The 115,343-nt window shown below is 40.1% G+C and carries 113 protein-coding genes (2 of these 113 cut by a window edge); 69 read left to right on the plus strand and 44 right to left on the minus strand.

What is annotated here, in order from left to right; all coding sequences use genetic code 11:
• Both thiL and nadA read right to left on the minus strand, forming a co-directional pair.
• Positions 1-382, minus strand: partial view of a thiamine-phosphate kinase gene (gene thiL / locus FA047_RS14280; protein ID WP_136836756.1) — the 5' portion only. It extends 659 nt beyond the left edge of the window; 382 of the gene's 1,041 nt are visible here — the first part of the coding sequence; the start codon lies at positions 380-382; its stop codon lies off the left edge, out of view.
• A 127-nt stretch (positions 383-509) separates the two neighbouring features.
• On the minus strand, positions 510-1,502 hold the full coding sequence (gene nadA / locus FA047_RS14285) for a quinolinate synthase NadA (protein WP_136836757.1): 993 nt from the start codon (positions 1,500-1,502) through the stop codon (positions 510-512).
• 499 nt (positions 1,503-2,001) lie between these two features.
• Between nadA and nadB the strand changes: the two genes are divergently transcribed.
• Both nadB and FA047_RS14295 read left to right on the plus strand, forming a co-directional pair.
• The gene (gene nadB, locus FA047_RS14290; RefSeq protein ID WP_136836758.1) at positions 2,002-3,588 is read left to right on the plus strand and encodes an L-aspartate oxidase; all 1,587 of its coding nucleotides are present in this window, start codon (positions 2,002-2,004) and stop codon (positions 3,586-3,588) included.
• A 4-nt stretch (positions 3,589-3,592) separates the two neighbouring features.
• Positions 3,593-4,102, plus strand: a complete 510-nt coding sequence (locus FA047_RS14295) for a gamma carbonic anhydrase family protein (RefSeq protein ID WP_136836759.1) — start codon at positions 3,593-3,595, stop codon at positions 4,100-4,102.
• Here the strand turns inward: FA047_RS14295 and FA047_RS14300 are convergent, their stop codons facing one another.
• From FA047_RS14300 to FA047_RS14310, 3 genes are all read right to left on the minus strand, one after another.
• Positions 4,103-5,731, minus strand: coding sequence for an Ig-like domain-containing domain (locus FA047_RS14300; protein WP_136836760.1), 1,629 nt, complete (start codon positions 5,729-5,731; stop codon positions 4,103-4,105).
• A gap of 143 nt (positions 5,732-5,874) precedes the next feature.
• Complete coding sequence (gene mnmG / locus FA047_RS14305; protein ID WP_136836761.1) at positions 5,875-7,737, minus strand: tRNA uridine-5-carboxymethylaminomethyl(34) synthesis enzyme MnmG; 1,863 nt, start codon at positions 7,735-7,737, stop codon at positions 5,875-5,877.
• Between the two features lie 87 nt (positions 7,738-7,824).
• Positions 7,825-9,684 (minus strand): ABC-F family ATP-binding cassette domain-containing protein, encoded by a 1,860-nt coding sequence (locus tag FA047_RS14310; RefSeq protein WP_136836762.1) that lies wholly within the window; start codon positions 9,682-9,684, stop codon positions 7,825-7,827.
• Positions 9,685-9,844: 160 nt separating this feature from the next.
• Here FA047_RS14310 and FA047_RS14315 point away from each other — a divergent pair, with 160 nt between their 5' ends.
• A complete protein-coding gene (locus FA047_RS14315) occupies positions 9,845-11,878 on the plus strand; it encodes an endonuclease/exonuclease/phosphatase family protein (RefSeq protein WP_205943319.1) in 2,034 nt (677 codons plus the stop codon).
• 33 nt (positions 11,879-11,911) lie between these two features.
• Here the strand turns inward: FA047_RS14315 and ybeY are convergent, their stop codons facing one another.
• The gene (ybeY, locus tag FA047_RS14320; RefSeq protein WP_136836764.1) at positions 11,912-12,349 is read right to left on the minus strand and encodes an rRNA maturation RNase YbeY; all 438 of its coding nucleotides are present in this window, start codon (positions 12,347-12,349) and stop codon (positions 11,912-11,914) included.
• Between the two features lie 11 nt (positions 12,350-12,360).
• Positions 12,361-15,672: a DUF4175 family protein gene (locus FA047_RS14325; protein WP_136836765.1), complete on the minus strand. Its 3,312-nt coding sequence runs from the start codon at positions 15,670-15,672 to the stop codon at positions 12,361-12,363.
• Positions 15,673-15,763: 91 nt separating this feature from the next.
• On the opposite strand from FA047_RS14325, the gene FA047_RS14330 reads away from it, so the two are divergent.
• Positions 15,764-16,570, plus strand: coding sequence for a glycerophosphodiester phosphodiesterase (locus FA047_RS14330; RefSeq protein WP_136836766.1), 807 nt, complete (start codon positions 15,764-15,766; stop codon positions 16,568-16,570).
• A gap of 276 nt (positions 16,571-16,846) precedes the next feature.
• Here the strand turns inward: FA047_RS14330 and FA047_RS14335 are convergent, their stop codons facing one another.
• The 3 genes from FA047_RS14335 to FA047_RS14345 form a co-directional block, all read right to left on the minus strand.
• Positions 16,847-17,038, minus strand: a complete 192-nt coding sequence (locus FA047_RS14335) for a cold-shock protein (protein ID WP_090993574.1) — start codon at positions 17,036-17,038, stop codon at positions 16,847-16,849.
• 97 nt (positions 17,039-17,135) lie between these two features.
• Positions 17,136-18,110, minus strand: a complete 975-nt coding sequence (locus FA047_RS14340; RefSeq protein WP_136836767.1) for a hypothetical protein — start codon at positions 18,108-18,110, stop codon at positions 17,136-17,138.
• A 16-nt stretch (positions 18,111-18,126) separates the two neighbouring features.
• Positions 18,127-19,368, minus strand: coding sequence for an aspartyl protease family protein (locus tag FA047_RS14345; RefSeq protein ID WP_136836768.1), 1,242 nt, complete (start codon positions 19,366-19,368; stop codon positions 18,127-18,129).
• A 146-nt stretch (positions 19,369-19,514) separates the two neighbouring features.
• On the opposite strand from FA047_RS14345, the gene FA047_RS14350 reads away from it, so the two are divergent.
• The gene (locus tag FA047_RS14350) at positions 19,515-20,741 is read left to right on the plus strand and encodes a D-alanyl-D-alanine carboxypeptidase/D-alanyl-D-alanine-endopeptidase (protein WP_225872743.1); all 1,227 of its coding nucleotides are present in this window, start codon (positions 19,515-19,517) and stop codon (positions 20,739-20,741) included.
• Here the strand turns inward: FA047_RS14350 and FA047_RS14355 are convergent, their stop codons facing one another.
• The 4 genes from FA047_RS14355 to porX form a co-directional block, all read right to left on the minus strand.
• Entirely contained in the window at positions 20,742-21,440 is a 699-nt protein-coding gene (locus FA047_RS14355; protein ID WP_136836770.1) for a M15 family metallopeptidase, read from the minus strand.
• 7 nt (positions 21,441-21,447) lie between these two features.
• Positions 21,448-22,674, minus strand: a complete 1,227-nt coding sequence (locus tag FA047_RS14360) for an alanine dehydrogenase (protein ID WP_136836771.1) — start codon at positions 22,672-22,674, stop codon at positions 21,448-21,450.
• A gap of 63 nt (positions 22,675-22,737) precedes the next feature.
• Positions 22,738-23,154 (minus strand): tRNA (adenosine(37)-N6)-threonylcarbamoyltransferase complex ATPase subunit type 1 TsaE, encoded by a 417-nt coding sequence (gene tsaE / locus FA047_RS14365; RefSeq protein ID WP_136836772.1) that lies wholly within the window; start codon positions 23,152-23,154, stop codon positions 22,738-22,740.
• Positions 23,155-23,156: 2 nt separating this feature from the next.
• Positions 23,157-24,710: a T9SS response regulator signal transducer PorX gene (gene porX / locus FA047_RS14370; RefSeq protein ID WP_136836773.1), complete on the minus strand. Its 1,554-nt coding sequence runs from the start codon at positions 24,708-24,710 to the stop codon at positions 23,157-23,159.
• 105 nt (positions 24,711-24,815) lie between these two features.
• Here porX and FA047_RS14375 point away from each other — a divergent pair, with 105 nt between their 5' ends.
• The 8 genes from FA047_RS14375 (at position 24,816) to FA047_RS14410 (ending at position 33,299) form a co-directional block, all read left to right on the plus strand.
• Positions 24,816-26,039 carry an HD domain-containing protein gene (locus FA047_RS14375; RefSeq protein ID WP_136836774.1) on the plus strand — a complete coding sequence of 408 codons (1,224 nt, stop codon included), beginning with the start codon at positions 24,816-24,818 and terminating at the stop codon, positions 26,037-26,039.
• A 118-nt stretch (positions 26,040-26,157) separates the two neighbouring features.
• Positions 26,158-27,237, plus strand: a complete 1,080-nt coding sequence (lpxD, locus tag FA047_RS14380) for a UDP-3-O-(3-hydroxymyristoyl)glucosamine N-acyltransferase (protein WP_136836775.1) — start codon at positions 26,158-26,160, stop codon at positions 27,235-27,237.
• Positions 27,227-28,639 (plus strand): bifunctional UDP-3-O-[3-hydroxymyristoyl] N-acetylglucosamine deacetylase/3-hydroxyacyl-ACP dehydratase, encoded by a 1,413-nt coding sequence (locus FA047_RS14385; protein WP_136836776.1) that lies wholly within the window; start codon positions 27,227-27,229, stop codon positions 28,637-28,639. Before lpxD ends, FA047_RS14385 begins: the two co-directional genes overlap by 11 nt.
• On the plus strand, positions 28,636-29,421 hold the full coding sequence (gene lpxA / locus FA047_RS14390; RefSeq protein WP_048908154.1) for an acyl-ACP--UDP-N-acetylglucosamine O-acyltransferase: 786 nt from the start codon (positions 28,636-28,638) through the stop codon (positions 29,419-29,421). Before FA047_RS14385 ends, lpxA begins: the two co-directional genes overlap by 4 nt.
• 6 nt (positions 29,422-29,427) lie before the next feature.
• Positions 29,428-30,042 carry an ABC transporter ATP-binding protein gene (locus FA047_RS14395; RefSeq protein WP_136836777.1) on the plus strand — a complete coding sequence of 205 codons (615 nt, stop codon included), beginning with the start codon at positions 29,428-29,430 and terminating at the stop codon, positions 30,040-30,042.
• 156 nt (positions 30,043-30,198) lie between these two features.
• Positions 30,199-30,759, plus strand: a complete 561-nt coding sequence (gene efp / locus FA047_RS14400) for an elongation factor P (RefSeq protein WP_136836778.1) — start codon at positions 30,199-30,201, stop codon at positions 30,757-30,759.
• A gap of 105 nt (positions 30,760-30,864) precedes the next feature.
• Complete coding sequence (locus FA047_RS14405; RefSeq protein ID WP_136836779.1) at positions 30,865-31,425, plus strand: 5-formyltetrahydrofolate cyclo-ligase; 561 nt, start codon at positions 30,865-30,867, stop codon at positions 31,423-31,425.
• A gap of 80 nt (positions 31,426-31,505) precedes the next feature.
• A complete protein-coding gene (locus tag FA047_RS14410; RefSeq protein ID WP_136836780.1) occupies positions 31,506-33,299 on the plus strand; it encodes an OmpA family protein in 1,794 nt (597 codons plus the stop codon).
• 47 nt (positions 33,300-33,346) lie between these two features.
• Here FA047_RS14410 and FA047_RS14415 read toward each other — a convergent pair whose 3' ends face one another.
• From FA047_RS14415 to FA047_RS14430, 4 genes are read right to left on the minus strand one after another with little or no spacing between them, the layout of a single operon-like run.
• Positions 33,347-34,330 carry a formimidoylglutamase gene (locus FA047_RS14415; RefSeq protein WP_225872744.1) on the minus strand — a complete coding sequence of 328 codons (984 nt, stop codon included), beginning with the start codon at positions 34,328-34,330 and terminating at the stop codon, positions 33,347-33,349.
• Positions 34,302-35,558, minus strand: a complete 1,257-nt coding sequence (gene hutI, locus FA047_RS14420; RefSeq protein WP_136836781.1) for an imidazolonepropionase — start codon at positions 35,556-35,558, stop codon at positions 34,302-34,304. The genes FA047_RS14415 and hutI overlap by 29 nt, the downstream gene beginning before the upstream one ends.
• On the minus strand, positions 35,558-36,331 hold the full coding sequence (locus FA047_RS14425) for an exodeoxyribonuclease III (RefSeq protein ID WP_136836782.1): 774 nt from the start codon (positions 36,329-36,331) through the stop codon (positions 35,558-35,560). Before FA047_RS14425 ends, hutI begins: the two co-directional genes overlap by 1 nt.
• A 5-nt stretch (positions 36,332-36,336) precedes the next feature.
• Positions 36,337-37,035: a peptidylprolyl isomerase gene (locus tag FA047_RS14430; RefSeq protein ID WP_136836783.1), complete on the minus strand. Its 699-nt coding sequence runs from the start codon at positions 37,033-37,035 to the stop codon at positions 36,337-36,339.
• A gap of 131 nt (positions 37,036-37,166) precedes the next feature.
• On the opposite strand from FA047_RS14430, the gene FA047_RS14435 reads away from it, so the two are divergent.
• From FA047_RS14435 to ygiD, 5 genes are all read left to right on the plus strand, one after another.
• Complete coding sequence (locus tag FA047_RS14435) at positions 37,167-37,565, plus strand: HYC_CC_PP family protein (protein WP_136836784.1); 399 nt, start codon at positions 37,167-37,169, stop codon at positions 37,563-37,565.
• 89 nt (positions 37,566-37,654) lie between these two features.
• Positions 37,655-38,191: a heavy-metal-associated domain-containing protein gene (locus FA047_RS14440; RefSeq protein WP_136836785.1), complete on the plus strand. Its 537-nt coding sequence runs from the start codon at positions 37,655-37,657 to the stop codon at positions 38,189-38,191.
• 27 nt (positions 38,192-38,218) lie between these two features.
• Positions 38,219-39,007 (plus strand): hypothetical protein, encoded by a 789-nt coding sequence (locus tag FA047_RS14445; RefSeq protein ID WP_169304416.1) that lies wholly within the window; start codon positions 38,219-38,221, stop codon positions 39,005-39,007.
• A 76-nt stretch (positions 39,008-39,083) separates the two neighbouring features.
• Positions 39,084-39,656 (plus strand): YceI family protein, encoded by a 573-nt coding sequence (locus FA047_RS14450; protein WP_136836787.1) that lies wholly within the window; start codon positions 39,084-39,086, stop codon positions 39,654-39,656.
• Positions 39,657-39,685: 29 nt separating this feature from the next.
• Positions 39,686-40,513, plus strand: a complete 828-nt coding sequence (ygiD, locus tag FA047_RS14455; protein ID WP_136836788.1) for a 4,5-DOPA-extradiol-dioxygenase — start codon at positions 39,686-39,688, stop codon at positions 40,511-40,513.
• On the opposite strand, the gene FA047_RS14460 is transcribed toward ygiD, so the two are convergent.
• Complete coding sequence (locus FA047_RS14460; protein ID WP_136836789.1) at positions 40,514-41,914, minus strand: aldehyde dehydrogenase family protein; 1,401 nt, start codon at positions 41,912-41,914, stop codon at positions 40,514-40,516.
• 118 nt (positions 41,915-42,032) lie between these two features.
• On the opposite strand from FA047_RS14460, the gene FA047_RS14465 reads away from it, so the two are divergent.
• The 5 genes from FA047_RS14465 (at position 42,033) to FA047_RS14485 (ending at position 46,946) form a co-directional block, all read left to right on the plus strand.
• A complete protein-coding gene (locus FA047_RS14465; RefSeq protein WP_136836790.1) occupies positions 42,033-43,217 on the plus strand; it encodes a hypothetical protein in 1,185 nt (394 codons plus the stop codon).
• Positions 43,218-43,242: 25 nt separating this feature from the next.
• Complete coding sequence (locus tag FA047_RS14470) at positions 43,243-45,594, plus strand: S9 family peptidase (protein WP_136836791.1); 2,352 nt, start codon at positions 43,243-43,245, stop codon at positions 45,592-45,594.
• Between the two features lie 153 nt (positions 45,595-45,747).
• The gene (locus FA047_RS14475; protein ID WP_136836792.1) at positions 45,748-46,380 is read left to right on the plus strand and encodes a peroxiredoxin; all 633 of its coding nucleotides are present in this window, start codon (positions 45,748-45,750) and stop codon (positions 46,378-46,380) included.
• Between the two features lie 9 nt (positions 46,381-46,389).
• Complete coding sequence (locus FA047_RS14480; RefSeq protein ID WP_136836793.1) at positions 46,390-46,698, plus strand: thioredoxin family protein; 309 nt, start codon at positions 46,390-46,392, stop codon at positions 46,696-46,698.
• The gene (locus tag FA047_RS14485; RefSeq protein WP_136836794.1) at positions 46,698-46,946 is read left to right on the plus strand and encodes a DUF6952 family protein; all 249 of its coding nucleotides are present in this window, start codon (positions 46,698-46,700) and stop codon (positions 46,944-46,946) included. The genes FA047_RS14480 and FA047_RS14485 overlap by 1 nt, the downstream gene beginning before the upstream one ends.
• 122 nt (positions 46,947-47,068) lie before the next feature.
• Here the strand turns inward: FA047_RS14485 and FA047_RS14490 are convergent, their stop codons facing one another.
• The 6 genes from FA047_RS14490 to FA047_RS14515 all read right to left on the minus strand — a co-directional run bounded on the left by FA047_RS14490 (position 47,069) and on the right by FA047_RS14515 (position 54,988).
• Positions 47,069-49,657: a phosphoenolpyruvate carboxylase gene (locus tag FA047_RS14490; protein WP_136836795.1), complete on the minus strand. Its 2,589-nt coding sequence runs from the start codon at positions 49,655-49,657 to the stop codon at positions 47,069-47,071.
• Between the two features lie 240 nt (positions 49,658-49,897).
• Entirely contained in the window at positions 49,898-51,445 is a 1,548-nt protein-coding gene (locus tag FA047_RS14495) for a DHA2 family efflux MFS transporter permease subunit (protein WP_136836796.1), read from the minus strand.
• A gap of 2 nt (positions 51,446-51,447) precedes the next feature.
• Positions 51,448-52,491: an HlyD family secretion protein gene (locus FA047_RS14500; RefSeq protein ID WP_136836797.1), complete on the minus strand. Its 1,044-nt coding sequence runs from the start codon at positions 52,489-52,491 to the stop codon at positions 51,448-51,450.
• 20 nt (positions 52,492-52,511) lie between these two features.
• Positions 52,512-53,828: a TolC family protein gene (locus FA047_RS14505; RefSeq protein WP_136836798.1), complete on the minus strand. Its 1,317-nt coding sequence runs from the start codon at positions 53,826-53,828 to the stop codon at positions 52,512-52,514.
• A complete protein-coding gene (locus FA047_RS14510) occupies positions 53,825-54,445 on the minus strand; it encodes a TetR/AcrR family transcriptional regulator (protein WP_136836799.1) in 621 nt (206 codons plus the stop codon). Before FA047_RS14510 ends, FA047_RS14505 begins: the two co-directional genes overlap by 4 nt.
• Before the next feature lie 180 nt (positions 54,446-54,625).
• Positions 54,626-54,988 carry a DUF6249 domain-containing protein gene (locus FA047_RS14515; RefSeq protein WP_225872745.1) on the minus strand — a complete coding sequence of 121 codons (363 nt, stop codon included), beginning with the start codon at positions 54,986-54,988 and terminating at the stop codon, positions 54,626-54,628.
• 212 nt (positions 54,989-55,200) lie between these two features.
• On the opposite strand from FA047_RS14515, the gene FA047_RS14520 reads away from it, so the two are divergent.
• The 4 genes from FA047_RS14520 to FA047_RS14535 all read left to right on the plus strand — a co-directional run bounded on the left by FA047_RS14520 (position 55,201) and on the right by FA047_RS14535 (position 57,104).
• Positions 55,201-55,692, plus strand: a complete 492-nt coding sequence (locus FA047_RS14520; protein WP_136836800.1) for a Crp/Fnr family transcriptional regulator — start codon at positions 55,201-55,203, stop codon at positions 55,690-55,692.
• A gap of 74 nt (positions 55,693-55,766) precedes the next feature.
• Positions 55,767-56,090 (plus strand): DMT family transporter, encoded by a 324-nt coding sequence (locus FA047_RS14525; protein ID WP_136836801.1) that lies wholly within the window; start codon positions 55,767-55,769, stop codon positions 56,088-56,090.
• A gap of 61 nt (positions 56,091-56,151) precedes the next feature.
• On the plus strand, positions 56,152-56,730 hold the full coding sequence (locus FA047_RS14530; protein ID WP_136836802.1) for an RNA polymerase sigma factor: 579 nt from the start codon (positions 56,152-56,154) through the stop codon (positions 56,728-56,730).
• Positions 56,727-57,104 carry a hypothetical protein gene (locus tag FA047_RS14535; RefSeq protein ID WP_136836803.1) on the plus strand — a complete coding sequence of 126 codons (378 nt, stop codon included), beginning with the start codon at positions 56,727-56,729 and terminating at the stop codon, positions 57,102-57,104. The genes FA047_RS14530 and FA047_RS14535 overlap by 4 nt, the downstream gene beginning before the upstream one ends.
• Here the strand turns inward: FA047_RS14535 and FA047_RS14540 are convergent.
• Both FA047_RS14540 and FA047_RS14545 read right to left on the minus strand, forming a co-directional pair.
• The gene (locus FA047_RS14540) at positions 57,087-57,638 is read right to left on the minus strand and encodes a DUF2911 domain-containing protein (RefSeq protein ID WP_136836804.1); all 552 of its coding nucleotides are present in this window, start codon (positions 57,636-57,638) and stop codon (positions 57,087-57,089) included. The genes FA047_RS14535 and FA047_RS14540 overlap by 18 nt on opposite strands.
• A 40-nt stretch (positions 57,639-57,678) precedes the next feature.
• On the minus strand, positions 57,679-57,861 hold the full coding sequence (locus FA047_RS14545) for a hypothetical protein (protein ID WP_136836805.1): 183 nt from the start codon (positions 57,859-57,861) through the stop codon (positions 57,679-57,681).
• Positions 57,862-58,279: 418 nt separating this feature from the next.
• Between FA047_RS14545 and FA047_RS14550 the strand changes: the two genes are divergently transcribed.
• From FA047_RS14550 to FA047_RS14560, 3 genes are all read left to right on the plus strand, one after another.
• A complete protein-coding gene (locus FA047_RS14550; protein ID WP_136836806.1) occupies positions 58,280-59,467 on the plus strand; it encodes a FecR family protein in 1,188 nt (395 codons plus the stop codon).
• Positions 59,468-59,678: 211 nt separating this feature from the next.
• On the plus strand, positions 59,679-59,864 hold the full coding sequence (locus FA047_RS14555; RefSeq protein ID WP_136836807.1) for a hypothetical protein: 186 nt from the start codon (positions 59,679-59,681) through the stop codon (positions 59,862-59,864).
• Between the two features lie 3 nt (positions 59,865-59,867).
• Positions 59,868-60,251: a helix-turn-helix domain-containing protein gene (locus tag FA047_RS14560; protein WP_136836808.1), complete on the plus strand. Its 384-nt coding sequence runs from the start codon at positions 59,868-59,870 to the stop codon at positions 60,249-60,251.
• Here the strand turns inward: FA047_RS14560 and FA047_RS14565 are convergent.
• The 3 genes from FA047_RS14565 to FA047_RS14575 are packed head-to-tail and all read right to left on the minus strand — an operon-like array spanning position 60,248 to position 62,374.
• Positions 60,248-60,673, minus strand: coding sequence for a hotdog fold thioesterase (locus tag FA047_RS14565; RefSeq protein WP_136836809.1), 426 nt, complete (start codon positions 60,671-60,673; stop codon positions 60,248-60,250). The genes FA047_RS14560 and FA047_RS14565 overlap by 4 nt on opposite strands.
• Positions 60,670-61,173 (minus strand): DinB family protein, encoded by a 504-nt coding sequence (locus FA047_RS14570; protein WP_136836810.1) that lies wholly within the window; start codon positions 61,171-61,173, stop codon positions 60,670-60,672. The genes FA047_RS14565 and FA047_RS14570 overlap by 4 nt, the downstream gene beginning before the upstream one ends.
• Positions 61,151-62,374: a sensor histidine kinase gene (locus FA047_RS14575; RefSeq protein ID WP_136836811.1), complete on the minus strand. Its 1,224-nt coding sequence runs from the start codon at positions 62,372-62,374 to the stop codon at positions 61,151-61,153. The genes FA047_RS14570 and FA047_RS14575 overlap by 23 nt, the downstream gene beginning before the upstream one ends.
• Positions 62,375-62,420: 46 nt before the next feature.
• Between FA047_RS14575 and gltX the strand changes: the two genes are divergently transcribed.
• The 8 genes from gltX to FA047_RS14615 all read left to right on the plus strand — a co-directional run bounded on the left by gltX (position 62,421) and on the right by FA047_RS14615 (position 71,852).
• Entirely contained in the window at positions 62,421-63,929 is a 1,509-nt protein-coding gene (gene gltX, locus FA047_RS14580; protein ID WP_136836812.1) for a glutamate--tRNA ligase, read from the plus strand.
• A gap of 75 nt (positions 63,930-64,004) precedes the next feature.
• A complete protein-coding gene (gene ypfJ / locus FA047_RS14585) occupies positions 64,005-64,844 on the plus strand; it encodes a KPN_02809 family neutral zinc metallopeptidase (RefSeq protein WP_136836813.1) in 840 nt (279 codons plus the stop codon).
• 142 nt (positions 64,845-64,986) lie between these two features.
• A complete protein-coding gene (locus tag FA047_RS14590) occupies positions 64,987-66,111 on the plus strand; it encodes a hybrid sensor histidine kinase/response regulator (RefSeq protein ID WP_136836814.1) in 1,125 nt (374 codons plus the stop codon).
• A 14-nt stretch (positions 66,112-66,125) separates the two neighbouring features.
• Positions 66,126-69,710 carry a response regulator gene (locus tag FA047_RS14595; RefSeq protein ID WP_136836815.1) on the plus strand — a complete coding sequence of 1,195 codons (3,585 nt, stop codon included), beginning with the start codon at positions 66,126-66,128 and terminating at the stop codon, positions 69,708-69,710.
• Positions 69,711-69,715: 5 nt separating this feature from the next.
• Complete coding sequence (locus FA047_RS14600) at positions 69,716-70,081, plus strand: response regulator (RefSeq protein WP_136836816.1); 366 nt, start codon at positions 69,716-69,718, stop codon at positions 70,079-70,081.
• Positions 70,082-70,083: 2 nt separating this feature from the next.
• Positions 70,084-70,908, plus strand: coding sequence for a CheR family methyltransferase (locus FA047_RS14605; protein ID WP_136836817.1), 825 nt, complete (start codon positions 70,084-70,086; stop codon positions 70,906-70,908).
• Complete coding sequence (locus FA047_RS14610) at positions 70,905-71,468, plus strand: chemotaxis protein CheB (protein ID WP_136836818.1); 564 nt, start codon at positions 70,905-70,907, stop codon at positions 71,466-71,468. Before FA047_RS14605 ends, FA047_RS14610 begins: the two co-directional genes overlap by 4 nt.
• 15 nt (positions 71,469-71,483) lie before the next feature.
• Complete coding sequence (locus FA047_RS14615) at positions 71,484-71,852, plus strand: response regulator (protein WP_136836819.1); 369 nt, start codon at positions 71,484-71,486, stop codon at positions 71,850-71,852.
• Between the two features lie 57 nt (positions 71,853-71,909).
• On the opposite strand, the gene FA047_RS14620 is transcribed toward FA047_RS14615, so the two are convergent.
• A complete protein-coding gene (locus tag FA047_RS14620; protein ID WP_136836820.1) occupies positions 71,910-73,592 on the minus strand; it encodes a dipeptidyl-peptidase 3 family protein in 1,683 nt (560 codons plus the stop codon).
• A 118-nt stretch (positions 73,593-73,710) separates the two neighbouring features.
• On the opposite strand from FA047_RS14620, the gene FA047_RS14625 reads away from it, so the two are divergent.
• Positions 73,711-74,544, plus strand: a complete 834-nt coding sequence (locus FA047_RS14625; RefSeq protein WP_136836821.1) for an N-acetylmuramoyl-L-alanine amidase — start codon at positions 73,711-73,713, stop codon at positions 74,542-74,544.
• 25 nt (positions 74,545-74,569) lie between these two features.
• On the opposite strand, the gene FA047_RS14630 is transcribed toward FA047_RS14625, so the two are convergent.
• Positions 74,570-76,231 carry a glutamine--tRNA ligase/YqeY domain fusion protein gene (locus FA047_RS14630; protein ID WP_136836822.1) on the minus strand — a complete coding sequence of 554 codons (1,662 nt, stop codon included), beginning with the start codon at positions 76,229-76,231 and terminating at the stop codon, positions 74,570-74,572.
• Positions 76,232-76,311: 80 nt separating this feature from the next.
• Here FA047_RS14630 and FA047_RS14635 point away from each other — a divergent pair, with 80 nt between their 5' ends.
• The 9 genes from FA047_RS14635 (at position 76,312) to FA047_RS14675 (ending at position 84,418) form a co-directional block, all read left to right on the plus strand.
• Positions 76,312-76,731, plus strand: coding sequence for a cobalamin B12-binding domain-containing protein (locus FA047_RS14635; protein ID WP_136836823.1), 420 nt, complete (start codon positions 76,312-76,314; stop codon positions 76,729-76,731).
• Positions 76,732-76,733: 2 nt separating this feature from the next.
• Entirely contained in the window at positions 76,734-77,516 is a 783-nt protein-coding gene (locus FA047_RS14640) for an enoyl-CoA hydratase/isomerase family protein (RefSeq protein ID WP_136836824.1), read from the plus strand.
• Positions 77,517-77,699: 183 nt separating this feature from the next.
• Entirely contained in the window at positions 77,700-79,100 is a 1,401-nt protein-coding gene (locus tag FA047_RS14645) for a sigma-54-dependent transcriptional regulator (protein WP_136836825.1), read from the plus strand.
• 96 nt (positions 79,101-79,196) lie between these two features.
• Complete coding sequence (locus tag FA047_RS14650; RefSeq protein WP_169304417.1) at positions 79,197-80,735, plus strand: sensor histidine kinase; 1,539 nt, start codon at positions 79,197-79,199, stop codon at positions 80,733-80,735.
• Between the two features lie 7 nt (positions 80,736-80,742).
• Positions 80,743-82,200, plus strand: coding sequence for a hybrid sensor histidine kinase/response regulator (locus FA047_RS14655; RefSeq protein ID WP_136836827.1), 1,458 nt, complete (start codon positions 80,743-80,745; stop codon positions 82,198-82,200).
• 12 nt (positions 82,201-82,212) lie between these two features.
• Positions 82,213-83,265, plus strand: coding sequence for an AI-2E family transporter (locus FA047_RS14660; RefSeq protein WP_136836828.1), 1,053 nt, complete (start codon positions 82,213-82,215; stop codon positions 83,263-83,265).
• 52 nt (positions 83,266-83,317) lie between these two features.
• Positions 83,318-83,584 carry a YtxH domain-containing protein gene (locus FA047_RS14665; RefSeq protein WP_136836829.1) on the plus strand — a complete coding sequence of 89 codons (267 nt, stop codon included), beginning with the start codon at positions 83,318-83,320 and terminating at the stop codon, positions 83,582-83,584.
• Positions 83,585-83,607: 23 nt separating this feature from the next.
• Entirely contained in the window at positions 83,608-83,991 is a 384-nt protein-coding gene (locus tag FA047_RS14670) for a phage holin family protein (RefSeq protein ID WP_136836830.1), read from the plus strand.
• On the plus strand, positions 83,969-84,418 hold the full coding sequence (locus tag FA047_RS14675) for a hypothetical protein (protein ID WP_225872746.1): 450 nt from the start codon (positions 83,969-83,971) through the stop codon (positions 84,416-84,418). The genes FA047_RS14670 and FA047_RS14675 overlap by 23 nt, the downstream gene beginning before the upstream one ends.
• A gap of 50 nt (positions 84,419-84,468) precedes the next feature.
• On the opposite strand, the gene aspS is transcribed toward FA047_RS14675, so the two are convergent.
• The gene (gene aspS, locus FA047_RS14680; protein WP_136836831.1) at positions 84,469-86,214 is read right to left on the minus strand and encodes an aspartate--tRNA ligase; all 1,746 of its coding nucleotides are present in this window, start codon (positions 86,212-86,214) and stop codon (positions 84,469-84,471) included.
• Between the two features lie 146 nt (positions 86,215-86,360).
• On the opposite strand from aspS, the gene FA047_RS14685 reads away from it, so the two are divergent.
• From FA047_RS14685 to FA047_RS14715, 7 genes are all read left to right on the plus strand, one after another.
• Entirely contained in the window at positions 86,361-86,915 is a 555-nt protein-coding gene (locus tag FA047_RS14685; protein WP_136836832.1) for an RNA polymerase sigma factor, read from the plus strand.
• Positions 86,912-87,448 carry a hypothetical protein gene (locus FA047_RS14690; protein WP_136836833.1) on the plus strand — a complete coding sequence of 179 codons (537 nt, stop codon included), beginning with the start codon at positions 86,912-86,914 and terminating at the stop codon, positions 87,446-87,448. The genes FA047_RS14685 and FA047_RS14690 overlap by 4 nt, the downstream gene beginning before the upstream one ends.
• A complete protein-coding gene (locus FA047_RS14695) occupies positions 87,445-88,707 on the plus strand; it encodes a hypothetical protein (RefSeq protein ID WP_136836834.1) in 1,263 nt (420 codons plus the stop codon). The genes FA047_RS14690 and FA047_RS14695 overlap by 4 nt, the downstream gene beginning before the upstream one ends.
• An 82-nt stretch (positions 88,708-88,789) precedes the next feature.
• On the plus strand, positions 88,790-89,581 hold the full coding sequence (locus tag FA047_RS14700; protein ID WP_136836835.1) for a TerC family protein: 792 nt from the start codon (positions 88,790-88,792) through the stop codon (positions 89,579-89,581).
• An 11-nt stretch (positions 89,582-89,592) separates the two neighbouring features.
• Complete coding sequence (locus FA047_RS14705; protein WP_136836836.1) at positions 89,593-90,648, plus strand: nucleoid-associated protein; 1,056 nt, start codon at positions 89,593-89,595, stop codon at positions 90,646-90,648.
• 76 nt (positions 90,649-90,724) lie between these two features.
• Complete coding sequence (locus FA047_RS14710; RefSeq protein WP_136836837.1) at positions 90,725-92,251, plus strand: MFS transporter; 1,527 nt, start codon at positions 90,725-90,727, stop codon at positions 92,249-92,251.
• Between the two features lie 13 nt (positions 92,252-92,264).
• Positions 92,265-92,504, plus strand: coding sequence for a DUF6814 family protein (locus FA047_RS14715; RefSeq protein WP_136836838.1), 240 nt, complete (start codon positions 92,265-92,267; stop codon positions 92,502-92,504).
• 66 nt (positions 92,505-92,570) lie between these two features.
• Here the strand turns inward: FA047_RS14715 and FA047_RS14720 are convergent, their stop codons facing one another.
• Positions 92,571-93,755 carry a class I SAM-dependent rRNA methyltransferase gene (locus tag FA047_RS14720; RefSeq protein WP_136836839.1) on the minus strand — a complete coding sequence of 395 codons (1,185 nt, stop codon included), beginning with the start codon at positions 93,753-93,755 and terminating at the stop codon, positions 92,571-92,573.
• Between the two features lie 183 nt (positions 93,756-93,938).
• Between FA047_RS14720 and FA047_RS14725 the strand changes: the two genes are divergently transcribed.
• The 3 genes from FA047_RS14725 to FA047_RS14735 all read left to right on the plus strand — a co-directional run bounded on the left by FA047_RS14725 (position 93,939) and on the right by FA047_RS14735 (position 96,063).
• Positions 93,939-94,412, plus strand: coding sequence for a nucleoside deaminase (locus FA047_RS14725; RefSeq protein ID WP_136836840.1), 474 nt, complete (start codon positions 93,939-93,941; stop codon positions 94,410-94,412).
• Positions 94,413-94,529: 117 nt separating this feature from the next.
• Positions 94,530-95,135: a superoxide dismutase gene (locus tag FA047_RS14730; protein WP_136836841.1), complete on the plus strand. Its 606-nt coding sequence runs from the start codon at positions 94,530-94,532 to the stop codon at positions 95,133-95,135.
• Positions 95,136-95,316: 181 nt separating this feature from the next.
• Positions 95,317-96,063 carry an outer membrane beta-barrel protein gene (locus tag FA047_RS14735; protein ID WP_136836842.1) on the plus strand — a complete coding sequence of 249 codons (747 nt, stop codon included), beginning with the start codon at positions 95,317-95,319 and terminating at the stop codon, positions 96,061-96,063.
• 89 nt (positions 96,064-96,152) lie between these two features.
• Here FA047_RS14735 and FA047_RS14740 read toward each other — a convergent pair whose 3' ends face one another.
• Both FA047_RS14740 and fcl read right to left on the minus strand, forming a co-directional pair.
• Positions 96,153-97,085: a hydrogen peroxide-inducible genes activator gene (locus FA047_RS14740; RefSeq protein WP_136836843.1), complete on the minus strand. Its 933-nt coding sequence runs from the start codon at positions 97,083-97,085 to the stop codon at positions 96,153-96,155.
• A 93-nt stretch (positions 97,086-97,178) separates the two neighbouring features.
• Entirely contained in the window at positions 97,179-98,105 is a 927-nt protein-coding gene (fcl, locus tag FA047_RS14745) for a GDP-L-fucose synthase (RefSeq protein ID WP_136836844.1), read from the minus strand.
• 219 nt (positions 98,106-98,324) lie between these two features.
• On the opposite strand from fcl, the gene trmB reads away from it, so the two are divergent.
• Genes trmB through FA047_RS14765 form a run of 4 tightly spaced genes read left to right on the plus strand, consistent with a single transcriptional unit; the run spans position 98,325 to position 100,229 of the window.
• On the plus strand, positions 98,325-98,975 hold the full coding sequence (gene trmB / locus FA047_RS14750) for a tRNA (guanosine(46)-N7)-methyltransferase TrmB (RefSeq protein WP_136836845.1): 651 nt from the start codon (positions 98,325-98,327) through the stop codon (positions 98,973-98,975).
• Positions 98,975-99,301: an MGMT family protein gene (locus tag FA047_RS14755; protein WP_136836846.1), complete on the plus strand. Its 327-nt coding sequence runs from the start codon at positions 98,975-98,977 to the stop codon at positions 99,299-99,301. Before trmB ends, FA047_RS14755 begins: the two co-directional genes overlap by 1 nt.
• Positions 99,302-99,320: 19 nt before the next feature.
• Entirely contained in the window at positions 99,321-99,662 is a 342-nt protein-coding gene (locus tag FA047_RS14760) for a carboxymuconolactone decarboxylase family protein (RefSeq protein WP_136836847.1), read from the plus strand.
• 6 nt (positions 99,663-99,668) lie between these two features.
• Positions 99,669-100,229, plus strand: coding sequence for a DNA-3-methyladenine glycosylase I (locus FA047_RS14765; protein ID WP_136836848.1), 561 nt, complete (start codon positions 99,669-99,671; stop codon positions 100,227-100,229).
• 2 nt (positions 100,230-100,231) lie between these two features.
• Here FA047_RS14765 and FA047_RS14770 read toward each other — a convergent pair whose 3' ends face one another.
• Positions 100,232-100,918 carry a hypothetical protein gene (locus FA047_RS14770; RefSeq protein ID WP_136836849.1) on the minus strand — a complete coding sequence of 229 codons (687 nt, stop codon included), beginning with the start codon at positions 100,916-100,918 and terminating at the stop codon, positions 100,232-100,234.
• A 122-nt stretch (positions 100,919-101,040) separates the two neighbouring features.
• On the opposite strand from FA047_RS14770, the gene polA reads away from it, so the two are divergent.
• Positions 101,041-103,851 carry a DNA polymerase I gene (gene polA, locus FA047_RS14775; RefSeq protein WP_136836850.1) on the plus strand — a complete coding sequence of 937 codons (2,811 nt, stop codon included), beginning with the start codon at positions 101,041-101,043 and terminating at the stop codon, positions 103,849-103,851.
• Positions 103,852-103,934: 83 nt separating this feature from the next.
• On the opposite strand, the gene FA047_RS14780 is transcribed toward polA, so the two are convergent.
• From FA047_RS14780 to FA047_RS14790, 3 genes are read right to left on the minus strand one after another with little or no spacing between them, the layout of a single operon-like run.
• Entirely contained in the window at positions 103,935-104,612 is a 678-nt protein-coding gene (locus FA047_RS14780) for a metal-dependent hydrolase (protein ID WP_136836851.1), read from the minus strand.
• Between the two features lie 11 nt (positions 104,613-104,623).
• Entirely contained in the window at positions 104,624-104,929 is a 306-nt protein-coding gene (locus FA047_RS14785; RefSeq protein WP_136836852.1) for a YbaB/EbfC family nucleoid-associated protein, read from the minus strand.
• Between the two features lie 57 nt (positions 104,930-104,986).
• Positions 104,987-105,544 carry a glycosyl hydrolase family 95 catalytic domain-containing protein gene (locus FA047_RS14790; protein ID WP_136836853.1) on the minus strand — a complete coding sequence of 186 codons (558 nt, stop codon included), beginning with the start codon at positions 105,542-105,544 and terminating at the stop codon, positions 104,987-104,989.
• Between the two features lie 203 nt (positions 105,545-105,747).
• Between FA047_RS14790 and FA047_RS14795 the strand changes: the two genes are divergently transcribed.
• Positions 105,748-106,551: a PI-PLC domain-containing protein gene (locus FA047_RS14795; protein WP_136836854.1), complete on the plus strand. Its 804-nt coding sequence runs from the start codon at positions 105,748-105,750 to the stop codon at positions 106,549-106,551.
• Here FA047_RS14795 and FA047_RS14800 read toward each other — a convergent pair.
• The 4 genes from FA047_RS14800 to FA047_RS14815 form a co-directional block, all read right to left on the minus strand.
• A complete protein-coding gene (locus tag FA047_RS14800; protein WP_136836855.1) occupies positions 106,548-106,997 on the minus strand; it encodes an SRPBCC family protein in 450 nt (149 codons plus the stop codon). The two genes, FA047_RS14795 and FA047_RS14800, sit on opposite strands and share 4 nt — an antisense overlap.
• A 126-nt stretch (positions 106,998-107,123) precedes the next feature.
• Positions 107,124-108,425: a paraquat-inducible protein A gene (locus tag FA047_RS14805; RefSeq protein WP_136836856.1), complete on the minus strand. Its 1,302-nt coding sequence runs from the start codon at positions 108,423-108,425 to the stop codon at positions 107,124-107,126.
• Positions 108,412-109,737, minus strand: coding sequence for a paraquat-inducible protein A (locus FA047_RS14810; RefSeq protein ID WP_225872747.1), 1,326 nt, complete (start codon positions 109,735-109,737; stop codon positions 108,412-108,414). The genes FA047_RS14805 and FA047_RS14810 overlap by 14 nt, the downstream gene beginning before the upstream one ends.
• Before the next feature lie 304 nt (positions 109,738-110,041).
• Complete coding sequence (locus tag FA047_RS14815) at positions 110,042-110,590, minus strand: hypothetical protein (RefSeq protein ID WP_136836857.1); 549 nt, start codon at positions 110,588-110,590, stop codon at positions 110,042-110,044.
• A gap of 338 nt (positions 110,591-110,928) precedes the next feature.
• Here FA047_RS14815 and FA047_RS14820 point away from each other — a divergent pair, with 338 nt between their 5' ends.
• From FA047_RS14820 to FA047_RS14840, 5 genes are all read left to right on the plus strand, one after another.
• Positions 110,929-111,633, plus strand: a complete 705-nt coding sequence (locus FA047_RS14820) for a GNAT family N-acetyltransferase (protein ID WP_136836858.1) — start codon at positions 110,929-110,931, stop codon at positions 111,631-111,633.
• A gap of 13 nt (positions 111,634-111,646) precedes the next feature.
• Positions 111,647-112,843 (plus strand): argininosuccinate synthase, encoded by a 1,197-nt coding sequence (gene argG, locus FA047_RS14825; RefSeq protein WP_136836859.1) that lies wholly within the window; start codon positions 111,647-111,649, stop codon positions 112,841-112,843.
• Entirely contained in the window at positions 112,830-113,804 is a 975-nt protein-coding gene (gene argC / locus FA047_RS14830; protein WP_136836860.1) for an N-acetyl-gamma-glutamyl-phosphate reductase, read from the plus strand. Before argG ends, argC begins: the two co-directional genes overlap by 14 nt.
• A 156-nt stretch (positions 113,805-113,960) precedes the next feature.
• Positions 113,961-115,094, plus strand: coding sequence for an aspartate aminotransferase family protein (locus tag FA047_RS14835; protein ID WP_136836861.1), 1,134 nt, complete (start codon positions 113,961-113,963; stop codon positions 115,092-115,094).
• Positions 115,091-115,343 carry the 5' end (the start) of a Rossmann-fold NAD(P)-binding domain-containing protein gene (locus FA047_RS14840; RefSeq protein WP_136836862.1) on the plus strand. It continues 710 nt past the right edge of the window, so 253 of the gene's 963 nt are visible here — the first part of the coding sequence; its start codon is at positions 115,091-115,093; the stop codon falls past the right edge of the window. The genes FA047_RS14835 and FA047_RS14840 overlap by 4 nt, the downstream gene beginning before the upstream one ends.

Here is a 115,343-nt window from a genome sequence, read left to right on the forward strand (position 1 = left end):
CGATATTGAATTTATTACATGCCAGCTCTACTCCCTTATAAATTTCTTCAACAGCTTCAAGCGGAAATTTGCTCGATAAGCCAATAGAAACAGTAATTTGAGTAGCGATACCATTCATCGCATAAATATCGCTTAGATTCACTTGCACGGCTTTATAGCCCAAATGAATAAGTGGTACGTAAGCCAGATCAAAATGTATTCCTTCCAGTAAAAGATCTGTAGAAATCAATACCTCTTTGTTATTAAAATTCAATACTGCAGCATCGTCGCCAATTCCTTTGATACTGCTTTCATGCCTGATTTTAAAGTTATCAGTGAGGTGTTTAATCAGGCCAAATTCTCCTAATTCTGCAATGTCGGTACGTTCTTTATTTTCAAACATAATATTCTTTTCTTTAAGCGGTCTTCATCCTGAATTTATTTCAGGATGCCGAACTTCATAGCCGTCTTTCTATTCCGGGATCCTGAAATAAATTCAGGATGAAGAAAGAGTTACAATTACTAAATTCTTACAATCCCAAACTTGCTGAAATTTCCAGCATTCTTTCTATCGGTTTTCTTGCTTCTACAATGATATCTGCTGGTACAGTTACCTCAGGAAGACCATTTTTTATACACAGATAAAGCTTTTCCAGCGTATTTCTCTTCATATATGGACAATCATTACATGCACAATTATTGTTTGGAGGTGCTGGAATGAAGGTTTTATCAGGACAAGCTTTTTCCATTTGATGGATAATTCCGCTTTCTGTAGCAACAATGAATTCTTTAGCATCACTGTTGATGGTATATTTCAGCAATCCTGTAGTAGATCCAATATAATCCGCCATTTTTAACACAGCTTCTTCACACTCAGGGTGTGCAATGAACTTAGCATTTGGATGACGCTCTTTTAGCTTCGTTATTTTTTCTCTGGAGAAAATTTCATGCACCATGCAGGCTCCATTCCACAACACAAGGTCTCTGCCTGTTTTTTTAGCTACCCAGGCACCTAGGTTTTTATCTGGTCCAAAGATGATTTTAGTATCTTTTGGCAAACTTTCCACAATCTGAACGGCATTTGTAGAAGTACAGACAATATCACTCAAAGCTTTTAATTCCGCTGTGCAGTTTACATATGTAATGACAATATGATCAGGATATTTCTCCTTAAATTTCTTAAATAGATGTGGTGGACAGCTGTCTGCCAATGAACAACCTGCCTTTAAATCAGGTAGTAAAACCTTTTTTTGTGGAGAAAGTATCTTCGCAGTTTCCGCCATAAAGTGAACTCCTGCAAACACGATCACATCAGCTTCCGTTTTAGCGGCTTCCTGTGAGAGACCTAAACTATCACCAATATAATCTGCTATATCCTGAATATCAGGTTCTTGGTAATAGTGAGCAAGTATAATTGCATTCTTTTCCTTTTTTAACTTTTCAATTTCTTCAAAAAGATCAAGTGTTGGATCGATCTTTTCATCTACAAAACCTTTTCTGTTTAATTCCTCTAAGGTATCCATTTTTTGTTTTTCTATTTTTTTGAAGCTGCCGTAAAGGTAAGCGCTTTCAACACTTCAATAAATTATAATTATTTAATATAAATAGATTTCTATTGTTTATTAGTGTGTTGGTATTGTTTAAAAATACTTTTTTTTAATGCTTTTATATGAGTTATTAATAATTTACTAACATTGAGATTACATTATTATTTAAAATATGATCTGATTTACAACTACATATTAAAAGCTTCAAAAACTTATCAATACCAATATGTTTATTGTTAGCGTGTGCGTAAAAAGTTAATAACCGATGCAAAGTTGCTTAAAAATAACTTAAAATATTGTGTCAAATTGCCATTTTACCTTAGCTTTAAACATTCAAAATTATTTGTTCTATTTATATCGACAAGAAGTTAACAATTATATCAACGTTGTTAACAACACTACATATTTAGTGAATTTTGGTATTTTTAGAAGGGTTTTTATAATTTTCATAACAGTTGAGTATCAATAAGAAATAATGAAAAAAGTAGATTTTTTAGTGATAGGATCAGGGATAGCAGGTTTGAGTTTTGCACTGAAGGCGGCTAAGCACGGCAAGGTGCTCATCGTGACCAAATCTAACGAAGATGAGTCCAACACTAAATATGCCCAGGGTGGGGTTGCTGTTGTTGTAGATAAAGATGATTCTTTTGAAAAACATATTGAAGATACACTCATCGCAGGCGACGGATTATGCGATCCTGAAATTGTGGAAATCGTTGTAAAAGAGGGGCCTCAACGTATAGAAGAGATTATTGATTACGGCATAAATTTCGATAAAAATCAGACCGGAGTATACGATCTGGCTAAGGAGGGGGGGCATTCTGAACATCGTGTATTACATTATAAAGATGTCACCGGGTATGAAATTGAAAGTGTTTTGTTGAAGCAGATTCATAAGAATGAGAACATAGAGATATTAACACATTACTTCTGCCTGGAATTGATTACCCAACATCATCTTGGTAAACATGTGGATAAGAGCACTGAAGATATCAACTGTTATGGCATATATGCCTTTAACACAGAGCTTAACGATGTGGAAAAGATATTGGCAAATGTGACTATCCTTGCTTCTGGTGGTGCCGGACATATTTATTCGAGCACAACGAATCCGGTTATTGCTACAGGTGACGGGATGGCGATGGTATATCGTGCTAAGGGAAAATTGAGAAATATGGAATTCATACAGTTCCATCCTACGGCTTTATATCACCCAGGAGAGTACCCGGCTTTCTTAATATCAGAGGCTGTAAGGGGATTTGGCGGAGTGCTGAGAAGGAAGAATGGTGATGAATTCATGTATGAATATGATAAACGAGGTTCGCTGGCACCTCGTGATATAGTAGCCAGGGCCATTGACTCTGAAATGAAGAAATCGGGCGAGGATTTTGTTTACCTGGATATCAGAAATAGAAAGAAGGCAGATATTTTGGCACATTTTCCTAATATATACGCTAAATGTTTGTCCATAGGTATAGATATGACCAAGGATTTGATTCCGGTTACTCCTGCTGCTCATTATATGTGTGGCGGGATTATGGTAGACGAGTACGGAAGGTCATCTATTAAAAATTTGTATGCTTGTGGCGAATGTTCATCTACAGGACTTCATGGCGCAAACAGGTTAGCTTCCAATTCCTTACTTGAAGCTCCCGTTTTTGCCCACAGGATTTACCTGGACGCGATAGAACAGTTTAAAAGTAGCGTGATTCCTGATGACATACCGGAATGGAATGACCACGGTGTAACACAGTCAAATGAGGATATATTGGTTACCCACAATCTTCGCGAAACCCAGAAGCTGATGAGTGATTATGTGGGTATCGTTCGCTCTGATTTTAGATTGGATAGGGCCATGAGGCGTTTGTATCTTTTGCACCAGGAAACGGAAGATTTTTACAAGGCAAATAAGGTGTCTGTAAAGCTTTGTGAGCTGAGAAATGTGATACAAGTAGCCTATGTAGTCATTAAATCTGCGATGGCACGTAAAGAGAGCAGGGGACTGCATTATACGACAGATTATCCTAGTCATGCCGAACAGTTAACAGACACTATATTTTAGATTTATGCCAGTTATTTTACCAGTGAAAGACGTACATCCAAAGTGGGATGAGAATTGTTTTATAGCGCCAAATGCAACTATTGTGGGTGATGTTGTAATGGGCAAAAATTGCTCTGTTTGGTTTAATGCGGTGATCAGAGGGGATGTCAATAGCATCACCATAGGCAACGACAGTAATATTCAGGATGGTGCTGTCATTCATGCTACTTATTTGAAGGCGGCTACAATAATTGGAAATAGGGTTTCTATTGGGCATAATGCAATAGTGCATGGCTGTACATTAAAGGATCATATCCTGGTGGGTATGGGCGCTATTATTATGGATAATGCAATAGTCGAGGACTATACAATTATTGCGGCAGGATCGGTTGTATTGGAAAATACACATTGCGAGAGTGGATATATTTACGCAGGAACTCCCGCAAAAAAGATAAAGCCCATTACTGAGGAGCAAAGGGCTTTATTAAATAAGCTGCCTGATAATTATATCATGTATGCTGACTGGTTCAGATAATTATTGTTTTAGAATAGTAATTATCTCATTTCTTTCCCAGTTTGCCCTGATAGAGAGTTCTTTGGGCTCATTCCAGATTTTTTCCGGCTGAAGCCTTAATTTCACATTTCCGGTATCCCATTTACCATTTTTATTGGTGTCATAAGTGACCCTGATAAAGTATTTCCCGGCTTTATAGTTGCTGAAGTTTACGGCTGTGTCTTGTCTTACAACAATAGTATTTACGATACTTTTGTTAGCATCAACAATTTCAACTATATAGCTTTTATCCTTTTCGGGAACTACAATTTTCACTTTTAATGTGCCATAATCGTCTTTACTACCAAGTTCAAATACGGTATTAAACTCTTTATTCTTTGCATTGAATATTGCTGTAAATGCCCCAGCCCCAAATTTAATGTCATAAGATTTTTTAGCCCTCCAGGGATATTTTATGGTATAAGAAAGGAAATCTGAGGTGTCTTTTAGCAGCGTGAAATCAGTTTTCGGAACTGAATCTTCCAAAAAGGTTATTTTATTTATGTTGACGCTATCTATTGGGAAATTGAAGGTAAGTCTCAAAGGTTTATTTGGGTTAATAGCTCTACCTTCAATGTTATTGGTCGCCGTCAGCACCCTTGCATAGGTCTCTTTCTTACCCCTTGTAAAGGATGCAGTATCCAGCATTTTGCCCTCGTCACTGATGACGATTTTAGTGGAGTCGAAACTAAGGTCAGTGAGCCAGACTTTCAAAGAATCATTGTTTTTATTGAACCTATACTTCTTAGAGGCATCGATCGCTTTAGGATCTATAACCGTCACCTGAGGCTTTCTCAGCTTTTGGTTGAAAGCAAATGTGATGCTTCCATCATTATTTAACCTCTTCTCTAACATTCTGAAATCAGTAGCGTCTTCTTTGAATATTTTCATATTCATGCTATCGAGGTTTTTAGTAAGTAAGATGGAATCCTTTAAAAAACCAACTTCATCAGTGGCTTGCTGATAAACCTTATCACCGCCTTTTTCTTTGATTACATAAAGCCGGTAAGTATCTTTTCGAAGGTTGTTTAGGCTATAATTACCACTGCTGTCTGTCAAAGTATAGATAGATGGTCTTGATTTTCCAAATAGCGTGTCCCGGTTTATAGGTAATATAAAAGCCAAAGCATCCAGTTCGGGTTCCCCGGTGAGGGAATTTATAATGCGACCTTTTATGCTGAGTGAGTCCAGTTGCGGACCCGTGGCGAAAACATAGGTAAAGTTCTTTACTGCATTTCCTTCGTTTACATCGGCAATTGATTTTCCAAAGTTTAACGTATACGTTGTATTCATTTCAAGCGTATCAGGAAATGATATTTCTAGTTTCTTTCCCTTAGGTTTTAAAATAGGGGGCTTAGCCATTTCGGGTGAAACAGAAAATTCTTTAAACTCATTTTGTAATTTGAAATATTCATCGAACTCTATAACTACTTTCTTCGCTTTAAAATTTGTAGTCAGATTTTCCGGCTCCATTTTTAACATCTTCGGTGGCTCCGTATCTCTTGGCCCACCTTGTGGAGTTTGAATGCTTGCACATCCCCCAAAAAGCATAATTGCAAATAGGAGGGAGGTAAAATAAGTTAAAATTGAGGAGGTGCCTTTTTTGACCATTTATATGCGCTCTGTTAAATTTAACTGTCTTTTCGACAGATAATATTAAAAATATTTAAAAGTGTCTTAAATCACATTAAAACGCTTTGGATTTACAGCTATCTTATTAAGATCCAAAATATTTAAAATCAATGATTTACGTATTATTTACTGATATGTACCATTAAAACTGATATATCTGAAGGAGAAACGCCAGAAATTCTTGATGCCTGCCCTAAAGTTCTTGGTTTTATCTTTAATAATTTTTCTCTTGCTTCTTTTGAAAGGGAAACTAGTTGAGAATAATCAAAATTCGGATTGATGTCTTTGTCCTCCATCTTTTGCATCTTGTTTACTATTTCCTGTTCTTTTTCAAAATAACTCTCGTATTTGATTTTTATTTCAGCTTGTTCAATAGTTTCTTTATCAAATTTATCCAAAAATTCATTAAAACCATTACTTACTGTTCGCATGTCATTTATTCCTACCTGAGGCCTGCTCAATAAACTAAATAGTTTAACACTTTGTGTCAGCGGGCTGGTTCCTAATTCTTCTAACAGCGAATTTGCTTCTGATTTATCTATGCCCTGTTTTTTAGCGAAATCAACTATCTGATCAGAGTTTTGAACCTTATCTTTTACAATTTGTAAGCGTTCGTCATTGATCAGTCCTAGTTGATGTCCAATAGGGGATAGGCGTATATCGGCATTATCTTGTCTTAAAAGAAGGCGATGTTCTGCTCGTGAGGTGAACATACGGTAAGGCTCTTCCGTTCCTTTTGTTACCAGATCATCTATAAGTACCCCTATATATGATTCTGATCTTTTCATGATCAGCTCGTGTTGGTCAAACACCTTTTGGTGTGCATTGATTCCGGCTATAAACCCCTGACTAGCAGCTTCTTCGTAACCAGTAGTTCCATTTATCTGGCCCGCAAAGAATAAATTGCTAATTAGCTTTGTTTCAAGTGTCAAGGACAACTGGGTAGGTGGAAAATAGTCGTATTCAATGGCATATCCTGGCCTGAACATTTTAGCGTTTTCAAATCCAGGGATTTGTGTAAGGGCTTTGTATTGCACATCCTCGGGGAGAGAAGTAGAGAACCCATTTACATAGATTTCACAGGTATTCCAGCCTTCAGGCTCTACGAAGATCTGATGTCGTTCTCGTTCAGCAAAACGGTTGATTTTGTCTTCTATGGAAGGGCAATATCTTGGTCCAAGACCTTTGATACGTCCGGTAAACATAGGTGATTTTTCGAAACCTTCTTTAAGTGTTTCGTGAACATTTGAATTGGTATAGGTGATCCAGCAGCATCTTTGTTCTTTAGGAAGATCTACATTGGTATAGGAGAATCTGCCTGGGCTTTCATCTCCCCATTGCTCTTCCATTAGACTATAGTTTAGCGAGCGTCCGTCCACTCGGGGAGGAGTGCCTGTTTTCATTCTTCCGGCCTCAAAGCCCAACTCAGTGAGTTGTTCCGTTAATCCTGTTGCGGCTTTTTCTCCGGTACGGCCACCACCAAATTTCTTCTCTCCGATATGAATGAGTCCGTTTAAAAACGTGCCGTTAGTGAGTACCACAGATTTGCCTTTGATTTCAATTCCAAGCGAAGTTTTAACGCCGACGACTGTGTTATTTTTGATCAAAAGACTACTCACCATCTCTTGCCAAAAGTCAACATTAGGTGTTCTTTCTAAAGCAAGTCTCCATTCTTCAGCAAATCTTTTACGATCATTTTGACTTCGTGGACTCCACATTGCCGGACCTTTGGAAAGGTTGAGCATTCTAAATTGCAAGGTCGTTTTGTCGGAAATGATTCCAGAGTATCCGCCCATAGCATCGATCTCTCTAACAATTTGACCTTTCGCAACACCACCCATAGCAGGGTTGCAACTCATCTGAGCAATGGTTTCCATGTTCATTGTTATGAGCAAAACTGACGAGCCGAGGTTAGCTGCCGCTGCCGCTGCCTCGCAACCGGCGTGTCCGGCACCAACTACAATAACGTCGTATTCTTTAAACATTTTGTTTATATTTTAGAATTGTTCCACGTGAAACACATGTTTAAAGCTTCCTGTTTCGGCCCAGGTTTCACGTGGAACAATTATTTTTTATTCTGATAATTCCAGCCAACGTTCCATTATGGAGTCCATTTCGCGGTTTAATTCTTCAATTGATTTCGTGATCGCTTGTATCTCTACATAGTTTGCACTATCAATGCTAAGCAATGACTCTGTTAGCTTTGCAATTGCTGATTCGATTGCAGGCATTCTTGATTCGAGGTCTTCTAGTTCCTTTTGTTCCTTGTAGCTTAGCTTTTTCGTGACTGATAGAGTAGGAGCAGGTGCAGGATTTTCTTTCTTTTTCTGCTCTGGCTTTTCCTTGGCTACATCAAGGCTTAGTCTGTATTCCGAATAGTTTCCATTGTAGATGGTTACTTCACCGTTACCTTCCATAATGAATAATTGTTCACTCATTTTATCTAAAAGGTACCTGTCGTGCGAAACAAGGATCAATACACCAGGGAAGTTTTCCAAAAATTCTTCCAATACATTTAAGGTGTCGATATCAAGATCATTTGTCGGCTCATCCAAGATTAGAAAGTTTGGATTCTGCATCAAGACTTTCATGAGGTGCAAACGTTTCTTTTCTCCCCCACTCAATTTCTCGACCATGCCGTGTTGCTTCTTAGGAGGGAAGAGAAACAAAGTCAATAGCTGAGATGCAGAGATGGTTTGACCGTCGGCCATCTTAATGTATTCTGCGTCTGACTTCACGATATCGATTACTCTTTCTTTTTCGTTGAAGGCTAATCCGCCTTGTTTGTAATAACCATATACGGTAGTTTCTCCAGTGCTTACATTCCCTTGCTCGGGTTTTAAAAAACCAGTGATGAGATTCAGTAACGTGGATTTTCCAGTTCCATTTTTACCAGCCAATCCAATTCTGTCAGCTCTTTTAAATGTATAAGTGAAATCATTGATGATTTTTTTATCATTAAAGGACTGTCCGATGTGGTCAAGTTCAAGAATTTTATTTCCTTGCCTCGACATTTTGACTTTTAAGGTAATGCTTTGGTTGTCAGTTCTTTGTTTAGTTTTACTGTCTAAGTCGTAAAAAGCATCAATTCTGGCTTGAGATTTAGTTCCGCGCGCTTGTGGCATACGTCTCATCCATTCTAATTCTTTCTTCAAAAGATTTTTGTTCTTCTGAAATGTACTCTCGTCCGAGGCTTCTCTTTCTGATTTCTTCTCGAGGAAGTAAGCATAGTTGCCGTTGTAGTTGTAAATCTTTCCTCGGTCGAGCTCTACAATCGTATTACAGACGTTGTCCAGAAAGTACCTGTCGTGAGTAACCAAAAGAATGGTCTTGTTTCCTGAAGTCAGTAATTTTTCAAGCCATTCAATCGTGTCAATATCCAAATGATTCGTAGGTTCATCCAGCACATAAATCTCCGGATCTTCTATCAGAAGCTTAGCTAACGCAATACGTTTCTTTTGTCCGCCCGATAGAGTATGAATCTTTTGCTGAAGATGATGAATACCCATTCTGCTGAGAATGGTTTTAATTTCATGTTCATACTCCCATGCATTGTGTTCGCTTAATTCTTCATATAAACGATTTAATGTTTTCTCATCCGGATTAGGATCTTCAATTAATTCCTCATACTCTTTGATCAGCTGTTGCTGCTTGTTTTCAAGAGAAAAAATAAAATCGCTGATAGAATATCCATCCGGAAATGAGGGTTCCTGATCCAGAAACCCAATTTTAACAGATTTATTCTTTACGATTTTGCCCTCTAATGGAGAAAATCTTTCAGCAAGTAATTTTAATAGAGTGCTCTTCCCGGCTCCATTTATACCTACCAGCGCTACGCGCTGACCAGTTTGTATGCCCAGGGTTAAGTTTTTAAAAAGCCATTCGTCGTGATAAGCATGGCCTAAGTTTTCGGCTGCAATTAGTGTGCTCAAAGTCTGTGTTTAACGATATTATATAAGAAACTACCTGCAAAAGTACGGAATTAATAAAATATAATTTTACCTTCGATAAAGTGTATTTATATTAAACTTAGTGTAGTTATAGTTAACTGTCGTTGCTTTCTTTATGAATCCCCTAAAATTTATAATCTTAATGGCCGTAATGTGCTCGTATACAGTGGTTAAGTCTCAAATCCAATCGAGTACTCCTGCAGCTAAAGGAAATATGGCGCTGCATCTGGATGGCGCGGATAATAATCCCTGCATTGGAATGGATATCATCAAACCTAGCTGGACAGTAGAAGCGTGGATAAAGGGAAATGATGCTCAATGGAAAGCCATGGAAACGATCATTGGCGCGGGAGAATATGGAGATGTTAATGAGGTGGACACGGTGACTATAGGTCTGAAGAATGGCAGGTTATTCAGTGCAAAAGCGGATCTCTATGGCGCAAAAGTATTAGATGATAAATGGCACCATGTTGCTTTGAGTAATGATGGAAAGCACAGCCGGTTGTATCTGGACGGGAATCTTATCGCCACTTCAACGGCATCTTTTTCTATACTTCCAGGAACTATTGGTGCGTACAATAAGAGCGCTAATACTTTCGGCGGATTGATAGATGAGGTTAGAATCTGGGAAAAGGCGCTGTCTGGGGATCTCCTAAAAAAGTGGGCTTACATGCCATTGAATTCAAAGCACCCTCATTATAAAAGCCTGAAAGCATATTACAATTTTGATGCAATGAGCGACGATGTGTGTATAAATCTTGTCGGAAAAGGGCACCAGGCTTATCATATGAGAAATACGAGGCTTGATTATAAAGGAAAATTGCCTTTGGCTAAACTGGCGGCGAACGATAACGGCTTGTTCAACGTTCCCGTAATAAAAGACCAAATATTTAATGCCGTAAGTATTCAGAGTGAGTGGGATGCCGACCAGGGAAGTAAAAACGACCAGATTCTAAAATTAAGAATTGTGGTCAATGAAACTGATCGGGTCATTAAACTTACTGGTTTAAAATTGGACCTGTCGGGTACTACATCACTAAGTGATCTTAAAGGAATTCATGTTTATCACGCAGGGAGCGCCGCAAGAGATAACTCAAGAATACCTTTGTTTGAGGGTAATATCACCCCCCGTAGAAATATCATTTTGAAATCTGAACAAGCAAAATCAGTCAGGCTGAAGAAAGGTATAAACTACCTGCTGGTCACTTTTGATGTTTCCAAAGACGCAATTCCAGGAAATGTACTGCACGCAAATATATCCTCATTTTCTTTGAACGGAATAAGCCATATGCCAGAAGAAAGTAAGGACTGCGAACCAAAAAAGATTACCGTAAATTCAACCGCGAATCCTGATTTCCTTAAAGTTCTTCAATGGAATATCTGGCATGGCGGCGTCCATATGGGGGATAATGGAAGGAATCGCATTAAGGACCTGATCAGAAGCACCAATGCAGATCTGATTACCATGCAAGAAGCCTACGGATCACAGCAGATGCTGGCGGATTCTTTAGGGTTTTTCATGCAGACACCATCATCTTCAGCTAATTTGGCATTGTTTAGCCGATATCCAATAGAGAAGCAGCCATCGAACGATAACTTCAAGGCAAATACGGCTCTTCTGAGGCTCCCAAATAAAAAAGCGGTCTTGGTGTCCGATTGGTGGCTGAGGTATGCTTACAGGCCGGCATACACTGTTGAATATCTAAATAAAGGGCTTGATCCAATTAAATGGATTGAAGAAGATAAGCAATTCGGCTATAAAGACGCAATGGCTAATCTGGAAAAAGACATTGAGCCCTTATTGAAGAAAGAAGATCCCGCGGTTATTATTGGCGGAGATTTTAATTCAGGAAGTCATAAGGACTGGACTACGAGAGCCGCCGCGCTGCACAATGGCTATGGTCCCGTAGCGATGCCAGTATCGCAGTTGATGACTGAAAAGGGATATACTGACAGTTTCAGGCAATTAAATCCAGATGAACTAAAAAATCAGGGAGGTACTTTCGCTACAATATTTGGCCACCTTCAAACCTCCAGAATTGATTATGTCTACTATAAGGGAAAAGGACTTAAAGCTTTATCGTCCAAAATCATTAGATCAGCACCTGAAATAGACGATGTTTGGCCATCTGACCATGCCGCTGTGTTGACTGTTTTTGATACTTCCGCGAAGTAAAAAGTGATATCTCTTCCGCCCTTTCGCCAGAATTTATTCTGCGCTTTCAACCAACAGCAGAGAAAGGTACTGATCTTCCTTTTCCGTCATCTGAACTTTTGCCGCTTTACCTTTGTCTTTGTAGCCCAAAAGATGAAGTGTGCCATGGATCATCACCCGATGTAGTTCAGTTTCCGGAGCATGCTTATATGTCGATGCGTTTTCTTTTATTCGCTCTATGCTGATAAAAATGTCGCCTACGATCGTTTTAGGCGCCTCAGAGTTGTCAAAAGTAATCACGTCGGTATAGGTGTCGTGATCCAGGTATTCCTGGTTTATACGCAGTAGATATTCGTCAGAACACAATATAAAATTTAGTTCCTCAAGTCTGTAGCCTTCCGCGATAATGGTATCTTTTATCCATTTTTTAAGAATGGTCTTTTTCTTGAGGGTGTGTTTTATGTCTTCTGTGAAAAAATTAACTACTGGCATGCCTTTGAATTTTATTGGGCCGAATTTAGTAATTTAAAGTATTCTGCAATCTTATTTTTATAGTAGTAGTTCAGGTTTGGAGGAAGTTTCTGAAGCCATTCTGTCTCTGATTGTTGCATCTTTTTAAACTTCTCCATCATTTGTTTATAGGAAGGAGGGAAGTCCTTTGCTGCCTTACTTTCTCTTTTTGAATCCTGATCCTGTTCACGTTCTGCTTTTTCAGCATCAAGGAGCTTGGTCAGCAATTCTTTCTGACGATTCATAGTTTCCTGTTGTATTCGTTTATTAACCAGGTCGTTCTCTGTAGCCTTCATGTCTTCAATCGTTTTATTCAGATCTCCGAGTTTCCCTTTGCCGTCTTTATTGTCTTCCCTGTTTATTTTTTGCAGTGCTTCTCTGATCATTTGTTGCTGCTGGGCCATTTTGCCAAATTCCTGGCTCATCTGTCCTTTGGGCACTTTACCCTGATTTCCACTTTTCTGCATTTCCTGACGTGCTTTCTGCATGTTATCATTCAGCTGCTGCTGCATTTGCTGCAATTGTTTCATGCTTTGCTTTTTGCTCTTTCCGCCAGAGGAGGGGTTCTTCGCCATATTTTGCAGCTGGTCCAGAGCCTCATTCAGCATCAGCGAAAGGTTGTTGATGGAAGTCATGGCATATTGCTGGTTCCTGTTTGCCGAAGAAGTAATTCGTTCTCCGAGATTTTCCAGCGCTTTATCCATGTTGAAATTAATCTTCTGCATTTCTTCATTCACTGTGGATTCAATCTGCGGAACTCTTTTGCTTAGCGCAAACAAACTGTCGGCGATGGTCTTCATGTTGTCCTTAATGCTGCGTTGTTTTTGAACGTTTGCAGTATATAAAGGATCACTGCTGCTCATGTTTTTCAAGCTGAGCATTACTTTTTCCTGATCAAAAGAAGTGTTCAATAGGTTTTCCAACAACTGGCGCAGCTCCCGGGCATTCAGATTGTTCTCCATTTCTTCCGATTGTTGCTGCATTTCCTTCATTTCCTGAGCGAGTTTTTCCATCTCCTCTCCAGCTTTTTGCTGATCCTTCGCCGCTTCATTTTTATTGTTTTGTTTCAGGTTGTTTTCACTGGATTTTTGCTGCTCCTTGATGCTTTCAGTTTTCTTTTCAGGGTTCTTAAAAGAGTTTGGTCTTTCCAGATCTTTATTTTTCTCGTCCAGCTTTTCCATGTCTTTTTTCAGGTCTTCAAAGTCTTCAGATATTTTTTGCTGTTCTTCTTTTTGCTTAGTGGCGGAAGCATCTTTATCGGCGGTTTTTGCAGCCTGTTCCTTTTGCTGTTTAGTGAGCTCGTCCAGTTTATCAATGTTCTTTTGAAGGTTTTGCTCGAACTCCAGTTGTTTATATAGCTCCAATATGCGATCCAGCTCATTTTTGAGCGATTTATTGTCCATCTGCATTTTAGAAAGCTCATTCTGAGTTTGGTCCTTGTTATTCTCGTCCATCAGATTTTGAAGCTTTTCCAGCAATTCTTTTGTTTTTTCGTCTAAAACATTTTTGAACAGGTCGTCTATCTGTTTTTGTTTTTCGGCCAATTCCTCTTTTATGGCATTGTTTTCTTCCTTTTCAAAGGTGTTTTTCTTGTTCAGCTCCTTGATTTCCTTTACGGCCTCTTCAAGCTGTTTTTGCTTCTCCAGCAATTGCTCCACCTGCTTTTTGTCATCAAAAGAAAGCTGTTTCTTATCCAGCAGGGTTTCTCCAAGCTTCTTACTTTCCTTCTCTACGGTGGAGGCAAGTTTAATTGCCTTCTCCATTTTCTGCTTTAAGATTGCACTCCCCTGATCCAGTTTTTCTGTTACTTGTCTTTCGGTTGGAACCTCCAGTATTTTAATGTCAGATTTAGTGTTTTTGGGGCCGTTTACGCCGTCATTGTCGGCAACCTCAAAGTAGTACTCCAAAACTTGTCCGGGCTTAATAGCGACCTCGTTTAAATTCCAAAAATAGAAGAAGGTATTTTCCTGGCTGTTCCTTTTAACAGAGATAGATTTGGCAACGGTGCTTTTTAAGCTGCCGTTCTCCTTGATATTGTAGTGGAGTTTCAGCGAAGAGAAGCCGTGATCATCAGCAATTGTACCAGAAAAGTAAAGTGCTTTACTGCTCAGGGAGTCGGCAGTTTCCATAACAGAAATGGTAGGAAAAGCATCTTTAATCACTGTTATTTGATGCTTAAGGGAGTCCTTGCTCTTGATAAACTTGTTTCCTGGAATGATCATGTAGGCCATATTAGCCAATATCCTGCTGCTGAAGGAGAAGTTGTTTTCCGCTGCAGACAGCAGATATGCTTTGCTGGCCAAAATAAAGGTAAGCTCGCTGCTGTTCTCTGTATTTAGCGCCCAGGTTACAGCCGTGCCTTCCGGGATTAGCAGGTCTCCCGCATTTTGAATGGTTTCGGTCTGTTTGTTCAGATATGCCGGATAATTTAACCTGGCAGAAATGTTGAGTACAGCAGGCCTTGGTTTTACTTCAATCAGGTAGGATGTAGAATTGAATCCGCCGGCTGAGAACTGTATTTTTTTATTCTTTTGAAGGTTTTTAAAGGTGTATCTAAACTTGGTTGTGTTCTCCTTCTCCAGCTTATAAGAGTTTACGCCATCCGAAATGTACACATCCTGAGGGATTTCGTCTCCCTTTAGTTTCAGGTTTATGGTTACATCTTCGCCCTGTGAGTAGATCAGTTTTCTGTTTAAAAGCTCGAAATCAAAAGGTGCTTTTGGTAGAATCTCTTTACTATACTGAACGAAACTACTGGTTCCTTCTTTTAAGATAGAAGGAGCAATGATAGCGATAAGGATAATGACTGAAAAAGGAAAAAGTAGGTATTTTATATACTTTTTATTCTCATTTAAGCGAATGGCGCTGGTAAAAGGAATAGGCCTCAGTTCCGTGATTTTCTGATCAATGCCGGCAAGGATGAGCATACTGTTTTCCGGGTTTTGATCTGCCAGGGTCTTTAACTGAAGGGTGTTGATCAGTTTGTCTTTAACATTAAAGAAATGACCTCCGATTAGGTTTGCCGCCTGTTCTATGCTCAGGTTTTTGCCCAGATGAAAATAAGACAGCGCGGGTTTTATTATCCAGAAATAAATGGAGAGCAGGGCCGTAAGTACAAACGAGAAAAAAAGGAACGTTTTAATACCTACACCCGGATTGGCATAATAAACCAGGAGGAACAGCAAAAGGTACAAGGCAAGCAATAACGCAGCAGAATATATGCTTCCACGCAAAAGTTTATTGAGGTAAAACTTTTGTATAAACTCATTAATCTTTGAAATTAAAAGGTCGTAATTGCTATTCATTAGATTTCTGAATGAGAAATAAAGTTAAAAAATAACTTGAAGAAAACATTTATATATTCTCTAATGCTTATTTTAGTAGAAAGTATTTAATATGAAAGCTTCAATTTTAGCACTTACCTTAATGTCATTGGTTACAAAAGATATCGCAACGGAGCCCTCAGCTATACCTGCTGGTTCATGGAATAAAAACCAGGTAATAGCACACCGGGGCGCCTGGAAAAAAAACAAACTTCCTGAGAACTCCATCGCATCATTGAAAGAAGCTATACGTATTGGCTGCTATGGCTCCGAGTTTGATGTTCATATGACCGTTGATAGCGTTCTGGTTGTCAATCATGACGCTGATTTTCAGGCATTGCACATTTCGAAGGTAACTTATCAGGAGCTGCTTACAAAAAAGCTCTCCAACGGCGAAAATATTCCGACATTGGAGAGTTATCTCAAAGCGGGGATTAAACAGAAGAAAACCAAATTGATACTGGAAATAAAACCTTCAAACGTAAGTCAGGATTGGGATGCGGAGTTGGCTGTGCGATCTGTAGCAATGGTTAAAAAACTTAAGGCAGAGGCTTGGGTAGATTACATCAGTTTTGGATATGATATTTTGCAAAAAGTACTTGCAATAAATCCAAAAGCAAACGTGGCTTATTTAAAGGGAGATGTCCCTCTTGAAAAGCTGAAGCAGGACGGGTTTTATGGCGCTGATTACCACTTCAGTGTGTACCAGAAGGGGGAATGGTTTTTAAAAGCAAAAGAACTTGGCCTGACTATTAATGCCTGGACGGTAAATGAAATTGCAGATATGGAGTGGCTTTTAAAAAGTAAAATAGAATTCATTACCACTAATGAACCAGAAATCCTGCTAGAACTCATCCAGGAGAAAAAGAAACAGCAATAATTATTTTTGGCCGGTAAGGACTGTTGCTCAGATGAAGATAAGCTCGGGCCTGAGTTATGGTGCGAGCAGCTTGATCGAAGTGTATCTGCAGGGTGAGTCCACGTTTTTACTGGGGAAAGGTGGACTCATGGTGGACTCATGGTGCACTCATAGTGCACTCACTTAGAACGAGGGTCGAACAGCGCCCAACCGCGAGGGCTTTAAAGCACAACAAAAAATTATGCAAAAAAAAGGGACTACCTAAGTAGTCCCTTGTACAATTTATGTCTTTATAATCTAGATTACTTTAACATTAACCGCGTTCAAGCCTTTTTTTCCGCTCTCAACATCGTATTCAACTTTGTCATTCTCACGGATTTCATCGATAAGGCCTGTTGAATGTACAAAGATTTCGCTATCTCCGTTTGCAGGGATAATGAATCCGAAACCTTTAGTTACATTAAAAAATTTTACTGTTCCTTCTTGCATTGTATTATTTATTAAAAAATTAAGTGTGCAATGTACATATTATTTTTTATTAAAAGACAAATGCTTCATTTTTTGATAAATATAAACACCAAGGCAATTATTTGCCCGCTTTTTTGCCTACAACAACCAGGTTTATTTCGCTGGAATGAGGTATTCCAAGAGTAGTTCCGGGAACGATTTTTAAGAGATTGCGGAGGTAAATATCGATGATGGATTTTACTATTTTTCTCCTTGATTCCTCCAATTCAGGTAAAGAATTATAGAAGGAGACGAGGTGAATATTTCCTTGTGCGTCGACAATTACCTTGATGTCATAGGCAAAGTCCTGGTATGCCTTTTTTATCTCTATCCTGTATTTCGGAAACAAGTAATCAAATGCTACAGTCCTGCCACTGAATTCGTCTACTGTACTTTTCTTTTCTACCTTCATCAGAGGGCTGGTTGAAATGAATTGTGCGGGTTGTCTGCCGGCAAATGTTTTGCTGGTATCGGTAGGGGCCTGGTTAGATTTTTCGGCCAGCATCCGGATAAATACCGTATCGGCACTATTCGGCTTTTGAAGCTCCCCGGGTGTTGTTTTTAGGATGTTTTTAATGTAAGAATCGGCATAAAAAATCATATTTACGTCTGACTTGACGCCGTTATCGATTTGTTTTCTGTCTACCTGAAGTCTCTGGAAAACCAGGCTGTCTTTTGTGGCCTTTTTAATTCGGAAGTACTCTTTTGCAAAATTGTATACATCTCCGTGATCATACATCAGGAAGAAAGGCAACATTCTTTTTTTTACGGGGCTATAGGCTTTTACAGTGTCATTGGACTGGAATTCAAGGATCCAGGAAGGTTCTTGTTGAAACCCTATTTTATCAAATGACAATCCATTACTAAAGCGGCGCCTTACTTCGGTATACCTGATGCCGATAATGTGATCAAAATTTAGCCGCTCTTTGGGTGTTTCTTCTTCGGATTTATCTTTTGCTTTTGTATTCGCTTTTTGTTCTTTGTGATCAGATCCGCAGGAGCTTAATAAAAAGATGAAACTTAGGTAAAGTAGTGAACGGTATAATTTTGTCATGGGCAAAACTAAAAATTTATATTCGTTTCTTCAATTTTATCGTTTTAATGAGGAGTTCTCCTTTTCTGTTTATCGCTATGTACAAGGTTTTTCCGTTTTCCATTCTCAGGAATTTGGAAACATCGTTTAAGGTCATGGTGCCCGCAGTCATGAAATTAATGGACAGGATTTCATCGTCTACCAGGAGCCCGGCCTCTACGGCAGGGGATTCCGGTTCAATTCTGCTGATAAAAAACCTTTTGGTGAGGGCATCATCAACGAATATTTCCATGCCGGACATGTCGTGTTCGAATGGTCTCCTGAAGTTATAGTTTCGCTTCAGGTACATGAAGTTGTTGTTGTAATCGAAGGTAATGTTGAAACGGGTGAGGATTTCTGCGCCGAGATTCCCATTTCGGTTTAAAAACAAAGTTTTTCTGGCGGCATTGTCATAGTCGGGGTAAGAAGAAATTACGTCATTTAAAATGAAACTGCCTACTCTCAGAGAAGGGATCCTTGCAACACTACCGCTTATGGGGCCGCTGAGGCCTATTCCAAGATTCGCTTTTATAGATGCCGTTGGGATTGGAAATGGGTTTTCGTCTAATGTCTCCAAAGATATCGCATGGCTTGCCCCATTGTCTATAACCACTTTAAGCGATCTGGTGCCGAGTCCGGGAATATCCATATGAACAGACATATAAGGCTTATTGTTAAATATTTCTATCGGAATGGCTTCTCCCTCAATTCTCCTTTTGGTTTCGGGTCTGTGAAATTTAAGTCTTCGGCCGGTATAATTTAGCTCTACCACAAAGCTGTTGAAGAAGTAGTAGCCCAAGAGTCCGTGAATTGGAACTCCTACATAACTGGATAGGGCGAATACATCTTCCTTCAGAATAGCGGTTGGGATATTTTCGATTTCAGCTTTACCTATTTTGGCATAGATCTCATTGGAAATAAAAGCATCTATTTCAAGGCCTTTACCCAAGCCATTCATCTTCACGGGGCGTAATTTCTTTAGATTTAAATCTTTGACAATGGAGGTGTCGGTGATGATTAATGGACCGACACCTGTGTCCAGGATGAAATTAAAAGGGCCGTTTCCATTAATATACAAGGGAACAATAACAAGGTTTCGGACAAGATTAAAGTTTATGGTTTGGTTTTTTCTATCTCCGGAAAATTCAAATTGCTGGGCATTGACGTGATTTACGACCAAGGATAGGGTGATAGCTGAAATGAAAAGAATCTTAAATAAAAAGAAACTAACAGCACGCATAAGGGGATCATTTAAACTAATTTAATAAATTAGTTGTCAGTATGTATAAAGCGACTGCAAAAAATAAATTAAAAGAAGTATTAATTCTTGTTTCTTTATGGGGTTTAATATTGGGCTGTTCTACGGAACGTAAAATTTCGCGGAAGATGAGCCTATTTTTGAAGCAGTCTGAAGTGCTTAAAAAACATCATGTGGGCTTAGCAGTGTACGATTTAGCTGGGCGAAAGATGATTTATGAAAGAAATTCAGGTCAATATTTTATCCCGGCTTCCAATACCAAACTGCTTACTTTTTATACGAGTTTAAAAATGCTTCAGGATTCGGTGGTTGGGATCAGGTACATGATCCGCAATGACTCGCTGATATTTTGGGGGACGGGAGACCCATCGTTTTTACAGTCAAGATTAAAATCGGAAAAAGTGCTGCAATTTTTAAAAGGATCAGATAAGAAACTGTTTTTCTCAACAGGACGGTATACCGGGGCATTCTATGGAAGGGGTTGGGCATGGGACGATTATAACGATTATTACCAGTCAGAACTCACGGAACTGCCAATAATGGACAACCTGATGACGATGAGGAGCCAGAAAGGCGCTTTAACGATCAGTCCGGATCTATTTATAGACGCTGTGGTTCCTGACACCATGCGGAAAGACACTGTTTTTAAAGTGATCAGAACACAGCGCGGGAATCATTTCGGGTATCCTGCTAAAGCAGCCCCCCGGAATTATATACAGCAGGTGCCCTATAAAACATCGCCGGAGCTCACCAAAGCTTTGCTGGAAAGTCTTTTAGGGAAACCTGTCGGTTTGGTATCAATGAAAATCCCTGAGAAGAGCAAGGCGATTTACAGTGAAAAAAGAGATTCTGTCCTGAAGGAAATGCTGATTCCCAGCGATAATTTTATTGCAGAACAGTTGTTACTGCTGTGTGCTGATCAGGCTGGGCTGGAGATGAATACAGAAACGGTAATCGCGTATGCGAGAAAAAATTATTTGAATAACCTGCCCGATGCACCGGTATGGGTGGATGGATCCGGATTATCAAGATATAACCTGATCACGCCCAGGGATTTGGTGACTTTACTGGCGGAGATTTACGGAGTGGTAGGAGATTCAGGAAAACTCTACAATATGCTTCCTGCGGGAGGAAAGTCGGGAACATTAAAAAATGCTTATCCAAAGACAGACCATCCTTTTGTTTTTGGTAAAACAGGGACTTTATCCAACAATTATTGTCAGAGTGGTTATGTCATCACCAGGAAGAATCGGACTTACATCTTTTCGTTTATGAACAATAATTTTGTGACTGCTACGGCGGATGTCAGAAGGGAGATTGAAAGGGTGATTACCTATCTCCATGATCATTATTGATTACAGCTTTTCGAAGGGGATATCCATTAACGGGTAGTTTTTCCAGCCTACGAAATCGAAATGCCACCATTCATGAGCGATGACCCTGAAACCATGTTTTTGCATGACAGAGATCAGCATTTCGCGGTTTTTAATGACGTTAGGCGGCAATTTTGAATAATTGGCTGCTGCGGCCGCCTGAAAGCTGTCATAAGGAGTTGGCATCTGAATTTCCTTTCCTGTTTTTAGGTTTATCAATGTGAGGTCAATTGCGCAACCGCGGTTGTGTTTAGAACCTTTTTTCGGATCAGCGACGAAACGTTTGTCGCTCGCTTTTTCATAAAAAGCAAGGGTCACTGCGTATGGTCTGTAAGCGTCAAATATCTTTAGGCCATATCCTTTTGTGTTTAATTCGGACTGGATCTTTTTTAGCTGTTCTGCAACAGGTTTTCTGGCAAATGCACGTGCTTGTTTATACATGACCTCCTTCATAAAGTTGTTTTTGGAGGCATATCTTATATCTAGGACAATATTGGGAATGACTTTCTTGAGTTCAACAAGTTTATAACCTGGAGTTGATTGGTATGAAGTTGAATATTCCTGAAATGAGCTGATGATTTTCAGGCCATATGGATTTTCGGAATTTTGCTGAGCAAGGCAAATAAAGCCGCTTAGCACAATGTAAAAAAAGAAGGCTATAAGATAAGCAAGGCTTTTCATGGGATTGTTACTGATTGGCCGCAACCAAAAGTTCAATGTCTTTAAAAGGCAGGTTGAACATGCTGGCCAGGTCTTTATTCGTCAAGTGCCCCTGATAAATGTAGAGCGCCTCCCTGATTCCGGGTTTATTCCACACCACATTCATCAGGCCTCCCATATCGCCAATGTCGACAAGGATTGGTGAAAAGATATTGGTAAGGGCATAAGAAGCAGTCCTGGGTACTCTGGAAGCGATATTTGGCACACAATAGTGGATGACATCATATTTCCTAAACACAGGATCTTTATGATTGGTCACTTTAGAGGTTTCAAAGCAGCCTCCCTGATCAATGCTGACATCTATGACAACCGAATTTGGTTTCATACGGCTGACTGTTTCTTCCATGATGATGCAGGGACTACGTCCATGAGAGGCTCTGATAGCCCCGATTACCACATCACAGGTAACAATCGCTTTTTCCAATACGATAGGCTGCATTACTGACGTGAACACCCTGCTTCCAAGGTTATTTTGAAGGCGTCTAAGGCGATAAATAGAGCTGTCGAACACTTTCACTTCTGCTCCCAGCGACAAGGCAGTTCTGGCTGCGTATTCGCCGACAGTACCCGCGCCCAGGATGACGATCTCGGTAGGCGGCACCCCTGTAAATCCACCCAGCATGAGGCCTTTTCCTCCGGTTACATTGCTTAGGTATTCAGCGGCGATAAAAATTGATGTAGCTCCGACAATTTCGCTCATTGCCCGCACTACGCTCAGGATATTGCCTTCATCGCGGAGATTTTCAAAACAGAGGGCATTTATCTTTTTGTTTAGCAAGGCTTTGAGGTAGCTTTCTTTCAATTCTCCCATTTGAAGCGCTGATATGAGGGTTTGGCCTTTGTGCATGAGGCCTACTTCTTCTATCGTGGGCGGCGCAATTTTTACGAGAATATCAGCATCAAAAACATCCTTTTTGTTGAAAGAAATGATGGCACCCTGTTCGCTGTAATCATTGTCGGAGAAATTGGCACCAACTCCGGCCCCACTTTCAATGATGACTTTATGCCCATTGTGTACCAGCAATGCAACTGACAGCGGGGTTAATGCGATCCTGTTTTCCTGAAAGGAAATCTCTTTCGGAATGCCAATGTAGAGGCTGTTGTTTTTTTGTTGTGTTTCTGACATTGCCTCCTTGGGTTGTACCAAACCTTTCTGGGCAATAGCGGCCATACCTTCGCGTAATCCTGTAGCCATTTTGTTTAAATGATTTTTTCTTGAAATTAAGAAAAATTACGATAAACAGTCAAAAAAAAGACCTTATATTTTTGAAACTGAGAGCATTCGTTCGTTTTCGTTTACGGTAAAGATTTCAACCTTGATGTAGCTTTCGGGCAATAATTCCTGAATTTTCTCCGGCCATTCTATGAAACAGGTGTGGCCCGAATAAAAATACTCTTCATAGCCAATGTCGTATGCTTCCTGTATGGATTTGATACGATAGAAATCAAAATGATAGATAACATCTTCGCCCGCTACATACTCATTTACAATGGAGAAGGTGGGGCTGGATACAGTATCCAGTACGCCAAGGGCGGCGGCAATGGCTTTGATGAAGGTAGTTTTCCCGGCACCCATATCACCTTCAAATATAAAGAACTTATTGTCCCCGGCGAAGCTGAGCAGAGATTGGGCGGCTTCGTCGAGGTCTGACAAACGGTTTACTTTTATTTTCATGTTTATCTCGAACTATAAGTCGCTATTGGAATGATCATTTCTTCCAGGGAAATGCCCCCATGCTGGAAAGTTTCATTGTAGTAGTTTACAAATTGGTTATAGTTATTCTGGTACACAAAATAGCGGTCTTCTTTTGCAAATATATAATTTGAACTGATGTTGATCTTCGGCAATTGTGCCTCATGAGGATTTTTGATCAGAAACACTTCTTTTGCATTGAAATTCAAATTCCTGCCTTGTTTATAACGGAGATTGCTATTGGTATTCCTATCTCCAATAACTTTGCTCGGATGTTTTACCCTGATGGTTCCATGGTCTGTTGTGATGACCAGCTTCACATTTTTCTGCGCTATTTTTTTCAGTAGTTCCATTAAGGGAGAGTGTTCAAACCAGGATAGTGTGAGTGAACGGTATGCGGCGTCATCATTTGCGAGCTCACGGATCATCTGCATGTCTGTGCGGGCATGAGAAAGCATATCGACAAAGTTGTATACAATGGCATTGAATTCGTTTTGCAGGAGATTGTTGACCTGCTCATTGAGGGCCTTTCCATCGTCGTAGGTCAGTATTTTATTGTAGCTGAACTTACAGTCTTTGCGCAGGCTTCTTTTGATCTGATCGGCAAGAAATGCTCCTTCATGCATGTTTTTCCCTCCCTCGTCATCATCGTTTTGCCAAAGTCCCGGGAATCTTCTTTCCATTTCAAGAGGCATTAAGCCTGAAAATATGGCATTACGCGCATATTGTGTAGCTGTAGGCAGGATACTGGAATAAGTATCTTCCTCATCCATGCGGAAATGTTCGGTAATCAATGGGTTGATGATCCTCCATTGATCGTAGCGCAGGTTATCGATGAGAATAAAAAAAACAGGAACATTGTTGTTGATCAGCGGAAATACTTTCTTTTTCAATAGTTCATTGGACAGCAGAGGAGCTTTTCCTTTGCCATTTACCCAGCCCAGATAGTGGTCTTCTATGAATTTTGAAAACTGCATATTGGCTTCTGACTTTTGCATGGTTAGAATTTCATGCATCTGCGGATCGTCAAGCTTTTCAAGTTCTAATTCCCAAAATACCAGCTTTTTATATACCTCAACCCACTCCTCATAGCTTAACCGGTCATTCAATGTCATGCCCAGTCTTCTGAAATCCTGCTGGTAAGCCATAGATGTTTTTTCACTAACCAGGCGTTTATTGTCGCGTATTTTCTTGATAGTTAACAACACTTGTTTAGGATTAACCGGCTTGATCAGGTAATCATCTATTTTAGAGCCGATGGCATCCTCCATCAGGTTTTCTTCTTCGCTTTTGGTAATTAGAACGACGGGGACGTCACTTCTTATATTTTTAATGGCAGTAAGTGTTTCCAGGCCACTCATTCCAGGCATGTTCTCATCAAGAAACACAAGGTCAAAGTGTTCTTTGCCAAAGGCTTCCAGCGCGTCATTACCATTGGTGTAAGTAGTGACATGGTAGCCCTTTTCGTTGAGTAATAATATGTGTGGTTTTAATAAGTTGATCTCATCATCGGCCCATAAAATCTTGGTTTCCTGCATTATGATTTTTATAAAAATGTAAATTAATTTGTCAAAAAAAGGATCTCTCTTTCTAACTATGGATAAAAATAGCAATTTTTGTACCGTATAATTTATTTTCAAGGATTGAACAAAAAGAAAATCATCAATGATCCTGTATATGGTTTCATTAATATTCCATCGGCAATCATATTTGATCTCGTCTCACACCCCTATTTTCAACGGTTAAGATATATCAAGCAATTGGGAATGACGCATCTGGTATATCCCGGCGCGCTTCATACCCGTTTTCATCATGCATTGGGTGCGATGCATCTGATGAGCCTTGCTATAGAGGTGTTGAAGGGGAAGGGACATAAAATAACAAGTGAAGAAGAAGAGGCTGCCACAATTGCCATATTACTGCATGACATCGGTCATGGTCCTTTTTCTCACGCACTGGAGCATTCTTTGGTCAACGGAATCAGACATGAAGATATCTCTATGTTCATCATGGAAAAGCTTAACGCTGAGTTTGACGGAAGGCTTACTCCTGCTATTGATATTTTTAAAGGCAAATACCATAAGCGGTTTCTGGCACAACTGGTTTCTGGCCAACTGGATCTTGACAGGATGGACTACCTGAACAGGGATAGTTTTTTTACCGGAGTAAGTGAAGGTGTGATCAGTTTTGACAGGATCATTAAAATGTTTAATGTGCTGGACGACGACTTGGTTATCGAAGAAAAAGGCATTTATTCCATTGAGAACTTTTTGATTGCCCGAAGATTGATGTACTGGCAGGTTTATTTGCACAAAACTGTTGTCTCAGGAGAGCAGGTTTTGGTGAAAATATTGAAAAGAGCAAAGGAGCTTTCTGCAAATGGAGCAAGCTTATTTGCCACTCCGGCATTGGAACATTTTTTAAAAAAGGACATTTCGGAGCAGGAGTTCTTTTCTTCTGAGGAGCACCTTGCGATGTTTGCATTGCTCGATGACCAGGACATTTTTGCTGCGATAAAGGTTTGGAAAACACATCCGGACAGGATTTTGTCGCAGCTATGTACTATGCTCACCAACAGGAATTTGTATAAGGTTGAGATGAGCAATGCCGCCCCGGATGCAGACAGGGTTGAAATCCTGACTAGAAATGTAATGGACTCTTTGAAACTGACAGAAGCGGAAGCGGCTTATTTTGTTTTTACAGATGTGGTAACGAACAGGGCTTATGATGCAGGGAATAGTAATATAAACATTCTTCTAAAAAACAATACCACTATAGATATTGTAAAAGCCTCAGATTTATCTAACTTAGAATCTTTAGACAAGACAGTAAAAAAACACATATTATGCTATCCCAGAATTATTTAGCATAATTTAACAAAATAATTAATTTTTAATCCCGTTTTTAGTTTCTTACATCCAAGGGTGTATTACTAACCTAAATAGGTTTATTTGTTCATATCAATTTAACATATAACTTTGTAAAATGCAATTTACTGCCAAGCAGATAAGCGAATTTATAAATGGCACCATTGAGGGCGATGCAGATGCGAAGGTTGAAGAACTCTCTAAAATAGAGAGTGGCCAAGCCGGTTCTTTATGCTTTTTATCAAATCCAAAATATGAAAATTACTTATATTCAACGAATGCTTCAGTAGTAATCGTTGGTCAGGATTTTGTGCCTTCGGAGCCGGTAAAAAGTACACTTATAAAGGTGGCGGATCCTTATAGTGCTTTTTCTGTTTTGCTGGAGAAGTATAACGAGGTTAACCAAATGAATACACAATCAGGAATAGAACAACCTTGTTTTATTCACCCGTCGGTAAAGATGGGGTCAAACGTTTTTATAGCGGCATTTTCTTATATCGCTGAAAACGTTGTGATTGGGGACAATACAAAGGTCATGGCACAGGTATATATCGGTCCGGATTCAAAGATCGGGAATAACTGTGTTTTTTTTCCTGGTGTAAAAATCTACAATAAATCTCTGATAGGTGACCGGGTAATGATTCATTCCAATACGGTAATCGGAAGTGATGGTTTTGGATTTGCTCCGCAGAAAGACGGGACTTATTCTAAAATAGCGCAGATCGGAAATGTGGTTGTTGAAGACGATGTTGAGATCGGTTCAAATACTTCAATTGACAGGGCTACCATGGGCTCCACGTTCATTAGAAAAGGCGTAAAGCTGGACAATCTGATCCAGATTGCTCACAATGTGGATGTCGGTGAACATAGCGTGGTTGCGGCTCAGACAGGCATCTCCGGAAGCACGAAACTTGGGGAGAAGTCTGTTATTGGAGGACAGGTCGGTATTGCAGGACACCTTTCGCTGGCAAAGGGAACGCAGATCGGTGCCCAGGCGGGAATTAATTTCAATACATCAGAAGAGAATAAGCAATGGCATGGAAGTCCGGCGCAGCCGCTGAGGGATTGGATGCGGGCATCTGTTATTTTTAAACAATTGCCTGCTGTGGAAAAGAGAATTGCATTTTTAGAGTCAACTATAAAGCAATTAAAGGCATTAATTGATCAAAACAGTACAATAAATAATAATGAACGTTAAGCAAAAAACTATAAAAAACGAAGTTTCTGTAACAGGAGTTGGCCTCCATACAGGAGCAAATGTTACGCTCACTTTTTGTCCGGCGCCAGAAAATCACGGCTTTAAATTTCAAAGAACGGATTTGCCGGGTAGCCCTATTGTTGATGCTGATTGCGACAATGTTACTGATACTGCAAGGGGAACTACGATTACGCAAGACGGCGCGAGTGTAAGCACGGTGGAGCATGTGATGGCGTCTTTGGTGGGTATGGATCTGGACAATGTACTGATGAAACTGGACGGTCCGGAGACTCCGATTATGGACGGTAGTGCCATACTGTTCATTGAAGCGCTCGAGTCTGTAGGGATACAGCAACAGGAAATTGATAGAGAATATTTTCAAATACCCCATAATATCACTTATGCAGAGCCGGACAGAAAGGTAGAAATTGTAGCGATGCCTTTGGATGACTACCGTTTTACCTGCATGATTGATTATAATTCGCCGGTATTGGGTAGCCAGCATGCTGGAATTTCAAGCATTGCGGAGTTTAAAAAGGAAATAGCGTCGTGCAGAACATTTTGTTTTTTACATGAACTGGAATATCAGCTTCAGAACAATCTCATTAAGGGAGGGGATCTGAATAATGCAATAGTAATTGTAGACAAAGAAGTAACCAAGGAAGAACTGGATCATCTGGCTTCTATTTTTAACAGAAGCGCGATGGAGGTAGCCCCACAAGGAATCCTGAACAACATGGAGCTGAGGTACCAGAATGAGCCGGCAAGACATAAATTGTTAGATATGATTGGCGATCTGGCCCTCGTAGGGGTTCATCTTAAGGGCCACATCATGGCAGCAAGGCCTGGTCATGCGGCAAACGTCGCTTTTGCGAAAAAGATAAAGGCGGCAATTAAAAAAGAGAAGAATAAAAAAATACAACACGTATATGACCCTACAGTAAAGCCGCTTTACGACGTGGTTCAGATCATGGATATTTTACCTCACAGACAACCATTTCTATTTATTGACAAGATTCTTGAATTGTCGAAAACGCACGTGGTAGGCGTGAAAAATGTAACCATGAACGAAGAGTTCTTTAAGGGGCACTTTCCCGGAGCCCCTGTTTTTCCTGGTGTAATTCAGATTGAAGCCATGGCCCAAACAGGAGGAGTACTGGTTTTAAGTACTGTATCTGATCCAAGAAATTACCTGACATACTTTCTGAAAATCGACAATGTTCGTTTCAGGGCGCAGGTTTTACCCGGTGATACAATTGTTTTCAGATGTGATTTAATGGAACCAATCAGAAGAGGTATTGCCCAAATGAAAGGTGTTGGAATGGTCTCAGGGAAAGTTGTTGTAGAAGCGGAGATGATGGCACAAATTGTAAAAGTAAAAGATAGCGAACCAACAGCATGATACAACCCTTAGCATATATACATCCTCAGGCAAAAATTGCCGATAATGTAGTAATAGAACCTTTTGCAGTCATTCACAAGGATGTGGAAATCGGTGAAGGTACCTGGATAGGATCTAACGTGGTGATTATGGACGGCGCCAGAATTGGTAAAAACTGTCGTGTTTTTCCAGGATCAGTGATTTCCGGAGTGCCTCAGGATCTGAAATTTGCAGGAGAGGTAACCACGGCTGAGATTGGTGACAACACAACCATAAGGGAGTGTGTGACGATCAACAGGGGAACAAAGGATAAATGGAAAACCGTAATTGGGAGCAACTGTTTGATTCAGGCATATTCTCACATTGCACATGACTGCGAAGTTGGTGATTATTGTATTTTCTCTAACAGCACCACCCTGGCCGGGCACATTACTATTGGAAACTATGTGGTTTTGGCAGGACTGGTAGCCATACATCAGTTTGTGAAGGTAGGAGCTCATGCATTTGTGACAGGTGGCTCCCTGGTTCGTAAAGATGTTCCACCGTATGTAAAAGCTGCAAGAGAGCCACTTTCCTATGCCGGAATCAATTCTGTAGGGTTGAGGAGGAGAGGTTTTTCATCGGAGAAAATAAACGAAATTCAGGAAATATACAGGGTGCTTTTTGTAAAGCACAACAATGTAACCAAGGCTCTGGATATGATTGAAGCAGAGTTTAAGCCTACGGAAATTCGTGACGAAATCGTAGATTTCATTAGAAACTCTAACCGGGGTGTAATGAAAGGTTTCGGTTCAGGAAGCTGAGCGCTGATGACGATTACTTTAACGAACATTGGGCGGAGATTTAATCAGGAATGGATATTCAGGGGAATAGACTACCGGTTTGAATCGGGCGGGAAGTATGCAATACTTGGTCCTAATGGTTCGGGAAAGTCAACCCTGTTGAGCATTGTGTTGGGTAATTTATCCTCTTCGGAGGGGAAAATAGTTTATGACCAGGGCCGGCCGGTTTCATTGGAGGACATTTATCAATATGTGAGCTTTGCCGCTCCTTATGTAGATCTGATTGAAGAATTTACGCTTCAGGAGACGATTGATTTTCATTTTCAATTTAAAGGGTTGTACGAAGGAATCAGTAAATCTGATGTGATGGATTTATTGGGGCTGGCTAAATCTCAGGATAAGGCTTTAAAATACTTTTCCTCAGGAATGAAGCAGCGTACCAAGCTTGCTCTGGCTTGCTGTACCAATAGTCCTTTATTGTTACTCGATGAACCTACGTCGAATCTGGATGTTCAGGGGCTTAACTGGTATCATGAACTGATGAAAGAATTCAGCAAGAATAAACTTGTAATTGTAGGTTCCAATCAAGAAGATGAGTATTCCTTTTGTAACCATTTCGTTCGGATAATGGATTATAAATAACTTAAAATTATATTTGCAATACTGCTTAAGCGCTTTATTTGGGGTGTTAAAAGGCATAAAAAAAATAATTTAAAATTACTATTGTATAATTAATAAATAGTCTTACCTTTGCGGCACGAAAAAAGGCCGAAAGTTTAGGCACAATTTCAAAGAAAAATGGCAAAAGCATCAGAAGTAAAAAATGGTAATATCCTTCGTTTCAACGGAGAATTGGTACAAGTAGAAGAATTTCTACACCGTACGCCGGGTAACTTGCGTGCTTTCTACCAGGCCAGGATGAGAAATGTTAAGACCGGTAAATTGGTTGAATATAGATTTCGTGTAGATGAAGATGTAGAGATTTGCCGTGTGGAGACCAACGATTACCAGTATTTGTATGAAGATGGCGACGCACTTGTAGTAATGGATAATACTACATACGAACAATTTAACATACCTAAATTATTATTTGGTAAAAGTGTTCGGTTTTTAAAGGAAGGAATGAATGTGATCATCGCTTTTGAAAGTGATGAACCAATTATGGCACAAACACCTTCACATGTTGAATTAGAAATAACCTATTCGGAGCCTGCAGTAAAAGGTGATACTTCTACAAATGCATTGAAATATGCTACTGTAGAGACAGGAGTAGAGATAAAAGTCCCAATGTTTATCAATCAGGGCGATAAAGTTAAGGTTGATACTCGTACTGGTGACTATATAGAAAGAGTAAAATAAGAATTTTCATAGTTTAGTTTTAGGTTTAGGTTGATTGTGGCTTCGGAGTGGTTCCCGAAGCCATCTTTTTTTACACTAAATTGGGAGATTTGCCTAAGTTTGTCTATGAATAAAGCAGAAGTCCGAAAACAGGCGCTGTTACAGCGTAAAGGCTTGTCGCCGGAAGAGGCCTCTGTCTTTAATTCAAAATTATTAGCACAGTTTAAGAATCTTGATTTCGACGCTATTAAAACCCTCCATATATTCCTTCCCATTGCAGAAAAAAAAGAGCCAGATACCTTTTTGTTGATTGATTGGCTGAGTCTGGCTCATCCTGAAATTAAAATTATTGTTCCAAGAGCGGATTTCGACACTTTTCTTATGTCCAATTACGTTTATGAAGGAAAAAAAAGACTGGAAAAAAACAGTTATAACATTCTAGAACCCCAAAAAACAAATCTTCATGAAGGGGCGGTTGATATGGTGATTATCCCCTTGCTTGGTTTTGACCTTAAGGGATACAGGGTAGGGTATGGTAAAGGTTTTTACGACCGGTTTCTGAATGGGATTTTTACCGTCAAGGTAGGGCTTAATTTCTTCGCTCCTGTAGATGTTATTAATGATGTTCATGAAAATGACATTGCCCTTGATCTATGCATTACACCAGATAAAATCTACTTTTTCTAATTATTTCATAAAAATAGGTAACAAAAATTCCTATTGCCTGATATCTCTCCAAACAGTTCACATAAATGAAAGGAGTGATTATGAAAAAGTTAATATTTACATGGATAATGATGTTGGTGGCCACTTTAAGTTGGGCACAAAAGCTTTCGGATACTTTATCCGGAGAAAGGACCGGCAAACTGCAGATCGCAGCATTTGGTGGATTAAGCATGCCGATGGGCGCTTATAAGGGAGATGTCGGCAGGGCAAAAAATGGGTATCATGCCGGCATAGCGATCGATAAGTATTTTAAAGGCAATAATTGGGGGATAGGAGTCGATGCAAGGTTTCTGAACCACGACATCAGGAAATTCGACAGCGTCTTTTTTAGTAATGGTTACATTGCAACGGATTATGTAAATCATCCTTCATTTCAGCACATTGGGGTCAGTATAGGCCCATCTTATAAAGCCGCTTTAGGTAAATTAGATCTGGAGGCATTTCTGCGTGGCGGAGTATTGTTTCAGGGCTTTCCTGAATATACACAGTCTGTCTTCATCAACCAGGCTGTGGGGCCCGCATTAAACTTATTTGATAATTATTATACCAATAATCCAAACCGTATTACAAAAGCCTGGATGGGACTTGGTGGTTTTAGATTGTCTTATCATATAGATAAGAATTGGGGCGTTTTTGTGCAAGGAGACTATCTCAGGACGTTTGGGAAAAACTTTGGGGGAGATTCCAGTGAATTTCATGTTAGTGGTTACCAACAGAAAAAAGCAATTACTTCAGCCGATGTTTTTACTATAAAAGGTGATAAAATTACCAACTTAAGTGATTTTTATGAGGAAGTTCCTGTGAGTCAGAGGACTTTTGTTCAGGCTGTTAATGTGGCTGCAGGAATCAGATTTACTTTTGGAAGCAAAAAAAGACAAGCACCTGTGAAAGCAGCACCGGTTAAAAAAGCTGTGGCTCCTGTGGTTTCAGCCAAAGACATCCTGGTCGTTGTGAAAGATAAGCAAACTGGATTGGCCTTAAGTGGTGTTACGGTAACCATCAGCCGGAATGGAGGAGATGAAGTGTCTGTCAGCAATTCAAATGGCGAAGCCGAGCGGATTAAATCGGCACAAAGAGGAAGTTATCAAATTAAAGCGGTTAAGAATGGGATTGCGGCGATTCCGGTAGCTATCAGTGACATTGATTTTGATAAATCAGGAGCCTTGATTTATAAAGAAATTTATCATGATGATCCACGATTTACGTTGATCGGAGAAACCATTAGTGCTAATAATAATGCAAAACTGCCAGGGATCAGTACTGTGCTTACGAATACCGGAACAGATAAAAACATGAGTCAGATTTCTGATGGGGAGGCGAAATTTGTTTATCAGCTGGATCAGCAATCTGATTACAATGTGGTTGCGAACCAGGCCGGTAAATTTTCACAAACAGAAGGTGTGAGTACAAAAGGGCTTGACAGAAGTAAAACACTGTATGTGACATTAAAGCTAGGCATTAACAACCTGGATGCAGGAGCAATCTTTGTACTTAAAAACATTCATTATGACTTTGATAAATCAGCAATCAGACCAGATGCGGCCAGGACACTGGATAACCTTTTGAACATCATGATTCAAAATCCAACGCTAAGGATAGAATTGTCTTCGCACACTGACAGCAGGGGAAAAGATCAGTATAATATGACTTTGTCTCAGAATCGAGCTCAGGCCGCTGTTAATTATCTGGTGAGTAAAGGAGTAGAGCGAAGCAGGATGGAAGCGCAGGGATATGGAGAGACCCGGTTACTAAATAATTGCGGAAATGGTGTAGAATGTTCTGAAGAAGACCATCAGAAGAACAGGAGGACGGAGATTAAGGTGTTAAAATATTAGGATTAGGTTATAGGTGAATGCCCCGGGACGTAGGCTCCGGGGCATTTTTATTTCTGATTTTTTAGAAAGTCTGTAACCAGGTAAGCGATAACCTTAGCGGTTTGTTGGTCTGTTCTGCCGTCAGACATGGCGACAGCCCCTTCGCAAATGTGCAAATAAGCATACTTTTTGGTTGAGGTCAATAGGATATCGCGGATCAGATTTAAATTGAACCCGGAAGGAGAGGCCGCGCTGGAAAGTACATTTTCTATGCTATCCAGGTCGATTTCCAGTCCAGGGGATTCAAAATTTTCTGCCAGTTCTTTCCAGTACTGGATTTTGAAGTTGGGATTGGTCAATACCTCTTCAAAGAAGATCGTATAAATATCGGGATTGCTATCGATTTCCCGGAGAATCGCCTCGTTATTGTAATTTTGGTGCAGGCCAAAAATTCCGTATTTACCCAGATAGTTGTGTTTGAGCGCATAACTAAATCCATTGCCGCTGTGCCGGCCTGTAGCGGGCCTCAAATCCGCATGAGCATCTATATTGATGACATGGATTGCCCTTTGTTTGGCGAGCGAGGTTCCTTTTATGATGGGATAAGCATTGTTATGGCCGCCTCCGATTGCTATGGGGGTTTTTCCGGCAGCAACAATGCGCTCAATTAGTTCATATACGATGGTATCGATTTGTTCCACCTTTTGTTGAAGCGCGCCGATTTCAAGCACTTCTGGGTCATTAAAAATAAAATGCCCCAGGACAAGCAATTCTGAGCCCTGTAAGAAACGATTGCTCTGTATATTTAATATCGCCTTCAACGCAGGTTGCCATGCGCTTGAGGCTCCCGCAATGCCGTGATTGGCGCGCACACCGATATCTTCAGGTATCCCAATTAAAACGAAAGCAGCGCTTGATGTTTCCAGTTCCTCCAGACTTAAAATAAACTGTACGCATTCGCCGAGCTTGGTTTCTCCTTCCCGTATATTTACAAGGGCTCTGATGTCTTCAGGAGTATAAATCTTAAGGCCTTCCATCGTAGATCCTTCCATTTAATATAACAATTTTTATCTGGGACTGACCAAAGCTATATGGCAGATAAGCCAGCGATGGCATTGGTCGGGTAATCATTAGATTTGCTTTCTTGCCAATTGCGATACTTCCTACCTGATCACTTAGCTGCATTGCGGCAGCACCATTAATGGTCGCTGCGTTAATGGCTTCCGCAGGCAGCATCCTTAGCTTGATGCAGCTAAGGGAGACTACAAAGTTCATATTTCCTGAGGGAGTAGAACCTGGGTTAAAGTCTGTTGCTACGGCGACAGGGATACCTGCATTTATGAGGCCTCTTGCATTGGCAAAAGGGATGTTCAGGTAAAAAGAGCAGGATGGTAATAAGGTTGCTATGGTGTTGCTTCCAGCTAAACTTTCGATTGCCGCATCGTCTGTAACCTCAAGATGATCCACGGAAACAGCGTTATGTTTTACTCCTGTTTCCACAGCACCGCAAACAGACAACTGATTGGCATGGATCTTAGGCGGCAACCCGTATTTTGCTCCGGCGTCCAAAAGCCTCGAGGTTTCTTCAACAGAGAAGAAGCCTTGTTCGCAAAAGACGTCCATGTAATCTGCCAGGCCCTCTTCAGCTATTTGTGGGAGCATTTTATCAATGATTAGCCGGATATATCCCTCATGGTCATTTTTATATTCTTGAGGAAAAGCATGAGCAGCTAAAAATGAGGATTTAACCGCAATAGGAAATGTTTCTCTGAGTCTTTTGATGACGCGAAGCATCTTTATTTCACTGTCCAAGGAAAGACCATATCCGCTTTTTATTTCCACGGCACCTGTACCCTGTAGTATCATGTCGTGAAGTCTTGCTGAAGCACTTTCAAACAACTGATCTTCGGTTGCTATTTGAAGTTTCCTTGCAGAATTCAGGATGCCTCCGCCTGCTGCTGCAATGTCCTCATAGCTTTTTCCCTGGATCTTCATGACAAATTCTTCTTCCCTTGGTGCAGCAAAAACAACGTGCGTGTGCGAATCGCACCAGGAAGGTAATACGTAGCCGCCATTGGCAGAAACAGTGGGTATGCTGTCCAATAACCCCGAAGGAATGTTTTCCATCGTTCCAAAATCGGCAATCAACCCATCCTTACACAAAAGCCAGGCATTTTTTATCTCTGGAAGTTCCGCCATGGCGGTGCCTTTTAGCTGAAGGGTATCTTTGGCATGAATGCCAGCAAGGGAAGCGATATTTATGATTAGAAGTGCAGACATTATTGAGGATTTAATTCTAATAAAACAGGGCAATGATCAGAATGGATGGCGTCAGGCAAGATCTTAACATGTTTAAGCCTTTGCAGCATTGGTTGGGTGGCAAGATGATAGTCGATACGCCAGCCGAGGTTCTTTGCTCTGGAATTTGCCCTGAAGCTCCACCAGGTATAGTGGTTGGGATCTTTGTTGAAATGCCTGAAAGTATCTATAAAGCCGTTTCCTAAAAACAGTTCCATCCATTCCCTTTCTTCAGGAAGGAATCCGGAAGAATTGGCATTGGATTTCGGATTGTGAATGTCAATTGCAGTATGGCAGATATTATAATCCCCTGAAATGATCAGATTGGGATAACTCAACCGGAGGCCGGCTATATATGTGTCAAAAAAACGCATGAATTCGTACTTTTTAACTTGTCTCTCATCACCACTAGAGCCGGACGGCATGTAGAGGCTCATTAAAGAGAAAGAGTCAAAATCGGCCCTTAAAATACGTCCTTCTTTATCTATCCATTCCTCTCCGCAACCATATTCCACATGATTGGGTTTGATTTTGCTTAAAATGGCAACCCCACTATATCCCTTTTTTTCAGCAGGAAACCAATAGTGGTGATATCCTAGCTGTTCAATTAATGCAATAATTTCCGGAATCTGGGAAGGGAGCGCTTTTACTTCCTGTAAGCAAATCATATCGGCATCTGTAGACTGAAGCCAGCCGAAGAAGTTTTTTGTGGAAGCCGAGCGGATACCGTTAACGTTGTAAGAGATGATCTTCATATCTATTATTGTTTAATCTTTTTGTTGAGTTCTTTTTCCAGCTTTTTTGCTTCTCTTCGTTTCAAAACAGAAACTTGCATGCTGATGTCTGTAACGGGGCGGTCATTTGAATCCCTTTCCAGAACCGCAATGGTGTCTACCATCTCCAGGCCTTTTACAACTTCCCCGAATACGGTATAATTTCTATCAAGGTGAGGGGTTCCGCCCAGTGTTTTATAAATTTCCCTTTGCCATTGCGGGATTTTAAATTGGAGGCGGTTTTTTTCAACGGCATCAAGCTGTTCATCTGTAAACTTCTTGCCCTGAACGATGTAGAACTGGCTCCCGCTGGATGCTTTTTCAGGATTGTTATCCCTTGCCGCACCCAGGGCTCCTTTTTTATGAAAGAGGCTATCCTTGAATTCGGCGGGCACGGTATATCCCACGGTGCCATTGCCAAGTTCTTCTCTTGGTTTGGTATTTTTAGAATCAGGGTCTCCTCCCTGAATCATGAAGTCCTTAATAATCCGATGAAACAAAGAGCCATCAAAAACATGATCTTTCGTCAATTTTATAAAATTATCCCGGTGTTTTGGTGTTTCATTGTAAAGCTTAATGATGCATTCACCTTTAGCTGTTTTGATCCTAACATATTGATGTTTAGGCTTAGCAGAAAACGCTGAAAAGAAGCAACAGCATAAGATTAGGGTAAAGAACTTGTTCATTTTTAGTGATTATTTCGCGCTAAGTTAAGTTAAATATGTTTTTGTTGGCAAGCGGAAGCCTATCAATTATTTTACTTAGTATCAACACGCAAAAGATATTTTATGGGAATTATTCTTCATATTTGCTTATAATGAAACTGCAACAAAAAATAGCCATGTGCTTGTGCGCCTTCTACCTAATTACAGCAATCGGGATAGGCTTGAACATGCATTTTTGCAGTGGCAAACTTTCTTCTGTCCGATTGGCAAAGCCTGCAAAATGCGGAGCTTGTAAAGGGGAAGAAAAAGCCAGTAAGGCTCATGACTGCTGTAAAGACTCATCCATCGATGTAAAAGTAAAAGACAGTCATGAAGCTGGATTTAAAGTAAAGCTTCCGCAGGACTTTAGTTTAGAGTTGTTTTTAGGGCATTTAATCAGAAAGTCTTTTTCAGCGGTTGTTTCTCATATCTATCATAAAGTAGAGAATAAAGCTCCGCCGCTCTCCGCAGTACTTTCACTGCACATTTACAATTGCATTTTTAGGAATTAGACCGGAATAAATTTAACTGCCGTTATAGATAGGACTATCTATAGTCGCGATTTATTTCAAAAATTTATTCACAATTAAAAGCAATTCAAATGAAAACGATCAAATATTTAAGTATATTTTTTATTCTATTTACCTCAGTTAAGACTTCGGCACAGCAAATTTCCACGGCAGAATTACAAGTTACAGGGCTTACCTGTTCTATGTGTTCGCAGGCAACGGAAAAAGCGCTTAGGACTCTTGATTTTGTAGAAGGTGTTAAGCCCGATCTGAACAAGAACATATTTGTGCTGGACTTCAAGGAAAACAAAGGAGTTAACATAGACCAGATCAAAAAGAAGGTGCAGGATGCCGGGTTCTCTGTTGGAAATTTAACAGCAGTTTTTAATTTCAATAATGCAAAAATAGACGATAATGGGCAAGCTGTGATAGGTACAAATGTATACAAGTTCCTCAACGCAAAGAACAAGACACTGAATGGCCCGGTAAAGGCAAGCGTGGTAGATAAAGACTTTATCTCGGGATCGTCATTTAAGAAAAAGGCAGCTCAGTATAAAACGGATACTTATGCTGCTGGTGCGGGAACTATAAATGGTAAGAAAACAAGAATTTATCATTTAACGATCTAAGCAGCTTTTATGAGATTCTTTAATTTAATGGCGGTGCTCATATTCTTTATGAGTACCGCCAAATCTCAGGAACTGTATGTTTTTACAGAACCTGCGAGTAATATGCCGTCAAAATCAATTGGGGTCAGGATCACAAGTGAAGGCATCTTCAAGCCTGAATTTGCCAATAGGCTTATTCCTGAAGCTATGATCGGCTTCAACAAAAACCTGATGATCCATGCACAGGGTTTTATGTCTGATATGGATGGTAAATACAGGGTTGAAGGCGGTAGTTTATATGCGAAGTATCGGTTCTTATCGATGGATGAAGCGCAGAGCCATTTTAGAGCTGCTGCGTTTGCCCGTGTAAGTACAAGTAAAAGGCCGACATATACTGAGGATATTAACCTGGAGGGGGACAATAGTGGATTTCAGACAGGAGTAATATTTACGCAACTACTACATAAGCTGGCCCTTTCAGGAACTTTAAGCTATAATAAATCATTTGAGTCTACGGAAAAGCAGTTGGCAGGGATGCCTCAGCCGGATGAAATGTTAGGATACAGCTTATCTTCTGGATACCTGTTGTTGCCGTTTGTATACAAGGACTATAACCAACCTAATTTTAACCTGTACTTCGAGGTATTGGGGAAAACAAATCCGGATAACGGAAGATCTTACGTGGATCTGGCTCCTGCTGTTCAGGTGATTCTCAACAGCAGAACCAGAATAGATCTTGGGTATCGCTTTGAGCTTGCAGGCAACTTGCCTGGAAGATATAATAAAGGCATGTATCTGGCGCGTATAGAATTCAATTTTTTTAGTGTATTGAAGTAAAATCATTTCTTATCATAGGTCAACAATTCGCAGTTTGATTGGTTATAACTTTATACAATCATTAATTCAAAAAAATATGAAGAAATTATTCTTATTCCTGATTGCCGTGTCAATCAGCGCTGCGACATTCGCACAAACCAAATGGAATGTAGATCCTATGCACTCTTTTGTGAATTTTTCTGTAAAGCATATGGGAATCTCATTTGTTGACGGGTCTTTTAAGAAATTTGAGGGGACAGTTACCGCCGCTAAAGAAGATCTTACAGATGCAAAAATAAGCTTTAACGTTGATGTAAACAGTATTAGCACCAGCGTAGAAATGCGGGATAATCACCTTAAAACTGACGATTTCTTCAATGCGGAGAAGTTTCCTAAGATGACCTTTGAAAGTACATCATTTAAAAAGATCAAAGGCAATACCTATGTTCTGAATGGTAAGCTGACCATCCGTGATGTAACGAAAGATGTCGTATTCGCTGTAGTTTATGGAGGAACAGCTAAAGATCAGCAGGGAAATACAAAAGCAGGATTTGCAGCGACCACAAGTATCAATAGATTTGATTATAACATTAAGTATGATCCAACTGCTGCCGGCATTGCTAAGGACATCAAAATTACTTTAAACCTGGAGTTTACTCAGGCTAAGTAAAATAAACAATTGTCTTCAATTCCATTATCATGACTGCCTTATCCCAGTTCAAAAGATTCACAAGTAACTTACCTTTTCAGGAAACCCTGATGCCGGTTTTATTTATTGGCCATGGTTCTCCTATGAATGGAATTGAAGACAATGAATTCAGTTTAAAATGGGCTGCAGTGGCCAAGGATATTCCTCAGCCCGCTGCCGTACTTGTCGTTTCTGCGCATTGGTTTACAAAAGGGACCCATGTTACTGCTATGGATTTTCCGCAAACCATTCATGATTTTGGAGGGTTCCCCCAGCAGCTTTTTGATGTAGTTTATCCAGCTCATGGAAATGTGGAGCTGGCAGTGGAAACAGCTAGGTTAATACAAAGTACGACCGTGGGACTGGATCATGACTGGGGCTTAGATCACGGGGCATGGAGCGTTGTGAAACACATGTACCCCGATGCAAGTATCCCGGTTTTACAGTTGAGCATCGATTATACCAAAGACGCAACCTATCATTACGAGTTGGCAAAAGAAATTTATCAACTGCGTAAAAAAGGAGTTCTGATTCTTGGAAGCGGGAATATGGTACATAACTTGAGGATGATCAGCTGGCCCATGATCCATGGAGGGGGGTACGACTGGGCGATTCAAATCAGCGATAAGTTTAAAACTCTGATTATGAATAATGATCATAAGCCATTGATGAATTATCAGGGACTCGGAAAGGAAGCGATGCTGGCGATCCCCACGCCTGAACATTATCTGCCGCTGATGTATACTCTGGGGTTAAAAAATGAAAAGGAAGAAGTTTCCCTGTTCAATGATAAGGCTGTCGGAGGATCACTGACAATGACATCAGTAAAGATTGGCTAGTTACATCAACCGCTTCAGCCATCTCAATACCCAACTTTTCTTTTCATATGGAGGATAAATCAGGTTTGTAACATCAAATCCGGACTGAAATACAACCGCCCTTTCATGAGAGAAAGTCTTAAAGCCAAACTGCCCATGGCAACTTCCAACGCCACTCCCGTTAACCCCCCCGAAAGGGAGTTTTGGATTAGATATGTGGATGAGCACATCATTTACACAGGTTCCCCCTGCGCTGGTTTGTTTGATGATGTGACGGATATTCTGACTATTTTCACTAAAAATATAGAGCGCCAGAGGCTTGCTTTTTTCATTGATCATTGCAATGGCATCGTCCAGCTTTTTGAAAGGGATTACGGGCAGAATCGGCCCAAATATCTCTTCTCTCATAATTTCTGCATCAGGAGAAAGATTTGTAATCACTGTGGGATAAATGGTTCTTTCTGACGGGTCTGTGACGCCGCCATAAATGATTTCAGCTCCTTTGGCAGATGCATCGTTAATCAAGCCCGAAAGACGATTAAAATGGCGGTCATTTATGATTTTAGCATATATGGTAGTATCAGGTTTCTGATTGCCGTTAAAAAACATTCTTTCAACAGCTTCTTTATATTGTTGTATAAAGGATTGCTGTAAGTCCTCGGGTATGAGTATATAGTCGGGAGCGATGCAGGTTTGTCCTGCATTCATTAGTTTGCCCCAGGCTATCTTTTCTACTGCTTTTTTTAAGTTGGCCGAGGAATCCAGGACTACCGGAGATTTTCCACCCAGTTCAAGCGTTACCGAAGTTAGATTTTTTGCTGCGGCTTCCATCACTACTTTTCCAATGGCAGTGCTGCCGGTAAAAAATATATGATCAAATGGAAGGGTAAGTAACGCGGCAGAAACGGATGCATCGCCTTCAAAACAGCTAATTTCACTATCTTCAAAACACTCTTCTATAATTTTTAACAGAATGGCACTGGTTTCCGGACTTAGTTCAGATGGCTTAAGTATGGCGCAATTTCCTGCAGCAATGGCAGATATAAGCGGGCTCATCATTAGCTGAAATGGGTAATTCCAAGGTGAAATGATGAGACAGACCCCTTTAGGCTCATAATATATCCTGTTTTTTGCAAAAAGATTGGTGATGGTTTTTCCTACAAACTTGGGCTTCATCCATCCGTTCAGGTTTTTTATTGCGAAATCGATTTCACCGTAAATAAAAATAAGCTCTGTTACTGCTGCTTCAAAGGTGCATTTTCTCAAATCACTTTGTAATGCTTCATAAATAGCATCTTCATGTTTTTCAATGCTATCCTTCAATTTTTTTAATTTATTGATTCTTTGTGTTGCATTGCTCGCTCTAAGCGTATATTTATACGCTTGCTGGGCCTTAAAAACAGAATTGATCGTATGCATCATAATTTTGAAGCCTTTGGCGGTTTTTGTTAAAATAGGTTAAATTAATAATCCTTTAGTGCTTTTACATCCAAAATAGATTCATTTAAAGGATATTGCATAAGTTAAATAAAAATACAAAATGAAAAGCGGATTTTTTATTGTTTTGGCACTAACGGTGTTTAGCTATGTTTCGCAAGCACAGACAACCAAAACAGGGGTTGTCGTAATTGGAAATGGAAACAGTGCTGTTGGGGCAGGAATCCAATCGGCAGTGTCGGGTGTAAAAACAACATTGATATTGAGCACACAGGATTTTCAGCTTTCAGCATTAGGCAATAGTCAGGCTTCAGGAATTGAAGGGGAAATATTGAAAAGGATTAAGGGTAACGCGGGACAGGTGCTGGTCGACTATTCTACAGTAGGCACTGTAGTTCGTTCATGGACAGATACTTTAAAGAACCTGACTGTCATCAGAGGAGCAGGCCTGCTCAAAATAAAAAGATCGGGTAGTGGCTGGAATATCGAACTGACAGGCGGTAAAATCATCAAAGCCGGTGTTTTGGTGAATGCGGATAGAACCGGAACAGTAAGTAATGCGCTGCAGCTTCCGAAAGTACCGCTTCAATGGAAACCATTTAATTATGATGATTACTTGTACAGGGCCAGTGTTGCGTCGGGTTATATTCTGAGCGGTGGATCTGCAAGTTTTCTTTTGATGGACAAATTGATGCTGCCCGGGCAGGAGAACCTGATAGTCTTGAATCCTGATCAGGAGAGTTTTGTCGCAGGCCAGGCTGCCGGCGCAACAGCAGCGTATGCTGTGTTTTTTAAGACAAAAATATCTCTGGCGAACCTAAAGCTTATTCAGGGAGAACTACTCAATTATAAACTATCATTAGCGCCATTTGCAGATGTAAATAATGCAGACAGTAACTGGAAAGACATACAGGTGATTGGTCTTTCCGGTTTCCTGAAAGCAGAAATATCAAATGGGACAGCCTATTTCAGACCAGACCAGGAAGTTCTTTCTGTTGAGATCAAAGAGCCGGTAAAATCCTATTATTACAAAGCTCAGATTTGGTTTGATGACCATAAAGAGGAAAAAATGACGATTAACAATACTTTGAAAATGATCTCATACGTTGCCGGTCTGTCATTAGAAAATACCATTAAGGAGGTAAAAAAGAATTGGAAGAAAGGTTATAACTTTAGCACTGAATATGATAGTGACCGTGTCATTACCCGCCGGGAGTTTGCGGTTCTGAGCCGGTATTTGAAACCCTTTAATGTGAATTTAGATAAGACGGGCAAAGTTGTCCGGTAAAAATAACTTGAAACAAATTATACGGATGAAAAAAATCCTTATCCTGCTGCTTTGGCCTGTATGTCTTGCTCATGCCCAGCAAATCACTCCGCTTAGCGTAGAAAAAATTATGCGTGGTCAAAAGTGGGTAGGCGTTTCCCCTTCTAATTATCGCTGGTCGGAAGATAGTAAGACTTTGTTCTTTAACTGGAACCCAGAAAGTAAGGATAAAGATGAGCTTTATAGGGTCAGTACAGCAAACCTTAAACCGCAGAAATCTGACGAGACAGCAATGGAAAAGACTTTAAGTCCCGGATATACCTACAGCAACGATGCTTCGATGGCTTTAGCTGAAAAAGGCGGAGATATTTATCTGTATGCTTTAAAAAGTGGAAAAGAGCAAAGGCTTACTTATACCATAGACAGGGAGAGTAATGCAAAATTCCTTACCAATGGAAATATTGCCTATAGACAGGGAGATAATCTTTTTTCTCTAAACCTGAAAACCAGTGAGACGGAACAGCTGACTCACTTTGTAAAGGGCAAGAAGCCTGGAAAAGCTGAACGTGCAAAAAGCCTAGATCAGAATGCCTGGCTAAAGAATGACCAGGAGCAACTTTTTGATATCATTAAAAAAAGAAATAAACAGCACACAGAGCGGAGGGATAAACCAGGACAAGACGAAAAAGTTATTAAGCCGATTTATACTGAAGACAAGTTTCTTGCCGGCCTGGAGCTGAGTCCTGACGGGAAGTATGTTTCCTATAAACTGATGATCCCTTCAGCTGGAGGACAAGGGACGATAGTTCCTAATTACGTAACCTCTTCTGGTTACACAGAGGATATGAATACCCGGGCCAAGGTGGGAGAACCGTCCTCTCTGTCTGAAAATTATATTTATGATCGCTCAAGAGATACAGTATACAAAATAAATACAGGACAAATCCAGGGGATCAAAGATTTACCAGATTATGTCAAGGATTATCCTAAGCAGCTGGAAGAAAGGCAGAAAAAGAATGAAGACCGTAATGTGAATCTAAGCAGTCCAAATTGGAATCGTTCGGGAACTATGGCTTTTATAGTGGCGGAATCACGGGATAATAAAGATTTGTGGATTTTAAAGCTTGATGCTACTACTGGGAATTTGAGCCTGATCGACCGACAAAGAGATGAGGCTTGGATAGGCGGTCCTGGCATTGGTGCGTTAAATATGGGATGGATTAATGACGATCAGATCTATTACCAAAGCGAGGTCAGCGGCTATTCACATTTGTATACAGCAAATGTAAACAATGGTCAGAAGAAGCAACTGACATCCGGAAAATGGGAAGTACAAGAGCTACAGCTTTCAAAGGACAAGAAGACTTTTTATATTACCGCAAACAAGGAGCATCCGGGAATTACCCATTTTTATAAACTAAATGTGAACGGCGGCGAGCTCCAGCAAGTCACCACAATGAAAGGAGGTAACTTAGTTACACTTTCCCCGGACGAGCAATGGATTGCGGTTAGCTATTCTTACATGAACCAGCCGTGGGAGCTATATGTTCAGCAGAATAAACCAGGTGCAAAGGCGGTAAAGGTTACCAGCTCTACAACGGCGGAATTTAATTCCTATAAATGGAGGACGCCGGATCTGGTATTCTTTAAAAACCGACATGGTGCAGATGTATATGCAAGAGTGTATCCTGCGGCTAATCCACACCCAAACCATCCGGCGGTCGTGTTTGTACACGGCGCAGGTTATCTGCAAAATGTTCACTATTGGTGGAGCCAATACTCCAGGGAATATATGTTCAACAACATGCTGGCAGATAACGGTTATACGGTAATTGATATTGATTATACCGCAAGTTCAGGATATGGAAGAGACCATCGTACCGGAATTTACAGGCATATGGGAGGAAAGGATCTGACAGATCAGGTCGACGGCGTAAAGATGTTAGTTGAGAAGTACGGTGTGGATCCTAAGCATGTAGGACTATACGGCGGTTCTTACGGCGGCTTCATTACGCTGATGGCATTGTTTACCGAGCAAGAGGTTTTTAAAAGTGGAGCGGCCCTTAGGTCTGTTACAGATTGGGCGCATTATAACCACGGGTATACTTCAAATATTCTAAATGAGCCGAGTGCTGATTCATTGGCTTACAAGAAAAGCTCGCCTATTTATTTCGCCGATGGATTGAAAGGTAATTTGCTGATGTGCCATGGGATGATTGATGTAAATGTACATTTTCAGGACATCGTACGTTTGTCCCAGCGCTTGATAGAATTGAAAAAGGATAACTGGGAATTAGCCGTTTATCCTGTAGAAGATCATGGTTTTTTGGAACCTTCAAGCTGGACCGATGAATACAAAAGAATTTTTAAACTCTTCGAAACTACCTTGAAAAAGTAATGACTATACTATAATCGAAAACTAATCATTTCTAGATAAGTATAGATAAAACCTATTCGTGTATCAAGATTAAGTATGCCTGAATAGCTAAACTTGATTGCATTTGAGCGTTACTTGCCGTACCTTTGCGCCAGAAAAAAAAATAATATAATTATGGCAATAGTAGGTAAAAAGTTCCCAAGTGTTAGTATCGATGCAATGTCAGAAATGGGTGATGATTTAAAGATCAACATATTTGAAGAAGCAGTAAGTAAGCAAAGCAAGGTTTTATTGTTCTGGTATCCAAAAGATTTCACTTTTGTTTGCCCTACAGAATTACATGCTTTCCAAGCAGCATTGCCTGATTTTGAAAAGAGAAATACAATTGTGATCGGTGCATCATGCGATACAAATGAAGTTCATTTTGCATGGTTAAATACTCCAAAAGATAATGGTGGTATTGAAGGAGTAACTTACCCGATTTTAGCAGATACCCACAGACATTTATCTAATATTTTGGGTATTGTAGAGCAGGAAGTAGAGTACGATGAAGAAGGTAATGAGTCATTCTCAGGATCAAACGTGACTTACAGGGCGACTTATTTAATTGACGAGACAGGTAAAGTATTCCACGAGAGTGTAAACGATATGCCGGTAGGTAGAAATGTTAAAGAATACTTACGTTTAATTGATGCTTATGCTCACGTTCAGAAACATGGCGAAGTTTGTCCTGCTAACTGGGAAGAAGGTAAAGAAGCAATGAGCGCAAACAGAACAGGCGTTGCAGAATACTTAAGCGCTAATTAATCAGAAAAGATGGTTTTAGAATTAACAGAAGATAATCTTCAACAATATGTTGCTGAAAACAACAAGGTAATGGTTCAGTATGCAGCATCATGGTGTGGAAACTGCAGAATCATGAAACCGAAATTCAAGAAACTGGCGTCTGAAAATGAAGATGTCACATTCTTAATCGTGGATGCGGAGAAACTTCCTGATTCGCGAAAACTGGCAAATGTTGATAATCTGCCAACTTTTGCAGCTTTTGCAGGAGGAGCTTTGGTGCACCAGGTTCAGACTAATAAGGCAGAGATTTTAAATGAATTATTTGATAAAATAAAATAATGAAGATTCCAGTTATCAGACAGCTATTTCAAAATAGTACAGTTGAAGATCTTGAAGTAACATTAGCCGTTTTAGAGGCCTTCTGTGAATTTAGAGGCGTAAGTGAAACAGAAGTAGATGTGGCGGGAGAACTGATCACTAACATCTGCGGAGCGCTTGAGGTTCATGCCGACGTTAATTCAGGGATAACCGAAAAGGACGCGCTGAATGCATTTTCTCAAAAAGTAATGGGCTCAATTGACAGGTAAATCACAGTTGATTTAAACCCGATATTTAAATAAGCAATATCGTCATCTTGAACATAGTGAAAGATCTCCTGAAAAAATTTAATCAAGAGACCTCTCCGGTTGTTAAGATGACGATTTGCATTTTAAGCCAGGTTTCTTCCGGCATTAACAACACCGTATACAGTTCTTATCGCCAGTTTTTCATAGGATTGCTTTTCCTCATCGGAAAGCTCATTCTGAAGTTGCTCGAGGGCGTAGTGCTGGATCAACACTAAAGGAAGTACAATCTTCTCTCTAACGGCAATAGAGCGCTTCTCAACGGGATAATTCTCCATTAAGGTCTCGTGGCCTGCGAGCTTTAACAGCATGGCCTTAGAAAGCTCGAATTCATCGTGCAGCATTTTCCAGAAATCACCATATTCTTTATCCTTGGCAAAATGGGCTGTTACCGAGAAATCGGATTTGCTCATCGACATCATACAGTTGTCGATAATCGTTTTGAAATATCCTGATTCCTGGTATGTTTTTACGATATCGTCCCAATTTCCGGCATCTTTCTGGTTTTTTAATGCAGTACCCATACCATAAAAGCCAGGAATATTCTGTTTCAGCTGACTCCAGGCGGTCACAAAACTGATTGCTCTTAAGTCTTCAAGCTTTAATTTTTCGCCTGAGTTTCTTTTTACTGGTCTGCTGCTGATTGTGATTTTGGATAGCAGGGACAATGGCGAAAATTTCTCCAGATAACTTAAGAATAACGGATGTTTGCGCAGACTTACAAAAGCGTTATAACTGTGCTCTGCCATTACATCTAACAGGTTTTTGTGTACGGGATCCAGTAGAATGTTGTGCTTCTCTTTCATTCCGGCAGATATGCCTGCATTGATTAGTTGTTCTATATTGAATTCGGCACTGTCAATTGAACCATACTGGGAGCTGATGGTCTGCCCCTGAATGGTAAGCTGGATATTTTTATTTGCAATTTCCTTACCCATAGAAGCGTAAAAACGATGTGTTTTACCACCACCACGTGAAGGCGGTCCGCCACGCCCGTCAAAAAACGCAAGTTGGATGTTGTGCTTATTGGCGGTTTCTGTTAAGGCCACTTTAGCATTAAAAATAGACCAGTTGGCCATCAGATATCCGCCATCTTTGGTACTGTCTGAGAAACCCAGCATAATGTCCTGCTTATTGCCTCTGCTTTTCAGGTGTTTTTTATAAAATGGATGCGAATAAAGTGTTTCCATTATTTTCCCAGCATCTGCGAGGTCATGAACTGTTTCAAACAAAGGAACAAAGTCCATCGTTAGGTTGCCCTCTTCCCAGCCATTCCATAAAAACAGTTCCATCAATTGCAGGATGTCACTGGCTTGCTGACAGTTGCTGATGATAAAACGGTGGCAGGCCAGTTCTCCATTGCTTTCCTGTATTTGTTTCACTTCTGCAATGGTCTGTAAGGTATCGTCTATTAAAGAGTTACGGTCTTCGGTATAAATAACTTTTGCGCTTTTGAATGAAAGGGTTGCAATTTTTTCTTTTTCAGATAAGCCATCATAATTTTCCGGGAATAGGGAGATGATGGGCTTGCTTTTCCTGCAATAAGCATGGACATCCCTCAGTACACGGCTATCTTGTCTGATATCGAGAGAAGCGAAATGGCTGCCATATAATTCCACTTTTCGGATCAGGTCTGTAGCAAGGTCCGCAAATAAGCCATCATGATGGTCTATCAAAGTTGATTTGATCTCTGTTAGCTTCTCAATCAGATCATCAGAAATGTTTTCCATCTCAATGTTCGGATCAAAAGCATTCTTGTATAACACATCCTGGACAATAGCAATTGGTTCTTCAACCCCTCTAAAGGTGATGCGACGTTTCAGGTTCCTGAAGTCTCTGTAGTAACATCTGTATAAGATCTGGCGCAGCATTTTAGAAACCTGTATGGTTGAATCGGCATGTACATTTGGATTGCCGTCCCTATCGCCACCCGGCCAAAAGCCAAGCTCGATGATCTTTTTAGATTCTATGTTGTAGTCATTCAGACTCTTATCAATTTCAGATTGAATATTTGCTGCTGCAAAATAGAACACATTTTCGAGATACCAGGCCAGACTTAAGGCCTCATCTACCGGGGTAGGGGATTTTTTATTAAAAAAGGGTGTTTTACCCAGCTGCTGCAAGAGCAGATGTATAGTTGAAATGTCGTTGATCTTTATGGCGCTGGTCAGGTCGGTGATAATCGATAATACACTTCCCGGATAAAACTGGGTTGGGTGTGCTGTAAGTACCAAACGCAGAGAAAAATCTTTAATTAATTTTTCTATCTTTTCAGTAAGTGCTTTACTGTCGTTGCCTTTTTTTAGATATCCTAGGAGTGCATTGTGCTCATCATCTGCATTCAATTTGTTGAACGAAGCATCTTCTACCGCATCAAAAAGCACCACCTGACGCTCTATATATTGGATAAACCGGAACAATAGATCAATTACTTCCTTATTCGCATTAGTCTGCGTGTATTTCTTAAAAAAAGTATTGATGATGTGTGAGGGTGTTTCATGTTTGTTTACACCATCTTCACAATATTTGATAAACAGGGGTAGTAGTGTACCGGTATCTTTGATCTTGTAGAACGGAAGGGTAAGGAAAAGGCTGTTATAGAGTTCGAATCTGGAAACTACTTCATTATTAAATACGGATTCTCTCTGTCCTTTTACGCGTTGTTTCTGCATCATTTTTTAAGGAAAATTTTGAGCGCTTAAGCTACCAAAAATCATCCAAAAAAAAGACCACTGAGGGCTATTAATTTAATTTTGATTTTTTCATAAAAATCAATAACTTAGTTCCATAGAGGTTAAACAAATCCTTTTAAACTTATGTGCCTAATCTATTGCTTAAACACAATAATCAGGCAAATTAATTGTTAATTTTTTGGGGTAAAACAGCCGTTAAGATTTTCTTAACGGCTGTTTTGTTTAGTGTAAGTCTGCGGGAACCTCTACGTTCTTTTTGAATTTCTGAAGGTATAGGAGCGGAATAGAGCACAATAGCACTAATCCGGCTACCCAATAAGCATCGCTGTAAGTGAGCAATAAGCTTTGTTTGGTTACTGCTCCGTCTATTGCTTTGACGGCAAGCGTTTTTGCTTCAAGATAGTTGTAACCTTTAGCCATGAAGTTACGTATAAAACCATTGAAACGCTCTGTAAAAGCCGGGTTATACTCATTTACATTTACCAGTAAATTGCTGCGGTGGAAGCCTTGACGAACATGTATTAATGTGGTAAGGGCAGCAATTCCAAATGAACCACCTAATTGCCTCATCATATTATTCAGCCCTGAACCCTGACCAATTTCAGGGCCTTTCAAATCTTGTATGGCTAGCGTTGTTAGCGGTACGAATAGCAGCGCCATACCAATGCCCCTGATGATCAGTGGAAGGAAAAAGTCGCTGGTCCCCGACTGTAAAGTAGATTTGCTCAACATGCTGCAGAATACGAAAAAAAGAAACATACCTATGGTAGCCATAAACTGTGCAGGAATATTCTTCTTTAGCATGATGCCTATAAATGGCATCATTACAATGGTAAACAGGCCTCCGGGGAATAACAATTCTCCTGTTTGCAGAGGCGAAAAACCTAGTAAATTCTGACAAAAAACAGGGAAGACGAATACTGAACCGTACAACCCAAATCCCAATACAAAGGAAGTAAACATCCCTACCGAAAAACTGCGGTGACGCATAATCTTGAAATTCACAATTGGGTGGTCGGTAGTGGTTTCCCTCCAGATGAACAACAGTAGCGCTAATACAGATGTAACTGCCAGGCCAGTGATGTACGGCGTCGAAAACCAATCTTCACTTTCACCTTTTTCCAGTACGGTTTGTAAGCTGCCCACAGCTAAAGCCAGTAACACAATTCCCCACCAGTCGACGGGCATTCCCTTACCATCTTTGGGCGTTTCCCTGACGAATGTATACGTACAATAGGCTGCCAGAATACCGACAGGAATATTTACATAAAAAATCCATGGCCAGGTGCTTACTTCAAGCAGGTATCCGCCAATGGTAGGGCCGACAGTAGGCCCTACAACGGCACCAAGTCCGAAAAGGGCTGTTGCAATACCAACATCTTCCCTTGGCCAGGTTTCAATTAGAATAGCCTGCGCGGTCGAGATCAGTCCGCCTCCTGCGAGTCCCTGCAAAATACGGAATGCGATTAGTTCTTTCAGATTTGTTGCATTTCCACACAGAAATGAGGCAATTGTAAATAAGATAATCGAAAACAGGAAGTAATTTTTTCGGCCAAAGCGACTGCCAAGCCATCCCGACATCGGCAGAACTATTACATTGGCAACAGCATAACCTGTGGACAACCACGCTACATCCTCAAGGGTTGCGCCCAGGTTACCCTGTATCTGTGGTATAGCTACGTTTACAATGGTTGTGTCAATCAGCTCCAGAAGCGAAGCTGTGATCACAGTAAACGTAATTACCCACTTTTTTAAACCTTGCTCGGCCATTTTTAATCTTTTATAGAAACAGAAACTTTAACACTCATGCCGGGACGCAGCTTAGCCAAAACATCTTTTGGCGCTTTGGTGATCTTAATTTTTACAGGCACTCTCTGCACTACTTTTACGAAGTTACCCGTAGCATTATCCGGAGGTAAAAGAGAACCCTTTGCTCCCGTAATTGGTGCAAAATTGTACACTTCCCCCTGGATGTCTTCATCAGGATAAGCATCTACTTCAACTCTCACTTTCAGTCTCGGGGTAATGTCTTCAAGTTGGGTCTCTTTGAAGTTTGCAGTTACGTAAATACTGTTTTCATTTACTATTGAAAACAGCGATTGTCCGGCCTGTACCAATTGTCCTTTCTGAACGTTCTTTTTAGAAACAATGCCCGTTGCCGGGGCTTTAATTTCAGTGTATGACAATTGCAGCTTTGCGAAATCTACATCCGATTGGCGCTGGGTAACCCCGTTGCTACTCACAGCAAGTTGAGATTGTGTTGTGCTTACCTGTTTAACCGCGGCGGTATACTGGTCTTTAGCAGCAGTCAAAGCAGCTTCTGCACTCTCTTTTTGTGCTTTTGCCTGGTCAAACTGTTGCTGGGTAATAGAACCGTCTTTCACAAGGTTTGCATAGCGGGTATAATCTTTATTTGCCAGATCAAGTTTTACCCTTGCGGCTTCGATATTTGCTTTGGCAGTACTTGTATTTGCTGCGGTTGCTGCTATTTGTGATTGAGATACCCCAACACCTGCATTTGCACCCTGCTGACCCGCCTGTGCCTGTTCAAGCTTTACTTTATAATCGCTGTCATCCAGTTTTACCAGAACATCACCTTCATGTACCAAGGTATTCTCTTCAAAGCTGATCTGATTTACATAGCCGCCTACACGCGCCACAACAGGACTTATGTCACCATCAATCTGCGCATCATCAGTGTCTACGTGTTTACTGTAATAGATGTATTCTTTAGTGCCAAATATGGCTCCAATTATGATTAAAGCGGTTAATATAATCGGGATAACTTTATTCTTTTTTTTCTTTTCAGTTGTCATCGCAGTAATTTGTTATGGTATTATTGAGTTATTTTTCCTGTTGATTTTAGTAATGTATAATAAGCAAGTCCGGCATCTGCTTTCGCAATTTCCAAATTGATCTTGGCTTGGTAAAGCAAGGTTTCTGCATCAATTCTGTCAATCGCAGATGCTACATTGTTCTTATATTTTGAAGCGAGCAACTTATCGTTTTCGGTAGCCTGGGCAATAGATGTTTCCAGTATGCGGATTTTGTTTACCGTAAGTTGATAGTTCTGGTAATCTTTATTGATCTCTGTTTTCAAATGATCGGAAAGAATATCTTTTTGGATCACAATATTTTTTTGCTGGATCCTTGCTTCATTGACCTTGTTTTTGTTTGTCCATAAATTGCCAATATTCCAAGAGATATTAGCGCCCAGAGTTACCGGCATGATAAACTGATCAGTAGGAGGGATGAACTTACCACTCGGATTGATGTAGTAGAGATTGGCTCCTACACCTACGGTTGGCAATGTATTGGCTTTTATCGATTTGATATTTACATCTGCTACTTTATTCTGCAAATCCAGTTGCCTAAGTTCTTGTCTGTTGGACATGGCCATTTCAATATAGTCGTTCAGGGTGCCTGCTTGTTTCAATACATTATCCGGGTCAGTGATCTCAATTTGTGTATTTTCATTCAAGCCCAGTAGAATATCAAGGTTGTAGCTGATGATTTTCCTGTTGTTTTCAATCTCCATATCGGTAAGCGATACGTTTGCCTGTTGTAATTGAAACCTTAATACGTCATTTTTAGTCACCACGCCTTGCTCAAAAAAACGTTGCGCCTGCTTTAGCTGACCGGCAATAGATTCCAGGTTTTGGGCAACCACCTTTTTACTCTGCAGAACTTTAAATAGCGAATAGTAAGTGCTGATTACAGCATAGCTGATTTCTTCCTTGTCCTTATCTGCATCCAGACGGGCTACTTCGGTAAGTAAGCGTGTCGATTCTTCAGCATACTTCAATTTTCCGCCTCCGTAGATTAGTTCTTCTACTGCGGCTGTGCCTACAAAAGCATCCGCACGATTAGGTAGATGGAGGGGGTTTGCGCCTCCTATACTTAACGTATTGGTCTGGATTTCTGCGTGGTTGTATAAAAATGAAGCCTTTGCAGTTGGAAGGGCGTTGTCCTTTACTGTTGCCAGATTGGCCACTGCCGCATCAATTTTATTCTGAGACAGCTTAAGATTTTTACTGTTTTCTATTCCGAGTGTTATTGCTTCCGGCAAACTTAGCTTTCTCAGATCCTGAGCGTAAAGCATTCCAGGAAACAGAAATGCAAAAAAGCTTAATTTGATGATATTACGTGTCATTTTTTGGGTGTTAAATAAGTGATGAAGAGGTCTTGCAGGTGATTGATGAGCCGTTCAGTGATGATTTTCCTGTCTGCTTTTTTTTCAATGTCGAGCACCGTGCCCGAAGTTATTTTTGAAGGAGAGATGGCGACATTGCTGATGGTGCCCATTATGGTTGCGATTAGCATTCTAACATCAACAGGTCTGAAACTTCCATCTTCTATGCCATTAACGATGATGCGTTCTATGACCAGCATATTTTCCGCCATGGCGTTTTTAATGGTATCGAACATTTCCGGCCGTTGAGGCAGGGAAAGTTCGCGGTGCATCATTTTGTGGAATGCGCGGTTGCAAAGTATTCTTTTTGCATAGCCTTCAACTACTTTCAGTAGTTTCTCCATACCTGTTAGGTTGTCGTTATTGATCCTGTTTAGCTCATCTTTAAAAGATTGGATACGGAGCGTCATGATTTCCATGAAAACCCCCTCTTTAGAACCGAAATAATAATTGATCATGGCCATATTAGCCCCTGCCTCCTTTGCGATCTGTCGTGTAGAAGCTCCTTCATATCCTAACTCGGAGAACAGCTTTTCGGCCGCTTCCAGGATATTTGCCCTCTTATCTATTTTTTCCATTTGATAATTTGATGGGCACAAAATTAATCAATCGATTGATTAATTTATTGAAATAATGTTACACCTAGGGGAATTGACGTGAGATTGACAAAAGTGTCAAACTGAAAGAGGGGTATCATAATTATGATACCCCTCTTTTGTACGATGGTCAGGTGAATTTATTTCTCCATCACAACAACTTTATAAATCTTTATCTTTTTGCTGGTCAAGCCATTTCTTTTCAACGGCATAAGAAATGATCAACCCTAAGCCTCCAAAAATGCAAATGAAACCGAAATAAACGGCTACTCCGTCTTGTTTAGTCAGACTCAGGTTCCAAACTGTAAATAAGGCAAAGATTAAGCCCAGACCTAAACCAACCAATAACAACCCAAATTTTAAGCTGATAAAAGGTGTTGGTGCTGCAGGTCTTGCCTTTTGCATACCCGGATCCATTCCACGTTCTATCATGGCCATCTTTTCTCTGTTTGTCATGTATCTGAGGCCAAAAACCAAAGCCGTGGTGCAAATAAAAAGTACGACTGATACGATTACTCCTTCCATATTAATAATTCTAAGTGATAAATAGTCAATTTTAAAAATTCTGTTCTATGTACTATGACCACGTCAAAAGCGATCAGGTTACATTTTTCAGAAAATATTTAAAAACGTTACTTTATATTTAGCTAAATATTAAAAATTTGGATCAGCTACTGAAGAAAATAAACAGTGTTTACCCACTCACAAATGATAGCCTGAATCAGCTTATAGTAAAGATGAAACCTATCGAGCTTCCTAAGCATAAGATTTTAGCAGAGGCAGGACAGGTTGGGAGGTCCGTTTATTTTATAGAAAAAGGAATCGCCCGGGCCTATTGTGAGGGAAGAGAAAATCAGGTTACTTTCTGGTTTGGTCTCGAGGGTGATTTTGTGTTTTCCTACAACAGTTACATCAATGGCCGGCCGGGTTATGAAAGTATTGAGTTGCTGGAAAACAGTTTACTTTATGAAATAAAGGACGACGTGTTGCAAACACTGTTTCAGGAAAATATTGAACTGGCCAACTGGGGGCGCAAACTGGCCGAGCTGGAACTGATGAAACTGGAAGAACGCTATATAGCCAGGCTTTTTAAATCAGCGTCTGAATGCTATCAGGAATTGCTAAATACTTCACCTCTATTAATTCGTCGCATCCAGTTGGGCTATATCGCGTCTTATCTGGGCGTGACTCAAGTGACGCTGAGCCGGATCCGCGCAGAAATCCGATAGACAGATTCATTTTTTAACATTTGTAAAAAACTGCAGCAGTTAATCTCCTTAATTTTGCTGGAAATATTAGAATTATGAGTTGGATTATATTAATTATTGCCGGAATGTTTGAAGTAGGCTTTACTACCTGTTTGAAATTGTCTAACAACTTTACGAACTTAAAATGGACGCTTGGTTTTGCTGCATGCATTACCCTAAGTTTTTATTTTTTGAATAAAGCGACCCAAAGTTTGCCTATGGGTACAGCGTATGCAGTATGGACAGGAATTGGTGCTGTTGGAACCGTAATTGTAGGGATTTTATATTTTGATGAACCAGCCAATTTCTGGAGAATTTTCTTTATTGCTACGCTCATTGGGTCCATTCTGGGGCTTAAATTCTTTGCAGGAAGCCATTAGTTAAAACCCTTTAATTATTTTTTTGTAACCTGCTGCCTGTACGAAGCGTCAAATGTCATATATGCAGCAGCAAACAGATGAAGACTTGATAGCCGAAGTGCTGGCTGGCAATACCGCGGTGTACTCCGAACTGGTAAAACGCCACCAGCGTTTTGTGTTTACACTTGCCATTAGGTTTGCAAAAAACAGAGAAGATGCAGAAGAAATTGCCCAGGACTGCTTTATAAAGGCCTATCGTGGATTGGCGACGTACAAACAGTCTTCCAAGTTTTCCACCTGGTTATATACGATTACTTACACTACAGCTATGTCTTTTTTGCGCAAAAAGAGGATGAATACACAATCTATCGATGATGAAGAAAATACCCTGCAGTTGGAAAACCACGTATCAGATTTTAATGCTAATTTGGTAGAGCAGAAATCTGCCCATGTATATTTAAATATGGCTATAGATATGCTTGCCCCGGAAGATGCGGTAATCATTACGCTATTTTATAAGGGGGAGCAAAGTCTTGACGAAATCGGGATGGCCCTGAGCATGACAAGTAATACAGTTAAAGTAAAACTACATAGGGCAAGGTTGAAATTAAAAGAAAAGCTGCAGCTTTTATTAAAGGACGAAGTAAAGGAGTTGATATGAAATTAACAGACGAAGCAATTGATGAATTGCTAAAAAGCATGGAGCTCGAAGAGCCTTCTATGTCATTTACAAGGAATGTGATGGAGCAGGCAAAACTTGAAATGCCCCCGGTAACCCTAAGAACCAAGGTAGACAAGCGGATTATTTATAGTATTGCAGCAGTTTTTTTGTGTGCAATAACCACGACTGTGGGCTATCTGTTTACAAACAGTCACTTGGAATATAGTATCTCAAATGCCCAACTGAATTTTAGTTTTGCTATGGAAAAATCGACGTATTCATTGCTCCTGAAAGCCCTCTTGTTTGCTGACCTTATTATCGCTTTGTTTTATTTTGACAAGTTCCTGAGAAGAAATTTAAATTCCTATAGGTAATTCCACCTGTGTGGAATCCCATGCAATAATCAGCCGGGCACCATTTTCAGCAGGAATAAATGTAATGGCAAGTATTTCCTGTGGTTTTGCCAATGCCTTAACCGGAACTTCAACCCTCATGACATCTTTTTGCTGATTATAAGTAAATGCACCCCATTTATCCAGTTGTTTGTTGAAAATGAGTACCCATTTGTCCTTATTTGGAATAGCGAATAAACTGTAAGTTCCGGCCTTAATCTTTTTGCCCTCAATAACCGCAGGCTTATAGAACCTTATTTCTGTAGACTCATTAGCTCCCAGACGCCAGATCTTGCCATATTGTTCCAGTACACCGAAAATTTCGCGGCCTTTTTTTGAGGGTCTTGAGTAAATGACTTTAATTAAAGGAGTAGAATCATCTTTCGATTTGGCTACATTTAGCGGATAATATACGATATCTGCGGGGCTACTGTCAAGTGCAGGAAATTTAACCTCTTGAGCATTAGCTCCAAGAGTTAAAACAGTTAAGAGTGCAATTAACCTGAATGCCTTCATGATATAAATATGATGTTAAACTTACAGCTATTATTAGTATTTAATATTCGCGGCCTTTAACGATTCCGTTAAGAAAAATAGCGGCGAAAATGAAACCAAGGATACCGCCAAAAACCCACCAGAAAAAGTTTCCGGAGATACTTACAGCAGTCAAAATTCCAAAAAATAGGCCTAATACGTAATAAACCCAGTCAAAACTGTTGTTTTCTTCTTGTTTTGTCATTGTAAAAAATCTTAATGCGCCAAAGATATTGATTTATTTTATTTGAACGTAATTTATCGCCATGTGGTGCAAAATAAATTCCAGCAAGACGACGTCGATTGGACAGTATCGTAACAGAAAGGCGGCTGATACATGCGTGCTTCGGAAAAGAGTACCTTTTATCCGAAACGACTATGAAACAATTACGAAACTTTTACGAAAAAGCGCGGTAGGAATATGCTTCCGGCGCGGTCTTAGATTTACTGAGATCATATTCATGTAAGAATATGATTTAGTGATGATTAAAGTCCCGGATTTGGTGATTAGAGTCCCTCTTTTTTTTAAATTATTGTAATACATTTGTTGCGCCTTAAATGAAAATACTCAGGATTTTTAACATCTGTACTGTAATATGGATAGAATCTAAAAAAATAAATTAGTGAACGAGATTAGATTACATCCAAGATTATTGGTGATAGAAGCCATAACCATGATGCGCAATCATGGTGTGATGGGATTACCCCTGTACAAAGACACACGTTTTGTAGAACAGGTTAGTTATGAAGAATTGATTGCATTCTTAGACCATAGGGAAAATGGCCAGAATGCTTATTATCACAAACTGAACTTCGATCTGGAAACGGCTCTGATTTCTATTAGAATTGTGCGTTATCGTCGCATAGAGAAATTCAAAAGGATAGGTGCCGTTGCCGCTTTTGTTATGTTGCTAGGTGTAGGATGGCTGTTTTTTCAAAATAATTTATCCTCGCAGGATCGATTATCACACCCTTCTGGTTTAAATTCTACCCGGAAACTAATACTGACCTTATCAGATGGAAAACAGATTATGCTTAATGATCAAAATAAGGGCATTACGGTTAAAGGTCATAAGCTGGTGTATGATGACGGTACTGAAATCCAAGGGGTGGTTTTGGGCGATGATGACGAGGAGCTGAGTTTAAGTACACCAAGAGGTAAAACATATCATGTCATATTAGCTGACGGTACCAAAGTTTGGCTGAATGCGATGTCAGCTATTCGTTTCCCTTCAGAATTTGAAGGTGATGAAAGAAATGTAAAACTAAAGGGTGAAGGATATTTTGAAGTAGCAAAAAGGTACGCTTCCGTTAGTGGAGATGGTCGCAGTCAAGAGCCGGCACCTTTCTTTGTAGAGAGTAGAAACCAGAGAATAGAAGTATTGGGTACGCATTTTAATGTAAGCTCATATGAGGATGAAAAAATCACGAAAACAACATTACTTGAAGGAAGTGTAAAAATTTTGTCTTTGAGGGGTCTTCTGAATAGTGCTGTAACCCTCAAACCGGGTCAGCAATCTGTACTAAAAGGTAAAACACCTATAACCGTAAATACTGTTGACCCTGAGGATGCTGTAAGCTGGATGAAGGGAGAGCTGGTCTTTCGTAATGAACGCTTAAAAGATATTCTGCTCGCTCTTGGCCACTGGTATGACATCGAGGTAATTTACCAGAACAAGGCTGCTGAGGAACTAATTTTCGGAGGAGCAATAACCCGGGGGGGCAATGTGGCAGATGCGCTCAAAGTATTTGAACTTACAGGGGATGTGCAATTTAAAGTGTATGGTAAGAAGGTCTTTGTGAGTATGTAGTAAAAAATACTTCTTATCACTTCTGGTTTGTGTGAAAGAATTATTTGTATGAATGTTAACATCTACCTGTGTTTTAAAGTAATTTTGTCGGGAGGGATTATAACAATACGATAGAATAAACAATGAGGGCTATAGTAATTACCCAATCTGTTACTGAGCGCAATCCTGTTTTGGGAATAATTGCGAAGTTATTTTATCAAAGCATTTGGATATGGGCTTAGATTATAAGAGTTTGTACGAAGCATTGATATTGGAGCTGGAGTTTTTGAAGAACGAAGGGGAGACGCTAAAAGAAGAGAATGATTTGCTGGAAAAGATCAGGATGATACAGACCAGGCATTTGCTTGACAGAGAGAGGAAGATAAAGGATCTGGGAGGCAAGTTAATAGACAAGTAGCAGATGTTCACAATTAAGGGAATTGAGCTCTTTGAGGATGGTAGCTACCTGCCTGCTGATATGGCATTGGTGAAAAGTCTTTTGGATTTGGTGGAACGTGACTTTACGCAGGAACGTGATCCTAAGATTTATGCGATGTATTTAGAAACTACCATAAAACTGCTGAATAAATGTGTTGCGTTTTACCTGGGTAAGACCGTGCATGAGGTGATAGAGCAACGGATTCATCAAGAGGCATTGAAATTGCTAAGGGGTACAGATCTGACGGTAAAGGAAATTGCGAATGTACTTAATCTGAGCGATGCAAGTTGGTTTTCGAGATGTTTCAGGAAGTATGAGGGTATGAGTCCGGTTGAATGTAGAAAGAAGTTGAGGAGCGTAATTTAAGCGGGCTTATTAATTATGGCGACGGTAAGCCGACTGACACAGTTCATTTTCCCTTTGTCATTGTAGGTCTTGATTTCCCATATATGGGTTTTTGCACCAATATGCAGGGGCTTACAAATACCTGTAACCAATCCGCTTTTTACGGGGCGTAGGTGGTTTGCATTGACTTCTAAACCTACTGCCAGGTATTTTTCCGGGTCTATGCACATATAAGATGCAACACTGCCCAATGTTTCGGCTAAAACGACCGAAGCTCCCCCGTGCAGAATACCCGCTGGTTGATGTGTCCGTTCATCTACCGGCATGGTAGCCGTAAGACTGTCTTCTCCTACTTCTGTGAATTTGATGTCTAAAAATGCGCCCATGTGGTTTTTAGGGCGATCATTTAATTTTTCGGGTATAAATTCGGAAAACCAGATCATAAATATCTTTCTTTAATAATTTGGGTATGATGAATGATATGTCCTGCAATTACAAATAATAAAGCCCTCACCGTAATTTGACGTTCTGAGGCGGTACCGCTGTGGTTGAGTTCTTCCTCACTAAGAGATTTGAAAAGATAAAGATTGGCTTGGCGAAGCAATCCGAATTCGTTAGAAAAACTAAGGAGGCTTCTGTCAGAAAAATGAGCATTCGCAACATAATCATCCTCTTCAAATCCAGGTAAAGCATGTTGCTCTGCCCTGGCAAAGCAGGTGAGTCGATAAGCAAGAATACGCTCAGTATCTATAATATGGCCTATCAATTCTTTAATATTCCATTTGCCAGGCGCATAAGCATAGTCAGCTTTTTCAATGAGGTTATTGATAAAATCTGAAAACTCTGTTGCCTGTCGCTCAAGGATTTCCATAACATCTCCGTCAACCAGTTTGATGTAAGTCTCTCCCCATGCTGGGTACTCATGTGTTTGAGGTCGGTTCATAAGTAATGCTGCTTTTTAAAATAATTCGGAAGGTTGTACCTTTTCCAAGTTCAGACTCCTTTACAAAAATTTGTCCGCTATGGTAATTTTCAATGATACGCTTGGTCAATGATAATCCAAGCCCCCATCCCCGCTTACGTGTAGTATATCCGGGTTGAAATACGGCATCAAATTTAGACCTGTTTATACCTTTTCCAGTATCGGTCACATCAATAAACACTTCTTCCTTTGTTAGGTTTTCAATGATGTTTATGGTGATCTTTCCTTCATTTTCGATTGCATTTGCCGCATTTTTCAGCAGATTTTCAGTTACCCAGTCGAACAAGGGAACATTGAGCAATGCCCGAACCTGGTCATCTCCGGTAATGCTGAAAATGATTTTGTCTGATGTGCGAAGTTTGAAATATTCGACGAAGTTGTAAATTACGGCATAAACCACATGATCTTCAACTATTGGTTTTGAACCGATCTTAGAAAAGCGGTCTGTTATTACCTCCAGGCGTTTGATGTCATTTTCCATTTCAGCAATGAGGGGATCATCTTCTGCATTGAAGCGGGATTTGATGAGTTCCACCCAGGCCATAAGTGATGATATTGGTGTACCAAGCTGATGAGCGGTTTCTTTGGCCATCCCTACCCATACCTGATCTTGCTCGGCCTTTCTGGCAGAGCTGAATGCGACATATGCAGTGAGCAGAAACAGGGCAATAACAGCAAGTTGTATGTAAGGGAAGTAACGGAGCTGAGTAAGCGTAGGAGAATCCTTGTAATAAATGTACCATCGCGATCCATCGGGCTCCAAACCTGTAATTGGAGTTGGAGGATGCTGTTCCTTCATCTTTCTTAACTCTCTCTGAAAATATCCGGGATCATAAGTAATCCCTTCTTTCTTTTGGATGTCGTGGTTGGTCTTCGTGGAATCCAAATTTTGGGCGGCAAGAATTTCTCCTTTTGAATTCGTGAGGATGATCGGCAATTTTGTTTTCGTTCTGATCAGATCTATCAGTCCGGTGTAACGGTCGTCATCATACATTACAATTGATTGTTCAGTTACTTTTACAAATAGCTGAAATTGCAGCGTTTCTTCGCGCTCCATTTTTTTAACAAAGAAGTCGCTGTAAAATACGGAAGCTGTGCCAATAACAATGGCAAAGAACAGCAAGAAGAATTTCCAACGTCGCTTTTTCTCGTAAGGGTTCATAGATTATGAAGGCAAATTACAAAAATATATCTTTGCTGCTATTAATATGGAAAAGAAAGTAAGAGTAAGATTTGCCCCCAGCCCAACTGGAGGACTGCATTTAGGTGGTGTGCGTACCGCTTTGTTTAATTATTTATTTGCCAAAAAGCATAATGGAACGTTTGTATTGCGTGTAGAAGACACAGATCAAACGCGTTTTGTGGAGGGGGCAGAGGAATATATTGCTTCTTGTCTTGAATGGTGTGGAATGACACCTGATGAAAGTCCACAAAAAGAAGGAGCATTTGGTCCTTATCGTCAGAGTGAGCGAAAAGCAACTTACAAACAATATGCAGATCAACTGATTGCTGATGGCTATGCTTATTATGCATTCGACACTCCTGAAGAGCTTGATGCTAAACGTAAGGAAGTGCCAAACTTTACCTATGGACAAAGCACCAGGTCTGAAATGCGCAATTCACTTACTTTAAGTGAGCAAGAGGTGTCGACTCTCATTGCTGGCAATACACCATATGTAGTACGTATAAAAATGCCAAAGGATGAACTGGTTTCTTTTACAGATCTTATTAGAGGACATGTGAGTTTTGATACCAATCTGGTAGACGATAAGGTTTTATTGAAAGCCGATGGAATGCCTACTTATCATTTAGCAGTTGTTGCTGATGACAGGGCAATGGAAATTAGTCATATTTTTCGAGGAGAAGAGTGGTTGCCATCTGCACCGATACATATTTTACTTTGGAGGTACCTCGGTTGGGCCGATGAGATGCCCGCGTGGGTACACCTGCCCTTGATTTTGAAACCGGACGGGAATGGGAAGTTGAGTAAACGTGACGGAGACAGATTAGGTTTTCCTGTGTATGCACAAAATTGGACGGATCCTAAAACCGGAGATCTAACCAAAGGCTTTAAAGAACTTGGTTTTATGCCTGAGGCTTTTGTTAACCTGCTTGCGATGTTGGGCTGGAATGATGGCACCGATCAGGAGCTGTTTTCAATGAATGAACTAATAGAGAAATTCTCAGTAGAGCGGATCAGTAAAGCAGGAGCGAAATTTGATTTCGAAAAAGCAAAATGGTACAATCACGAGTGGATAAAAAATACGTCTGCAAATAAATTGTTGCCAGGGTTAAAATCCGTGTTTGCCGAACAAAATATTGTCCTTAATAATGATGTCTACTTGACTAAAATAATTGACCTGATAAAAGATCGTTGTAACTTGCTTACAGATTTTATAGCTCAGGCATCATACTTTTTTACTAGTCCGGCAGAATACGATTTGTCTGCTGTGCAGCCAAAATGGACAGTAGAAAAAGCATCCTTTTTTGAAGCATATGCCTTGCTGTTAGATGAAGAATTATCGGCGGTACAATTGGAAGAAAAGTTTAAGGATTTGGCTACAACGCATAATTTTAAACCTGGAGAGCTGATGTTGCCGCTTAGAATTATGCTGGTTGGAGGTAAATTCGGGCCAGGAGTATTTGATATAGCAGTAGCGCTCGGCGCTTCCGAAACCGAGCAAAGAATTAAAACGGCGATAAAGGCTTTTGGCTAGTCAATGCTGATTTTGTTTAATTTGGTATAACAATTGCCGCAAAGGTTTTGTTAAACCAAATTAAACAAATTATATATGCAGTGGTTCGGTAAAGGAAGCGGTAACATTGACGACCGGAGAGGGATGAGCGGAGGCACAAAACTGGGAGGTGGTGTTGGTATTATCATAATCGTATTAGGCTTATTTTTTGGTAAAGATCTAAGCGGATTAGTTAGTCAGCTGCCAGTTGGGGATGTTTCGCAAATAGAAGGTAAAACAGGAGATCCGGCAGATGCTGAAGGTAAATTTGTAGATGGCGTATTGGAATCAACAAATCAGGTATGGGAGCAGCAGTTTCAGCAAATGGGCCGAGAATACGAAAAACCAAAAATGGTTTTATTTACCAATATGGTTCAGTCTGCCTGCGGAAATGCAAGCGCTGCAGTCGGGCCATTTTACTGCCCAGGTGATCACCAGGTATATATAGATCTTTCATTCTACACGGACTTAAAGGACAGGTTTGGGGCTGCAGGAGACTTTGCTCAGGCCTATGTCATTGCACATGAAGTTGGCCATCATATACAAAACTTATTGGGCATATCAGATAAACTGCAGCAGGCAAGAGGGCAGGTGAGCGAAAAAGAATACAATCGTTTATCTGTTAAGCTAGAGTTGCAGGCAGATTTTTTTGCCGGTCTGTGGGCCCATCATGCACAGAATTTAAAAGACTTTAAATTAGAAGAAGGAGATATTGAAGAGGCTTTAAATGCAGCAAATGCAATTGGCGATGATAAACTGCAAAAGCAGGCGCAGGGAGAAGTTGTACCTGATGCATTTACTCACGGTACTTCTGCTCAGCGGATGTATTGGTTTAAAAAGGGGTTCGAAACTGGGGACATTAATCAGGGCGATACTTTTAATTCAAACCAATTATAGTTAAACTTATAGTTAGCACTGTTGCTGGCGTGTTTGCAATTTTTTTAATAAAATATGCATATAAACGTTTGATATTATTCAGAGTTGTATAACTTTATGGCAAAACTACTAGACAAAATAGTAAGCCTGTTTATTTTTAATAATGATACTAATTGTAGATGATACCCCCGAGAACCTTATTTCTTTAAAACGGGTTCTTGAGCGGCACAATTTTGAAGTAGATACAGCGTCCTCCGGAGAAGAAGCATTAAAAAAGGTGCTTAAAAATGAATATGTTCTGATTATTCTGGACGTTCAGATGCCTGGAATGGATGGATTTGAAGTCGCTGAAGCTATATCTGGTTACAGTAAGGCTAAAGAAACAGCAATTATATTTCTGTCAGCAGTAAACAAGGAGTTAAAATTTATAACTAAAGGATACTCATCAGGGGGGCTTGATTATATCACGAAGCCTGTTGATATGGATATTCTCTTGCTTAAGGTCAAAACTTTTTATCGCATCTATGAGCAAAGCCGTAAGTTAATTGAAATTCAAAAAGCCTTGTTGGATGAGATTGAATTCAGGAAACAGGCTGAACGGAAGAAGGATGAGTTTATCAGTATTGCCAGTCATGAGTTGAAAACACCGCTGACAAGTGTAAAAGGATATATGCAATTGCTGGGAAGAAGTGTGGAAAAGGGAGATATTCCTACTGTTAAAAAGCATTTGGGTAAAGCACAGGTACAACTTGAGAAGCTTAATGAATTGATTGCTGACCTTCTGGATATATCGAAAATTGAAAGCGGTAAATTAAAGTTTAATAAAAAATCTTTTTCCATTGATTGTTTGTTAGATAGTGTGGTGGACATTATCCACCAGTCGAATCCGGAGTTTAAAATCATCAGAAATGGTAAAATCGGGCGGGAAATATTTGCTGATGAAATGCGGGTTGAACAAGTCATCATTAACTTTTTGACGAATGCTATAAAATATTCTCCCGGTACGAATGAGATTCAAATCAATGCCAGTCTTGAGGGAGATCAGGTTTATTTGGGTGTTAGAGATTTCGGTATTGGTATAGAGCCAAAGCTTCATAAAAGTGTGTTTGATAAGTTTTACAGAGTTGAAGAAACATCTATACATTTTCAGGGCCTTGGAATTGGGTTATATATTTCAGCAGAGATTGTCAGAAGACACAAAGGAGAAGTTGGTGTAAAAAGTAAGTTGGGCGAAGGCTCGGAGTTTTATTTCATTTTGCCCCTTAATTCGGGCGTAGAGACAGACTAGAAATATCATTTTATATGAAGGAAATATCATTAAGAAATAATTTACGTATCGGGTTAGGAGTCTCATTGCTGATACTATTTATTTCTTCACTGGCATCATATCTAAGTATCAAAAATCTGATCAGCAGTGCAGATATGGTAGCGCATAGTAATCAGGTAATGAATAACCTGGACGGTATAATATCCACATTAAAAGATGCGGAAACGGGTCAGAGGGGATACCTGCTTACGGGAGAAAATACTTTTTTGGAACCTTATCAGGGAGCTAAAGAAAAGGCTCTGGACTTATTGGGTAACGTTGCGATTGAAACACAGGACAATCCTTTTCAACAACAGGATACAAAGAAACTACAGGCGATTATTGAGGAAAGGTTAAACATACTAGAAAATACGGTAACAATAAAAAGAAGAGGTGGTAATGTAAGCGTAGCCGAATTGCTGAATGGCAAGGTTTACATGGATAAGGCACGGGCGCTGATCAAAAAAATGCAGACAGAGGAACGGCGGCTGCTGGAAGAGCGGACAGTCAGTATGAATAAGTTTGCGGGTTATACGCCGGTTTTGATTCTTATTGCGGCTGCGCTGGCGATCCTGATTACCTATTTCTTTTATAGAAGAGTATCTTCAGACTTTAATAAACGATTGGCGCTTCAACGTGAACTTCAGGAGAAAAATGAGGAGATTGATAACAGGATTGAGGTGATCCAGGGTATTGCCGGGCAAATCTCCAATGGTGATTATCAGATCAGACTGGATGATGAAATGAAAGACGGCCTGGGAAGCCTGGCCGGTTCATTGAACGCTATGGCTGAATCTCTTCAATATTCGTTCTCATTGTTGGGAGACAAGGAATGGCTTCAGTCCGGAATTGCAAGTTTGAACGATAAAATGGTTGGGGAGAAGAGTGTTGATGTACTTGCTACTGACATACTGGGAAATATTATCGAACATACCCATAGTATTGTTGCCGCTTTTTATTTGCTTGGAGAAGATAAAAAACTTTATCTGGAAGGTGGGTATTCATTGGCTCCAGACTTTAAGAAACATGTTTTAAATATAGGAGATGGTATAGCGGGACAGGTAATTAAGTCTGGGAAACAAATTTTGATAAATGATATTCCAGATGGAGAAATGACCGTTAGCTATGCTGTCGGAAATACGAAACCCAGAAACATCGCTGCGATTCCTATTCTTCGAAATAATGAAGTTGTCGGTATCATGGAATTCGGCTCTTTAACTCCATATACGCCTTTGCAGCTGGAATTCTTCCATATTATTTCCAATAACATTGGTATAGCGATACATGTTGCTCAGAACCGGAGAAAATTGCAAGAGCTATTAGAAGAAACACAAGCGCAGGCAGAAGAACTGCAGGCTCAGCATGGCGAGCTGGAAGGATTGAATGCAGAGCTGGAAGCACAGACCCAGAAAATTCAAACTTCTGAAGAAGAGTTAAGGGTTCAGCAAGAAGAACTGCTGCAAAGCAACCAGGAGCTTGAAGAACGGACCAGTCTGCTAGAAGAGAAGAATCAATTGATACAGGAGCGGAATCTCGATATTCAGCAAAAGGCGGAGCAATTGGAGCAAAGCACTAAGTATAAATCAGAGTTTCTTGCAAATATGTCGCATGAACTACGTACTCCGCTGAATTCTATTTTGCTGCTGTCAAAGCTAATGTCAGATAATAAAGAACTGGATAAAGAGTATATCGAATATGCAGAAGTGATTCAAAGTTCTGGCCAAGGGTTGCTGGGCCTGATTGATGAAATACTGGACCTCTCCAAAATTGAGGCAGGAAAAATGAAACTGGAATTTGCTGACGTGAATATTAATGAAATCGCAACCGATATGCGTTCGTTATTTGCCCCTTTGGCTAATAATAAGTCGCTTCAGCTGATTATTGATGTTGAGGAGAGTATCATGCCTATCAATATAGATAAAATGAGATTGGAGCAGATACTAAAAAATCTATTGTCCAATGCCATTAAGTTTACAGATCAAGGCAAAGTTTCTTTGACTATAAAAAGGGATGACCAGAAGAAATCGATTCTGTTTAAGGTAACCGATACAGGTATTGGGATTCCTGCGGATAAGCAGGGATTGATATTTGAGGCTTTTCAGCAGGCAGATGGATCCACACGGCGTAAATTTGGTGGAACAGGATTAGGGCTTTCTATCAGCAGGGAACTGGCTAAATTACTTGGAGGTGAAATTGAACTGACCAGTAAGGAAAATGTTGGAAGTGAATTTACTTTCTCAGTTCCTTTAGAAAGAAAAATTATAGCAGAACAACTCCCCTTGCAGGATGCAGTTATGACGTCTCGTTCCTTTGAACAATCAAAGGAGAGTGTACCAGAAAGGTTCACCGTGGATCGAATTCCTCAAGATATTGAAGATGACAGAGATAATATTCAGCCAGGTGATAAGGTAATTCTGATCGTGGAAGATGATACAGGCTTCGCTAAAACGCTACTTGGGTTTACAAGGAAAAGAAACTATAAAGGCATTGTAGCGGTAAGAGGAGATGTTGGAATAGAGATGGCAAATCATTATAAGCCCCTGGCGATCTTACTAGATATCCAACTTCCGGTAAAGGATGGCTGGCAGGTAATGGAAGAATTAAAGGCCAATCCGGAAACAAGACCTATCCCTGTACACATCATGTCGTCACTGGAAGTGAAAAAGGAAAGTCTTTTAAAGGGAGCTGTTGATTTTATTAATAAGCCCGTTGCGCTTGAGCATATGCAGCAGATTTTCCAAAAACTGGAACATGCATTGAGCAGACACCCTAAAAAAGTGTTAATAGTTGAAGAGAATAAACAACATGCAGAAGCGCTGAGTTATTTTTTAAGCAACTATAATATTAATACTGAAGTTGTAAACAATGTAAATCAGAGTATTGGTGCCCTGCATAAGAACGAGGTGGATTGTGTAATCTTAGATATGGGGATACCAGATAAGAATGCCTATGAAACCTTAGAAACGATTAAGAAAAGTGACGGTCTGGAAAATCTTCCAATTATTATTTTTACCGGGAAAAACCTGTCTAAAGGAGAGGAGAGCAGAATTAAGCAGTATGCCGATTCTATTGTCGTTAAAACAGCTCATTCCTATCAGAGAATACTGGATGAGGCTGGGTTGTTTTTACACCTTGTGGAAGCTAAAGAGACTGATAAGAAGAAACCTGCTTCTGAAAAGCTTGGCGGCCTTTATGAGGTGTTGAATAACAAGACAGTATTGATCGCTGATGATGATGTAAGAAATATATTTTCTTTAACCAAAGCCTTAGAACAGCATAAGATGAAAGTTCTGGCCGCTACCGATGGAAAAGAAGCTCTTCAGATACTTCGGGAGAACCCTTTGGTAGATATTGTACTCATGGATATGATGATGCCGGAAATGGACGGATATGAAAGTACAAAGGAGATTAGAAAGATACCTGCATACAAACAATTGCCCGTTTTGGCTGTTACTGCCAAAGCAATGATGGGTGACAGGGAGAAATGTATTGCCGCGGGAGCATCTGATTATATTTCAAAACCAGTAGATATTGATCAGCTGATATCATTATTGCGCGTTTGGCTTTATGACAAGGTTTAATATATATGACGAGTAAAGTATTAATTATTGATGATGATAACAGGAATATTTTTGCCCTGAAGGCTGTTTTAAAGTCAAAGGGATATCAATGTTTGTCTGCAACAAGTGCAGAGGATGGAATTGACTTGCTGAAGCAAGATAAGGACGTGGCAGTTGTATTGATGGATATGATGATGCCGGAGATGGATGGGTATCAGGCAATGGCTCAAATGAGTCTGATGCCGGAAATAAAACACATTCCGGTAATTGCAGTAACGGCACAGGCAATGGTAGGGGACAGGGAAAGATGCCTGGATGCCGGAGCTTCAGGCTATGTCTCTAAGCCGATTAATGTCGATGAATTAACAGGGTTGTTGAAGAAGTATGTTTAAAATTGGAATTATCCGTAATTAGTGACGAACAGGTGGAGATTCTTCTTTCAGATCTTCTGGAGCAGTATGGGTATGATTTTACAGGATATTCAAGGGCTTCTTTGAAAAGACGTATTTCAAGGCTTTATGGATTAGATAAGGCACTTAGTTTTGCGGAATTCAGATACCGCATAAACAATGATCATGGTTATTTTAAAAGATTTGTGGAGCAAATTACAGTCAATGTTACTGAGATGTTCAGAGATCCTTCCTTTTTTAAAACATTGAGAGATGTGGTACTTCCAAAGCTTGGGACTTACCCATTCATTAGAATTTGGTTGGCAGGATGTTCTACGGGAGAAGAAGCGTATTCTATATCAATTATTTTAAAGGAGCTGAACCTGCTTCATAAATCCTTAATATACGCTACTGACCTGAATCCAACGGTATTGGAAAAGGCAGCTCAAAGTATGTTTGCAATGAGCCAAATGAAACAATATTCAGAGAATTATATATTGTCGGGAGGTACAAAGGACTTCTCCAGCTATTATACGGCTAACTATTCGCTGGCGAAATTTGATGATGAATTGAAAAGTAAGATTATATTTTCAACTCATAACCTCGTTTCTGATCACTCTTTTAATGAATTTCAACTTATTTTATGCCGGAATGTGTTGATTTATTTCGACAGAGATCTCCAGCACAAGGTACTTAGTCTTTTTGATGAAAGTTTGGAGGAATTAGGGTATCTGGCTCTGGGAACAAAGGAGACAATAAATTTTTCGCAAATTACCGATAGATATAAGCGGTTACAAACAGAGAAAATTTGGCGAAAGGTTGAGGTATGAAAAAGTGTGAAGCATTTATAATCGGGGGATCTGCAGGAAGCTTAGACGTTCTTTTAAGGCTGCTTCCCAGGATTGATGCGGCGATACCTTTTCCTATAATTATCGTTATTCACAGAAAACATGGTTCAGATTCTTTACTTACTGATTTGTTGTCCAGTCGAACAAAGTTAATCGTTAAGGAGGTAGATGAAAAAGAAAATATTGTAGCCGGTACCGTTTATATTGCTCCATCAGACTATCATCTGCTGATAGAACGGGATAATACCTTTTCATTAGATTATTCAGAGAAGATAAATTATTCACGCCCGGCTATTGATGTGACTTTCCAGACCGCGGCCGAGGTTTATAAAAGTAATTTATATTGTTTATTACTTTCAGGCTCAAATTCTGATGGAGTAAATGGCCTTAAGAGCGTTCAATTATGGGGAGGTAAAACCTTAATTCAGGATCCCGCATCGGCGCAAGTCGCTTACATGCCAGCTCAAGCTAAGCTGCATGTAAAAATAGATCATATATTAGGCATAGAAGATATGGGAGATTTCATAAATTTGTTGGCTTAATTAATATCTGATTGAATGGATAAGAATAAAAGAGTATTTGTATTTGATGATAACCCAGATATTTTGGAGTTGTGTACAATCATATTGGAGGATGCTGGTTATGATATCAAGACTTCATCTACTTCTAATGATATTATAGCTCAGGTCTTATCTTATACCCCTGATATTATTTTTATGGACAATTGGTTGCCTGATGTTGGAGGTATTGATGCAACCAAGGAGCTAAAAAGACATGAGACGTTAAAAAATATTCCTGTTATCTATTTTTCGGCCAATAATGATGTGAAAGCGCTTGCAGAACAGGCAGGAGCTGACGATTATCTATCTAAGCCTTTTGATATTCAGGAACTTGAAGATATCGTAAGTAAATACATCTTGCTATAACGTTATATAAAAAAAGCCGGTGTCATTCCTAACACCGGCTTTTTTCTTTAAAGGGGATTATTTTACTCCCAGAACATCAACTCCCTGTTCGAAAATAACGTCTACAGGAATGCCTTTTTTCGTTAATTTGTCGAGGTCTGACTGTAGTTCTGCTGAAATTACAGCTTTTTCTTTCTGCGTTTTCTCAACAGCGACCTTGTCGCCATTTCCCTGCAAAGTGAGGATAAGCCGGCTTAATTTGTTCATGGAATTTTCAAACTTAAGGAAGTCGACTTTATAAGTTCCGTTATCATTTCTGATGAATGCCCCATTTTCTTTAAAGAAATTGAAGCATTGCATGTTCGCTTTACCATGTGCACTTGCAGCACCAAACCTTACAGAACGTAAAATTCCAGTCATGTACGTGGTATAGAATTGTTTGATGTCTCCTTCAAGTTCTCCTTTTTTAAGCAGGCCTGTAACCATATATAATCCCAGGACATCAGCTTTTCCCTCTTCCAGCCATGAATATTGTTCCTGAAGTGCCTCTTTTACAAAGCCTTTACCAGTTATTGTATTTTTTATACCTAGTCCGTGAGCCACTTCGTGAAACATAACGTTCGCAAAGAAGGCATCGAAATTGATGTATTGTTGCTGGTCTTTGTCTATCAGTTCGTTGGCAATGGGAACAAGGATCTTGTCGAACTTAGCCTTCATTGCATTTTTCAATTGAGAACGTCTTGTGCCTTTCTTTTGCTGAATGATTTCGTCATTAGGAAGATTTACGGCAATGGTTTTTGATCCTGCATTACAATCGCCGGCGTAATAAACCACATCGTAGGCATTAAGTTCAGAATCTGTGCCAGGTCTTTCCTTTTTGTATTTAGCTTCTACGGGCAGGCCCTGTTGTAGCTCAGGAAGCATGCTTACATATTTAGCAAGGCGTTTGCTCCATACCTTGTCTTTTACCAATACATAGGCTTCATAAGAGGCCCGGGCATTAAATAATTTATCTTCATAATTCTCAATGGGTCCAATAATGATATCCAGATTGTTAGTTTTCATATCTAGCCAGGCATAATCACTCGCTGTGTAATTGTCGGAGACAAGAGCATCTGCACGAAGATTAAGATATTTTTTAAAGCCTTCGTCCTCTGCTAGTAAAGCAGCCTGTTTTAACAGACTTGACGCTTTTTGCAGTTCCGTAGCGAACAGGATATGATAAGGTACGGAACTTAGTTTCCCTGTGCTATCTTTTTTAATCACTGAGTACAAACCGTACTTGTCTTTTACATCAGAATTTTTGAGTTCATCTTTAGTCATTCCTGTGGGATAAAATGTTGCGGCATCTGGTTTTGGTCCTATGCCAGAAATGAAGGGTTTATCTCCATTTAATCTGTCCCATGGTCCGTAATTGATCCATACAAAAGATTTTGTCTTTTCATCTTTAATGGAATTGAGCAAACTGTCTCTTTGCGGATAGGCTTGTTGCCAAAACAGTTCGTCCATTATTTTGGCTGCCTGAATTAACAGAGGCAATATCTTACGTTCGCTGACAGTTAGGTCATTTATATTTGTGGTTAGTTTTACAGTTTCGTAAATAGCAAGGCGTTCATCCACATACTTTTGAAGGCTGTCTTCAACCAGAGATGTTTTTTTGTTTTGGTCATTGCTATTGCCCTGCGGGTTTGTACAGGAAGCGATTCCAGCAATAATTGAGCATCCAGCAATAAAAAGATTTGCTTTGCTAATGTGTTTCATATGCAAGTTAATTTTTATAGGTTATGTAATATGTATCGAAAATACAAGATTAACATATCGATTTAATTGCGACTAAAATAGTAAAAAATAGTAATTTCACATCTTCTATCTGCTCATTATGATATATCACAATAAATTTCACACAAATAGCTTTTTTGCATTTTTGCTGCTGTTCATAGTTTCCTGTTCGACGGGAAAATATGCTGCAACTAATAAAATCTATAAGACTCAGGCTAAAGAATATTCAGAAATTCTTAAATCTATGCCTCCGGTAAATCAGACAATAACCACATTGCCACCAGATCAGCAAATGTGGATAGGATCTGTAAATTTCGGCATTCGTAAACCGAATTATGTTATCCTTCACCACACCGCGCAAACATCATCAGATCTTACAATAAAGGTATTTACGCGTAAAAAAGAGGGCGTTAGTTCACATTACCTTATTGGAAGAGACGGAAAGGTGGTTCAATTGGTGAATGATTATCTAAGAGCAAATCATGCAGGAGTGAGTAAATGGGGTAATGAGACTGATTTAAACTCTTCCTCAATAGGAATTGAACTTGATAATACCGGAAGTGAGCCATTCTCTGATTCGCAAATAAATGCATTGATCAGCTTGCTGACAGATCTAAAGAAAAGATACAATATTCCAACGGCTAATTTTATTGGCCACGCTGACGTAGCACCAGGCCGCAAAAATGATCCAAAGAACTTTCCCTGGAAGAAACTGTCAGAAAAAGGGTTTGGCCTATGGTATGATAGTGTGTTAAAAATGCCCCCTATTGATTTTGATGCGGGATCTGCATTGAGAATCATAGGGTACGATGTTAAGAATCTCAAAGCCGCAATAGAGGCATTTAAGATTCATTTTGTTCAAAGTGACGTCAGTCAGGAGCTGACCCCAGCAGACAAATTAATTTTGTACAATCTTTATAAGAAGTATATGTAATAAAAAAGGGGCTTAAGCCCCTTTTTTATTTATTGGTCTTTGCCCAGGCATCTTTAAGCCCAACGGTACGATTGAAGATCAAGTTTCCGGGAGTAGAATCTTTGTCTACACAGTAATACCCTTTTCTGATGAACTGATATCTTGAATCCTTGTCTGCGTTTTCAAGATAAGGTTCAATATAAGCCTGTTTTATGATTTCCATGCTGTTTGGATTCAGGTAATCCTTAAAATCGCCTTCTTCAGCATCAGGAGACTCTACAGTGAAAAGACGATCATAAATTCTGATCTCTGCGTTTTTAGCGTGTTTGCTACTTACCCAGTGAATGGTACCTTTTACGTTAATCCCACTAGTGTCCTCACCACTTTTTGACTCGGGTATATAAGAACAATGTATTTCGGTAATATTTCCTTGCTCATCTTTTTTGAAATCCTCGCATTTGACAATGTAAGCATGCTTTAGTCTTACCATTGCACCGGGAGCCAGTCTAAACCATTTTTTTGCCGGCTCTTCCATAAAGTCTTCACGTTCAATCCACAGTTCATTGCTGAAAGGTATTTCTCTTGTTCCGCCTTTATCTTCCGCCTCGGGATTATTCTCACCTATTAAAGTTTCATCTTTTCCTTCAGGGTAATTGGTGATGATTAGTTTTATAGGATCCAATACCGCCATGACTCTGTTGGCTGTTTTGTTAAGGTGTTCACGTATACAGAACTCCAGAAGACTAAGCTCAATAATGTTTTCTCTTTTGGCAATGCCTATTCGTTCACAAAATTCGCGGATGCTTTCAGGAGTATATCCACGTCTGCGAAGCCCGCTTATGGTAGGCATACGGGGATCGTCCCATCCCGTTACAACCCCGTCGTTTACCAGTTGAAGTAATTTACGTTTACTCATCACGGTGTACGATAGGTTTAGGCGTGCAAATTCATATTGTTTAGATGGGAATATTTCGAGTTTTTCAATCAGCCAGTCATACAGCTCACGGTGGGCTACATATTCCAGCGTACAAATGGAATGTGTAATGTTTTCTATACTGTCACTCTGTCCATGTGCGAAGTCGTACATTGGATAAATACACCATTTATTTCCTGTACGGTGATGTTCGGCATGTTTGATCCTGTAAATTATAGGATCTCTCATGAGCATATTTGTGCTTTGCATGTCGATTTTTGCACGCAATATACATGCTCCATCTTCGAATCCCCCACTTTTCATGCGGCTGAAAAGGTCGAGGTTTTCTTCGATACTTCGGTTTCTGTACGGGCTGCTGCTGCCGGGCTCTGTAGGAGTGCCTTTTAAGGCCGCAATTTCATCAGCGGTACTGTGATCCACATATGCCAGATCTTTTTTGATTAGAGTCACCGCATATTCGTATAATGTATCAAAGTAATCGGAGGTATAAAGTTCATTTTTCCATTGAAACCCAAGCCACTTAATGTCGTGTTGCTGACTGTCGACATATTCCGTCTTTTCAGTTACTGGATTTGTATCGTCGAACCTAAGGTTTGTGTACCCTCCGTATTTTTGTGTTAATCCGAAATTTAAGCAGATTGCTTTGGCATGACCTATGTGCAGGTATCCATTGGGTTCCGGTGGAAAACGAGTAATTAAAGTCTCGTATTTCCCGCTGTTTAAATCGTTCTCAATGATCTCTTCAATAAAGTTCAATGATCTTTCCTCACTCATAAAAACTGTAAATTTAGTGCTCAAAGTTAACATAAAACCGCTAATTTACTTACATTTACCGCGCACTATTAGTATAAATTATGAGCAACACATTAAATAGGCCAATACGTGTTTTGGTGGCGAAAGTTGGGTTGGATGGACATGATAGAGGTGCAAAAGTAATAGCCACATCATTAAGAGATGCAGGCATGGAAGTAATTTATACCGGTTTGAGGCAGACTCCTGAAATGGTTGTAAATACGGCTTTGCAGGAAGATGTGGATGCGATAGGTGTTTCAATTTTGTCTGGCGCTCACATGACTGTTTTTCCTAAAATCGTTGATGTTATGAAACAGAAAGGTTTAAACGAAGTATTGCTGACCGGAGGGGGTATCATCCCTGAAGCTGATATGAAAAAGCTAAAAGAAATAGGGGTGGGTGAATTGTTTGCTCCAGGGACCACGATGGTTACCATCGTTGATTATATTAAAAATTGGGTTGCTGAACATAGAAATTTTTAACCATGGTTTATCAAAATATTTTATCCGAAGTAAAAGAAAGGATTCTTTACATTACAATAAATCGCGAGCATAAATTAAATGCGCTAAATAAAGCAACATTGGTGGAACTCGCCGATGCTATCGCCTTTGCCGGCAATAGCGAAGAAGTAAGCGGGGTTCTTTTAACCGGGGCAGGAGAAAAAGCTTTTGTTGCTGGTGCGGATATTTCTGAGTTTTCTGACTATACTATTGAACAGGGAATGGTGTTGGCAAGGGAAGGTCAGACAAACGTTTTTGATGCTATTGAAAGCTGCCCCAAGCCGGTCGTGGCTGCGGTAAATGGATTTGCTCTTGGTGGTGGATTAGAGCTTGCAATGGCATGCCATATGCGGATCGTAAGTGAAAATGCTAAACTTGGGTTGCCGGAAGTTACATTGGGTCTGATACCCGGATATGGTGGTACTCAGCGTCTGACGCAATTGGTAGGCAAAGGCAAAGCAATAGAGATGATTGTAACAGCTGATATGATATCAGCTGAACAGGCGGAAAAAATCGGGCTGGTGAATTATGTTGTCTCTCAGCCGGAATTAATCAGAAAGGCTGAAGAGTTATTGAATAAAATTAAACTTCGTGCACCCCTGGCAGTCGCCAGCGCTTTAAAGGCTGTTAATGCCTCGCTGAAAGATGGATTAAATGGATTTGATGTTGAAATAGAGGAATTTGGCAAGTGTTTTGGAACCATTGACTTTAAAGAAGGAACCTCTGCATTTTTAGAGAAAAGAAAGGCCGACTTTACCGGGAAGTAGTTTTAATCTATTGCAAAGTGTTATTGCAGTTTATTAAACATGAATTCAACTTTGAATGGCAGCCTTAAGCAGTGCTTGAATTATGTTGTGGGGCGGGTTTTATAAAAGTGTAGAAAATATTTCCCATTATAAAAAAACTAGCTATATTTATGTCACGAATGCGCTCTAACCATAAATCCTGATATGAGAAAAATATTGATTGTTGATGATGAAGTAAACATAGGTTTATTATTATCTAGATTTTTAACCAGAAATTCATTTAGTGTATCTACTGCTACAAGTGGTGTAGCTGCTATGGAGTATTTGGCAAAAGAAACGTATGATCTTGTTTTGTGTGATTACAGACTGGAAGATACTGATGGGAAGGAAATGCTCATTAAGATTAAAGAAAGTTATCCAAGTACCGGTGTGATCATTATTACTGGTTATTCAGATATAAAATTGGCTGTTGAGCTAATTAAATTAGGAGCTTATGATTACATCACAAAGCCATTGTACCCTGATGAAATATTAAATACTATTAATAAAGCAATAGAAACCCAAATCGCATTGAATGTTGATCAGAACGAAGCCTCTGTGGATGCGCCTAAGCAAAAAACTGTAAAACAGACGTATAATTCTTCAGAGAATTTCGTAGCAGGCCAAAGCGCAGCTTCCAAAGAACTGTTAAAGCAGATACAACTGGTTGCCCCGACATCCTATAGCGTTATTTTAACGGGTGAAAGTGGTACAGGAAAAGAATCTGTTGCTAAGGCAATCCATTTGAACAGCCCCCGAAAAGACCGGCCTTTTGTAGCAATGGATTGCGGATCTCTAACCAAAGAATTGGCTGGAAGTGAATTTTTTGGTCATGAAAAAGGTTCATTCACCGGAGCTCTTTATACTAAGATTGGGCATTTTGAGATGGCGAATGGTGGAACCCTGTTTTTGGATGAAGTAGGTAATCTTTCCTACGAAATACAGGCGGCTCTTCTAAGAACTGTTCAGGAAAGGAAGATCAAAAGAATCGGCAGTACCAAAGAAATAGATTTGGATGTGAGGATTATTGTTGCTACCAATGAGAATCTTGCTAATGCCATTCAGAAAGGGAGATTCAGAGAAGATCTTTACCATAGGTTTAATGAGTTTTCCATAAGTCTTCCTCCTTTAAGCCAGCGTGGTAGCGATATTATGGTCTTTGCCAATACCTTTTTAGGGGTGGCAAACCAGGAATTGGGTAGAAATGTCCAAAGCTTTTCAGAAGAGGTAGAAGATTGTTTCTTGACCTATAACTGGCCTGGAAATGTAAGGGAGTTGAAGAATGTGGTAAGAAGAGCAACCTTACTTACTGAATCTCAGGAGATTCAATTAAAAGCATTGCCTCTTGAAATTTCAACTTATGCAAAAGCATCTGCGATCGAAAACTCAATTTCTTCACGTGTTGATAAGCCCAGGGATTTAAAGAATGCCGCTTTGGAAGCAGAATATGATGCGATCCTAAAAGTATTGAGGGAAGTTAACTTTAATAAAACCAAGGCAGCTAAAATCTTAAATATCGACCGAAAGACATTATATAATAAGATGAAAGCTATTAATTTGGAGTAAGTGTTGTTTGTCGTCGCTCTTCTTTTTGTAAGTTGCCTGATTCTGGCATTTTGCCTTACTGGGAGTATACTGTCGGTCCGCCGCTTAAAAAACATAGTGGAGGATTTACAAAACAAGAACAATTCCTTAATCCTGAGAGATGAGCATTTTGCATTAATAGAATTAATTTCCCATCTCGGTAGTTGGGAAATATTCATTGACCAAAAAACTGTCAGCTGGTCTGATGAGTTGTATAAGATATATGGGATTGAAGATCTAAGCCTTGTTCCCGATGAGATCATAAGCGAACAGATTATTGCTCCTGAATACCGGCAAAAAGTGGTTAAAGAGCTGAATTTTGCTATAACCAATAAAACAACTTTTGCTGTTGAGTATCAAATCATCCAGCCTTCCGGAATACGAAAATATGTACTGGGACAAGGGAGGTATATTGAAAAGGAGAATAAGCTTATTGGTACCGTACAAGACATAACAGAACTTAAGCAGGCGGTATTGAAACTAAAAATAAATGAATCTCTATTGCGGGAGGCTGAAATAGTTTCTCATAGTGGTAGTTGGGAATGGCTTGATGATAAGGAGTTTTTACTGTGGTCCGATGAAATGTATAACATTCATGGATTTCTACCTCATTCTGTTTTCGTAAACGATATATTTTATCAAACACTGATTCATGAAGATGATTTGAGCCGTGTGTTAACTGAATTTAAACAAGCGAGAGCAACAAGGGCCTCATTTAAAATAAATTATCGGATAGTAAGGCCCTCTGGCGAAATAAGACATGTATTGTCTGCAGCGGAATATAAGCGAATTGGATTGAACGACAATTATGCTTACGTTGGCAACACTCAGGATGTGACCGAATTAAGAGAAGCTCAGGTCTTGTTAGAAGAGAAGATGTTGGCGCTTAATCGCTCCAATGAAGATCTGGAACAGTTCGCCTATGTTGCTTCACACGATTTGCAAGAGCCGCTCAGAAAAATCCAGGCGTTTGGAGAACGGTTAAAGAATCAATTTTCCAAAGATCTGGAGCCAGAAGCAATAGATTATATTGATCGAATGCGTAAGGCCGCCGAAAGAATGCGGGCATTAATTGAAGATTTACTCGCTTTCTCTAAGGCAACAAGGGATAAAAGAAATTTTGTAAAGATTGGCCTCAAAACAGTTGTCGAAAAAACGCTCAAGGAACTCGATTTCATCATAGATTCAAAGGATGCTCAGGTTGAAGTATTGCTTGAACACGAGGTATTCGGTATTGAAAGTCAGCTCATACAATTGTTCCAGAATCTAATAGCTAATTCGCTGAAATTTACAGAACCAGGCGTAGCTCCTAAAATACAGATTACCGGAGCTTATTTAACCGGAAGTGAAATTAATCGCGTGGAATGCAATCAAAATCAAAATTATTGTGTTGTTGAAGTAACAGATAATGGCATCGGGTTCGATGAAGAAGACGCAGATGAAATATTTGATATTTTTCATCGCCTCCATTCAAGAGCGGCATATGAAGGAACAGGAATAGGATTGGCAATTTGTAAAAAAATTGCAGATAACCATTCCGGATTTATTTTCGCAGAGGGAATGCGGAATCAAGGGGCAACTTTTAAAGTAATATTGCCCGTAAAACAAACGAATTAATTGAAGCATGAAGCAAGTAAGAGTACTTTTAATCGATGACGACGAGGATGATTATATCCTGACAAAGGGCATATTTAATCATATTTCTGAAAGATATACCCTTGCCTGGGTCGACAATTATGATAAGGGGATTAGTGCAATTAACAAAAAACAGTTTGATGTTTATCTTGTAGACTACAGACTTGGTAAAGGAACAGGTATTGACTTGCTTGAAGAGGCTATTAATTCCGGCTGTGAGCAACCAATCATTATGCTTACAGGAAAGGGAGACATCACGATAGATGAACAAGCAATGAACATTGGGGCTGCAGACTATTTGGTAAAAGATGAGATCGAACCGCCTTTGCTAGACCGCAGTATCAGGTACTCCATTAAGCAGGCTGGAATTTTGAAGGCGCTAAAAGATAGTGAACGCAAATACAGAGCGATTTTTGAGCAAGCAAATGATCCGATACTAGTGTCTGATTGTTTAGGCACAATACATGATATAAATAGCAGCGGACTCAAGTTTTTCGGTTATGAGCGCAGCGAGTTTATTAACCTGAAAGATGCTGCAATTTTTAATAATGCGATGGAAAGAGAGCGTTTTAAGGAAATGCTTGAGGCCAACGGTTCCCTGAGTGATTTCGAATGTGAACTGGTTTCAGAGGATGGAACGGTCTATTATTGCAGCTTGTCTTCTTTTATACAAATGGACCTGGTTAATGTATCTGAAGTTTACCATACTATAATCCGGGACTTGAGCTATCGGAGACATATAGAAGAAAAATCTGTCAGCTTGGGCAAAATGTATATTTCTGAGCATATTGCAAAAGGATTAGGTGAAGAAATACGTGACCCACTTTCTACAATTAACCTTGCCTTAGATGAACTTTCAGCTGAAAGTGCAATAGCGAATAACGAGTCCGTTCAAGCTTATCTTGAGATTATAAAAGGGAATTGCGATCGGGTTACTCAGTTAATCCAGAATTTTATTTCCAGTACAGAAACAAAGAATTTAAACCTTCAGCGTCATCAAATGAAGGAAGTTATAGAAGAATCAGTTGCCGATCTGGAGGATTTGATTCTTGGGCATAATATAGAGTTGACAACAACACTTTTGCATTTGGACAAAAAGGTGTTATTGGATAAGCCTAAGATCAAAGAGGCATTGAAAAGCATTATAAAAAATGCAGTAGAAGCGATGCAGAGTTATCCGAAAAAAATACATATTACTTGTAGGGTAAATGATGATATGTATGAAATTGGAGTGGAAGATAACGGTATAGGAGTTGATCCGCCAAATCAGCACAAAATATTCGAACCTTTTTTCACAACAAAAAAACGTGCGAATGGTTTAGGTTTAACGCATGCACAACGTGTGCTGACAACGCATAATGGTAGCTTAGAACTAAAAAGCATTCCGGAAGGCAGTTTGTTTTTGATACACATACCCATATATCACGAAGGAGCTCTATGGTTTTAAAAGACGGTTGTCATGTCATTATTTACATATAAACAAAGGAACAATATTAATTTATTGATTATAATAGTGTTAGGCTGTTTAATCACATATTCATTACTCGGGATCTTTAGTTCAATACTTAGCACACTTGTGCTGTATACAATACTTCGTCCGGCTTATCTTTATATGACAGATGTGAAAAAGATCAACAGGAGATTCTCTGCGCTATTGTTGCTTTTTGTTTCCATTGTTGTTATCATTTTGCCGTTCTATGCCTTAAGTAGTATGGTAATCAACAAAATAGCAGAATTACAAAGTGACCCTTCTTACTTTAAAAATATGCTTTTTAAACTCAAGCACTTAATTCCAATAGGAGGCGATTTGCAAAATATCGTAGAAGACGGATTAAAAAAGGCGGGAGTATGGGCTACGGAACTTTTTCCTTCGCTGATTTCTGGGGCATTTAATATTGTTTTAGGGCTGCTGATCATGTATTTTTTACTCTACTTTATGCTGGTCGAGATGGAACGATTCGAAGCAGCGTTAGTAAAATATGCACCTTTCAGATCGCAAAATGCGGTGCGTTTTGCAGAAGAGATGAGAAATACTACATACGCCAATGTCGTTGGTCAGGGTTTTATAGCTTTGGTTCAGGGTTCTCTGCTGGGCTTGTCTTTTTATGTGTTGGGTTATGCAGATCCGGTCTTTTGGGGAGTTATTACAACTTTTATATGTTTTGTGCCTGTATTGGGGCCTCCGGTAATATTTGCACCTGCGGCATTGATGCAAATAGCAAACGGAAATAATTTTGAAGGCTGGGCAATGTTGATTTTTGGATTTGTGGTCATCATTAATATAGATAATGTGCTGCGGCTTATGATTGCAAAGCGGGTCGGAAATATTCATCCCATTATAACTGTAATTGGCGTAGTTATTGGTATACCCTTATTTGGAATTTTAGGGTTAGTATTTGGCCCTTTGTTATTATCCTATTTCGTATTATTGATTAAAATATACGAAACAAGCGCTATGGCCTCGGAAAGATTGGAGAGAATTAAAACAATTTCAGACCAAGGTGAGTTATAGTGATACAGGTTGTTGGTGGAAACTAATTATTAAAATATAAAATTTAAATGTCATGAACGATAATTCAAAAGTATTAGTAGGTCTTCTGGCCGGTTTAGCTGCAGGTGCGGCATTAGGTTTGTTATTTGCTCCTGAGAAAGGAAGCGAGACTAGGGATAAGTTAAGCCAGTCACTAAAAGATCTTGGAGATTCAATTAAAGACAAAGCAGCGGATGAAATAAACAATCTTGCCAGTTTAAGAGACAAGGTAGTGGATTCTGTAAAAAGCAAGCTTCGCCAAACAGAAGAAGAATTTGTAGATGATGTTGAACACGCTTAATAACTTGTTTAAACTATAACGTAATGCAGGAAGAGAATAAAGAAAAGGGTATTGAAGACCTATATGAAGATGCGAAAGGTTACCTGGATACCAAGGTTGAATATACCCGGCTGTATCTGGTTGAAAAAGTATCTAAAATATTTGCCGATATTGTTACCAATGCAGCGGTAGCAATGTGCTTTATTCTGGCTTTCCTTTTTGGTACATTTACCTTAGCACTTTTTTTATCCGACGTGCTGGGGAGTTATACCAGAGGATTTGGGTGCGTGGCTGTTATTTATATCCTTTTAGCACTTATAGTATATTATACGAAAGAGAAGTATATAGAGAAAGCGATAATTAACTTCACTATCAAGAACTATTTTAACAAATTAGCGGATAAGGATGATGAAGAACAAAAGATATAATATTAAAAATCTTGAAGAACTGCATGCAAGGGTCTGCAGTTTAAAGGCTGAGAATGAGCTGCAGGGAGCGGCTTTAGTTAAAGACACTAAAGCATATCTTAAGCAGTTTACATTTGGAAGCCTTATTAAAAAATACGCAACTCCTTCTGCTTTTTTAAAAATAGATGATAAGCTAAATATTAGCAGCAGTGTGATGTCCCTTGCGCTTCCGCTGTTGATGAATAGCACGCTTTTTAGAGGCTCAGGGATTATAACCAAGGCATTGGTAGGGTTGGCCTCAGGAAAAGTTGGTAAGGCTCTTGACGGAGAACATTTGTCCGCTATTTTCAATTCCGTTAAATCCTGGTTTGGAAAAGGAAAAAAGAAACAGGAAAAAGGCGAGGGCTATGTAGATTATGGAATTCCTCCCGACAGCGAAACCTATTAAAACAAAAACGGCCATCTAATCAGACGGCCGTTTTTGTTGGTGCTTATTATTTAAACGGTCGTCTTTATTTTTAGCTCCAATAATTGTTTGTCATCAATAGTTGAAGGGCTATCAATCATTACGTCACGTCCTGAATTGTTTTTTGGGAATGCGATAACATCGCGAATGCTATCCAAACCGGCAAAAATTGAACACAGTCGGTCAAACCCAAATGCAATACCGCCATGTGGAGGCGCACCAAACTCAAAGGCATCCATTAAGAATCCAAACTGTTTTTGAGCTTCTTCAGGAGAGAATCCGAGATGTTTAAACATCAGTGCCTGCAAGGTCCTGTCATGTATACGAATTGAACCGCCACCTATTTCAGTGCCGTTTACGACCATGTCATAAGCGTTAGCTCTTACTTCACCCGGTTTTGTATCCAGTAAGTCGATGTCTTCTGGTTTTGGAGAAGTAAAAGGATGATGCATTGCATGATAGCGTTCCGTTTCTTCATCCCATTCTAATAAAGGGAAATCAAGTACCCAAAGTGCGCTGAAAGTGTTTTTATCACGCAGTCCTAAGCGGGAGCCCATTTCCAGGCGTAGTTCACTTAGTTGTTTGCGGACTTTATCCTGTAGTCCGGCCATAATGAGGACCAAATCTCCAGGAACGGTATTAAGCGCATTAGACCATTTTTTTAATTCATCTTCATCGTAGAATTTATCTACAGATGATTTTAAAGAGCCATCTTCATTATGTCTTAAGTAAATCAAGCCAGTTGCTCCAATCTGGGGGCGTTTAATGAAGGCTGTCAGCTCATCAATCTGTTTACGGGTATAGCCCGCACAACCTTTAGCATTTATGCCAATTACAAGTTCAGCATTATCAAAAACAGGGAAATCTTTACCCTTAACAATATCGTTGAGCTCCACAAATTGCATTTCAAAGCGAGTATCAGGTTTATCTGATCCATACAAGCGCATTGCGTCGGCATATTGCATTCTTGGAACTTCTGGCAGGTCGATTCCCTTAATGTCTTTAAATAAAGTATGGATTAATCCTTCAAAAGTATTTAATATATCTTCCTGCTCAATAAAAGACATTTCACAATCTATCTGAGTAAACTCAGGTTGCCTATCCGCGCGTAAATCTTCGTCTCTAAAGCATTTTACAATTTGGAAATACCTATCGAACCCTGAGACCATTAATAATTGTTTAAAGGTTTGAGGAGATTGAGGAAGTGCATAAAATTCACCAGCATTCATCCTGCTTGGTACAACAAAGTCACGCGCACCTTCAGGAGTGGATTTGATCAATATAGGTGTTTCTACTTCTATGAAGTCCAGCCCATCAAGGTATCTGCGTACAGCCTGCGCCATTCTATGACGTAAAACCATATTATTACGTACCGGGTTCCTGCGTAAGTCCAGATAGCGGTATTTCATTCGGAGATCATCTCCGCCATCAGTTTCATCATCTATTAAAAAAGGAGGAAGCTTTGCTGCATTTAGTATTTCGAGGGCAGTGATCTTTATTTCAACCTCCCCTGTCGGCATTTTCAAGTTTTTATTAGAGCGTTCTACTACAAGACCAGAAGCCTTAATTACGAATTCCCTACCCAAATTACGCGCTGCTTCACATAGTTCACGGTTATCATCCATATTGAAAACCAATTGAGTAATTCCATACCTGTCGCGGATGTCAATAAATGTCATCCCTCCTAAATCTCTTGATTTTTGTACCCAACCGCATAGGATTACGTTTTCTCCCAGGTTCTTAATGGTTAAAGCGCCGCAAGTAGTTGTTCTTAGCATTATTAAAATAATTAAGCGGCAAAAATATTGATTTTGAACCACATATTTCAACCTGAGGTGATTTTACTTGGGATATTAAAAAATTATTAAAGGCTGATGCAACGTTTCAATTATTACATTGTCATATAGACTGAATAAGAAAGACATTGGAAGCCGTATACATAGACAAACACGTCAGCTTGGTAGATGAATGCCGAAAGGGCAATCGAAAGGCACAATTTGAAATCTACAAATTGTATGCTAAAGCAATGTATAATGCAGCCCTAAGGATTGTGAGTGATGAGGCAGAGGCGGAGGATATACTGCAGGAAGCATTTTTAGATGCCTTTATAAGGATAGACAGTTTCAGGGCTGAAACCACCTTTGGTCTATGGCTTAAACAGATTGTAATTAATAAATCAATAAACCACCTCAGGACACGTAAGGCTGAATTTGTAAGCCTTGAGACAATAGATATTGCCGAAGAAAATATAGAACATAATAAAGAAGATCTGGAGTTTAAAGTAACACAAGTTAGAGATGCCATGTCGAAGCTTCCTGATGGATATAGAGTAGTTCTGACTTTGTATTTATTTGAAGGGTATGATCATGAAGAGATAGCTCACATTTTAAAAATATCCGAAAATACCTCGCGTTCTCAATACCTGAGGGCAAAAATTAAATTGAACAGCTTATTAGAAAAAGAAAGGAGCATGAGATGAGCAAAAAAATAGAAGAGTACGTTAAGGAAAATAAAAAGGCATTTGACATTGGGGTGCCTTCTGAAGATCTCTGGTGTAAGATCGAGGTGGGTCTAAATGAAAGGGAGTCGGGAAAGAAAAAAAAACGCTTAGGATTGCCGTTTTGGTTAGGTGCTGCGGCGTCCCTGCTTGCGGGAATGACTTTTGTTTTTATGTATACTTATTTTAATCGTAAAAAAGAGGTTGAGATAGCAGATGTTAATCCTGGTTATGCTAAAAAGGAAATGAAGTTTGCAAGCCTTATTGAAGAAAAGAAGGACAGCTTGCAGATTTACGCGAAGGATAATCCTGATCTCTATAATAAGTTTAGCAATGATTTGCTTGAACTGAATAAGGACTACATCAATTTAAAAATGGAACTGCAGCATAGTCCGGATCAAAAGCTTGTTGTGCAGGCAATGGTGAGGAATCTTGAAATACAATTGCAGATCATTAATCAGCAATTGTCGGTAATCAGCCAGGTGAACGCGTATAAAAAAGAAAATCAGATATGAAAAAGTTGTTGAAAGTGATGTTCGTCGCGATGCTGATGGTTAGTCTGGCAAATGCACAATCGATTACCACATTGAGTTTTCCTTCGCAGGATCAGGTAGCAATAGTAGCTCATCAGGCAATTGATCTGCAAAATCCCGTGGCTATTTTAAATCAAATCGAAGAGGGGGATCCGATAAAGTCAAAGAAAATAAGTAAGTCTTTTCCCGTGAGTAATGCCGATCGGGTCGTTTTGAATAATCAATATGGTACAATGGAAATCAAGACCTGGACTAAGAAAGAAGTAAAAATTGACGTAGATATTAAGGTTTATGGCGGTAGTGCATCCGAAGCTCAGGAGTTGATGGATATGGTTGCTATTGATATGGTTAAGCGAAATGGTGAGGTGATTCTGGATACGAAACTTACAAATGGCAATGGTAAGAATAGCAAAAAATGGAGAACTGAAGTTAAGATCAATTACCTTGTGTATATGCCGGAAGGTAATAATCTTGATTTAAGCCACGACTATGGAAATGTAACTATTGGTGATTTATCGGGGGCGCTTGATGCCACGATCCAGTATGGAAATTTTACAGCCGGAAATCTAAAGAACACAAAAAATAACATTTCAATAAACTATGGACGGTCAACAATAGCCAGCATTAACAAGGCCGAAATTGTGCAGCAATATGGTGCGGGAATAGCTATAGGGACGGTGGAAACGTTAGATCTCGATGCGTCTTATGCGGCTGTTCAGATTAGCAATATCACGGAAAAAGGTACCATTGTACAGCAATACGGGTCGGGTCTTACCATTGGCACTGTTAAGCATCTGGATTTAGATGCCTCATACGCTGCTGTAAACATAGGAGCGATTACAGGGCTTGCCAAAATAGTCCAGCAATACAGCAATTTAAGTATTAATACGGCAAACACGATTAATGCAGATGCTCAGTACGCGAACATTACAATTGGGAGTTTGAAGGGTAATGGCTCCTTTTCAATGCAATACAATGCGCTGACTATAGGCAATGTGGCTAGCGCATGTAAGTCGCTCGACATTGATGGAGCTTATCTTAAAACAGCATTAAAGTTTAACGAGGGATACAATGGAATACTGGATATTGAAACCTCAAATACGTCATTCAAATCCGGGAGTAGAGTTCTGGTAAAATCAAGTGGAGATGCACAGAGCAAAGTGTATTCAGGAAAAATCGGTTCAGGAGGAAACGCCAGGTTAAAAATCTCCTCTTCTTACGGGTCAATAGCTATTAATTAGAATTTAAACCAAATGTGACCAAGCTTGTTGATGAATTCAGCAAGCTTTTTTTATATCTTAGCGGCAACATAAATTTTACCATATGGAATTCTTAAGCAGTCCTGAAGCCTGGATATCGCTCTTAACCTTAACCATTCTGGAGATTGTCCTGGGCATAGACAATATTATTTTTATTTCAATCCTTTCAGGTAAACTTCCTGAACATCAGCAGAAAAAGGGACGTCAAGTCGGGTTGGCCCTGGCTATGATCACCAGAATTTTATTGTTGCTTTCACTAACATGGGTAATGACTTTAACCACCCCATTATTTAATATTGGTTCGTGGTTCGGAGTGAGCAGTCCCGAATGGCTGGACAAGCTGGCTATCTCAGGGAGGGATATGATCCTGATCGTTGGAGGATTGTTCCTTATCTATAAAAGCACCCATGAAATACATGATAAACTGGAGAGTGAAGAAGAAAAAGAGCAAAAAGGTAAAGTGTATTCTTTTTCAGGAGTGATCGTTCAGATCTTGCTGTTGGATATTGTTTTCTCGCTAGATTCGGTTATCACAGCGGTCGGTATGGCCGAGCATGTTGAAATCATGATCGCTGCAGTCGTTATCGCTGTAATCATCATGATGGTTTCCGCTAGTGCCATCAGTAATTTTGTAAACAACCACCCAACAGTAAAAATGCTTGCGTTGTCATTTTTGCTGCTAATTGGCGTGTCTTTATTGGCAGAAGGCCTTGATCAGCATATTCCTAAGGGGTACATCTATTTTGCTATGGCATTCTCGATCCTTGTTGAGATGCTGAATTTGAAGATGAAAAAAAATGCTAAAAAACCGCTTGAGCTGAGAAATACTCCGCGCGAAGAGCAAACTGAAAAATAGCCCCCTTTTAAATGATTTCTTTTTTTGAAGCCTCCCTGGCAGAGCTTTCCATACATAGAATTGGAAATAAATCCCAGGATGAATTTTATGTGTTGTCCGAACAGTCGGTAGGCATTCAAGACAATATGCTTAGTAATTTATTGCAGCAGTACTTTCTTGGACCTTATGAAAAAGTAAACGAAGTCTATCGTTTTTTTCATCCAAATTCAGACTTAAACCTTAATGAAGTATACCATTTTGCTGCCGAAATATTTGCCGATGGAGGGAAATTCCACGCAAACAGTAAAGAATTGGCAAAATACCTGTACGATGTTTCAGGTCATCCGAAAATAAAATCAGGGGAGCTGTACCTGGCTTATTTCGAAAATGTACAGATTGAAGGAGAACTTCACGATGCAATAGGGATTTTTAAATCTGAGACTAAAGAAACTTATTTAAAAGTATATCCTGAAAACAGCGGGTTTGCCTTAAGTTATGAGAAAGATGCTATTAACATCAATAAACTGGATAAAGGTTGCCTGATCTTTAATACAGATAAAGAAGAAGGATTTCGTGTTGCTGTTATTGATCACACCAACAGAAGTTCAGAAGCGGTTTACTGGAAAGATGAGTTCCTGAAACTGAAGATCAGGAATGACAATTTCAATCAGACCAACAATGTGCTGGGTGTTTATAAGAATTTTGTGACAGAAAAACTTGATCAGGATTTCGAGATATCTAAAGCAGATAAAATCGACTTGTTGAATAAGTCAATGAAGTACTTCAAAGAAAAGGAAAGCTTTGACCTTGATGAGTTTTCAAATGAGGTTATTGGGAATGCAGAAGGGATTGAGTCATTTAAAAACTACAAAAAAAACTATGAGGAGGAATTCGATGCGCCCATTCCAGATAGTTTTGATATTTCGGGAGCAGCTGTAAAAAAGCAGGCGCGTGTCTTTAAAAGTGTACTCAAACTTGATAAAAACTTCCACATTTATATTCATGGTGATAAAGAGTTAATAGAGAAAGGATTTGATGACGATAAGTTCATGAATTATTACAAAGTTTATTTTAAAGAAGAAGAATAACTTTTAAGATTTCCGTAGCTTAGAATTGAGAATAAATTGTAGCTTTAAAAGTAAGCCAGATATTCTAATTCCGTGTATGAGCCAGGAACCACAAAAAACCAGTATCTTTAAAGTAATAGGCGCCTCCTCTTTGGGAACGCTGATTGAATGGTATGATTTCTATATTTTCGGGAGTTTAGCGACCATCATAGGGGCTCAGCTTTTTCCTGCTGACGCAGGTGCTTCCGCTTTAATCAATACACTGGCTATATTTGCTGCTGGATTTATAGTTCGTCCTTTTGGAGCCCTTGTTTTTGGAAGATTGGGGGACCTTATTGGCCGGAAATATACTTTTCTTCTGACATTGGTTTTAATGGGCGGATCTACTTTTCTCATCGGTCTTATTCCTTCGTATTCCAGCATCGGTTATGCCGCACCTATTTTGGTGCTGATTCTTCGATTGGTACAGGGGCTTGCGCTCGGAGGTGAATATGGCGGCGCGGCCACTTATGTTGCAGAACATGCACCTGATAATAAAAGAGGATTTTTTACCAGTTGGATACAGACCACTGCAACAGGAGGATTGTTCCTCTCCCTGGGCATCATAGTGCTTACCAAAAACATTATGGGAGCAGAAGATTTTGCAGACTGGGGCTGGAGAATTCCATTTTTGCTATCTATACTCCTTGTGGGCGTTTCCATTTATATAAGGATGAAGATGCATGAGTCTCCGATGTTTACTAAACTGAAGACAGAAGGCAATGTATCTAAAAACCCTTTAAAAGAAAGCTTCAGTCGCAAGGCTAACTTTAAAATGGTATTGCTTGCTTTATTTGGCGCTACGATGGGTCAGGGTGTGATCTGGTATACCGGTCAGTTCTATGCACAGTCTTTTCTGGAAAACACATGTAAACTCGACTTTAATGACTCGAGGTACATCCTGCTTTGGGGAATTGCTTTTGCTACGCCTTTTTTTGTCGTATTTGGTTCCTGGAGCGATAAAGTCGGCAGGAAGTGGATTATGCTTACGGGGATGTTGCTGGGAATTATCTTTTACAGGCCAATCTATCAGATTTTCCTGGATGATACCGATGTGAGCAAGGTGTCCACTGAACAGGTTTTGAAAAGTGAGCAGCCAGTGGTCAAACGGATATCTGCAGATGCTACAACTGATGTTTTATACACAACATCCACACGGATTACCCTGATAAGCGGGATGTCGTATACAAAAGTTCAAACGGCTACCAAATATGAAAGCGGTTCGCCGGATACGCTGGTAACTACCTATAAAGACAAGGTATTGGCTGCGCCGGTTTTCTGGAAATTCGTAGCCCTTATTTTTTTTCAGATTCTACTGGTGACAATGGTTTACGGACCGATAGCAGCATTTCTTGTAGAACTGTTTCCAACGAAGATCAGGTATACTTCTATGTCTCTCCCTTACCACGTAGGTAATGGTGTGTTTGGCGGGTTGGTGCCATTTATTGCAACTTTGATTGCAAGTTTTTCGGGGTCTACGCCGCTGTCCGGACTTTGGTATCCAATAGGCATTGCCGCATTAAGTTTCATTATAGGAGCAGTTTATTTGTCGAACAAAAAGCCTGACCACGGAGAGGTTGAATAATTAGAAGATTACTATGAACGTATTAAAGAAAGCACTCGGATTACTTTGGATCGTACTTGGTCCTACCTCTATCATATTTATGTTTATACAGGCATTTGAGAAGATTGGTTTAGCTCCCGAAGGAGTAGCCAAAACCAATACCGCTCTGCAATGGGGGATTATTCTATTTATTTTTATTCCCATTAGTACCGGCCTGGTCGTATTTGGATATTACGCCTTTAAAGGGGAATACGATAAACTGCCTGAAGACTAAAGGGCTCCGACATCCTGACGCTGAAATTATTTCAGTATAAAGAGACGTAATGTATGACGTGACGTATTACAGGACTCTTAAAAGTAACCCTTTTAAGTATTCTCCTTCCGGAAAAGAAATACGGATAGGATGATCTTCAGGCTGACTGAATTGTTTGATGATCTGGACTTCCCTACCTGCATCTAAAGCTGCCCAGGCAATGATCTGCTTAAATGTTTCCAGATCTACCGCTCCTGAACAGGAGAATGTAGCTAAAATCCCGCCGCTTTCCAACAGCAGCATCCCTAATCTGTTTAAGTCTTTATAGGCACGTGCAGCTCTATCTAAGGCGGCTCTTGACGGAGCGTATTTGGGTGGATCTAATATAACTACATCAAACTTTTTACCTTCTTCCTTAAAGGCCCTTAATTGTTTGTTTACATCTGATTGTATACTATTCTGTTTGTCTTTAGAGAAACCGTTCAGTTCCAGATTGTGCATGAGGGTTTCAATGGCGAGCGCCGAGCTGTCTACACTGGTCACATGAGTAGCGCCTTTGTTCAGGCTATTTAATGAAAACCCACCGCTATAGCAAAAGCAATCCAATACAGTTTTATCTTTCGTGTATTCAGCAAGAATTAGTCTGTTGTCGCGCTGATCGCAATAAAAGCCGGATTTTTGTCCGTCTGCTATATTGATATGGTAAGTAATGCCATTTTCTTTCACTTCGATGAATTCAGGAGGGACTTCTCCCCACAAAAGGCCTTGAACGGGTTCCAGGTTTTCATGTTTACGGGCGCCTCCATCACTCTTGTCAAAGATACCTTTAGGGTTCAATTGATCCCTAAGAATTGTGATGATGTCTTCTTGTACGGCTTCTATTCCAGCACTCAGGACTTGCAGGGATAAAAAATCAGCATACTTGTCGACGATTAAGCCAGGTAAAAAATCAGCTTCACTAAATACCAGTCTGCAGGTATTTGTATTTTCATCCAGCACATGTGAACGGGAGGCGAGAGCTTTGCTAAGTTTTTCTTGATACCATTGTTTGTCGATGGTAATGTTTTCATCCCATTCCAGCAAGCGAAGTGCAACCCTAGATTGATCGTTATAATAAGCATAGGCAAGAAATTCTTTCTCTGCTGACTTTACTGTTACAACCTCGCCATTTTCAGGCTTTCCTTTAATCTTCTCAATTGCACCTGAAAAGATCCATGGATGGCGGAGTACTGCTGCTTTTTCTTTACCTTTTTTAAGTATTACATCAATCATACTGCAAAAGTAGCAGAAAATATAACGGCGGGCATATACGCCGTGCATAAAATTGTAATTTTACGATATGGAAGAGATAACCTGGAATGATTTTAAAAAGGTAGAGTTGCTTGGAGGGACAATCATAGCAGCATTCGATTACTCCGAATGGAAGTAAAATGATATAAATACTATCTTTGAGGCATGAGCTTTTACAATTTTTCAGAAGAAGAGAATCCTGCAGCAGAAGATGAGCATTACATGCGACTGGCCCTGCAGGAGGCACAGAAGGCGTATAATGCAGAAGAGATTCCCATTGGTGCTATTGTTGTTTGTAAGGGACGAATAGTCGGAAGGGGTTATAATTTGACCGAACAGTTGAATGATGTTACCGCTCATGCTGAAATGCAGGCTTTTACGGCTGCAGCGCAGACGCTTGGGGGAAAGTACCTAAAGGAATGTACTTTGTATGTTACCATAGAGCCGTGTGTAATGTGCGCAGGAGCTAGTTACTGGACACAAATCGGTAAGATCGTTTATGGTGCCGCAGAACCTAAACGAGGGTTCACAACCAAGGGCGCGCAATTACTTCATCCAAAGACGGTTTTAACGGGGGGTGTACTTGCAGAGGAATGCGGAGCATTAATGACTCGTTTTTTTATCGACAAAAGGGGTTAAACTTTACAAAGTAAAGAACAAAACTTAACCCCCGAATGTTATATTTGCCTTATAGAAGCGAGTGCAGATTATTTGTGCCGCAATAAAATAATTTTTTTTAAACTTAAATCATATAACATGGCTTTTGAATTACCTGCGTTACCATACGCAACAGATGCATTAGAACCGCATATCGATAAACAAACTATGGAAATTCACCATGGTAAACATCACCAGGCTTACGTAACCAACCTAAATAAAGCTTTAGAAGGCAAGCCTGAGGCGAGCCAAAGCATCGAAGAAATTGTTAAAAACATCTCTAAATTCCCACCTGCAGTAAGAAATAATGGCGGGGGTCACTATAATCACTCTTTGTTTTGGGAAGTTATAGGTCCAAATAATGGCGGAGAACCTAAAGGGGAACTTGCAGAAGCTATCAATAAAGCTTTTGGTTCATTTGCTGATTTCAAAACTAAGTTTGCTGAAGCAGGAGCAACCCGTTTTGGTTCTGGATGGGCTTGGCTAAGTGTTGGTGCTGACAAAAAATTAGTGGTTTCTTCAACTCCAAATCAAGACAATCCTTTAATGGACATCGCTGAAGTAAAAGGAACTCCAATTTTAGGTATGGATGTATGGGAGCATGCTTATTATTTAAAATATCAAAACAGACGCCCTGACTATATTTCTGCTTTCTGGAATGTGGTAAACTGGGATGCAGTAGCTGAGCGTTTCAAAAAAGCTTAAAACCAATATAAAGTAATAAAAAAGGCCCGGGATATTTAATTCTCGGGCTTTTTTTATTGCCAAATTTTAAAATATATCCCCTTTAGGGTAGACATAGGAATGACCATCTGTAACATAAATGTGCTGAGGATACTTAACAAATAATATTTCATAGATTAGTATACACACAAATGTAAACTTTATGAAATTCAAATCTATTTTAGGCATACTGCTCTTGTATGGGTTATATAGCCATGCTCAGCAGCCTTTTGAAAAAAAGGTGAAATTCGGCATCAAGGCTGGAATTAGCGGATCACTTTTTACAAGTACAGTTGATCCCTTCGGTCCAATTCAACGGAATCGTTTTAATGAGTTCAGGCGTTTTTTGAGGATGTCGGGATTTGGTGGGCTAACTGCAGATGCAACAGTCTCCAGGCGCGTCACTGTTGGTGCGGAAATACTCTATAACTCTCGCGGAATGGCATATCGGGAGAAGAATTATGATGTAGTCATCATTGATGAGGATGGGAATGAACAGCAGGCTTACAATGATTTCAACTACAACATCGATTATATAGAATTTCCGTTGACAGTAAACTATCTCTTTAATGAACTTTCATCAAATGTCTGGTTTGCCGGTTATGCAGGAATTGCACCGGCCGTGGCAGTCAACTATATTACTAAACTCAGGTATGAAAAATCTCCAGATGGAGGCAACAGGAGAAACTACAATGAAAAAACCACATTAGAGCATGTCAATCATTTTAACAATAGCTTACTGGCCGGCGTCAAAGTTGGGGAGAACAATACAGGCAGAACCAGCGTCTTTGCTGATTTCAGAACCAGTTATACATTGCTGCCAGTTTTTAACCGTTCATCGGCAGACAATGGCAATAATTTAGACACCAGAATGCTCACATTCTCAATAGGTTTAGGCGTTAAGTTTTAGCAGGCGGTTATAATAATGGCGTGTCAGAAGATTCAGCTGATACGCTATTGTTTGTAGCTTATGCTGCTATAGAAATATGGAAAGATTTTTCAGATGCCCACTATATCTTTTTTCTTTTTCTGCTTCATCGTCTTTGGAATGATAAGAAGGATTTCTTCTTTAAGGGCATTTAGCATTCTTTTCTTAATGAAGTTCTTATGTGTAGCAAGGCTGATTTCACGAACAGGCTCCGGAGACTTAAAGCTTCTCACTTTACTAAGCTGCTTATTGGTCAATTCGGCAAGCGCAAGCTCAGGAAGCAAAGTAGCCCCATTGTTGATATCGACCATGCGAATGAGGGTCTCCACACTTCCTGTATTATAAGTAAGTCCCTGAAGACGGTTGTTTTTTGTGGATCTGCAGATGTTCAGCACTTGCGCACGCATGCAGTGTCCTTCATTTAATAGCCATATGTTTTCATCTTCGAGGTCATTGGCATCTATCGTTTTCTTTTTAAATAATTTACTGTTTTTGCTGATATAGGTTACAAAGTTTTCATAATACAAAGGCATTTCCTCTATTGATGAATCTGCCAGAGGAGTAGCAAGAATGCCACAATCTAAAACACCCGTTTTCAGGTGGTGTATGATATCTTCTGTCGTATATTCCCATATCAGTAATTTCAGTTCCGGATATTTCTCCATCATTGCTGATATAACCCTTGGGAGAAGGTAAGGAGCTACAGTTGGGATTATGCCGACTTTGAGCTCGCCAACTACGTCCTGCTGCTGACTGTTGATGATCTCTTTGATCTTCTGACTCTCCTGTAAAACCAGTCTTGCCTGTTCAATAATCTGTGCGCCTATTTCTGTTGGAATAATAGGTTGTTTACTTCGGTCAAAAATTTTAACATTAAGCATTTCTTCCAGCTTTTGTACCTGCATACTGAGCGTAGGTTGTGTTACAAAACATTTTTGGGCAGCCCCGACAAAGCTTCGGTATGTGTCTACAGCAACGATATATTCCAGTTGTACAAGTGTCATATAGCTAAATCTTATTTTCTTTAACAAAGATATCAATTTAGATTATAATGTTAAATAAGAATTTCGCATTTAAAAAATGGGGGTGGGATAAAGCTACTGCTTTTCTAAAAAATCGCGGTAAGCTAATTTAATTCCTTCTTCCAATTCAATCTGGTGTTTCCAGCCTAATGCGTGAAGCTTAGAGACATCCATCAGTTTACGGGGAGTTCCGTCTGGTTTCGAACTGTCAAAAGTAAGTTCGCCTTCAAACCCAACAATCTTATTAATGACTAAAGCAAGATCTTTAATGCTCAGGTCTTTTCCTGTCCCAACATTTAAAAACCCCGGCTCATCATATTCCTGCATTAAAAAATAACAGGCATCAGCGAGGTCATCGGCAAAAAGAAACTCACGCATAGGAGAACCGGATCCCCAGATCACAACTTCAGTTGCACCATTTAATTTTGCTTCATGAAACTTGCGGATCAGAGCAGGTAGCACATGCGAATTCTGAGGGTGGTAGTTGTCATTGTAACCGTAGAGGTTGGTGGGCATCACAGATATGAAGTTACAGCCATATTGCGCACGGTAAGCGTCGGCCATTTTAATGCCGGCAATCTTCGCGATGGCATAAGGCTCATTAGTTGCCTCCAGGAGACCTGTAAGCAGGTAGTCCTCTCTCAATGGCTGAGGAGCCATTTTAGGATAAATACAGCTTGAACCCAAAAACATCAGTTTTTTAACGCCTGTTTTATAAGCATTGTGGATCACATTATTCTGTATAGAAAGATTTTCATAAAGAAAATCTGCCCTGTAGGTATTGTTGGCAACAATACCTCCAACTTTGGCTGCTGCTAAAAATACATATGCAGGCTTCTCCGCTTCAAAGAAATCTGTTACGTCCTGCTGGTTACGCAAGTCTAGCTCAGAAGAAGTTCTGACTAACAAATTACTATAACCTTCTTTGATAAGCTTACGGTAAATGGCTGATCCAACCATGCCGCGATGACCTGCTACGAATATTTTTGCGCTCTTTTCCACTTGAATTTTTATGGGTACAAAAGTATGAAATCCTTTCGTTATTTGATATGGCTGTCAACCCGATACTGAAAAACGAGTTCGGCGCAAGCTATACGAAAGATCTCTTGAACTTTGCACAAACAAAAGAGAGTTCTCTCCTTGGTTCGGTCACGTAGTGTAAGAAGGATGATGTAGCGTAAGAAGTTTTGCATAGATTTGTCATTAAAATTCAAATAAGCAGTGGGTAAAGACAAATTAAGAAAATTTGCAGAAATCGATACCTTTCCAAATGTTTATCAGCTTGATGAAGGGAAAGCATTAAAAGGAAAATGGGTAGCAGATCATTTTAAGAACACCAATCCTGTGGTGCTGGAACTGGCCTGTGGTAAAGGGGAGTACTCCGTGGGCCTTGCAAAGCTTTTTCCGGAGAGAAACTTTATCGGTGTAGACCTCAAAGGCAATCGGATCTGGAGAGGAGCGCGTACCGGTATGGATGAAGGTATACACAATCTGGCTTTTTTACGAATCCAGATAGAGGATATTATGGATTATTTTGAAGCAGGGGAGATCGATGAAATATGGATTACTTTTCCAGATCCTCAGCCACAGGATAGCAGAGAGAAAAAGAGACTTACCTTTCCTGCATTTCTCGATCGCTATAAAGTACTGTTGAAAAAGGGAGGTAAAGTAAACCTGAAAACAGATAATGATGGCTTACACGCCTATACCATAGAGAAGGTCGCCGAACTGGGATTGATTACTCATAAAAAGACCGAGGAACTGTATAAATCTGAATATGCGGATGCGGTACTTTCCATCAAAACACATTACGAAAGAATCTATCTTAAACACGATAAAAATATTAATTACATACAATTCTCCTTTGAATAATGGAACAGTCATTCTATGATCAGGTATTTGAGCTGGTAAAGCTGATTCCGAAAGGAAGGGTCACTTCTTATGGAGCAATCGCCAAAGGCCTTGGTTCCGGAGGGTCAGCAAGAATGGTGGGCTATGCGATGAGCAATGCACATCTTGCCGCATCACCTATACCTGCACATAGAGTCGTAAACAGTAGTGGGTTATTAACTGGGAAATTTCATTTTTCAGAGCCAAACCTCATGCAGGAGCTCCTGGAAAAGGAAGGGGTTGTTGTCAAAGATGATAAGATCCAGAATTTTAAAAAGCATTTCTGGGATCCGCTGGTAGAATTGTAGCAAAATAACAGGAAGGATTATGGCAAAATTAGTAGAAGAATTTAACGACTATCGCACTAAAATGAACGATAGGATCATGGAAACTGCAAATACCAATATCAAACGGTTTTTTGCACTCGACACAACCACCTATGCGGATGGTGCGCTTAATGTAAAGACCAAGGAGATGCTGGGTCTGGTTGCTTCTATGGTATTGAGGTGTGATGACTGTATTAAGTACCACCTTGAAAAATGCCATAACGAAGGCGTGAGTAATGAAGAAATCAACGAGGTCTTTATGATAGCTAACCTCGTTGGCGGATCAATCGTGATCCCTCATTATCGTCGCGCTGTTGAATATTGGGATGAACTTAGTCTTTAATGAATTATGGAAAATATAATCAGATGCGACTGGTGCGGTTCAGACCCGTTGTACGTAAAATACCATGATGAAGAATGGGGGAAGCCCGTTTATGATGATAAGATACTGTTTGAGTTTTTGATTTTAGAAGGTGCACAGGCAGGACTAAGCTGGATCACTATTCTCAAAAGAAGAGAAGGCTACAGAAAAGCATTTGCCGGGTTTGATGTAAATAAGGTTGCTGCATTTGATGAAAAGGATGTGGAGCGGCTAATGAATGATCCGGGGGTCGTTAGAAATCGTTTGAAGGTTCTCGCAGCGATCAACAATGCAAAGCTTTTTATAAATATCCAGGAGGAATTTGGATCTTTCTCTAATTACATGTGGGGCTATCTGCCCGATAAGAAGCCCATTCAAAATCAAGTAGTCACCATGAAAGATATACCTGCGCGGACTGAGTTATCCGATGCAATTAGCAAGGATATGAAGAATCGGGGATTTAAATTTTTTGGAACTACAATCTGTTACGCACACATGCAGGCTACCGGAATGGTGAATGACCATAAACTGAGTTGCGTGAGCAGATAACATTATTTCCTCATTGAATTATAAGCAGCTACAAAGGCCCTGAGTAATTTGGCATCAAAAGCTTCGGTCGCATTGATGCGTTCCGCAAGATCCTCATCATTATTTAGCTTTTGCAAAAGCACGGTCTTGATGAGCTGGGTCTTTGCTGCGGTGGCAGCGCCTTCAACAGGTAGCTCCTGGATAGGTCCGGTTCCTGGTTTTTCAAGAAAATAAGCAACTGGTAGTACTGTTCTGCCCTGTGTTTCTTCACTGCTGCGCCTGCCGCCACCAAATGTGATTCCGCCTCCTACACCACCAAAACCTCCTGTTCTGCCTCCTATGCTGATATTAGGTCTTACTTTAGCCCTTTTTACCTGAGGCTCTTCAGCGGTTGTATTTCCGCCAATGGCATACAAATTAACAACACCCTGCTCCACCAGTTTGAAGAACCGGTATTCCATTTTCTTTTTTACCACAATCGGCTTGCTGACATAAGTTTCGCCATTCCACACGAATTCTTTAATGTCCTTGGCATTATACTGGGCCAGAGATTCATCATCGTTTTTAAGAATGACACTTGAAAAGTTTGTGCCTTTGATAGTTCCGCGCACAAAATTCCCCGGACTGATCATCACTACATCCTGTGCATTGGCCCAAATGCAGCTTAATGTGAGTACAAATAGAATAAGAAGTGTCTTTGTAGATTTCATAATGACCAAATAACGGAAATTATTAGAGTATTAGTACCTTTATCCAAACAACAATAGTTAAACAGATGAAACCATCATCTTGATGATAGCTTCATCACCGAAGAAAAACAAACAATAAACAGATGAAAAAACTTTTCCTTCTTGACGGCATGGCGCTGATTTACAGAGCACATTTTGCATTGAGCAAAAATCCCCGTTTTACATCTACAGGTATCAATACCTCGGCGGTAATGGGTTTTGCCAATACTTTGTTGGAAGTATTAAAAAAGGAAAAGCCTACACATATCGCAGTTGTTTTTGATACCGAGGCTCCTACGGAAAGACATACTGATTTTGAAGCTTACAAAGCACACAGACAGGCCATGCCTGAGGATCTGGCTACGGCCTTACCTTATGTATGTAAGCTGATTGAGGGTTTTGGTATCCCTGTCATTACTAAAGATGGTTATGAAGCTGATGATATCATTGGCACACTTGCCAAAGAAGGAGAGCGCCAGGGATTTCAGGTATACTGTATGACCCCTGATAAGGATTTTGCACAGCTGGTATCAGAAAACATTTTCATTTATAAACCTGCCAGAATGGGCAATGATATGGAAGTGTTGGGCGTGCCGGAAATACTGGCCAAGTGGGAAATAGAAAATGTAGAGCAGGTAATTGATATTCTTGGGCTTTGGGGCGATGCCGTAGACAACATTCCGGGTATTCCGGGTGTGGGCGAAAAAACGGCAAAGACGTTGATCAAACAATATGGTTCAGTAGAAAATATCATTGCCAATGCACATGAGCTGAAAGGCAAGCTCCGTGAAAATGTGGAAACGTATGCTGAGCAGGGAATGATCTCTAAAAAACTAGCAACAATACTTTTAAATGTGCCTGTTGAGTTTGATGAGCAATCTTTATTGCTGGAAGAACCAAGCAGAGAACTGCTGGAACCTCTTTTTGCTGAACTCGAATTCAGAACCATTGGAAAGCGAGTATTTGGAGAGAGTTTCAGTGTAAATGATGCAAAAGGTGGCGCAGGTATGCAAACAGATCTTTTTGGCAATGCAGTAGAACAGCCTGAAAGTAAATCAAAAGTGTTTGTGGCTACACCCGAAATGTTTGACCAGCCTGCCGCAAAAACCATTGAAAATACACCTCACGACTATAAATTAATTGACACCCCTGAACTCCGCAAAGAGCTCATAAGCCTGTTGCTCCAACAGGAAAGTATATCTTTTGATACCGAAACTACCGGAACGGATGCTAACCTTGCAGATCTTGTGGGTTTATCTTTCAGTTTTAAACCAGGTGAAGGCTATTACATACCTGTCCCTGAAAACAGGGACGTGGCACAATTGATCGTAGATGAATTCAAGGTAGTCTGGGAGAACGAAAATATAGCTAAGATTGGTCAGAATATCAAGTATGATATGCTGATCCTGATGTGGTATGGTGTTGCTATTAAAGGAAAGCTCTTTGATACGATGCTGGCGCATTACCTGATAGATCCTGATACAAGACACAATATGGACGTGCTGTCAGAGAATTACCTGAACTATTCTCCGATTTCCATCACTACACTAATCGGTCCCAAAGGAAAAAACCAAGGGACCATGCGTGATGTGCCGGTAGAGAAGGTAGTAGACTATGCTGCAGAAGATGCTGATGTGACTTTACAATTGGCAAATACTTTCAGACCGATGCTCACAACGTTAAATGCGGAACAACTGGCTACTGATGTTGAAAACCCCCTGATTTACGTACTTGCTGATATTGAAAAGGAAGGGGTACGGATAGACATGGATACGCTGATCAACTATTCAAAAGAGCTGGAGCTGGACATCAGAAGATTTGAGCAGAATGTATATGATAAATGCGGAATTAAATTTAACCTGGCCTCACCTAAACAACTGGGGGAGGTTTTGTTTGATAAATTACAATTGGATCCTAAGGCAAAGAAAACCAAAACCGGGCAATACCAGACCGGAGAAGATGTGTTGCTTGCACTGGCGAACAAAAGTGATATTGTAAAAGATATCCTTGATTTTCGTCAGTTGCAGAAGCTAAAATCTACCTATGTGGATGCACTGCCGTTGCTGGTCAACCCTAAGACGGGAAGGGTGCATACCAGCTATAATCAGGCCGTAGCAGCTACCGGAAGATTGAGCTCTAACAATCCGAATTTACAGAACATTCCTATTCGTACCGAGCGAGGCAGAGAGGTGAGGAAAGCTTTTATCCCACGAGATGAAAACCACATCCTGTTGTCTGCAGATTATTCGCAGATAGAATTGAGGATCATTGCGGACATCAGCAAAGAAGAAAATATGCTGGATGCCTTCAATAAAGGTATAGATATTCACACGGCTACAGCGGCAAAGGTATATGGTATCTCTATTGAAGAAGTAGATAGCACCCAGCGTAGAAATGCAAAGGCGGTCAACTTCGGGATTATCTATGGTCAATCTGCATTTGGTTTATCTCAGAACCTGGGGATACCACGTAAGGAAGCTGCTGAAATCATTGAACAATATTTTGCGCAATATCCCGGAATTAAAAAATACATGTCAGACACCATGAACTTTGCCAGGGAGAATGGATTTGTAGAGACGATCCTAGGCCGTAGAAGATATCTGAGAGACATCAATTCAGCTAACCAGACAGTAAGAGGCTTTGCAGAGCGAAATGCGATTAACGCACCTATACAAGGCTCTGCTGCCGATATGATCAAAGTAGCTATGATCAATATCCATAAAGACATTAAAGATCGGGGATTGCAGTCTAAAATGACCATGCAGGTACATGATGAGTTGGTGTTTGATGTGTTAAAGACCGAGGTAGAGGAGATGAAAGAGATCATTGCACATCGCATGAAGACGGCTATTAAAACTACCGTGCCGATTGAAATAGAGATTGGTCAGGGTGAAACCTGGTTGGCTGCGCATTAGCAGGCGTCATCTCGATCTCTGAGAGAGATCTCTTGTTCAGGTATAGTTCAAGAGATCTCTCTCAGAGATCGAGATGACGAATCCTACAATTCAATTGTCTCGCCGATTCCCGGAAGAAGCAAGGTTTTGTTCTCTCTTTTAAATTTAGCTACTGCATCTTCTGTATCTATCTGAATAGGAGGGAATGTATTATAATGTACACCGACTATCTTGTTACACTCCAGGTATTTTGTGGCAATAAGCGCATCATCTACATCCATGGTATAGTGTCCGCCTATCGGAAGAATTGTATAATCCAGGTTGTAAAGATCAGCAAGGAGCTTCATTTCCATAGTCAATGCAGTATCGCCGGCGTAATAAATAGATTTTCCTTCAAGTTCGAATACAAATCCGGCAGGGTTTCCACCATAGCTTTCATCTGGATTAGAGCTGCTGTGTACCGCCCAAACTGTGCGCAGTGTTCCGAAGTCAAATTTAGCTTTGCCAAAGTTGATATCAGTCACATTTTTTACCCCTTGTTTCGTGATCCAAGAAGCAACTTCTACCATGGCAATTACCTGTGCTCCGGTCTGATTGGCAATCTGTACCAGGTCGGCAACATGATCTCCGTGGCCATGACTTACCAGGATATAATCAGCTTCTATAGCCTTTATATCTACATCTTTTGCCAGTGGATTGTGTGAAATGAAAGGATCAAAAAGAAACTTTTTGCCATCTGCAACTATGGAGAAGCAGGATTGGCCATAATAGGTGAATTTCATGATTTTTTAGATTATCCGCCAAACATACCACCAAGACCACCAAGCATGTCTTTTGTCGCCGACTGCATTTCTGCAGCGCTTACCTGATCAGCTTGTGTAAGGGCCTTATTGATAGCTGTTAATAAAAGTTCTTCTAACTCTTCCTTGTCTGCCTGTTTGTAAAACTGCTCATCAATTTCTACCGATGTAATTGTTTTATTGGCTGTAGCGGTGATCTTAATAGCTCCGCCTTCCACTTCACCAAATACAGAAACGGTATCCAGGCGTTTTTTTATTTCATCAGCCTTTTGCTGGGCTGCCATTAATTTATCGAACATATGCTTCGTGTTTATTTTAAAAACGAAATTAAGGCAAATTGGTTTAAAGTAAATGCATTATTTGAAAGACTGTGCAAAACCCAGTGTTTTGCCTGCTTGTATATTAAATTCCAGAATCTTATCGCCGTATTTTATTTTGCATTTCCCCCCTGTCTTATTTTTAATAAAACCCGAGACTATTTTTCCGTTTTTCCATTGCAAATCAACAACAAAATTTCCGCGTGCAACTAAACCTTTTATGTGACCATCTTTCCATGTTTTTGGAACAGCGGGCAATAGTTCAATAAAATCTTCGTGGCTCTGCAGTAGCATTTCTGCCATTCCGGCTATCACCCCAAAATTTCCATCAATCTGAAATGGTGGAAAAGCGTCAAACATATTGTAATAGGTACCACCTCCTGAATCATATTTTGTATCCATATCATTAGTAGGTCGCAAATGATTATTTAAAATGCTCAAGGCTCTGTCACCATCATGAAGACGTGCCCATAATGCAATCTTCCAGGCAAAGGTCCATCCTACACCACCATCACCTCTGGCTTCCAATGATTTTTTGACAGCATTGGCCAATGCAGGTGTTTTATAAACAGTAATTTCATTACCTGGGTATAACATTGGTTTAAATGATCTTTACTCTAAAGTATTTGGTATGAATAACAAACATAATACAAATTTTACCGAAAAACATCCTCATTATTAGCAGACCGTTACATGCTAAAATTGCTTAATGTTTTGCTTGAAATGAAGAGGTTTTTTAAGTATATATGCTTTATTTTGAATTGCTTTTTCGGTGTAAATTAATTTTATAAAAAAGGCTAATGATACTTGTTAAAGATCTTAAAATCAGGACTCAATTTGTTCCCTTAATTGTGATAGTGTTATGTACTTCTGCTGCCTTTGCTCAGAAATATGAGGTGAATAAGAATGCACATTCACACAATGATTACATGCAGTCGGCACCATTCTTTAATGCTTATAACAACCGCTTTGCTTCTATTGAAATCGATGTGTTTTTGGTGGGTAAGCAGTTGTATGTCGCGCATAGCAAAAAGGAGATAGATACTACAAAAACAATAGAGAAATTATACCTGGAACCATTATTGGCAGAAATTGAGAAGAATGGCGGTAAGCCATATAAAGGAGGGGGAGGACTGCAGTTTATGATTGATTTAAAAATCGCTGGTGTGCCTGCATTAAAGGTATTGGAAGCCAAACTAAAGCCCATCAGAAAATACTTCGATACCAAAAATAATCCCAATGCGGTACGCCTGGTCCTTAGCGGCTCGCTTCCAACGCCAGAACAGTTTAAAGATTTTGATAAGATCTTCTTTTTTGATGGGAAATCCGGAGTTAATTATACCGCCGATCAGCTGGAACGCATCGCTTTTTTCAGCACGTCTTTAGCACAGTTTTCCAAATGGGATGGCAAAGGAAGGATGCTGGCCGCTGAGCAGGAAAAGGCATTAAAGTTTGTGGATTCCGTACATCATGTTGGAAAACCTGTCCGTTTTTGGGGCAATCCTGATACCAAAGCCTGCTGGAAACTATTCGTGAAAATGGGAGTAGATTACCTGAACACCGATTCACCCGCCAAAATGGCGAAGTTTTTAAAAAGGCGCTAACCCTCCGGTATTTCAGGCTCTACAAGCTTAATCAACTTCTCCAGCGATTCCTGCCAGCCTAAATAACACATTTCTGCCGGTATCATAGGAGGTATTCCCTCTTGCAGCACTTTCAATTCTGTACCTGCAGATGTTTTTTGAAGCCATACAGAAGTAGTCATTACCCCCGGCAGATTCGGATCATCAAATTTGTCTGTATACTTTAGAAACTCACCCGGTTTCACCTCTACATATTCTCCGCCGAATGAATGTCCGTTACCGGTTGTAAAATTGTGAAACGACATTCTGAAAGTACCGCCAACCTTGACGTCCAGTTCATGTACGGTACAAAGAAAACCATAAGGCGGCAACCATGAAGCGATTGCTGTAGCTTCGGTAAAGGCACGATATACCTTTTCAGGTGAAGCTTTAATAACTCTGTGCAATGAAACTTTATTCTCTGACATAAAAATAATTTTTTGGTTATCGATTGTTGCTATACAAATATGCCGGTAAAAACAGATATAAAACAGGGGGAGATGCGACAATTTACAGTACGGTTTGCGACAGCTACCCTTAGCTATAAATATGTGCTACTTTTTAATCGTTGTGATGCGTTTCAAGATCAGGGATAATATTGACGCATAGACTACATAGGCCACAAAAATAAAATATCCGGATTGCAAAGTAGTATTGTTTTGGGTGACTGTAGACAATAACTCCTCCTGTATATTTAAATTAGAAAGCTGGCTTTTTAAGATCCCGTTTAAGCCGATGTACGTCATTCCAACACCAACAACCATTACATCTGCCATATCCCATTTTCCTAAATCAAAGGCTAAAAACCGAACCAGCTTGTTTTCTGCATATTTATCCCTGCCCCAGATGAGGATGCCTTTACCTATCATCCGCAGCAACGGCAGGATCACCACAAACAGGAATATAAGGATGCCAACCAATACCGCATCAGGTTTAGGCTCATGGATCAGGGCCAGGATGATGCCGTTTATGCTCTTGCTCTGAAAAAACAATACCTGATTGGTAAATGATAATTTTTCGCTGAGCAGTGTAAAGTTAAGCGATTCAATGCGGGCATCTACCTCTATGACCGTCGCGGTAATGCCGACTAGTAAAAGCACCAGTGCAAACAACAGCGACAAGATATAGAGTGTGGTATGCAGCTTCGTATGGTTCCTCATCAGCCACCAGAGACAAAGTGCCAGAAACGCAGAACCGACCATTGCAATGGTGTAATTGTTGGTTAATGTACGGATGGCGGTTAGTTGTGCTTTCACGGTCTGCTCAAATGCAGCAGCATTATTTACCTTGTATTTGCGATAAATGTTCCTCGTCACGGTTACACTGGCGGGTTCAGTATTGTCGTAAGTTTGTTTTTCCAGCTGGTCAATTTTACTGCTCACTATACCCTTTAATCTTTTCTGACTTGCCGGCCTGTTGATGCGGTTTACAATAGTGCTGGCAAATGCAGGTACCTGGGCATGAATCTCATCCGGATCTACGAGCACATTGAATGCCAGTTTTTTGAGTTTGCCACCCAGGCTCTTTTGAGGCTTGTTGATCTCTGCGACAGCAGTATTGACAAGCCGGTGCAATTGCTTTTCAACCTTCTCCCGGAGTGCCTGCTTCTGTTCTGCAGTCATGTTAAAATCGTTGATTTTTCCATCTACGATCGAAGCGATCTTTTCCCGCCACTGATCTACAGAGAAAATGCCAAAGGTAATGCTATTGGCTACACTGTAGTCTTCTTTTAGCCTTTCCCGCTGACTCGAGAGCTGAGATACACGGAAGCCCAGGTAAGCTTCTCCGCAGAGCAGCAGACCGATTCCTATGATCAGGAGGATGCCGGCAATACCCGTTTTTCTAGTCGCAGTCATGTGGAGAAATGAATTTTAGTATGGTCGACAAAATAAGCCCGTACAATACAAAGCTGATAAAGATGATGAAGCCGGGCTGAAGTGCCGTATTATTGGTCGTGATGACCGTTAAGTCAGCGCTCTTGATGTTCAGGCTGCTCAGCTGACTCTGCAACAAGCCATTTAAACCAATATAAACCATCAATATCGCGATAACGATTACGTCTGCCATGCTCCATTTTCCCGATTGGAAAGCAAAATATTTGATGATCCAGTTCTCGGCGATCCTCTTACCGCTCAGCAGGTGGATACCTGTCGCACTGAGTTTCATTACAGGGAACAAGATGCTAAAAACCAGGATCAATACCCCTACGAGTACCGAGTCAATAGCTGTTTGCCCTAACAATACACTCACCACATCAAGGATGCTCTTACTTTGGAAAAATAATACCTGATTTTTGAAGGTGACATGCTCGCCAAGAAGCATAAAGTCCAGGGTCTGGATCCTGGCATCCACCTCAATCATTGAGGCGGTCAGACCCACACCTAGGAGTATAAATGCAAACATCAACGACATGATGAAAAGTGTGGCGTGCAGGTCAACCCTTTTTCTGAAGATCCACCAGACTGATAAAACAACGGCGATACAGCCCAGCATGGCAAAGGAATAACTGTAAGTGGCGGTCTTGATGCGCCCGAGCGACGAGGTCAGCACCTTGTTCAATTGCTCGGTCGAAGAAACGCGGTATTTTTCAAACACCTTATCAGTTACTTTTTTCGTTGCCGCCACTGTGCTGTCCAGGTATTCAGCGCGTTCCAGCGAATCAAATTTAGACATGGCCATCCTGCTCAAGTGGTTTTTGTTCCCCTTGTTATCCACCTTTGCCAGGATTGTTTCGGCGAATTCAGGTGCCTGGGCCCTGATCTTATCCGTATTTACAAAAGTCTTAATGGCAAATTTCTTAATCTTTCCACCCAGGGTCTTCTTAGGTTTGTTTACCAGCGCTTCGGCCTTGTCAATCAGTGCGATTACCGTTTGTTCCACTTCCTTTCGGAGTTCTTTCTTTTGTTTTCGGGTTAGGCTAAAATCCCGGATCTGGTTGTCGACAATTCCGGAAACTTTGTCCCGCCACTGTTCTACCGAGAACAATCCAAATGTGATGTTATTGATGTTGGAGTACTCTGTCTTGATTTCTTCCTGTTGCTCTGAAAGTTCATGCAGCCGGAAGGCAAAATACCCTTCCACACACAATAAAATAGCCAAGCCGAAAATCAGCAGGAGTTTCGGAACAATTGTTTGGTTCCTTAAAGTGGTCTTGTCTTTGTCTGTCAAATCAGTATTGCTTCGTTACCTAACAATTTCAAAGCAAAGTAGTTTTGGACTTGATGATTTTACAAATTATTGTTTTCTCTGTCTTTGATTTTTTGAGATTAAGAGGGGTTTGGCTGAGGTTTCATTGTAAAGCAGGTGTTTAGCCAATTAAAAGCAAGGAAAATGCAACGTGGCCTCAACTGACGCAATACTTAAGGTTTAAAAATAGCAGTTAGGTTTTTAATGCCGATTGTGTCTTTCATCACTGTAGGTATCACCCCACAAGAGCTTTTTTGTTGCACTCTGTCTTCGCCCTGTGCATATATCATCTGAGATATTGCTCCGTATCATCTGGGGCGTTGGTTCGATTGGAACCGAACCAACACCCTGACGACACCCTAGTTGATACGAACGCACACCGAAAACAGACCAAACTATTTTCAGCATCAATAAAAGTAACGCTATCTACTTGCCGAAGGCTTCCTTTCTGATTTTTTCCGGTACTTTCTGCAACAACAATAAAGTCCCGTCCGGGTTTAAGGGTTTTGCTGTTGACCGTGGCGCTCATTTTTCCGGGAAATGTGTTGATGGGAAGTGTGAATGGCTGTCGGTAATCCTTTCCGTCCATAGGTTTTAGCCCGTAGGATTTGAATGCTGAAGTTATGAATTTGGCCGCCTTTTCTAATCCATTCCTGGTATATCCTTGTCCCCACATTTCCTTCGCGCTCAATTGTTCTATGGTTTTGCGTGCCGTCGGGAGATCCTGAGACAAGGCCTGCTCTGCAAACAGCAGGCACAGGATAGCCAGATATTTCTTCATCATCAGCTTCAATTTAGTTTGTGTGTGAAAGTAAATATAAATAATCCCCCGCAAATTTATTGGCTGATTGTTTCAGGTTTGGCATTAAAACTGATGTTAAAAATATATAGCGAAAATGTAAAAAAATTAAAAACGTATTGCACAACTCAATTTTTATTTAAACCTTTGCGGCACAACTCATTTAAAAAATATATCATACACAGAAAATGATCAAACACGCAGTGCATAAAAGGTTTATTGAACTCCTGAAACCCGTGTTTTTTGTGACTACGAACCGGCAAATATATACGCCGCGGATCTGAGTAAATTCCTATTACCAGGTCATTTACGAAGAGGATTGCCTCTCAAAAAACAATTAATCAGAACATTTATATTTTTTCGTTATCATATTAATGAATATAAACGATTTTATAGTGCAAGTTGCACTTCCTGAACATCGTGTCTTTGCAGAAGAAATCTGTGAGGAAATGGCAGAGTCTGCTAAAGCACGAGGTACAGGTATCGCAAAACGCTCTCCTGAGTACGTGGCCGGTAAAATGGTTGACGGTAAAGCGGTAATCGCATTTCACAGTGATGGCTCATGGGCAGGCTTTTGTTATATAGAAACTTGGAGCCATGGTCAGTTTGTTGCGAATTCCGGTCTTGTTGTAAGTCCGAAATACCGTAAGGTGGGTCTGGCGAACGCCATTAAACATAAGATTTTTGCGCTTTCAAGACAGAAATATCCTAAGGCTAAGATCTTTGGTCTGACTACCGGTTTGGCCGTGATGAAGATCAATTCGGATCTGGGTTATGAACCTGTGACATATTCTGAACTGACACAGGACGAGGAATTCTGGAAAGGCTGTCAGAGCTGCGTTAACTTTGAGATCCTGAAGATGAAGGAGCGCAAAAACTGCATGTGCACAGCCATGCTGTATGATCCTGTGGAGCAAAAGCATGAGGTGGCAAAGAAATTTGCAGAGGAGCTTCAGCAAAAGCCCAAGTTGTATGAGCGCTTCATGCGCATCAAACAGAGACTGGTGCTCAAAACCAAACCACAAAGTAAGAAAGGGTTGAAATCCTTGTTTTTATTGTTTACCATTTTATTTAAATAGCTGTTACATTAAGATGAAGAAGAAAGTAGTTTTAGCTTTTAGCGGAGGTTTAGATACCTCGTTTTGTTGTATTTACCTTGCTCAGGACCGTGATTTAGAGGTTCATTCTGTAATTGTAAACACCGGAGGCTTTTCTGAAGAGGAATTGCAGGAAATAGAAAAACGTGCTTACGCCCTGGGTGTGGCTTCTCATGCTGTAGTGGATGAAACCACAAATTATTATGATAGCTGTATTAAGTATCTGGTATATGGTAACGTGTTGAAAAATGCGACTTATCCGCTTTCTGTTAGTGCAGAACGTGTAAGCCAGGCGACTGCCATTGCCAATTATGTGAAAAAAATCGGTGCTGACTATGTAGCTCATGGAAGTACAGGTGCTGGTAATGATCAGGTCCGTTTTGACATGATCTTTAACATCATCATTCCAGAGGTGGAGATTATTACTCCGATAAGAGACTTGAAATTATCCCGCGAAGCGGAAATAGAATATTTATCAGCTCATGGCGTAGAGTATAGTGCTGAAAAAGCAAGGTATTCTATCAATAAAGGCTTATGGGGAACATCAGTAGGTGGTAAAGAAACCCTTACTTCTAATGAGACGCTGCCGGAAGAGGCATGGCCTACCCAGGTTTCTGAAACCGGAGCACGTAAGCTGGAACTGACGTTTGAAAAAGGTGAACTGGTAGCTATCGATGGTGAGCAATTTGAGCCGGTAAGGGCAATTCAAAAACTTCAGGCTATTGCACAGCCTTACGGCATTGGAAGGGATATCCATGTCGGAGATACCATTATCGGGATCAAAGGACGCGTTGGATTTGAAGCTGCGGCACCAATTGTGATCATTAAAGCACACCATATGCTTGAAAAACATACATTGACCAAATGGCAGCTTTCATGGAAAGAGCAATTGTCTTCTTTCTATGGCAACTGGCTGCATGAAGGACAATTCCACGATCCGATCATGCGTAACATAGAGGCATTTTTAGCAGATACGCAGAAAACTGTAAGTGGAAAGGTATTTGTAGAGTTATTGCCATACCGGTTCAACATCATCGGTATTGAATCTGAACATGACCTGATGAGCAACAAGTTTGGCAGTTATGGAGAAATGAACAATGCATGGAGCGGTGAAGATGTGAAAGGTTTCTCTAAAATTTTTGGTAATCAGGTAATGATCTGGCATAAAGTGAACAGTGATGAAAAAAATTAAGGCAGGTATAGTCGGCGGTGCTGGATATACCGGTGGAGAAATGCTTCGTTTGCTGGTAAATCACCCATTGGTTGATATTGTATTTGTAAACAGTAACAGCAATGCCGGGAATTTGATTTCCGATGTGCATGCGGACTTGTTTGGTGATACAGACCTGCGTTTTACAAGCGAGCTTTCTGCTGATATTGACGTGTTGTTCTTGTGTGTAGGACATGGCGATGCAAAGAAATTTCTGGATGTAAATCCTGTTGCTAAAGAGATAAAGATTATTGATCTGAGTCAGGATTTCAGGCTGAAGGCAAATGTGGGAACGGATTGGGTGTATGGACTGCCTGAACTGAACAGGGATCGAATTAAGAACGCCAGTTTTATTGCTAACCCTGGATGTTTTGCCACTTGTATTCAGCTCGGATTGCTTCCTTTGGCAGCTAAAGGGCTGATAAAAGGTGAAGTACATATTAATGCGACCACCGGATCAACGGGAGCAGGGCAGAGCTTGTCTACCACCTCACATTTCAGCTGGAGAAACAATAACCTTTCGGTTTATAAAGCGTTTGAACATCAGCACTTAAATGAAATTGGGGAGAGTTTGTCACAACTGACACCTGGATTTGATCAGGTATTGAATTTTATTCCGCAGAGAGGTGATTTTACAAGAGGGATTTTAGCGGCGATGTACTTGGAAAGTGACCTGACTGCGGAAGCAGCACAGAAACTTTATGAAAGTTATTATGCTGACCATGTTTTTACTCATGTGAGTAAGAAAAATATTGATTTAAAACAGGTAGTAAATACAAATAAAGGGTTGATACATGTAGAAAAGCATGGCAATAAGCTGTTTGTAGTGAGTATTATAGATAATTTGTTGAAAGGTGCCAGCGGACAGGCGGTGCAGAACATGAACCTCATGTTTGGATTGCCTGAAAGCGAAGGGCTACGGCTAAAGGCAGCGGCTTTTTAAGCCTTGCCCGAAATTCGCTTGCACTGTCTTATGCAGTGCTCGTCTCGACGACAGGAGAGATCTTTTGAACTATGTATAAACAAGAGATCTCTCCTGTCGTCGAGATGACGAGACGCATCAAATACAATTATTCAGAACATTCAAAAAAACAACATCATGAACTTATTCGACGTATATCCATTAAATAATATAGAAATAACAAAGGCATCGGGCAGTAATGTATGGGATGCTGAAGGTGAACAATACTTGGATCTTTACGGTGGTCACGCTGTAATTTCTATCGGCCATACCCACCCACATTATGTAGCCCGCTTAACTGAGCAATTGGATAAGGTTGGCTTTTACTCCAATTCAGTTAAAATACCTTTGCAGGTTCAGCTGGCGGAGAAGCTGGGACAAGTTTCAGGTAAAGCTGATTATCAGTTGTTCTTATGCAACTCTGGTGCAGAGGCAAATGAGAATGCACTTAAACTCGCCTCGTTTTATAATGGCAGAAAAAAAGTGATTGCTTTTAAAGGAGCGTTTCATGGAAGAACTTCTTTGGCGGTTTCTGCAACTGACAACCCGAAAATCATAGCTCCGATAAACGAGACAGACAACATTATTTTCCTTCCGCATGATGATGAAGCAGCACTAACACAGGCTTTTGAATCGTACGGTAATGAAATAACTGCTGTGATTATTGAAGGAATTCAAGGTGTGGGCGGAATTAAGGAAGCTTCTGTAAGCTTTCTTAAATTGATCCGTTCGTTGTGTGACCAGTACAATGCGGTGTATATCGCCGACAGTGTGCAGTGTGGTTATGGCAGAACGGGTAAATTCTATTCTCATGACTATGCGGGTGTGGATGCAGATGTATACACAATGGCCAAGGGAATGGGCAATGGTTTTCCTGTCGCAGGGATTTCAATAGCGCCTAAATTTAAACCATGGCATGGTATGCTGGGTACTACTTTTGGTGGAAATCACCTGGCTTGTGCTGCTGCACTTGCTGTTCTAGAGGTCATTGAACAGGATAACCTGATGAAAAATGCAGAGGAGATAGGAACTTATCTTATTACTGAACTTAAAAAAATAGAAGCAGTAAAAGAAGTACGCGGACGTGGTTTGATGATTGGTATTGACCTTCCGCAAACCCTGTCGAACGTAAAAAAAGACCTGCTTTTCAAACATAAAATCTTTACAGGAGAGGCAAAGCCTAATGTCATCAGACTTTTGCCTGCTTTAAATTTGACGAAAGATCATGCAGATCAGTTTTTAAATGAATTTAAAAAAGCTTTAAAAGGATGAACCAGTTTACTTCAGTAAATGATGTACAAGACATCAACCAATTGATTAAAGACGCATTGGCGTTAAAGGAAAGCCCTTATGCGCATCAATACCTCGGAAAGAATAAAACTCTGGGGCTGGTGTTTTTAAATCCAAGTTTGAGGACACGCCTAAGTACTCAGAAAGCAGCCCTTAACCTGGGGATGAATGTGATGGTGATGAATATGGATAAAGAAGGCTGGGCACTGGAAACCCAGGACGGTGTGGTCA

The sequence above is a fragment of the Pedobacter frigoris genome, assembly GCF_005116445.1.
In the GTDB taxonomy this organism is placed as follows: Bacteria; Bacteroidota; Bacteroidia; order Sphingobacteriales; family Sphingobacteriaceae; genus Pedobacter; species Pedobacter frigoris.

Bases quoted from the DNA above. Each gene is read 5' to 3' on its own strand.
- nadA (WP_136836757.1), bottom strand. From the start codon at position 1,502: ATGGATACCTTAGAGGAATTAAACAGAAAAGGTTTTGTAGATGAAAAG.
- nadB (WP_136836758.1), top strand. From the start codon at position 2,002: ATGAAAAAAGTAGATTTTTTAGTGATAGGATCAGGGATAGCAGGTTTG.
- FA047_RS14295 (WP_136836759.1), top strand. From the start codon at position 3,593: ATGCCAGTTATTTTACCAGTGAAAGACGTACATCCAAAGTGGGATGAG.
- FA047_RS14300 (WP_136836760.1), bottom strand. From the start codon at position 5,731: ATGGTCAAAAAAGGCACCTCCTCAATTTTAACTTATTTTACCTCCCTC.
- mnmG (WP_136836761.1), bottom strand. From the start codon at position 7,737: ATGTTTAAAGAATACGACGTTATTGTAGTTGGTGCCGGACACGCCGGT.
- FA047_RS14315 (WP_205943319.1), top strand. From the start codon at position 9,845: ATGGCCGTAATGTGCTCGTATACAGTGGTTAAGTCTCAAATCCAATCG.
- ybeY (WP_136836764.1), bottom strand. From the start codon at position 12,349: ATGCCAGTAGTTAATTTTTTCACAGAAGACATAAAACACACCCTCAAG.
- FA047_RS14325 (WP_136836765.1), bottom strand. From the start codon at position 15,672: ATGAATAGCAATTACGACCTTTTAATTTCAAAGATTAATGAGTTTATA.
- FA047_RS14330 (WP_136836766.1), top strand. From the start codon at position 15,764: ATGAAAGCTTCAATTTTAGCACTTACCTTAATGTCATTGGTTACAAAA.
- FA047_RS14335 (WP_090993574.1), bottom strand. From the start codon at position 17,038: ATGCAAGAAGGAACAGTAAAATTTTTTAATGTAACTAAAGGTTTCGGA.
- FA047_RS14340 (WP_136836767.1), bottom strand. From the start codon at position 18,110: ATGACAAAATTATACCGTTCACTACTTTACCTAAGTTTCATCTTTTTA.
- FA047_RS14345 (WP_136836768.1), bottom strand. From the start codon at position 19,368: ATGCGTGCTGTTAGTTTCTTTTTATTTAAGATTCTTTTCATTTCAGCT.
- FA047_RS14350 (WP_225872743.1), top strand. From the start codon at position 19,515: ATGAGCCTATTTTTGAAGCAGTCTGAAGTGCTTAAAAAACATCATGTG.
- FA047_RS14355 (WP_136836770.1), bottom strand. From the start codon at position 21,440: ATGAAAAGCCTTGCTTATCTTATAGCCTTCTTTTTTTACATTGTGCTA.
- FA047_RS14360 (WP_136836771.1), bottom strand. From the start codon at position 22,674: ATGGCTACAGGATTACGCGAAGGTATGGCCGCTATTGCCCAGAAAGGT.
- tsaE (WP_136836772.1), bottom strand. From the start codon at position 23,154: ATGAAAATAAAAGTAAACCGTTTGTCAGACCTCGACGAAGCCGCCCAA.
- porX (WP_136836773.1), bottom strand. From the start codon at position 24,710: ATGCAGGAAACCAAGATTTTATGGGCCGATGATGAGATCAACTTATTA.
- lpxD (WP_136836775.1), top strand. From the start codon at position 26,158: ATGCAATTTACTGCCAAGCAGATAAGCGAATTTATAAATGGCACCATT.
- FA047_RS14385 (WP_136836776.1), top strand. From the start codon at position 27,227: ATGAACGTTAAGCAAAAAACTATAAAAAACGAAGTTTCTGTAACAGGA.
- lpxA (WP_048908154.1), top strand. From the start codon at position 28,636: ATGATACAACCCTTAGCATATATACATCCTCAGGCAAAAATTGCCGAT.
- FA047_RS14395 (WP_136836777.1), top strand. From the start codon at position 29,428: ATGACGATTACTTTAACGAACATTGGGCGGAGATTTAATCAGGAATGG.
- efp (WP_136836778.1), top strand. From the start codon at position 30,199: ATGGCAAAAGCATCAGAAGTAAAAAATGGTAATATCCTTCGTTTCAAC.
- FA047_RS14405 (WP_136836779.1), top strand. From the start codon at position 30,865: ATGAATAAAGCAGAAGTCCGAAAACAGGCGCTGTTACAGCGTAAAGGC.
- FA047_RS14410 (WP_136836780.1), top strand. From the start codon at position 31,506: ATGAAAAAGTTAATATTTACATGGATAATGATGTTGGTGGCCACTTTA.
- FA047_RS14415 (WP_225872744.1), bottom strand. From the start codon at position 34,330: ATGGAAGGATCTACGATGGAAGGCCTTAAGATTTATACTCCTGAAGAC.
- hutI (WP_136836781.1), bottom strand. From the start codon at position 35,558: ATGTCTGCACTTCTAATCATAAATATCGCTTCCCTTGCTGGCATTCAT.
- FA047_RS14425 (WP_136836782.1), bottom strand. From the start codon at position 36,331: ATGAAGATCATCTCTTACAACGTTAACGGTATCCGCTCGGCTTCCACA.
- FA047_RS14430 (WP_136836783.1), bottom strand. From the start codon at position 37,035: ATGAACAAGTTCTTTACCCTAATCTTATGCTGTTGCTTCTTTTCAGCG.
- FA047_RS14435 (WP_136836784.1), top strand. From the start codon at position 37,167: ATGAAACTGCAACAAAAAATAGCCATGTGCTTGTGCGCCTTCTACCTA.
- FA047_RS14440 (WP_136836785.1), top strand. From the start codon at position 37,655: ATGAAAACGATCAAATATTTAAGTATATTTTTTATTCTATTTACCTCA.
- FA047_RS14445 (WP_169304416.1), top strand. From the start codon at position 38,219: ATGGCGGTGCTCATATTCTTTATGAGTACCGCCAAATCTCAGGAACTG.
- FA047_RS14450 (WP_136836787.1), top strand. From the start codon at position 39,084: ATGAAGAAATTATTCTTATTCCTGATTGCCGTGTCAATCAGCGCTGCG.
- ygiD (WP_136836788.1), top strand. From the start codon at position 39,686: ATGACTGCCTTATCCCAGTTCAAAAGATTCACAAGTAACTTACCTTTT.
- FA047_RS14460 (WP_136836789.1), bottom strand. From the start codon at position 41,914: ATGATGCATACGATCAATTCTGTTTTTAAGGCCCAGCAAGCGTATAAA.
- FA047_RS14465 (WP_136836790.1), top strand. From the start codon at position 42,033: ATGAAAAGCGGATTTTTTATTGTTTTGGCACTAACGGTGTTTAGCTAT.
- FA047_RS14470 (WP_136836791.1), top strand. From the start codon at position 43,243: ATGAAAAAAATCCTTATCCTGCTGCTTTGGCCTGTATGTCTTGCTCAT.
- FA047_RS14475 (WP_136836792.1), top strand. From the start codon at position 45,748: ATGGCAATAGTAGGTAAAAAGTTCCCAAGTGTTAGTATCGATGCAATG.
- FA047_RS14480 (WP_136836793.1), top strand. From the start codon at position 46,390: ATGGTTTTAGAATTAACAGAAGATAATCTTCAACAATATGTTGCTGAA.
- FA047_RS14485 (WP_136836794.1), top strand. From the start codon at position 46,698: ATGAAGATTCCAGTTATCAGACAGCTATTTCAAAATAGTACAGTTGAA.
- FA047_RS14490 (WP_136836795.1), bottom strand. From the start codon at position 49,657: ATGATGCAGAAACAACGCGTAAAAGGACAGAGAGAATCCGTATTTAAT.
- FA047_RS14495 (WP_136836796.1), bottom strand. From the start codon at position 51,445: ATGGCCGAGCAAGGTTTAAAAAAGTGGGTAATTACGTTTACTGTGATC.
- FA047_RS14500 (WP_136836797.1), bottom strand. From the start codon at position 52,491: ATGACAACTGAAAAGAAAAAAAAGAATAAAGTTATCCCGATTATATTA.
- FA047_RS14505 (WP_136836798.1), bottom strand. From the start codon at position 53,828: ATGACACGTAATATCATCAAATTAAGCTTTTTTGCATTTCTGTTTCCT.
- FA047_RS14510 (WP_136836799.1), bottom strand. From the start codon at position 54,445: ATGGAAAAAATAGATAAGAGGGCAAATATCCTGGAAGCGGCCGAAAAG.
- FA047_RS14515 (WP_225872745.1), bottom strand. From the start codon at position 54,988: ATGGAAGGAGTAATCGTATCAGTCGTACTTTTTATTTGCACCACGGCT.
- FA047_RS14520 (WP_136836800.1), top strand. From the start codon at position 55,201: ATGAAACCTATCGAGCTTCCTAAGCATAAGATTTTAGCAGAGGCAGGA.
- FA047_RS14525 (WP_136836801.1), top strand. From the start codon at position 55,767: ATGAGTTGGATTATATTAATTATTGCCGGAATGTTTGAAGTAGGCTTT.
- FA047_RS14530 (WP_136836802.1), top strand. From the start codon at position 56,152: ATGCAGCAGCAAACAGATGAAGACTTGATAGCCGAAGTGCTGGCTGGC.
- FA047_RS14535 (WP_136836803.1), top strand. From the start codon at position 56,727: ATGAAATTAACAGACGAAGCAATTGATGAATTGCTAAAAAGCATGGAG.
- FA047_RS14540 (WP_136836804.1), bottom strand. From the start codon at position 57,638: ATGAAGGCATTCAGGTTAATTGCACTCTTAACTGTTTTAACTCTTGGA.
- FA047_RS14545 (WP_136836805.1), bottom strand. From the start codon at position 57,861: ATGACAAAACAAGAAGAAAACAACAGTTTTGACTGGGTTTATTACGTA.
- FA047_RS14555 (WP_136836807.1), top strand. From the start codon at position 59,679: ATGGGCTTAGATTATAAGAGTTTGTACGAAGCATTGATATTGGAGCTG.
- FA047_RS14560 (WP_136836808.1), top strand. From the start codon at position 59,868: ATGTTCACAATTAAGGGAATTGAGCTCTTTGAGGATGGTAGCTACCTG.
- FA047_RS14565 (WP_136836809.1), bottom strand. From the start codon at position 60,673: ATGATCTGGTTTTCCGAATTTATACCCGAAAAATTAAATGATCGCCCT.
- FA047_RS14570 (WP_136836810.1), bottom strand. From the start codon at position 61,173: ATGAACCGACCTCAAACACATGAGTACCCAGCATGGGGAGAGACTTAC.
- FA047_RS14575 (WP_136836811.1), bottom strand. From the start codon at position 62,374: ATGAACCCTTACGAGAAAAAGCGACGTTGGAAATTCTTCTTGCTGTTC.
- gltX (WP_136836812.1), top strand. From the start codon at position 62,421: ATGGAAAAGAAAGTAAGAGTAAGATTTGCCCCCAGCCCAACTGGAGGA.
- ypfJ (WP_136836813.1), top strand. From the start codon at position 64,005: ATGCAGTGGTTCGGTAAAGGAAGCGGTAACATTGACGACCGGAGAGGG.
- FA047_RS14590 (WP_136836814.1), top strand. From the start codon at position 64,987: ATGATACTAATTGTAGATGATACCCCCGAGAACCTTATTTCTTTAAAA.
- FA047_RS14595 (WP_136836815.1), top strand. From the start codon at position 66,126: ATGAAGGAAATATCATTAAGAAATAATTTACGTATCGGGTTAGGAGTC.
- FA047_RS14600 (WP_136836816.1), top strand. From the start codon at position 69,716: ATGACGAGTAAAGTATTAATTATTGATGATGATAACAGGAATATTTTT.
- FA047_RS14610 (WP_136836818.1), top strand. From the start codon at position 70,905: ATGAAAAAGTGTGAAGCATTTATAATCGGGGGATCTGCAGGAAGCTTA.
- FA047_RS14615 (WP_136836819.1), top strand. From the start codon at position 71,484: ATGGATAAGAATAAAAGAGTATTTGTATTTGATGATAACCCAGATATT.
- FA047_RS14620 (WP_136836820.1), bottom strand. From the start codon at position 73,592: ATGAAACACATTAGCAAAGCAAATCTTTTTATTGCTGGATGCTCAATT.
- FA047_RS14625 (WP_136836821.1), top strand. From the start codon at position 73,711: ATGATATATCACAATAAATTTCACACAAATAGCTTTTTTGCATTTTTG.
- FA047_RS14630 (WP_136836822.1), bottom strand. From the start codon at position 76,231: ATGAGTGAGGAAAGATCATTGAACTTTATTGAAGAGATCATTGAGAAC.
- FA047_RS14635 (WP_136836823.1), top strand. From the start codon at position 76,312: ATGAGCAACACATTAAATAGGCCAATACGTGTTTTGGTGGCGAAAGTT.
- FA047_RS14640 (WP_136836824.1), top strand. From the start codon at position 76,734: ATGGTTTATCAAAATATTTTATCCGAAGTAAAAGAAAGGATTCTTTAC.
- FA047_RS14645 (WP_136836825.1), top strand. From the start codon at position 77,700: ATGAGAAAAATATTGATTGTTGATGATGAAGTAAACATAGGTTTATTA.
- FA047_RS14655 (WP_136836827.1), top strand. From the start codon at position 80,743: ATGAAGCAAGTAAGAGTACTTTTAATCGATGACGACGAGGATGATTAT.
- FA047_RS14660 (WP_136836828.1), top strand. From the start codon at position 82,213: ATGTCATTATTTACATATAAACAAAGGAACAATATTAATTTATTGATT.
- FA047_RS14665 (WP_136836829.1), top strand. From the start codon at position 83,318: ATGAACGATAATTCAAAAGTATTAGTAGGTCTTCTGGCCGGTTTAGCT.
- FA047_RS14670 (WP_136836830.1), top strand. From the start codon at position 83,608: ATGCAGGAAGAGAATAAAGAAAAGGGTATTGAAGACCTATATGAAGAT.
- FA047_RS14675 (WP_225872746.1), top strand. From the start codon at position 83,969: ATGATGAAGAACAAAAGATATAATATTAAAAATCTTGAAGAACTGCAT.
- aspS (WP_136836831.1), bottom strand. From the start codon at position 86,214: ATGCTAAGAACAACTACTTGCGGCGCTTTAACCATTAAGAACCTGGGA.
- FA047_RS14690 (WP_136836833.1), top strand. From the start codon at position 86,912: ATGAGCAAAAAAATAGAAGAGTACGTTAAGGAAAATAAAAAGGCATTT.
- FA047_RS14695 (WP_136836834.1), top strand. From the start codon at position 87,445: ATGAAAAAGTTGTTGAAAGTGATGTTCGTCGCGATGCTGATGGTTAGT.
- FA047_RS14700 (WP_136836835.1), top strand. From the start codon at position 88,790: ATGGAATTCTTAAGCAGTCCTGAAGCCTGGATATCGCTCTTAACCTTA.
- FA047_RS14705 (WP_136836836.1), top strand. From the start codon at position 89,593: ATGATTTCTTTTTTTGAAGCCTCCCTGGCAGAGCTTTCCATACATAGA.
- FA047_RS14710 (WP_136836837.1), top strand. From the start codon at position 90,725: ATGAGCCAGGAACCACAAAAAACCAGTATCTTTAAAGTAATAGGCGCC.
- FA047_RS14715 (WP_136836838.1), top strand. From the start codon at position 92,265: ATGAACGTATTAAAGAAAGCACTCGGATTACTTTGGATCGTACTTGGT.
- FA047_RS14720 (WP_136836839.1), bottom strand. From the start codon at position 93,755: ATGATTGATGTAATACTTAAAAAAGGTAAAGAAAAAGCAGCAGTACTC.
- FA047_RS14725 (WP_136836840.1), top strand. From the start codon at position 93,939: ATGAGCTTTTACAATTTTTCAGAAGAAGAGAATCCTGCAGCAGAAGAT.
- FA047_RS14730 (WP_136836841.1), top strand. From the start codon at position 94,530: ATGGCTTTTGAATTACCTGCGTTACCATACGCAACAGATGCATTAGAA.
- FA047_RS14735 (WP_136836842.1), top strand. From the start codon at position 95,317: ATGAAATTCAAATCTATTTTAGGCATACTGCTCTTGTATGGGTTATAT.
- FA047_RS14740 (WP_136836843.1), bottom strand. From the start codon at position 97,085: ATGACACTTGTACAACTGGAATATATCGTTGCTGTAGACACATACCGA.
- FA047_RS14755 (WP_136836846.1), top strand. From the start codon at position 98,975: ATGGAACAGTCATTCTATGATCAGGTATTTGAGCTGGTAAAGCTGATT.
- FA047_RS14760 (WP_136836847.1), top strand. From the start codon at position 99,321: ATGGCAAAATTAGTAGAAGAATTTAACGACTATCGCACTAAAATGAAC.
- FA047_RS14765 (WP_136836848.1), top strand. From the start codon at position 99,669: ATGGAAAATATAATCAGATGCGACTGGTGCGGTTCAGACCCGTTGTAC.
- FA047_RS14770 (WP_136836849.1), bottom strand. From the start codon at position 100,918: ATGAAATCTACAAAGACACTTCTTATTCTATTTGTACTCACATTAAGC.
- polA (WP_136836850.1), top strand. From the start codon at position 101,041: ATGAAAAAACTTTTCCTTCTTGACGGCATGGCGCTGATTTACAGAGCA.
- FA047_RS14780 (WP_136836851.1), bottom strand. From the start codon at position 104,612: ATGAAATTCACCTATTATGGCCAATCCTGCTTCTCCATAGTTGCAGAT.
- FA047_RS14785 (WP_136836852.1), bottom strand. From the start codon at position 104,929: ATGTTCGATAAATTAATGGCAGCCCAGCAAAAGGCTGATGAAATAAAA.
- FA047_RS14790 (WP_136836853.1), bottom strand. From the start codon at position 105,544: ATGTTATACCCAGGTAATGAAATTACTGTTTATAAAACACCTGCATTG.
- FA047_RS14795 (WP_136836854.1), top strand. From the start codon at position 105,748: ATGATACTTGTTAAAGATCTTAAAATCAGGACTCAATTTGTTCCCTTA.
- FA047_RS14800 (WP_136836855.1), bottom strand. From the start codon at position 106,997: ATGTCAGAGAATAAAGTTTCATTGCACAGAGTTATTAAAGCTTCACCT.
- FA047_RS14805 (WP_136836856.1), bottom strand. From the start codon at position 108,425: ATGACTGCGACTAGAAAAACGGGTATTGCCGGCATCCTCCTGATCATA.
- FA047_RS14820 (WP_136836858.1), top strand. From the start codon at position 110,929: ATGAATATAAACGATTTTATAGTGCAAGTTGCACTTCCTGAACATCGT.
- argG (WP_136836859.1), top strand. From the start codon at position 111,647: ATGAAGAAGAAAGTAGTTTTAGCTTTTAGCGGAGGTTTAGATACCTCG.
- argC (WP_136836860.1), top strand. From the start codon at position 112,830: ATGAAAAAAATTAAGGCAGGTATAGTCGGCGGTGCTGGATATACCGGT.
- FA047_RS14835 (WP_136836861.1), top strand. From the start codon at position 113,961: ATGAACTTATTCGACGTATATCCATTAAATAATATAGAAATAACAAAG.